This window comes from Acidovorax sp. FW305-C-20-28 (assembly GCF_058783375.1).
The window spans coordinates 55505-149069 of record NZ_JBYSYM010000020.1; the positions used below are offsets into that span (position 1 = coordinate 55505).

The window sequence follows — 93565 nt, forward strand, 5'->3', positions numbered from 1 at the left end:
GCTGCGCACTGGAGATGCCGCGGCGCGAGGCGAGCGCATCCAGGGCCGCCACCAGCCGCTCGTTGGCCGCCTGGTTCTCTGGCGAGAAGCGCGGAAAATGCCTCCGGGAATCGTCCGCGGCGAGACCGCCCGCGAAGCCCGCGCCGGTCAGCAGCCCACGGCCCAGCGGCGCGAAAGGCACAATGCCAATGCCCAGCGAGGCCGCCAGCGGCGCGACGCTCTGTTCGATCTGCCGGCTGAACACCGACCATTCGGACTGCAGTGCCGCGATGGGGTGGATGGCATGGGCCGCGCGAAGCTCCTGGGCACCCACTTCGCAAAGGCCCAGCGCGCGCACCTTGCCGGCCTTCACCAGCTCAGCCATGGCACCTACCGAGTCTTCGATCGGCACCTCTGGCGTGCGCCGGTGCATGTAGTACAGGTCGATGGCGTCGATGCCCAGGCGCGCGAGCGACTGGTCCACGGCGCGGCGGATGTATTCAGGGCGGTTGCTCAGGCTCCAGTCGTCGGGCGCCTGGGGCGAGCGGGTGTAGCCGAACTTGGTGGCCAGCACGACCTGGCTGCGGTGCGCCCGAACGAAGGGGCCGAGAAAGCGCTCGTTGTCGCCCAGCCCGTACATGTCCGCCGTGTCGAACAGCGTGACGCCCAGGTCCAGGGCACGTTCCAGCGTGGCGCGGGCCTCGGCGACATCGGTGTCGCCATAGAACTCGCTCATGCCCATGCAGCCAAGGCCTTGCGCCCCGACCGTGGGGCCCTCCAGACCGAGGTGGGTAGTGGCGAGGCGACCAAGGGGGGGGTGTTGCATGCAAAAACTCCAGGTGATGACAGATCGCCTGTTATAAGTACGCAGTGCACTACAGGGTCAAGGGTTCTCGCATGTTGATTTCGGAATTCGCGGGCGTGGTGGGGCTGTCGACCGAGACAGTCCGCTTCTACGTTGGCAAGGGGCTGTTGAAGCCACGGCGCAGCACACTCGGCGGCAGCAATCCCTACCAGGTCTTCTCGGCAGACGATGTGACGGCGGTGCGCATGGTCCAGCTGCAGAAATCGCTGGGCTACTCGCTGAGCGAGATCGCGGCGCTCAATCGGGAGTACCGCAACGGAGCGACGTCGGCGGCGCGCACGGCGCAGGTCCTGCGCAAGCAGATCGACAGACTGCAGCAGCAGCGCGCGCAGCTCGACACTGCCTTGGACTTTCTGACGCAGAAGCTGGCCTGGGTCGAGGCCGGCAAGCCCGGGGACGCGCCGCAGTTTCCGTGCTGACTGCGGCTTACCTCCAGCCCTCTGCCCCCAATCCCAACCAGTCCCGATGGTTCCAGATACTCGCCTTTCATGATCGATAAATCCTTGCTGCAACAGCAGGTGCTGGAACAGCTCGCCCAAGACCTGCTGCAAGCCGAAGAGGCCGTGCGCGTGGCCCATGAAACGGCCACCCACGAAGAGAACATCGCCGAAAACAAGTACGACACCTTGGGGCTCGAAGCCGCCTACCCGGTCCACTGAAACCGAGAAATCGGCTGTGCGTGAGGGTCTGGCAGGGCCGCAATCTAGGCGCCGGGCGCAGCCGGGTTGTACACCCGGCGAGCACGGCAACGACGAGTGCGGCCCTGCCAGGCCCTCACCCTGCGGGCCGGGGTGGCAGCAGGCACATCGCGGCGTTGCGGGCTTTGCCAAGGCGGCCAGCCTTGGCTGCAGCCCGCGCCTTGCGCTGCACCCGCTGCCACCCCGGCGCACAGCCGATTTCTCGGTTTCAGTGGACCACCACCGGCCAGGCCCGGCGCGCCGAAGCCATCCGCCAGGCGATGGCCCATTGGCGCCAATGGCGCCCACTGCCCTATGACGCCAGCCTGGGCATACAGCTCGGCGCGCTGGTCTGCCTGGTCGATTCCAACGACGAGCAGCAGCAACAGCAGCAGATCTTTCTCGGCCCGGCTGGGGGCAGCATGAAGCTGGTCAGCGGTGCGCAGACTGTGCAGGTCATCAGCACCGAGGCCCCGTTGGGCCGGGCCCTGCTGGGCAAGTGCGAGGGGGATGAGGTGTCGATACAGGGGGCGCCCAGCCGGCAGCTGTTTGAGGTGCTGTGGGTGCAGTGAGCCGCGCAGCGGCCACTCAGGTTATCTCGCGCGGTAACAGCTTTGCGTCCAGGGGCTGCCCTCCCGATCTGCGCCCCATGCAGCCACTGAAGCGAAAGTCAGGCCTACGTTGTCATCGCGGTAAGTACCATCGCAGTCGGCGGGTTGGGCCTGCCAGTCGGTCGCCGCGTGCGCAGAATTTTTCAACACCATCATGCATCCAGGACGTATCCCTGAGTCAATCGAGTCACTTGACGGAAATTGCGGAGTCGCTTCCGTCTGGTTGGTTTGTCATCACGCCAACTTGGTCGTTGAACCGCAGTCGCTTATCCAGCTTTGCGGGCACGACACGGAGGTCGGGACATTCACGATTGCGCTTGCTGTCGCACTGAATGAGTTGGGTTTGCCAGTCTCGTTCCACTCAGATGCAGACCCTGCAATCAAGGATGCAGAACTCGGTTACTACGAGCGGGCTAAATTGCATGGCATTCCCCTTTGTTCTGCCCAAGGTATTTGCGACATTGCGAAATCACTTGCAGATGGCAAGCAAGTCATCTCATTCTTTGATGCGGCGGACGGCGAAGGTCACTTCTCACCCATCGAGGCAATTGATCAACGTGATGTGAGATTCGAATACAGCAATGAGCCAGCACTTTCGCATCAAGAGTTTGACGCCCGCAGACGTGCAGCAGGTATTTGCAGGCAAACCATTGTGATCGGCTGATGCCACCGGTTGCTCCTGGCCGCCCGTGGACGGCTGACCCGCAGCGCCGCAATACCCACGCAGCCCCCGCCTCACACCCGCCAAGCCGGCAACTCCCAATTGCGCCAAAGCGCCAGCCCACGCAGCCCCGGCCGTGAACTCAGTGGGCCGACACCACCGGCAGCGACCGGTGCAAGGCGGTCACTGGGGTTGGCCTGTGCAAAGGCAGATCGGGGCCCATCCCGGACGTTCAGATGTCCGCCCAATTCAGCGTTGCTGCAGCCCACACGGCCCGCTCGGCGTGTACCACGGCATCGGAAAGCGTTGGGAATATTGCAGAAGCGTAGTTGCCGTAGTCGTGCGGCTTCGTTGGTGAAGCCCACTGCACATCAAATCCGGGCACCGCCTGGTCTTCCCGCACCTCTGGCGGATCCTGGCAATCGCCGGAGCCATAGCGGATCGAGCAACTGACGATGCGCACACCCGTTGGGACATGGCCGTCGTACAACCACGTTCCTTCTCTGACGACGATGAAATCGCTCATTGCTATGCCTGCTCCCGGCTGGTTGCTCTCATCGTAGCAGCGGCCGCGCAGGGCCCGAACCAGGGGTCCGCTGACCTTGCAGCCCTATTCCCTGGTGCCACTTTCCCGCGGTGGCCGTGCCCCTCAGCGGAGCCCGATCCTTGCCTGCACCAGGCGCTGCACCTCGTTGACCAGAGCGGCGAGCTCTGGTCGGTCCCCGTACATGTCGAACTCGCGCACAGCGATCAGGCCCATGGACAGAGGGCCTGGCGGGTCCTCGCGCGGAACGCCCAGAACGAAGTTTCGGCACCACAGCAGTTGGCGCTCGATGCTCACCGCCGGTGCGAAAGCCTGCGCAGCCATGGGGCGAATTTCTGCGAGAGCCGCGTCAATTTTTTGGAGAAGTTCTTCGTCCATGGTGCCTCCCGCCTCACACCCGCCAGGCCGGCAACTCCCAATTGCGCCAAAGCGCCAGCCCGCGCAGCCCGGCGGTGGCCAGCACGCAGGCCAGCAGCGGGGTCCAGGGGGGCGTGTCCATCTGGCGCAAAGCCACGTCGATCCAGCCGCCGGCAAAGGCGCACAGGGCGTACGGCCGGTGGTCGCTGAAGGCCTGGGGCACCTCGTTGCACAGCACGTCGCGCAGCACGCCGCCGAAGACGCCGGTGGTCACGCCCATCATCACGGCGATGATGGGCGGCATGCCCACGGCGGTGGCGGTGTCGATGCCCACGGCGGCGAACAGGCCCAGGCCGATGGCGTCGGGCAGCAGCATGGCGCGCTCCGTCGGCTTGAAATGGCGCTGGCGCATGAACAGCATGGCGCACACGCACAGCGCCAGCAGGCCCCAGATGAAGCCGGTGTGGCGTATCCAGAAAAACGGCCGCTGGTCCAGCAGCAGATCGCGCAGCGTGCCGCCGCCGAATGCCGCCACAAAGGCCACCACGCACACGCCCACCACGTCCATGCGCTTGCGCGCCGCGGCGATGATGCCCGACAGCGCGAAGGCAATCGTCGCCGCCACCTCGATGAGAAAGCGCAGCGTGTGAATCCAGGGGGCGTCGAGCAGCAGGTCCATGGGCGCGATTGTGCAGCGCCACCCGCCGAAAGACTACGCCAGTGCGTGCACCAGCAGTGCCAGCGTGCAGCCCGCACAGCCTGCGATGCCAAGGCGCCGCGCCCAGCGCAGGCTGCCCTCTGGCCACAGGTTCATGGCCAGCACCAGGCCCCAGCCCAGCACCATCCACGAGGCGAGCGGTATGGCGATACCTGCGGCCGGGCCGGCAGCCACCGTGGCGGCGGCCGTCTGCAGGGCCAGTGTGCCCAGTGCCAGGCCCCAGGCCTTGCGCTGCGGCTGTGGGCCCGCGAGGGCGTCGCCCCAGGCGCGCGTGGACGTGGCCTGGGCCCAGTGCACCAGGGCCAGCAGGCAGGCGGCGGCCGCGCTGGCCAGGGCCAGGGTGTCCGTCATGCCGTGCTCTCCACCGGCTGCTGTGCGCCGGGTACGGGCGCTGCGTTGTGTCGCTGTTGCCGCCGTTGCCGGTGCAGGCGCCGCAGCACGGCGATGCCCATGGCCAGGCACAGGGCCGCGGCAATGCCCCACACGGCCATGCCCGATCGCCATGCCAGCCACGCCAGCGCCGCAGCGGCCAGGGCCGCCAGCACGGCGGCGGCGCGCGGCCACCAGGCCTGCAGCGTGGCGGCGGGCAGCACCAGGAAGAAGGCCGTGAGCAGGCCCAGCATGCCGGCCCCGCGCGCGGGCTCGCCGGCCGCCAGGGCGATGCGCAAGGACTCTGCCGCCAGCAGCGCCGCGAGCCAGAACGACAGGGCCTGCGTGGAGGGGCTGCGTGGCCGCCGCCAGCGCAGCGCGCGGCGCGGCGCATGTGCACCGGGGCCGCCCACTGCCTTGCGCGGGGCCTGCACCCGCGCCGGGCCGATGAAGGCGGCCAGCCCCGCCAGCATGGCGCCCAGCGCCACCAGGCTGGCCAGCATGGGCCACTGCAGCGGCGCGCCCAGCACCAGGCCCGCAGCACCCGCCAGCGCCAGCAGCACACCGGCCGCACCCAGCGACACGCGCCACAGCGCGATGTGGCGCAGCGCCCAGGCTGCCAGCAGCGAGGTGATGAGCCAGGTGCCAATCAGCGTCCACACGGCCCACACCGGCCGCTGCGCCAGCGGCGCCAGGCCGGCCGGGGGCCACAGGTGCACGAGCACGGCCACCAGCATGGCGGCGGGCACGGTGGCGTGCAGCGCGAGAAAGCAGCGCACCACGAACGAGGGGGCGGGAGCGGCGGCCGGCTTGGTCATGCCCGCAGTCCGCCCTGCACGCCCGCCTGCTGTTGCTGCTGCGCCTCGCGCCGCCGCTGCTGGCGCGAGTCCAGCCAGATCAGCGTGCCCGAGATCGACAGAAACGCCGGCGTCATGCCCAGGATGAAGTACAGCCACTTCAGCGCCAGCCCGCCGAAGTCGCCAAAGTGCAGCGGCTCCATGAGCCCGTTGACCAGCGACCAGAAGCCCGCCGTGCGCGGGTCCAGCGTTTTCTTGGCATCGCCCGTGGCGGCGTTCATGTCCACGCGCGCCGTGCTGGCCAGGTGGCCGGCCAGGGCGCCGGTGAAGCTGGCCTCGGCAGCCGTGGTGCCCCAGCGGCGCAGCGACACGTAACGCGCCTGCAGCCCCGGCACGGCCTGCTGCGCGCTGCGGTACAGGGCGTCGAGCGACTGCATGGGCGCAGGCTCCGCCGCCGGCGGCTTGCGCACCGCACTGGCCGCAGGCGCGCCCGCCAGCACGTACCTGGTGCCCTGCTCGAACAGAGGCGCCAGCCCCAGCCAGGCGCCCGTGGCCGCGATCAGGATGTGAAAGCCCAGGCCCCAGATGCCGGCGGACTTGTGCAGGTCCGACATCACCACGCGAAAGCTGCGGCCCCAGCGCTGGGTGAACAGCTCGGCAATGATCTTGCGGTGGATGACGATGCCCGTGCCAATCAGCACCAGCATGGCCGCACCGAGAAAGCCCACGATCCAGCGCGGCCCGAAGAACAGAAACACATGCAGCATGCGCAGGTACTGGCCGAGCTGGCTGTCCACCGGGCCCACCACGGCGCCCGTGTCGGCGCGCAGGGCCACCTTGGTGCGCTGGCTGGCGGGCGCGCCGCGCTCGCGCACATGGGCGAAGTAGTTGGGGTTCACCTCGTCGGGCAGGGCAATGGTCTCCACCGTGGCGCCCGGGTAGCGGGCCTGCAACTGCGCCAGCACCGTATCGAGCGGCGCGGGCGGCTCGCTGCGCGGCAGGCCGGCCAGCGAGGGGTTGGCCCACAGATCGATCTCGTTCTTGAACACCACCACCGCGCCCGAGAAGCACACGATGAACATCAACAGGCCCGTGACGATGCCCGCCCACGAGTGCAGGACGAACAGGCGGTTCAGGGTGCGCTGGCTGGTGGGCATGGTGGCTGGCGGTGGGGCTGGCGTTGTGGGGTGAACGGCTTCAGAAGAAGTACGTCAGCCCCAGGCTGAAGTTGCGCGGCAGCGCGGGCGAGACCACGTTGGCGTTGATCGCGCCGTCGTAGTACGCCTTGTTGAACAGGTTCTTCACCCCGGCCGTGAGGCGGTAGTTCGGGCCCGCGTAGCTGATGGAGGCATCGGCCACCACGTACGAGGGCAGGGTGAACGGGTACGAGCCGACCTGCTCGCTCACATAGCGCCCGCCCAGGCCCAGCGTCACGCGCTGGTACTGCGGCAGCTTGTAGGTGGCCCAGGCCGTGAGCGTGTGGCGCGGCGTGAGGTTGAGCGGCAGGCCCACGATGGCGGCGTTGTTGTCGCGCGTGACCTTGGTCTGCGTGTAGGTGTAGGCGCTGGTCAGCTTGATGCCGTTCTTCAGGTCGGCGCCCAGCTCCACCTCCAGGCCGCGCGCACGCTGCTGGCCGGTCTGCACGCTGAAGCCGGTGTTCACCGGGTCGGCCGTGGTCACGTTCTCGCGCACCAGGTCGAAGATGGCCAGGGCACCCGTGAGCTGGCCGCCCGGTGCCTCGTACTTCAGGCCGGCTTCCCATTGCTTGCCGGTCTCGGGCACAAAGGGCGTGCCGTTGAAGGCCAGGCCCGTGGTGGGCAGGAAGGACTCGCCATAGCTGCTGTACGCCGCCCAGCCGGGCTGGAACTCGTACACCAGGCCGGCCGACAGCGTGGTGGCGCTGTCCTTCTGGCGCGTCTGCACGCGGGTGATGCGGTTGTCCGTGTCGTTGGTGGACCAGTCGCGGCGCAGGCCCACCAGCGCCGTCCAGCCCTGGCCGAACTTGATCTGGTCCTGCGCGTACAGCGCGCCCACGGTGAGCTTGCCGGGCGCATCGCTGGTCAGCGCCGCGGGGCAGTTGGCCTGCACGCCATAGGCCGGCGCAAACAGGTCCAGCGCGGCAATGGAGCAGCTGCGGCTGGCCAGCAGGCTGTGGCCGCTGCGCACATCGAGGCCCGTCACCAGTTGGTGCTTCATGCCCAGCGCCTCGAAGCGCGTGAGCAGCGAGGTATCGGTGGCCAGCAGGTCGTAGTCCATGTACTGGCGCGAGGCACTGCGGTTCTGCAGCCGCTGGTTGGCCTGCAGCGCCTGGTTGGAGACAAAATTGCCCGTGCCCTTCTCGGTCTCGTAGCGCACGTTCTGGCGGAAGGTCATGGCGGGCGATACCTGGTGCTCCAGCGCATAGCCGATGGTGGTGCTCTCCACGTCGTACACGCCAAACGCCGGTTCGCCCGTGAACAGGGTGCGGGGCAGCGTGCCGTTGCGGTTGGGCAGCAGCGTGCCATAGGGCGTGATGCCCTGCTGGCGCATCCACTCGCTGCGGCTGTAGGTGGCAAACAGCACCAGGTCGGTCTGCGCACCCAGGTCGATGGACAGGGACGGCGCGAACCAGCGGTCCTTGCGGTAGACGAACTGCGTCGGGTCGTCGGCATCCGTCACCTGCGCGTTGATGCGCAGCGCCGTCTTGCCCGACTCGGACAGCGGTCGGTTCACATCGGCCTGCAGCGTGCGCTGGCCAAAGCTGCCCACCTCGACACCCACCTCGTTCAAAGGCTCCTTGCGCGGGCGCTTGCTCACCGCGTTGACGATGCCGCCCGGCTGCACCTGGCCATAGAGCACCGAGGCCGAGCCCTTGAGCACCTCGAAGCGCTCGTACCCATAGGGCTGCAGCTTGGCCCACATGCCGGGGCTCTGCACCAGGCCATCGACCAGGATGGATTCGGTCGAGCGGAAGCCGCGGATGTTCAGGTCATCAAACCCCCGGCGCCCAAAGTTCACGGGGCTCACCCCCGCCACCGTCTGCAGCGCCTGCTGCACATTGGTGATCTGGCGCGACTCCATCTGCTCGCGCGTCACCACGCTGACGGACTGCGGGGTTTCGAGCCGCCGCATGGGCGCCTTGCCGGCCGTCTGCGCTTCGACCGGGGCAAAGCCCATGTCTTTTTCGGTGCTGGCGTTGATGCGCACCTCTTGGAGCTGGGGGGCGGTGGTGGTGTTGGCCGGGGCGTCGGCCGCCTGGGCAAAGGCCGATTGCGCCAGGCACAGGGCCAGCGGCGTCAGGGCGAACAGGCCGGCGGTGCGGGCCGGTGTGCGGGAAGAAGAATCAGCAGCAACAGCAGGCGCGCGCGAACGCAGCGCGGCGCGGGAAGGCAAAGAGTGCATGGAAAGGGTCCGGGACTACAACACAACAGGAGCGGCGGGCGGGCGCTGGCGGGCATCCTGAGGGCGGGACACTTGGCTTGCGAGAGGGTGGTAATTGTAATGCGAATGACTCGCGTTTGCGAAAAATTGTAAAGAGGGGTGGGGATTGCGCCGAAGCGGGACGTGTCGAGGCGCAGGTCCGACTATGCACCCAGAGCGGTACGCCTGGATTTTTTGATGCCACCGGAAGGGAGTGCTCAAGTCCCTAGATGAAAATCACCTATGCATTGTCAAATGTGGGCGAAAGGAAGGGTTGGAATATCCCCATCCTTCTCTTTTCGAAACGTCTTTTTGATTCGATCAAATTGACAATGATCTTTCGATCTACAAAGAGAATCACGCCCGCTTGAGGCGTTCCTTGAATTGCCATGCCTGCAAAGACAAAGCAGTCTTTTTCGCCAGGGGTGCGCTTGAGCATCAAAACGGGACTGCCGCTCAGGCCACCGAACGTCGACAAGCCCGCAGTGTCTGGAATCAACAGCCTGTGCGTGAAACTGTTGCTGTCTGCGGGGCCCGCGTAAGTGCATCTCAATTCCAAAAGAGTGCCGTATACCTCTTTGGCGTCGTAGTCGACCCCGGTGTGTTCCCGGGGAAAGCCCACAACGAAGAAGCTCGATGTATGTGCGCAAGCCTGCCAGTCGCCACCTGCAAGCGCGAGATGAATCAAACGAGTGTCTGGCGCTTGTTTGATGCCAAGCTCCAGCGGCATTTCATGAATCGCCAAGTCGGTCCAATCGTCCGCACGGATGGTGGCGTCAAACGTGTATGAGTCCTTAAGTGGTACGAAGCGTCCTGAGGGGCTGAGCACGCAAATGTTGTCTGGATCCGAGTTCCCTATCACGTGCCTCGCCGTGACAAAAAATACTCTCCTTCGCGTACCAAGCATGAACCCGGTTCCCCATACGGAGATAGGAGTTTCTTCAACCTTGGTGCGGAAGATAACGGGCTGGATGCAATGCTGGAGGGTTTCGTAGATGACCATACCGTGAGCTGAGTGGGGGGCGATTCATGGGCGTTTGTATAGCAAGGTCCCGGACCCGTAGCTGTTACCGTTGAGCCAGCAACCTCGCAGATTTCCCTGCGATAGCGCACCAACTCCTCGCTAAGCACAACTAGACGCCGAATACCTTTGATTGCGACCTGCCATTGGAAAAACTGAGCGCCGAAATACGGCATCGGCTTCCGCCCAAAGCGGCGTAGCTGAATCCGAACGGCAGGAAGGACGAGATCTCCAGCAATTTACAGAGCTTCAGCCCTTGTCAGTGCCGGGCGCCCCACCGGCAGGGTGCTCGTCCTGCGCCCCCCCATACCCCGGATAGGCGCTGCCCCCACCCTCCGCAGCCTCCTGCCTTTCCCGCGCCATCTGCTCCGCCAGCTGATTCCGCCCCTCGCGCGCCACGGCGATCATCTTGGCGCGGTCGCGGTGGTGCGGGTACATGCGGTCGGACAGGGCGATGTTGTGCTCGCGAAAGCGCCTGGTCATCTCGGTGGCCTGGTCGGGCGGCAGGCCCATGAGTTCGAGCACCGTGCGGGCGCTGTGCATGCTCGATTCGAACAGCTCGCGCTGCACCAGGGTCACGCCCTCGTCGCGCAGATTGTTCCAGTGCGTGAGGTCGCGCGCGCGGGCCACCACCTGCAGGTGGGGGAAGTGCTTGCGCGCGAGCACGGCGATCTTGACGGACTGCTCGGGGTCGTCCACTGCGATGACGAGGATGCGCGCCTGGCCGGCGCCGGCAATGCGCAGCAGGTCGAGCCTTGTGGCGTCGCCGTAGTGCACGCGGTAGCCGAAGGTGCGGGCCACTTCGAGCATTTCCACGCTGTGGTCGAGCACGGTGGTGCGTATGCCCTGCATCAGCATCACGCGCGCCACGATCTGGCCGTAGCGGCCGAAGCCGGCGATCACCACGGGGGCCTCCTGGGGCTCCGAGATCTCTTCGGCCTCGGGCGCCTTGAGGTGGGCGTACCGGCGCAGCAGCACGCGGTCCAGCACCACCAGCAGCAGGGGGCTCAGCAGCATCGACAGCGCCACGGCGCCGATCAGCAGCGAGGCGGTTTCGGCGGGGAACACCTGGGCGCCCGCGGCGGCCTGGAAGACCACGAAGGCGAACTCGCCGCCCTGGGCCAGCAGCAGGGTGAACACGGGGCGCTCCTGGTAGGGGATGTTCACCGCGCGCGCCAGCGCGTAGATCACCACCGCCTTGCAGGCCAGAAAGCCCAGCAGGATGCCGGCCATGAGCCAGGGCGAGCGCATGAGCACGCCAAAGTCGATGCTCATGCCCACGGCAATGAAGAACAGGCCCAGCAGCAGGCCCTTGAAGGGCTCGATGTCGGCCTCCAGCTCGCGCCGGTACTCGCTGTCGGCCAGCAGCACGCCGGCGAGGAAGGCGCCCAGCGCCATCGACAGGCCCACCATCACCATCAGCATGGCGATGCCCACCACCAGCAGCAGCGCGGCGGCGGTGAAGACCTCGGGCGTGCGGCTCTTGGCGATCCAGCGCAGCAGCGGGCGCAGCAGCAGGCGGCCACCGAGGATGATGGCGGCGATCACGCCGACGATCTTGGCCACCTCCCACACCACCTCGCCGGGCGAGTGGCTGGTGGTGTCTGCTGCGGCGCCCAGCAGCGGCAGCAGCGCCAGGATGGGGATGGCCGCCACGTCCTGGAACAGCAAGATGGAAAAGCCCGCCTGCCCGCTGCTGGTGCGCATCAGGTTGCGCTCGGCCAGGCTTTGCAGGGCGATGGCGGTGGACGACAGGGCCAGCCCCAGTGCGCCCACCAGGCCCACGCGCCAGGGCAGGCCCACCAGGCTGGCCAGGGCGAACAGCACGGCCGCGCAGCCCAGCACCTGGGCCGTGCCCATGCCGAAGATGGGGCGGCGCAGCGCCCACAGCCGGCTGGGCTGCAGCTCCAGCCCGACAAGGAACAGCATGAGCACCACGCCGAACTCGGCAAAGTGCAATATGTCCTGCACATTGCTCACCAAGGCGAGGCCCCAGGGCCCTATGGCGATGCCCGCCGCCAGGTAGCCGATGATGGCGCCCAGGCCCAGCGCCTGGGCAATGGGCACGGCCAGCACGGCGGCCGTGAGGTACAGAAAACCGTAGGTGAGCCAGGTGGGTGCGTGTTCCATGGAAGGGTAGGGCGGCTTGTTGTGGTTGGCGATGTGCTGCAGCCCCGCCGTTGATTCTGGCACCCCTTGCCGCGCTCCGCTTTTGGTAGCGCAATAGGCCCGCAAGCCATGGAGGGCGTCCGCATTGATAAGATACGTGCCCTTGCTTTTTGTGTGGTGGGTGCTCCATGGAATTCCAGACCTGGTTGGCTTTTTTCGCGGCCTCGTGCCTGATTGCGGTGTCCCCGGGCTCGGGCGCCGTGCTGTCCATGAGCCACGGCCTGTCGTTCGGCGTGCGCAAGACGGGCGCCACCATCCTGGGCCTGCAGTTGGGGCTCTTGCTCATCTTGCTGATCGCCGGGGCGGGCGTGGGCTCGCTGCTGCTGGCGTCGGAGCTGGCCTTCAGCGTGGTCAAGGTGCTGGGCGCTTGCTATTTGATCTATGTGGGCTTCAGCCAGTGGCGCGCGGGCGATGCCTCGCCGCTGCAGGGCGACGAGCAGGAGCCGGCCGGCACCTGGCAAAAGCGCTGCCTCACGGGCTTTCTGACCAATGCGACGAACCCCAAGGGCATCATCTTCATGGTGGCCGTGCTGCCCCAGTTCATGACCGACACGCGCCCGCTGTGGACTCAATTGCTGGTGATGGCCGCCACCACGGTGGCCGTGGACGTGACCGTGATGCACGGCTACGCCGCCGGCGCCAGCGCCATGCGCCGCCTGATGCGCAGCGCCCGCGCCGTGCGCACGCAGAACCGGGTGTTCGGCGGGCTGCTGATGGCGGTGGGCGCAGGTCTCTTTTTCGTCAAGCGCGGCGGCCAACACGCATAGGGTGTCCTGAGTTGGAATTTCGTTGAAGAAATCCCCCGACAATCGCCGCCATGCGTCGTTGCAAATGCTCGCCATGCCACCCGGCATGGCTGTGCTTTGCGCCTAGCCTGGCAGCGATTTCGGCAGATTTCTTTCTTCAACGGAATTCCAACTCAGGGCACCAGCTTGCACTGCGCTATCAATTGGGTAGCATCTGCAGGGCCGTGTGCCATGCGGGCACTTCATTCCGGTTGATTTCTTCATTGCCAGACCCAACGCAAGGAGTTTCGTGATGCCAGTGATCGTCGTTGCCAACCCGAAGGGGGGCGTGGGCAAGTCCACGCTGTCGACCAATGTGGCGGGCTACTACGCCCGCCAGGGCCACCCCGTGCTGTTGGGCGACACCGACCGCCAGCAATCCGCACGCCTGTGGCTGGGCCTGCGTCCGCCGGCCGCGAGGCCCATAGGGGTGTGGGACGCGAGCGCCGACGTGATCGCCAAGCCCCCCAAGGGCACGACGCATGCGGTGCTCGACACCCCCGCCGGCCTGCATGGCTGGCGCCTGAACGACGTGCTCAAGCTGGCCGACAAGATCATCGTGCCGCTGCAGCCCAGCGTGTTCGACATCTTCGCCACGCGCGGCTTTCTGGACCAGCTCACCGAGCACAAGCGCTCGGAGGGCGTGCAGGTGGGCATCGTGGGCATGCGCGTGGATGCGCGCACGCGCGCGGCCGACCAGCTGCACCAGTTCGTGGACAACCTGGGGTTTCCGGTGCTGGGCTACCTGCGCGACACGCAGAACTACATCCACCTGGCGGCGCACGGGCTCACGCTGTTCGACGTGGCACCGGGCCGCGTGGTGCGCGACCTGGAGCAGTGGCAGGGCATTTGCACATGGCTGGACGAATGAATGGGTGCTGAACGCATGAGGGTTAGTACCTGTCGCTCGGCCGACATGGGGCGGCGGGGCCCGGCGCTACATTGGGGCCATGAAAATCTTCCGCTCCTACTCCGAAGTCAGCGCCTGCGTGGGCCAGGAGGTCGCAGTCACCGACTGGATCACCATCACGCAGGAACAGGTCAACCTGTTCGCCCAGGCCACGGGCGACCACCAGTGGATCCATGTGGACCCCGAGCGTGCCAAGGCCGGCCCCTTCGGCGCGCCCATTGCGCATGGTTTTCTCACGCTGTCGCTGATTCCGCGCTTCTTCGAGTCGGGCCTGACCATCGAGGGCGCGCGCATGGGCGTGAACTACGGGCTGAACAAGGTGCGCTTCACCTCGCCGGTGCCGGTGGGCAGCCGTGTGCGCGCACGCCTGACGCTGCAGGCCGCCGAGCCGCTGGCACCCGATGGCATGCAGATGACCTGGCTGGTGACCGTGGAGCGCGAGGGCAGCGACAAGCCGGTGTGCGTGGCGGAATCGCTCGCGCGCAACTACGGCGCTGCACCTTGAGAGCAGGGCGCCCGGCGCCCTCCCACTTATCGCAGGAGGACTGAGGAATGGACCGCCTGCAAGCCATGAAAGTCTTCGACCGCGTGGTCGACGAGGGCGGCTTTGCCGCCGCCGCGCGCGCGCTCGACATGTCGCCCCCGGTGGTCACCCGCATGGTGGCCGAGCTCGAGCAGCACCTGGGCACGCGCCTGCTCCAGCGCACCACGCGCAAGGTGGCGCTCACCGATGCGGGCGAGGTCTACCTGCAGCGCGTGCGCAGCATCCTGGGCGAGATCGACGATGCCGAGGCCGAGGCCGTGGCCAGCACGCGCGACCTGCGCGGCACCATCCGCATCGTGGCGCCGCCCGTGCTCACCACCCATTTCCTCGCGCCGCTGGCGGCGCTGTGGCATGCGCGCTACCCCCGGCTGATGCTGGACATCAGCGTCGATGCGCTGGCCCTGCGCCGCATCGACGAGTTCGACGTGGCCCTCATGGTGGCGGGCGAGGACTTCGACGCCAACATCGTGGCGCGCGCGCTGCTGCATGGCGAGGCCATCGTCGTGGCATCGCCCGAGTACCTGGCACGCAAGGGCGTGCCCCGGGATCCGCCCGACCTGCTGCAGCACGAGTACCTGCGCGACACGGGCGCACCCACGCGCGCCGAGATGGGCGGCGGGCGCAAGCTGCGCCTGCACCCGGCCGTGGGCGATGGCGACTGGCAGGAGGTGGATGCGCCGGCCGTGCTGCAGTCCGACAGCAGCGGCGTGCTGCTGCGCGCCGCGCTGGACGGTGCGGGCCTGGCCGTGACCTCGCGCCTGCTGGTGCAGGAGCACCTGGTCCACGGCGAGCTGGTGCATGTGCTGCCCGACTGGATCGTCTCGCGCTACACCGTGTACGCAGCGCTGCCCTCGGGCCGCATGCTGCCCGCACGCACCAAGGTGTTCCTCGACTTCCTGTCGGAGCAGGCACCCCAGGCCGCCGAGGACCTGCGACATCACCCCGGTTGAACCACCAGCGCCGGTTCGGTGACGGCCGGGGCGCTTGCCGCGGCGGCGTTCGCGGCGCCAAAGCTGTTCTGGCGCCAGGCCTCGAACACCGACACCGCCACCGCGTTCGACAGGTTCAGGCTGCGCTGGCCTTCGATCATGGGCAGGCGCAGGCGCTGCGCGGGGGGAAAGGTCTCGCGCAGCTCGGGCGGCAGGCCGCGCGTCTCGGCGCCGAAGACCAGCCAGTCGCCGGGCAGAAAGCAGTTGTCGAACAGGTCCTGCGAGCCGTGCGTGGTCATGGCGAACATGCGCGCCGGGTCGGGCTGTGCATCGCGCAAAAACGCCGTCCAGCCCGCATGGCGCAGTACGGCGGTGTACTCGTGGTAGTCCAGGCCGGCGCGGCGCATCAGCCGGTCTTCCATGGAAAAGCCCAGCGGCTCGATCAGGTGCAGTGTGCAGCCGGTGTTGGCCGCCAGCCGGATCACGTTGCCGGTGTTGGGCGGAATCTCGGGCTCGACGAGGACGATATGGAACATGGCCGGTATTTTGCTGCGAACCACGGCGCTTGCGGCCGCGGGTTGTAACAAATTACGGGGGGCTTGCGGCGCTGCCCTGCTGCGGCTCGGTGCGGGCAAACACCACGGCGCACAGCGAGGCCACGCCCGCCGCGCGCAGCGCCATGGCGGCGGCATGCAGGGTGGCGCCGGTGGTCATCACGTCGTCGATGAGCACGACATGCCGGCCGTGCAGTGCGGCCGCCTGCGCGGGCTCCACGGCAAAGGCGCCGCGCAGGTGGCGCAGGCGCTCGGCACGCGGCAACTGCGCCTGGTGCACCTGGTCTGCCTGGGCACCGCCCGCGTGCAGCCGCAGCAGCAGCGCGGGGTGGGTCTTGGTGGGGGCCAGCTGCCGGGCCAGCAGCCAGGCCTGGTTGAAGCCGCGCTCGCGCAGGCGCTCGGCCGACAAGGGGATGGGCAGCACCAGGTCGGCCGCATCGAGCGCGGGCGCCAGGCCCGGGGTGGTGCGCATCAGCGCCGTGAGCGCAGCCGCCCAGCCGGGGTCGGCGCGGAACTTGAAATCGGCCAGCACGCCGGACCAGGGGTAGGCGTAGTCCACGGCGGCCAGGCAGCGGTCGAACAGCGGCGGTGCCTTGAGGCAGGCACCGCACACCGCCACGCCATCGGGCACCCGCAGGGCGCAGCGGGTGCAGCGCGGCACCCGCTGGGCGAAGCGGGCCGTGCACGCCGCGCAGACGCGCGCGGCAGGCCAGGCATGGCACACGGCGCACTGGCTGGGCAGGGCGCCCGCCAGGGCGCGCAGCCTGCGGCCCACCCCCGATAGCCCCGTGACTGCCTTGAACTGCATGAGTCAATATACTTGTTCGGCCCCCCGGTTCTTCCCTTATGCCCACAGAGCGCCCCCCCACGATCGATCCCGCCGCGGCTGCCCGCTGGCATGCCGCCGCACCCGCCGCCTCCCCCTGGCTCCATGAAGAGGTGGCGCGCCGCATGGAAGACCGCCTGCAGTGGATACGCCAGGCCCCCGCCGCCTGGTGCCACTGGGACCCCGTGCGCGGCGGCCTGCAGGGCCATGCGCTGGTGAGTACCCGCTACCCCAAGGCCGCCTGCCAGGTGGCCGAAACCGCCGCCCACTGCCGGCCCGTGGCCGAGCAGGCCCTGGCCCGACCCTGGTGGAGCCCGGCGCGCTGGACCGGCCCGGCCGCGCAGTTCGGCCTGCCGCCCGACGCCAGCGTGCAGATGCTCTGGGCCAACATGGCGCTGCACATGGCGGCCGACCCGCAGGCCCTCATCGCCCAGTGGCACCGCGCGCTGGCGACGGATGGCTACCTCATGTTCTCTTGCCTGGGCCCCGACACCGCGCGCGAGCTGCATGCCGTGTACGCCGCCCTGGGCTGGCCCCCGGCCGGCCATGCCTTCACCGACATGCACGACTGGGGCGACATGCTGGTGCATGCCGGCTTTGCCGAGCCCGTGATGGACATGGAGCGCATCACGCTCACCTTCGCCACGCCCGAGCGCCTGCTGCAGGAGCTGCGCGAGCTCGGCTGCAACCTGCACCCCGGCCGCTTCGGCGCCCTGCGCGGGCGCGGCTGGCGCGAGCGCCTGCACGCCGCGCTGGCCGAGCACCTGGCCGACCCGGCCCAGCCAGGGCAGTTGGCACTGACTTTCGAGATCATCTACGGCCATGCCTTCAAGCCCGCGCCGCGCCTGAAAATGAGCGCCAGCAGCGCGGTTTCGCTGCAGGACATGCGGGCCATGCTGGCCAGTGGAACAGGTAGAAGTACCGGGTAGCTCGCTGTCAATGACATGGAACAAGGCACGCTACAATTCAGGGTTATTGGGATTTCGGGCATCTTCCCGCGCAACGTAGCGGGCTGCGCATGCCGCGCCAGTGGCTTTTTTGCTGGTGTGGTCTGCAGCCGGCAGTCTTGTGGGCACCTCCGGTGACAGGCTTGGTATTTCGCTTCGCCACGGTCTCGGGCCAGCGCATCGATTGGCGCCTGGTCCGCAACTGCTCGGTCACGCCGGCGCAGATGGGGTGGATGTACCTGTCGCTGTGTGCCGTGTCGCTGGGCATTGCGACGTTCTTCTGGCTGCTCGGAGCCCGGTTGGTCATGCCCTTCGCATGGCTGGAGATAGTGGTTGTTGGTTTGGCATTCGCCACATACGGACGTCATGCGGCCGATGGCGAGAGGATCTCACTGCAGGGCTCGCGCCTGGTGGTGGAGTTGGAGACAGCAGGCAAGCTCCAGCGTGCCGAATTCGACCGGAGCTGGGTTCGCGTAGAACCCAAGACCGGCGACCGGTCGCTGATCACCTTGTCTGGCCAAGGCCGATCGGTGGAAGTGGGGCGCTACGTGCGCCCCGAGCTTCGGCCGGCCCTGGCATCGGAGATACGCATGGCCTTGCGCGCAGCCTGACCCCACGCAGGCGCGCCAGCAGGGATTGGTTAATTTGAGGCTTAGAAGTAAGTGAGAACTATGAAGAGCATTTCCAATAAGCTGGCTTCTCTGCTGCTGATCGCAGGCACATGGGTAGGTGGCGTGGCCCATGCCGTTCAAGACCTGCCCGGCGGTCCTGCAGTCAACCAGCTCAACCTGCATCCTCCGGTCACCAAGATCGCCGAGGAGCAGCATTTCCTGCATTGGATGATGCTCATCATCTGCACGGTGATCTTCGTGGCCGTGTTCTCCGTGATGTTCTATTCCATCTGGAAGCATCGCCAGTCCAAGGGCGCCAAGGCCGCCAACTTCCATGAGTCCGTGACCGTCGAAGTCGTCTGGACCATCATCCCCTTCATCATCGTGATCCTCATGGCCCTGCCTGCCACCAAGGTGCTGGTGGCGCAGAAGGACACGACCAACGCCGACCTCACCATCAAGACCACGGGCTACCAGTGGAAGTGGGGCTACGACTACATCACCGGCGAAGGCGAGGGCCTGGCCTTCATCTCCACGCTGGACAGCAGCCACCGCGTGATGTCCGACAGCGGCAACGTCAAGGAAGCGCCCGCCAACTACCTGCTCAAGGTGGACAACCCCATGGTGGTGCCGGTCAACAAGAAGATCCGCATCATCACCACCGCCAACGACGTGATCCACGCCTTCATGGTGCCGGCCTTCGGCATCAAGCAGGACGCGATCCCCGGCTTCGTGCGCGACACCTGGTTCCGTGCCGAGAAGATCGGCGACTACTACGGCCAGTGCGCCGAGCTGTGCGGCAAGGAACACGCCTACATGCCCATCCACGTGAAGGTGGTGTCCGCCGAGGACTACACCGCCTGGGTGGCCGACCAGAAGAAGAAGGCCGCCGCCAAGCTCGACGACCCGACCAAGGTCTGGACGCTGGAAGACATCGTCAAGCGTGGCGAGAAGGTCTACGCCGCCAACTGCGCCGCCTGCCACCAGGCCAACGGCAAGGGTGCCGGCCCGATCAAGCCGCTGGACGGCTCGGCCGTGGTGCTCGATGCCGACCACGCCAAGCAGATCCAGATCGTGCTCAAGGGCGCGGCCAATGGCGCCATGCCCGCATGGGGCCAGCTGAGCGACACGGACATCGCGGCCGTGGTCAGCTACACCAAGAACAACTGGTCCAACAAGACCGGCCAGCTGGTGCAGCCTTCGGAAGTCGTTGCCCAGCGCGGCAAGTGATCGACGCCCAACGTACTGATTGATTGAGGAATCCACAATGAGCGCAGTTCTCGACAACCACGGGCACGCTGGCGACCACGCACACGACGACCACGGCCACCACGGCCCCACCGGCTGGCGCCGCTGGGTGTTCGCCACCAACCACAAGGACATCGGTACCCTGTACCTGCTGTTCGCCTTCGCCATGCTGATGGTCGGCGGCATCCTGGCCCTGCTGATCCGCGCCGAGCTGTTCCAGCCCGGCCTGCAACTGGTCAACCCCGAGCTGTTCAACCAGCTCACCACCATGCACGGCCTGATCATGGTGTTCGGCGCCATCATGCCGGCCTTCGTGGGCTTTGCGAACTGGATGATCCCGCTGCAGATCGGCGCCTCCGACATGGCCTTCGCGCGCATGAACAACTTCAGCTTCTGGCTGATGATTCCTGCCGCGGCCATGCTGGTCAGCTCCTTCTTCATGCCCGGTGGCGCACCCGCCGCCGGCTGGACGCTGTACGCACCGCTGACGCTGCAGATGGGCCCCTCGATGGACGCCGGCATCTTTGCCATGCACATCCTGGGGGCCTCGTCCATCATGGGCTCGATCAACATCATCGTGACCATCCTGAACATGCGCGCCCCCGGCATGACGCTGATGAAGATGCCCATGTTCGCCTGGACCTGGCTCATCACCGCCTACCTGCTGATCGCCGTGATGCCCGTGCTGGCCGGCGCCATCACCATGACGCTGACGGACCGCCACTTCGGCACCAGCTTCTTCAACCCCGCCGGCGGCGGTGACCCGGTGATGTACCAGCACATCTTCTGGTTCTTCGGCCACCCCGAGGTGTACATCATGATCTTGCCGGCCTTCGGCATCGTGAGCCAGATCGTGCCCGCCTTCGCGCGCAAGAAGCTGTTCGGCTACGCCTCCATGGTGTATGCCACCTCGTCCATCGCCATCCTGTCGTTCATCGTGTGGGCGCACCACATGTTCACGACCGGCATGCCCGTGACCGGCCAGCTGTTCTTCATGTACGCCACCATGCTGATCTCGGTGCCCACGGCCGTGAAGATCTTCAACTGGATCGCCACCATGTGGCGCGGCTCCATGACCTTCGAGACCCCGATGCTGTTCGCCGTGGGCTTCATCTTCGTGTTCACCATGGGCGGCTTCACCGGCCTGATCCTGGCCATGGCGCCGATCGACATCCAGCTGCAGGACACCTACTACGTGGTGGCCCACTTCCACTACGTGCTGGTGGCGGGCTCGCTGTTCTCGATGTTCGCGGGCGTGTACTACTGGCTGCCCAAGTGGACCGGCCACATGTACTCCGAGACGCGCGGCCAGATCCACTTCTGGGGCTCGCTGATCACCTTCAACATCACCTTCTTCCCGATGCACTTCCTGGGTCTGGCCGGCATGCCCCGCCGCTATGCCGACTACCCCATGCAGTTCGCCGACTTCAACGCCATCGCCTCGGTGGGCGCCTTCGGTTTCGGCCTGATGCAGGTGTACTTCTTCCTGGCCATCGTGCTGCCCGCCATGATGGGCAAGGGCGCTGCGGCCCCCGCCAAGCCCTGGGACGGCGCCGAAGGCCTGGAATGGGAAGTGCCTTCGCCCGCACCGTTCCACACCTTCGAGACCCCGCCCAAGCTGGATGCCACGGCAACCCGCGTGATCGGCTGAGCACCATGCCCATGACCCCCGAACAGAAGAAGAGCAACCTGCGCCTGGGCTTGATCCTGGCGTCCATCGCTGCGGCCTTCTTCGTCGGGTTCATGGTCAAGATGGTCCTCTTGTCCTCGCGCTGAAGCACCACCACGAGGCACCGGACCCGTCACCATGAACCTGCGCCGCGAAAACGCCAAGATGGTGGGCAAGCTGGTCGTGATCGCGGCCGGCATGTTCGCATTCGGCTACGTGCTGATCCCCATCTACAAGCACATCTGCGAGATGACGGGCATCAACATCCTGTCGCTGTCCGAGCGCCAGGTGCCCGGCAACGGCGTGGCCGGCAAGGACGTGAAGGTGCCTGCCAACACGCAGGTGGACAAGAGCCGCACCATCACCGTCGAGTTCGACGCCAATGCGCGCGGCCCCTGGGACTTCAAGCCCGCCCAGCGCTCGGTGCAGGTGCACCCCGGCGAGCTGACCACGGTGATGTACGAGTTCCAGAACGTGCAGAACCGCCGCATGGCCGCCCAGGCCATCCCCAGCTACGCACCGCGCCAGGCCGCAGCGCACTTCAACAAGCTGGAGTGCTTCTGCTTCAACCAGTACACGCTGGAGCCCGGCGAGAAGAAGGAATGGCCGGTGGCCTTCGTGATCGACCCGCGCCTGTCCAAGGACGTCACGACGATCACCCTGTCCTACACCTTCTTCGAAGTGGGCGGCAAGACGCCCGCGGCGCCCGAATCCACGGCCGCCGCACCGGTGCTGCAGCAGCAGCCCGCTACCGAAGGGGCTGGCTCATGAACGCCCCCTCGCCCGTGCAGCGCAAAGGCTCGCTGCTGCGCACCATCCGCGCCGTGGCCTGGTCCTTCATCGGCTTGCGCAAGGGCAGCGAATATGCGCAGGACGTCGAAAAGCTCAACCCGGTGCACATCATCGTGGTCGGGCTGGTGGCGGTGTTCCTGCTGGTGATCGGGCTGATCGCCCTGGTGAACTTCATTGTGTGACGGCGGCATGGCCAGCGTCCCCACGAGTACGATAGACAGATAACAAAAGATTCAAAGAGATTCAGGAGCTGAAGAAATGAGTGCATCAAGCCACGGAACCACACCGTACTACTACGTGCCCGCCGAATCGCGCCACCCGGCGATGGCGGCTGCCGGCCTGTTCTTCGTGATCCTGGGCGCGGGCCAGTGGATCAACGGCCACGACTGGGGCAAGTACTCCCTGCTGCTGGGCCTGGTCTGGTGGCTGTTCGTGCTCTACCAGTGGTTCGGTGACGCCGTGCGCGAAAGCGAAGGCGGCCTGTACGGCCACAAGATCGACCTCTCGTACCGCTGGAGCATGAGCTGGTTCATCTTCTCGGAGGTGATGTTCTTCGGCGCCTTCTTCTCGGCCCTGTGGTGGGCGCGCGCGCACTCCGTGCCGGCCCTCGGTAGCCTGGACAACGCGCTGCTGTGGCCCGACTTCAAGGCCGTGTGGCCCAGCATTGCCGCTGGCGTCACCGCATCGCCCGCCGGCATCGTCGAGCCCTTCCAGACCGTGGGCCCCTTCTGGCTGCCCACCATCAACACGGCCCTGCTGCTGACCTCGGGCGTCACGCTGACCATCGCCCACCACGCGCTGCGCGAAAACCACCGCGGCAAGACCATTGCCTACATGTGGGCCACCGTGGTGCTGGGCTTCACCTTCCTGTGCGTGCAGGGCTACGAGTACTACCACCTGTACACCGACCTGAACCTCAAGCTCAACTCGGGCGTGTTCGGCTCCACCTTCTTCATGCTCACGGGCTTCCACGGCTTCCACGTGTTCCTGGGCATGCTGATGCTGCTGTTCATCACCCTGCGCCTGCAAAAGGGCCACTTCACGGCCGACAAGCACTTCGGCTTCGAAGGCGCCGCCTGGTACTGGCACTTCGTGGACGTGGTCTGGCTCGGCCTGTACGTGCTGGTCTACTGGATGTAATCCGGCACGGCCTTCCACAAAAAAAGCGCCGTGAGGCGCTTTTTTTGTTCCGGCGGGGCAGCGTCGGCTCAGCGTGTGCTGGCCGGCAGCCCCGTGGGCTGGATGTAACCGAGCTGCCAGGCCACCAGAATGCACAGGAACAGTACGATGGACAGCCCCACCCGCAGCGCCAGCGCGCGCGCCATGCGGCGGCCCTTGGCCTTATCGTCGCTGGCATCCTTGCCGCCACGCATCATGAAGAACAGGGCCGAGGCCAGGCTGGCCAGAATGGCGATGAAGGCCAGCACAACGAGGTATTTCATGGAGCACATTATCCCGTGACCGACACGCGACGCGCCCTGGGCCCGCTTTTCTGGCTGGTGTTGCTGGCCGCCCTGGCCGGCATGGCGGCCACCGCCTCGCTGGGGCGCTGGCAGCTCTCGCGCGCGGCCGAGAAAGAGGCGCTGCAGGCCCGCATCGACGAGCGCCTGCGCGAGCCTGCCATCGATGGCCGCGCCCTGCTCGCCGCGACAGCATCCACACCCGCATCCGCCGACGCACAGCAGGCCCTGGTGCACCGCACCGTGCAGCTGCAGGGCCGCTGGCTGCCCGAGCACACCGTGTACCTGGACAACCGCCAGATGCAGGGCCGGCCCGGCTTCTTCGTGCTCACGCCGCTGCAGCTGGCGGGCGAGCCTGGCGCCGTGGTGCTGGTGCAGCGCGGCTGGGCGCCGCGCAATTTCCAGGACCGCATGCAGCTGCCGCCCGTGCAGACGCCCGCCGGCCCGGTGCAGGTCACGGGCCGCGTGGCAGCGCCCCCATCGCGCCTGTACGAGTTCGAGGGCGGCGACAGCGCCAAGGGGTCTTCCCGCATCCGGCAAAATCTCGACCTGGCTGCCTTCGGGGCAGAGACCGGCCTGGCGCTGGCGCCCCTCACGGTCTTGCAGACCGGAGCGGCTGGCGAGGGGCTGCTGCGCGACTGGCCGGTGATCGGCGCGGGCGTCGACAAACACTACGGTTACGCATTTCAATGGTTCGGGCTCTGCGGCCTGATTGCACTTCTCTATGTCTGGTTCCAAATCGTCCGACGCTTCGTTCGCCCACGCCGCCAGCCAGGCACCTGAGCCACACAGCAGCGGCGCCGCCCACCCGCTGGGCCTCACGGTGCACAGCCTGCCCGAGGCGGGCGAGGCCGTTGCCAGCAGCCAGCGCACGCGCCATGGCCGCTTGAAGATGTTCGGCGTGCTGCTGATCTGCGCCGCCCCGGTCATCGCCTCGTACTTCACCTACTACGTGATCCGGCCCGAGGGCCGCCGCGTGTATGGCGAACTCATCCACCCCCAGCGCAGCATGCCCGCGCTGGTGGGCACCACGCTCGACGGCACGCCCCTGGCCCTGGCCTCGCTCAAGGGCCAGTGGCTGCTGGTGAGCGTGGCCGGCGGCGACTGCAACGACACCTGCCAGAAGCACCTGTACCTGCAGCGCCAGCTGCGCGAGACCCTGGGCCGCGAGAAGGACCGCGTGGACTGGGTCTGGCTCGTCAACGACAGCGCGCCCCCGCCACCGCTGCTGGCCCCGGCCCTGCAGCAGGCCACCGTGCTGCGCCTGGCGCCCGAGGCCCTGGCGGCCTGGCTCATGCCGGCCGAGGGCCATGCCCTGCAAGACCACCTCTACGTGGTGGACCCCATGGGCAACTTCATGATGCGCTTTCCCGCCGCCATGGACCGCAGCGGCGCCGCCAAGGCCAAGCGCGACCTCGACCGCCTGCTGCGCGCCTCCTCTTCGTGGGACGAGGCCGGCCGGCCCGCCAAGCCATGAGCGACGCCCAACCCCTGTACGACCTGGCGCCGCTGGCCCGCCTCATGCTGCTGGGCGTGCTCATCGCCCTGGGCCCGCTGGTCTGGGTGTGGCTGCGCAACCGCAAGAGCACGCCGCTCAAGCGCCTGCAGGCGCTCACCGTGCTCACGCTGTTCCTCACCTTCGACCTGGTGCTCTTCGGCGCCTTCACGCGGCTCACCGATTCGGGCCTGGGCTGCCCCGACTGGCCCGGCTGCTACGGCAACGCCAGCCCCGTGGGCGCACGCGCCGAGATTTCCGCAGCCCAAAGCGCCATGCCCACCGGCCCCGTCACCCACGGCAAGGCCTGGGTGGAGATGGTGCACCGCTACCTGGCCACGGGCGTGGGCGTGCTCATCATCGTGATCACCGTCTCGTCCTGGGTGCAGCGCCGCCAGGCCCGGCAGCAGGGCATCGCCGAGCCGCCCATCAGCCCCTGGTGGCCCACCTTCACGCTGTTCTGGGTGTGCCTGCAGGGCGCGTTCGGCGCGCTCACGGTCACCATGAAGCTGTTCCCGGCCATCGTCACGCTGCACCTCATCGGCGGCCTGGTGCTGCTGGCCCTGCTGTGCGTGCAGGCCGTGCGCCATGCCCACTGGGCCCAGGGCCGGGTGGCCGAGCGCATTGCCCCCGCATTGCGCCAGGGCCTGCTGTGGACCACCGTGCTCGTGTCCGTGCAGATCGTGCTGGGCGGCTGGGTGAGCACCAACTACGCCGTGCTGGCCTGCACCAGCTTCCCCACCTGCCAGGGCAGCTGGTGGCCGGCCATGGACTTTGCCCAGGGCTTCCAGGTGTGGCGCCAGCTGGGCCTGCTGCAGGACGGCAGCCACATCAGCTTTGCCGGCCTCACCGCCATCCACTACGTGCACCGGCTCATGGCCTATGTGGTGCTGGCCGCGCTGCTGGCGCTGGTCTGGCGCCTCTACAAGGCCACCGTGCTCGGCGTGCAGGCGCGCTGGCTGCTGGCGCTGTCGCTGGCGCAACTGGCCACCGGCCTGTCCAACGTCGTGCTGGACTGGCCCCTGCTCGCCGCCGTGCTGCACACCGGCGGCGCCGCCGCCCTGGTGGTGGTGCTGACCTGGGCCCTGGCGTCCAGCCGCTCCGCTGCCACCACTGCCACTGCAGCCCCCGAAGAATCCCAGGCGCCGCAGGGCGCATCGAGAAGAGTGTCCGCATGAGTGTCGCCCCCGCCCTACCGTCGTCGCTGCCCTCGCGTGCGGCGCAGTTCTATGCCCTGACCAAGCCGCGCGTGGTGCAGCTCATCGTGTTCTGCGCCCTCATCGGCATGGTGCTGGCCGTGCCCGGCATGCCCACCGGCGCGCAGTTCGGCCGCATGGCCATTGCCTGCCTGGGTGTGTGGCTGGTGGCCGGTGCCGCCGCCGCCTTCAACTGCATCGTGGAGCAGGGCATCGACGCCAAGATGAAGCGCACCGCCTGGCGCCCCACGGCCAAGGGCGAGCTGTCCAATTCGCAGACCCTGCTGTTCTCGGCCATCCTGTGCGCGGCCGGCTCAGCCCTGCTGTACTTCGCCGTCAACCCGCTGACCATGTGGCTCACCTTTGCCACCTTTGTCGGCTACGCGGTGATCTACACCGTGATCTTGAAGCCACTCACGCCGCAGAACATCGTGATCGGCGGCGCCTCGGGCGCCATGCCGCCCGTGCTGGGCTGGTCGTCCATGACGGGCGACGTGGGCCCCGAGGCGTTGATCCTGTTCCTCATCATCTTTTTGTGGACGCCGCCGCACTTCTGGGCCCTGGCCCTGTACCGCGTGGAGGACTACCGCAAGTCAGGCCTGCCCATGCTGCCCGTGACGCACGGCAACGAGTTCACGCGCCTGCAGGTGTTCCTCTACACGCTGATCCTGTTCGCCGGCTGCCTCATGCCCTTTGTCTACGGCATGAGCTCGTGGATCTATTTGATCGCCGCCGTGCTGCTCTCCGCGGGCTTCTGCGGCTACGGCTTTGCCCTGTGGCGCAAGTACTCCGACGAGCTGGCGCGCAAGACCTTCCGCTTTTCCCTCGTCCACCTGAGCGTGCTGTTCGCCGCCCTGCTGGTGGACCATTACGTGCTTTGAACGGCCCCATCCGACCATGATGCAGAAACGACGACACGCCTTGAAAGCCCTCGCCCTGGGCACCGCCGCGCTCGCCAGCGGCGCGCTGCTCACCGCCTGCGGTGAGAAGAAGGAGCAGGCGCTGCAGTTCCGCGGCGTGGACATCACCGGCGCCGACTACGCCCGCGACCTGCCCCTGACCGACCACAACGGCCAGGCGCGCAGCATCAAGGACTTTGCCGGCAAGGTGGTCGTGGTGTTCTTCGGCTTCACGCAATGCCCCGACGTGTGCCCCACCGCCATGGCCGAACTGGCCGAGGTGAAAAAGGCCCTGGGCACCGACGGCGACAAGCTGCAAGGCATCTTCGTCACGGTGGACCCCGACCGCGACACGCCCGAAGTGCTCAAGGCCTACATGGCCAACTTCGACCCCAGCTTCCTTGCCCTGCGCGGCACCCCCGAGCAACTCGCCGCCGTGGCCAAGGACTTCAAGATCTACTACAAGAAGGTCGAGGGCAAAACCCCCACCAGCTACAGCATGGACCACTCCGCCGGCAGCTACGTGTATGACACGGCCGGGCGCCTGCGCATCTACAACCGCTACGGCAGCGGTGCGCAGGCGCTGGCGGAGGATGTGCGGGCGTTGCTCAGCCAGGCGGGGTGAGGGGAGGGGGCCTAGGCCTGGGCCTCGATCCAATGCGCCTGCCCTGCCTTCCGCCGACCGCGTACCGTACCGCGTGGCGATCGTTTTCGGGTGGATACAAATACTTGCAATGAAGGGCCGCGCCTGGCGTTGCAGCGGCGGCGCTGATCCGGCTTCTTCGGTACATTCCCCTCATCAAAAAAGGTGCCCTTGGGGCACAGATCATGAGGGAGAGGCTGATGCGTTCATGGATGGCCAGGCTGCTGGCGGTATTGCTTGTCGCGTTTTCGGGGCATGCGTATGCCCAGTATGAATATAAAAAGATGTGCATCGAGTGGGCCCCTGTTGATGGGTGGGCCACATGCCGTCTGGCACCCGATTCCATGGATGCGTGGTCCTACGGTACCGGTTTCGGAATGGCCGATGCGGAGATGATTGACGGCCGCAGTGGCTACAGAAGTGAAGACATTGCCTTCCAAAAAGCGTTGGACTTTTTTGTCTACAAGCACCCTGATTTTCCAAAGATATGCCAGCTTACGTATGAGCGTGGAAGCGAATACGAGGTTAGAGAGCGAGATAAATTTGCAAATTCCCAAGAGGATGTCTGGAAGGTAAAAACCTTCCAGATATCTCATGGACTCAAGGATCAGAGCGGACTTTGCGTCGGTGTTGGAAACAGGTACGGCGGACTCATCACCGCCATGAGAGGCCCCAGGTGTAAAGAGGGCAGTGCATATCGTTGGACCAGCGATATCAACAGCTACGTCTGCACCAACGACATCAAGAAAAGCCCCGAGCCTTGCGACCTGTGCGCGGCCAAGCGCGCCAATGCCACCCACGGCAATCCCATCCTGGTGCTGGACCAGGAAAAGATCGAAACCGTTGTCGACCTGGCTTCCGGCGAAGCCTTTCCGCTGACCTTCCAGCGCATCTACCGCAGCCACCGGGCCCGGGACAAGGACATCTGGTTCAACAGCTATTTCAAGGACCCGGGCAACCATTCGCTCGGTGATGGCTGGCTGCACAACCACGATATTCGCCTGTCGGTTGCGAAAGGCGGCGGGGGCATAGGCTCGTCGTCCTCCGGCGGTTCTGGCGGCGGCACGCCAGGGCCGGTCGGGGTTGAGCTGGCGGGCGGATTTTCGGTGGTGCGCATCCAGATGGGGGATGGCAGCTTCAGCTTCTTCCACAAGAAAAATGGCGACCCCTCGTACACCGGGCGCAACCCACTGCAAGTCCTGACCGGAAGTTCCGATTCGGGCTGGACCCTGCAAGACAACGAGACCGACACCCGCTACGAATTCGACCCGAAAGGCCGGATCGTCCGCAAGGTCCATCGCAATGGCTGGTACCTGCTGTACGTCCATTCGAACGATGGTCTGCCCATGAGCGTGCAAAACAACTTCGGTCGCACCCTGACCTTTGTCTACGGCGACAGCAACAAGCTCATCCAGGTCATCACCGACAACCAGCGCACCATGAACTATGGCTACGCCAATGGGCGGTTGAGCACGGTGCGCCAGCTCGACGGCACCAGCGTCGAGTACCTCTACACCGACTCCACGGCAACCGTTCCACCCCTGCTGGCGGGCATCAAGGACGAGAACAGCGCGCGCTACTCCACCTACACCTATGACGCCGCAGGCTGGGCCATCCGAACAGAAAAGGCCAGCTCCGCAGACCGCTACGCGACCCCCACCCAGCGCGAAGTGATCGACCCGCTGGGCACCTCGCGCACCTACAACTTTGCCAGATACGGCAATGAGCTGACCTATGTGGGCGCCTCGAAAGCCCCGGCCTCGCCCGACGCTCCGCCGTACTACACGGGGGTGCTCAACACAGCCGGGCTGGTCAACTACTACCAGGACCAAAAATACAACCAGACCAGCTACACCTGGGACACCAGCCGCCGCCTGCCGCTGGACATCCGGGAGGGCGACGGAACCCCCGAAGCCCGCAGCACCATCATCGCCTGGCACCCGCAGTGGCGCCTGCCGGTGACCATCACCGAAGCCGGCCGCGTCACCCGCTACACGCACGACAGCGCGGGCAACATCCTGACCCAGGCCGTCACCGACACCAGCACGGGCACAGCCGGCACGGTGCGCACCACCAGCTGGACTTACCACCCCACAGGCCTGGTTGCAACCGAAACCGCCCCCAACGGCGCGCTCACCAGCTACACCTACGACACCCAGGGCAACCTCACCAAGACCACCAACGCCCTGAGCCACGTGGACACCTTCACCCACGATGCCGAAGGCCGCGTGCTCACCCACACCGCGCCCAACGGCCTGGTGGTGGCCTACACCTACGATGCACGGGGCCGCGTGCTCACCAGCAAGCGCGGCAGCCAGCTCACCACATTCACCTACCACCCCACGGGCGCCCTGGCGACGGCGGCCTTGCCGCACGGCCACACCATCAGCTACAGCTACGACGGTGCCCACCGCCTGGTCGGCTGGAGCGACAACCGGGGCAACACCGGCACCTACGGGCTCGATGGCATGGGCAACCGCACCAGCGAGGAAGTGCGCAATGCCCAGGGCCAGACGGTCTGGCAGCTGGCGCGCAGCATCAACAGCCTCAACCGCCTGGAAACCAGCACCGCCGGTGGAACGCAAACCACCACCTACACCTACGACAGCAACGGCGACCTGTACCAGGCCAAGGACGGAACCAACAACTCCGACTACTACGTGCGCGACCCGCTGCGCCGGGTCAAGACCCTGTACAACGGAGAAAACTCCACGGCCTTGCTGACCTACAACGCGGTGGACGACGTCGCCTCGGTCAGTGACTTCAAGGGCATCACCACCGCCTACACCCGCGACGCCCTGGGCAACGCCACCAGCGAACGCAGCTCCGACATCGGAGAAAAAACCGCCCAGTACGACGCCCTGGGCTTGCCCAGCAGCATCACCAACGCCTTGGGCCAGGCAACGACGATCACGCGTGACCCGCTGGGCCGCCCCACCTCCATCGTGCATGCGGGCGGCACCACCACCCTGCGCTATGACCAGGACGCCACCAGCAAGGGCTACCTCAGCGAGATCGAAGACAGCAGCGGCCTGACCACCTACCAGCGCGACGTGCACGGCCGCGTGACGAGCCAGACCCAGAAGCTCATCAACAACGACACCCGCACTCTGGCCTACAGCTACAACGCCACCACGGGCTTGCTGGCCAGCACCACCTACCCGGGTGGTCAGGTGCTGCAAAACGTGTATGACGCCACCGGCCAGCTCACCGGCCTCACCTGGGCCGGCCAACCCTTGGTCAGCGGCATCACCTGGAGCCCCCTGGGCCAGCCCACCGGCTGGAGCTGGAACCTGCCTGGTGCATCGGCAGCCATCCCGGCCAGCCGCACGTACAACACCGCGGGCCAGCTCACCAACACCGAGTTCAGCAGCTACACCTACAACGCCGCAGGCCGCATCATCAGCCTCACCCAGAGCCTGATGCAGCCCGCCAGCACCGACGCCCAGGCCAGCACCGTGGTCGCAGCCCCCGCCACCTGGACCGTGCAGTACAGCTGGACAGGCCGCATCACCGGCTTCACCAAGACCGTCACAGGCGGCACCGCTGCCAACAGCGTGACCTACACCTACGACAAGAACGGCAACCGCCTCACCAGCACGCAACAGCGCGCCGGCACCACCACCAGCCGCACCTACACCGTCACCGCCAACCGCCAGACCGGCTTCAGCCAAACGCAAACGGGTGGCAGCACTTCCAACACCAGCGTCATCTACCAATACAACACTGGCGGCGACCTGCTGAACGACGGCCTGCGCACGTTCCAGTACGACAGCCAGGAACGCCTGGAAAAAGTCACAACCGGCACCGGCGCAGACGCCCCCAGCACCCAGTACGCCCACAACGCCCTGGGCCAGCGCGTGTTCAAGACCGAACCGCTGTTCGCCAGCGGATCGGGATCAGGATCGACCACCAGCGGCAAGAACCTCAACAACCTGCTGGCCGACCCCGAAGACCAGGAAGAGACGGAAAAAGAGAAGGAAAAAGACAAGGGCCTGATCCAGACCGCGTATGAATTCTTCACCCGCCTGTGGAGCCCCGGCAGCAGCGACGCGCAAAAGCTTGGCTTCGCGTACGTCTACGGCCAGGACGGCACCCTGCTGGGCGAATACGGCATGGGCGGCAGCGCCAGCACCGGCACCACCCAGTACATCTACCTGCCCACGGCCAACGGCCCCATGCCCATTGCAGCCATCGTCAATGGCGTGGCGTATGCCGTGCACAGCGACCACCTGAACACCCCGCGCAAGCTGACCCAGCCCGACGGCCAGGTGGCCTGGCAATGGGCCTACAGCGCCTTTGGCGATGAACAGCCCACGCTGGGATCCAAGCGCTTCACCGACGCAACCACCAACCCCACCACGGGCAGCACCGGCATCCCCGAGGTGACCTTCAACCTGCGCTACCCGGGGCAGTACTACGACAAAGAGAGCAACCTGCACTACAACTACTTCCGCAGCTACAGTGCGGAGCGGGGGCGGTATACGCAGGCCGATCCGATTGGGCTGGATGGTGGATTTAATCGGTTTGGGTATGTGGGGGGAGATGCGCTGAATGCGGTTGATCCATATGGCTTGTTTGAGCTACCTTCCCTACCACAAGGAGTCGTAGACTTCTCTGCAGGATTTGGCGACATCGCCAGCTTTGGGCTGACTGAATATATCCGACAGGGATATGAAATTGGCTCAGTGAACAGCTGTTCTGCTGCATATATGTACGGGCAGGTCACTGGTATCGTTGGGGCAGCAGGAACATTGGCGGCTGGTGGTACGGCTATCAATATTGGGATTAGATCAATCGGTGGAGTCCGTACACTTTATCATTTCACCAGCAGTGCAAAATTCGCTGGAATTACGACTGATGGTTATATTGCGGCCCACCCAGGTTTATATGGCATCGGGGTGTATGCGACAGCCATCAATTCGCGGCTATGGGCAATGCTTTCTGGCGCGAGTTCTACGGAAGCGGTTGTGGTTATTCAAGGCGCTCGCGCTATTGCCACGCCATGGCCGGGGAGTTTTCGTATTCTAGGAAACGTCCCCGTAAGATGAGGATTTTATGAAAAACAGCACAATCCTTAGTCAATTGCTTTTGATATTCGTATTTTTGTTAATTACTGTAATATGTCAAATTATTCTATTTAAAACAGATGAAAACACGTTTTTAGAGGCATTGCTTTCGCGGCAATGGTTGTGGTTGCTGTACTTCATTATTAGTGCATTTATTGTGCATGTAGTAATTGGAAGGAAATTGAAGTAGCTGCAAATCCGTTTGCTGAGGTTAGGTCCCGCCTTTTGCTTCTACGCCGTAGAAAATCTCCTGAGGAATGGCGGGGTCAGGTTTTGTCTTTTGCCTCCAAGCCATAGAAACTCCCCTCCATTCATCACCAAAATGAGCCCGTCAGCTTGCGGAGGTCCTCAAATGGCAAAACCACTGCGAATCGAGTTGCCCGGTGCCATCTACCGCGTGACCTCGCGGGGTGACGGGCGCGAGCCCATCGTGCTGGGCGATGATGATCGCGAAGACCTGCTGATCGTTCTGGGTCAGGCGCTGCGTCGGTTCGACGCCCGTGCTCCGGCGTGTCGCGTGTTAGTTGGACTTGTCGGTCTTGCGTGTCAGCTGTATCGTGTCGGCGCTGCGGGCTGTGATACCGGGGTCCACGAAGGAACTGAGAACAGCGTTGGAAAGGGCACAAGGTAAGGTCTGGCCGCCATGGTTCGATAAATGCCCGGACCTGCAGTTCTTGTCCGAGTTGGACATCTTCGCAAGGTGAACAATGATATATAGTTGTGTCGGGTTTGATATACGCGTCTGGCCATGTGACGGAACCATTGGTGTTGATGGTTCGGCTTGGAGTCACCATGGGGATATGTATAAAGAAATAATGAATGAATTTGGCCTTCAGGAGAATTTTTATCAAATTCTTCAAATTGAAGATCAAGCCACTTTGGACTCTGTGCAGGAAAGAGTAATGGGATATGATTCCTGCAGCATGATTGCCATTCAATTGCCGTTGTCTATTGCGGTGCTCAATGAGAAAAAATATGGGTATCCAGTGGCAAACAAAATTTCACTGAAAAACTACAAGGCTTTGGGGGTTGATATTGCTGACGTCAATGGTTTCTTCTCCATTCTTTCCAATGATGAGGTGAAGTCTTTCAGGAAATCATCAGGCTTGATCCCGGAGGGTGATGTGGGTGAAGTCCTTGAGGTATTGCAACTTGCTGGCGTTGTTGACAAAAATCATGCACCCTACTGCGCAGTAAAAATTTCATCTCTGAAGTAGGGGTTCCTGGGTGACGTCTTAGAAGATTTTTAGTAAGGCAAAAAGCAAGGCCTGGTCACTGTTGCCTTCATAAGATGAAATTCAACTCCCGTTCACTCCGTCCCTGGCTCCTCATCGTTCCAGCGCTTTTGGCGGCTGCATTTTTCTCGTTGCCACGGCACAACTGCTGCGATGATGCCGACCCAGAACTGGAGGCACTGACGACCCGTGCTGTGGCAGGGGACTTGGGTGCCATCAAGGTGCTGTACCAACGGGCGAAAACAGGAGGCGTTCAGCCCATGGAGGAGTACTGGGCCATGGAAGGCGCATTGCGCGGCGACAAGGCACTGCGGGAGGCCTATGTGGAAGTCTTCCATGCAAGAATAGCGAATACCGACAGGAAGCAACGGCTTTTGGCCGCAATGAAGCACCGCTCAGAAATGCCTGGCGCAACGTGCCTTCTCGCCATGTTGGGTGGGGCATCGTCTGCTGGGGCGGCTTGCAAGTAAAAAAGTAACGCGGTTGTGCGCTCGGTTGCCCAGGCATTCATGAATGGCTGCGCTACGAGAGGGCGGTGGCGCAAGACAAGGATGGGCATGACGAAAACGCGCGCCATGGTCATGGGACTGGTTGCCGCGGCGATGTTGCCGGCCGGTTATCTGGCAATGGCATCGCCACTCACGCCCGAAGGCTGGCCTGCTGTGGTGGTCTCGTTCTTTGTCTTTCTATTTTTTTCCACGGCCGCCACCCTGGTTCTTGCAGTTCCATCGCTGCTTGTACTGCAGAGGCTGGGGCTGGTGGCATGGTGGTCAACCATGATCGCTGGCGGGCTTGTGGGGGCAGTCGCACTGCTTTATGTGACTTCATGGGAGAGCTACCATCTCCAACCCGTAACGCAGTTTGTTGCACTCGGATCGATCTCGGGGCTTTTGTTTTGGATATTTTGGCGATTGGGGCGGTAATGTAAGCCCGTATGATTGCCAGAGTTGCCGGTGCGTCTTTCGGCTTGCTGGCGGAGCTGTGAAGAATTAATTGGGGAGGTTGAAAAGTGAACAACAAGGAAAAATTTCGTCGGCGAGCGGTCGCAAATTTTCTTGCTGGCATGGTATCGGTTGCGCTCGCTTTGTATGTGCTGCAGAAAATATCGATACTTTCCACCCCCAATAGGGTTGACTTTTATGTATTGCTCGCTGTGTTCTTTGTATTTGTTGTTGTTTCATTCTTGTATTTTTTTGCTGCTGTGTTGATGCGCTATAGGTACGTGCCAAACCTGCCGATGGAGGATGTGAAGCGCCTCAAAAGATTGTGGTACGAAGAGGACTCGAATGCTTTCTTTGTGGTTTGGTACCGCGGTGCTTTTTACTTGACCGGGTTGGACTCTGGTGATCCGGAAGCCCACCCCAAGTGATGCCTCAGCCGTGGGTGCAGACCAAAGTCCTTCGCCATGCCCGTCTCCGTGCTGATTGAACTGGAGTGGTGTCTGCCAAGAAGAGCCCGATGCAATGCGAAGACCAGATCAAACTAGTCCATCCCGAAAAGCAAAATTGTGAAGAAAATCATTTTTATTTTCATCCTGTTGTTGATCTCGGCGATTGCTTACCCCACACTGGGTGTAAATTATGAAAAAAGAAGAATTGCCGCAAAAGCCATTGAAGATCAAAATTCTCTAAAATCAGAAATCGAAAAAATACTTCTGTCGTGCCCGCATGCCTTGAATTGCTATGCGGAGACAGGGGCTACGTCTTTTGTTGATTATAGGTCGGTGGTTGATGAGCGAGGGGTGATTGAATTAAAACTAAATAACGGAACATTGATTCAACTGCATCCGCTGTACAAATCTGGAAAAATTGAGTGGCAATGCACTGCGAATAAGCCAAAAAATGTTCCTCCTGAATGTCGGTAGGTAGGCTTGGGCTTCGTGCACGTCAGGGTCAGGTCTACGACAAAAAGAGCGATCCTGGAAGCCGCAGTTGAATGGGGATGGCGGGTTCAGATCTTGCCTTTTGCCCTCAAGCCTTAGACACTCACCTCCAACACCAGCTTGCCCCAATGGGGTCACCTGAAGGACGGACACTGGTGCGCTCATCTGCCGGGCCCGAAGGGCACTACAACCAACTGCGCAGCCATTGCGCCGCGCTGCTGAAATGATGATGCTTTCTGCGCATATGGAAGACCTCGTATGGTTGTTCGTTCCATCGCTATCGTTCTTGATGTGCGCCCGGCTGCGAGGCACTTCTTCTTCCATTGCCAATGGGGTTGTTGCCGCAGCGGTGGGTGTGATCGGTTGGGGCTTCGGGCCCCGGTGTCTTTGCTCTGACGCCCAAAGCCTGTTGGCGGGCTCTTTGTTGTTTTCGTTGTCTTATGGTGTCGCCATGTATGTGCTTTTCTCTCTGGGAGCCGCATGGTGGGGTGCACTGTCAGTGAGGCGGTAGAAAAGCCATGAGAAAACTTCTTCAAAGAGCCAAGGCGATGCTGGGGCTCTTCAACCTTACGGAGTTTGAAGCCCGACTCCTTGCTGAACTGAAAAATAGACTTCCCGATGCTTGGCGCGACATTCTGGATAGCCAGCTAATTGAATTCAATCAAACGGATCGGCTCATTGGCGAGTTGAGAGGTGAAGTGCCGCCGTTTGGACACACGTCTTTCTATAAGAATGTTTGGGGCAAGTCGTCTAGGAAGTTTGCCAAGCGCTTTCCAACCGAAAGGGACAGCGATGTCCTGGCGACCCTGGACGTCGTCGAAGGCGACGGCAGCACTATCTCGGTGGAGTTTGTCTTGGTTGGTGGCATATTGTTTTCGATCAAGTATCGATCTCCAACAAAACGGTATGTGCCAAATGGTGACTTCGCAATAGAAAACTTCAGGCTTCTCATTTAAGGGAAGCATCAACACCTTTGGGTTCGCAGGTGCGGGGTACGGGGCGACTGCCAACTACAACGCTGAATTGGGAGGCTGCACGTGCAAATAACAGGTGAGTCGTTTGTATTGATTGAGCGATGGTCGAAGCGAATTTCCGTAGTCTTCTTCTGGCTATTGAATTCGTTGGATCTTCTTTTGCTATTTAGCGGACGAATTCCGGGGGGGGGATTCTTGCTAGGGGCCGTGCTGAGCGTGATTCCCTACATTGTTTATCTCAAATATGTTCGAGGAAAACTGGAGAAATCAATTGAAAGGTCTCAATAGGTTGAAATTATCTTGTAAATTTAACACGGGATGACGGAGTCAGGTCTTGCCTTTTGCGGGGGTGACCGGCGTGAACCCACCGTGCGGAAGGCCGATGGTGATCGCGAAGACTTGCTGGGCAGTGGGGCTCAAGCGCTGCTGCACTGGTTTGACACCTGTGCCCTGGCGGATTGCGTTGCCTGCGGCGGCGCGCAAGGGATGCTGAAGCACAAGAGCTACCCTTTGGGGGTGAGGCGCTGCTGTATCGGTTGGTTGGATACCTGTGCCCCGGCAGATCGCGCGCCAGTTGGGCTTGTCGGCTTCGCGTGTCAGCCGTATCGTGTCGGCGCAGCGGGCATTGATGTCGGGGCCGGGAAGGAGCTGTGGTCCGGGTTGGAAAAGGCAAAACCTCGCCCCTATTGTTTACCCCTTACTATTAAAATTGAATTGCTTTCGAATGGTCCGCCTTTTCTTGGAGCTACTGCGGTTGGGTAGACATGTTGAAAATTTTTGCTAAATCTTTCCTTTTTGTATTTGTGGCTGCAATAAGCACAATTGTTGCGGCCGGAAAATTATGGTCGTTTATTGATGAGCGCATAGATGCAGAGGCGCTGCATTTGGCGGCAGATATTGTCGGTCCGTATATTGGATTCAGTACCCACGGAGATAAAACTCAGCAACATAATGTTGTTCAAATGGTGGTTCATTGGATATCCACACCCATTGGCATTGCTGCTGGATTTGCTGCATTGTTTATTCTTGAGGTCGTATTAAGGCGAATGCAAGCCAGCAATAAAAAGTGAAAAAACCACCTGAAATCCCATGTCAGCCCCAACTGTTGGGGGCTGGTGGCTTAGTTGTTGGTACCGGGGACGAAGGGACCATGTCTTGCCTTTTGCCCCCACCCATAGAAATTCTCCTCCAGCGATCACCTTCACAAATCACCCTGTCGCAGATCGCGCGCCAGCTGGGCTTGTCGGTCTCACGCATCAGCCGTATCGTGTCAGCGCAGCGGGCATTGATGCCGGGGGGCGCGAAGGAGCTGCGGCCGGGGTTGGAAAAGGCAACAGGCAAGGCCTGATCGCTACTATTCGCTAGAAAATAGGTGAAGAATGAATAAATCCGCTTTATTCGAAGGTATAAAAGCCATTTCAATAAAGGACTTTTATTAAAAATTTGCATATCGCTGGCGGTCTTGCCTGCGATATTGGCTGCAATCGCATTTTCAGTGAAGAACTCAAACTTTGCTATAGATGATGGACGCTCGCACAGGCCCAGAAATGGTTTTGTGCCAGATGAGGAAACTGCCGCAAGAATAGCGGAAGTAATTGCCAAGAGAGTATATGGTGATTCCAGAATTGAGGGGCAAAAACCGTTTCAGGTCCATCTTGGAGGCGATGTTTGGAAGGTTTCCGGGACCATCCCCCCAGATATCTTGGGCCAGAGATTTGAAGTCTATATTTCAAAAGAAAGTGGGCGAATTTTTCGCGTTACGCATGGCAGATAATTGCGGGCAGTCCCACGGTTGAAGCGCAACACCTGTGGCCGTCCCTATATGGCAAGCCAACCCCCGACGTAAGGTGCATTCCATGGGTTTCCGATTTCGCCTGGGCCTTGGCGTCGGCGCCTTGCTGGCCGCTGGCCTGCTCTATGCCCTGCTCCAGCCGCCCCTGGACAGCAACGCCGACGAGCACCATCGAATGCAGACGCACGCCATCCTCGAACTGGTCGGCAGTTCCCTGGACCACTGGGCCGCCCAGCACGGGCGCGTGCCCAGCGACCAAGAGGCACTGAGCGTTCTGGAACTGCGCGCTTCTTCTCCCGTGCGAGACGGATGGGGGCATCCCCTGGTCTACCGGGCCGTCCCTGGCCATGGTGGGCGCCCATTCCAACTGCGGTCCGTGGGGCCCAATGGCCGGGATGAGGGTGGGGGAGGCGACGACCTGGGCTTCCCTGTGCGATAGACCGATAGACCGACAGACGGATAGACAGACAGATAGATGGATCGTCTGCCTGGTGGCTCGGTCGTCTATCCGCTGCCGGTGGATTGCCGGCCGCTGGCGCAGGCAGGGCTGCGGGCTACCTGCAGCGCAGGCAAGCGAGCAGGGAGGCACGCAAGAGGGCGCCGGCCCTCCCTCGTGCGTGCCTGGCCTGCCGTGGCCCTGGCTTGCTTGCTTACTCGGCCTTGATGCCGCGCATGGCGATCACGCCGCCCAGCAGGTTGGTGTCGGCCTTGATGCGGTTGGCCAGGCCTTCGGGCGAGGTGCCCACCACCTGCCAGCCTTGCTGGAACAGCTTGCTGCGCACGTCGGGGCTGCGGGCGATTTCGCTGATGAGGGCGGCGACCTTGGCCTGGATGGGCTTGGGCATGGTGACCGGGGCGGCGAAGGCGTTCCAGATCTCCAGGTTGTAGTTGGTGATGCCGGCTTCGGCCAGGCTGGGCACGTCGGGCACCAGGGGGCTGCGGCCCGAGGAGGTGACGCCGATGGCGCGCAGCTTGCCGGCCTTGACCTGGGCCTGGGCCAGGGCAGGGGGCAGCAGGGCCATCTGCAGCTGGCCGCCGAGCATGGCCGTGGCCACCTGGGGGTAGCCGGGGTAGGGCACATGCACGGGGTTGATGTTGCTGCGCGACTTGAGCAGCTCGGTGCCGATGTGGCCCACGGTGCCCACGCCGGGGGTGCCGTAGCTCCACTTGTCGCCGCCGTTGCGGGCGGCCACGAAGAATTCGCGCGCGTCGGCCGTGGCGGGCACGCCGGGCTGGCTCACGGGGGCGGTCAGCACCAGGGGCGAGGTGCCGATCAAGCTCAGCGGGGCCAGGTCCTTGATGGGGTCATACGGCACGGCGGGGTTGAGCATCTTGGCGATGGTCATGTTGCCGTTGATCATCAGGCCGATGGTGTGGTCGTCACGCGCCTTGGCCACGGCGTCGGCACCGATGTTGCCGCCCGCGCCCACCTTGTTCTCCACGATGACCGGCTGGCCCAGCGCCTTGGACAGGGGCTCGGCGATTGTGCGGGCCGTGAGGTCGGGCGAGGAGCCGGCCGGAAAGCCCACGATGATGCGCACGGGCTTGGTGGGCCAGGCCACGGGGGCTGCTGCTGCGGCCGGGGCGGCTGCCGGCTTGGCAGTGGCAGCAGGCTTTTGCTGGGCTTGCTGGGCCAGGGCCCAGGGCGACGACGACAGGGCGGCGATCGCCAGGGCCAGGGCCGCGCGGCGGGGAACGACAACAACAACAGGGCGTGACAAGAGCATCTCCTTGAAAGTGATCTGCAGCGGATGCCGCGCCCAAGAAAAAAGGGCCCCGACGGGGCCCTTGTGGTGGAGGCGCTTCAACCGCGAAGCAGCGATGGTAACGCGCCCTTTGCAGCGAAGCGGATCGATGCTTATGCGGATACTTATGCGTATTCCGCCAGCGCCTTCTTCATCTTCTTCATGGCGGCCACTTCGATCTGGCGAATGCGCTCGGCGCTCACGCCGTACACGGCGGCCAGCTCGTGCAGCGTCATGCCGCCCGTGCCGTCGTCGTTGACCTTGAGCCAGCGCTCTTCCACGATGCGGCGGCTGCGCTCGTCCAGGCTGGCCAGGGCGTCGGCAATGCCGTCGGTGGCCAGGTAGTCGCGCTGGCGCGATTCGATCATGGCCGTGGGCTCATGGGAGGCGTCGGCCAAGTAGGCGATCGGGCCGAAGGCCTGCTCGCCATCGTCCGATGGGGCCGGGTCGAGCAGCACATCGCCACCCGACAGGCGGGTTTCCATCTCGATGACTTCTTCGCGCTTGACGTTGAGCTGCTCGGCCACGGCGTCGATCTCGCGGTCCGACAGGGTGTCGCGGTGCGTGGCGGCATCGGCGGCGGCCGCATCGGCCTTGAAACCCTGCTTCATGGACCGCAGATTGAAGAACAGCTTGCGCTGGGCCTTGGTGGTCGCCACCTTGACCATGCGCCAGTTCTTGAGGATGTATTCGTGGATCTCGGCCTTGATCCAGTGCATGGCATAGCTCACCAGGCGCACGCCCTGGTCGGGGTCGAAGCGCTTGACGGCCTTCATCAGGCCCACATTGCCTTCCTGGATCAGGTCGCCGTGCGGCAGGCCATAGCCCAGGTACTGGCGCGAGATGGAGACGACCAGGCGCAGGTGCGACATCACCAGCCGGCCGGCGGCGTCCAGGTCGTTGTTGTCCTTGAGAGCGCGTGCATAGGTCTGCTCTTCCTCGTGGGTGAGCAGGGGCAGGCGGTTGACGGCCGAAATATAAGCGTCCAGATTGCCCAGCGGGGGCACCAGCGCCCATGGGTTGGCGGGCGCCAAAGTCGTCGTAACGGTTCCAGATTGAATGTTCATTCCGGGAATCCTTTCCTCTAAGCCGTGATATTAGCACTCTCTTTGAGTGAGTGCTAAAGCCGAAGTTCCCCTGCTGCGGCTGGGTGATTGCCGGGGTGTCCGGGCCACGATTTGCCATGGACTGGCATGCGTCCCCAAGGTTCCTTCCACCGGGCTTTGCCCTGCCAAGCCGGCCGAAAATCGCTTGTCCACAGTCTAGGGAGCGTGCCTGGGCCCGGGTGTAGGAGCCCGGCCCAGGTCCGTGTGGTGATCGGCGACGGATGCGGGGGCGGGTATCGCTACCATCGGCGGCCACAGCACCTGTTCACGCCCATGGACCCCCACCAGCCCGCCACCGCCGCCGCCACCCCTCCCGCCGCCCCCTGGATCGCCCGCATCCCCCTGTCGCCCGAGCGTGGCCGCCAGGCCCTGGTGATCGTGCACGCCGGCAAGGCCACGCGCCCGGCCGAGGGGCTGCAGGCGCTGCTGGGCTTCCACGCCGATGGGCAGGGGGGCTGGATCTCCGCCGCCCAGGCGGAGGATGGGCGCTGGGGTTTCATCGATGCCGGGGGCCGCTGGCGGGTGCCGCCCACGCTGGAGAATGCGCGCGGCTATTCCGTCGACGGCCTGGCGCGTTTCCAGCAGGGCGGGCTGTGGGGCTTTGTGGACCTGGCAGGGGCGGTGGCGGTGGCGCCGCGCTTTCTGGATGTGCGGCCGTTCCGGCGCGGCCTGTCGGCGGCGCGGGTGGGCGAGGGCGAATGGCGCATCCTCGACCGCGAGGGGCGCTTCACCTCGGAGGCGCGTTTCCACGACCTCAGCGAATTCGGCGCCAACGGCCTGGCCCGCGCAGTCCCGTGGGATCCGCAGGGCGGCGAGCGCTTGCACGGCTTTGTGGACCGGGAGGGGGGCTGGGCCATCGCGCCGCGCTTCCAGGCGGCCGAGCCCTTTGATGAGTTGGAAGTGACCCCCGCCTCGCTCGACGGCGACCGTTGGGGCCTGATAGATACACGTGGAGAGTGGGTGCTCACACCCAGCTATGCGCTGATCGACGCCTTCAACAGCGCCGGCCTGGCCTACTGCGAAGGGCCCGACGATGGGGACGAAGACGATTGCGCCTACCTCGATGCCCAGGGCCGGGTCGCCGTGCAGGGCGATGCCCACCTGGCCCGGTACATGGCCTGCGGCCGGGTGGCCAGTGACGCCGAAGGCAGCCGCTTTCTGTGCGCCGACGGCACGCCGCTGGCCACCCCGGCCCTGGCCTGGGGCACCCATTTCCGGCCCGCCTGCGGCTTTGCCGTGGTGCGCACCCGCAGCAGCGGCGATGGCGACGAGGCCGTCCCCGCGGCCTGGGGCCTGTTGCACGCCGATGGCAGCGTGTTGCCGGTGGACGCTGCGCTGCTGCTGGAGCCGCTGACCGACGCCGAGGGCTGGATACCCGCCGAGGAGCGCGGCACGCCGCTGGTGCCGTTTCTCACACGCGATGGCCAGGTGGCCTGGATCGACCGGGCCGGCGCCGTGGTCTGGCGTGCCGTGGCCGAGGGGGCGCAGGTGGTGCTGCAGGCCGCCGATGGCAGCCCGCTGTGGCGCAGCGCGGTGCAGGAGGGGGCCGTGGGGCCGCTGCAGCCGTTCTTCCACCCCCAGCCCGCCGCGCACCAGGATGCGGTGGCCGTGGCCCGGGCCCTGCTGGCCGAGGCCGAGGCTGGCCTGCACGGCCTGGCGGCGGGCGCGGCGCTGGAGGGCGGGCCTGCCTGCGACGAGGACGACGAAGCGGACGAGGACGCCGCCCCGGTGCGCCATGCGGTGCGCACGCGGCGGCTGGCGCGCACCTACCTGGGCGAAGAACACAGCGGGCACTACGAGTTCCTGGGCCCGCTGCTGGCCGGTGCCGTGGAGCAGGCCCACGCGGCGGTGCTGCAGGCCCTGACCGCGCACCATGGCCCGCCGGTGCTGGACCCCGAGCACAAAGTCCCCTGGTGGTACCCCGCCGGCCACCTGCCGCCCGCCTGGGCCGTGCCGATGGGCCGCGCCCTGCCGGGAGACAGCGGCGTGCTGCGTGAGTCGCGCGAGCAGTGGCTGTCGCTCTACAAGGTGGATGACTCTGGCGACGGCGATGCCTGGTGGGAGCTGTGGCTGATGGCGGCACCGAGCGTGGATGCGCTGCAGACGGCGCTGCGCGCACGCCAGCAGGCCCTGCCGGCCGGGGAGGGCGGTGGGGGCGGTGGGGGCACGACTGGCGCGGGTGCTGACGACCCGCCCGAGGCGCCCCGCGAACCGCAGACGCGCGAGGAATGGCTGCACACCGTGGCCCGCAGTGGCCGCTCCATCGGCCGGGTGCCGGCACAGTGGCTGGACGACGCCATGGTGGATGCGGCGGTGGCCGACTGGACCGCAGCGCTGGAAGACGTGCCCGCGCGCTGGCAGACGCCCGAGCGCCTGGAGGCCCTGGTGCGCCAGGGGGTGGACAAGGCCACGCAGATCCCGCCCCGCTGCATGACGGCCGAAGGCCTGGCCCTGGCGCGCGCGCTGTACGCGGGCCAGCCCGACTGGGACTGGCGCGACCAGGAGCACAGCCGCGTGCCCCGGCAGTGGAACCACAACAGCCTGCACGGCGTGTGGGCCGGCCTGCTCACGCCGGCGATGGCGCTGGCGGCCGTGCGCGCGCATGCGCCCCTGCGCACCGTGGCGCACTGGCTGCGCACCGACGCGGTGGAAGAGGCCGCCCTCAGCACCAGTCTGGACAACATCCGCGACCTCGACCCCGCCAGGATCACACCCGCCCTGGCCGAAGCCGCCGTGCGCTACCGCGGTGACCGGATCGACGCCATCCCGGCCCATTTGCTGACCCCCCAGCTGTGCCTGCTGGCGGTGCGCAACAACGGCCAGTCGCTGGCCCTGATTCCCGAGGCCCTGCGCAGCGTGGAGGTCTGCGTTGCGGCGCTCCAGGAGTCCTGGAACCAGTTCATGGAAGTGCCCCCAGCCCTGCGGGTGGAGGTGACCACGCAGCTCATCGACGCGGAGCTGGCGAAAAGCGCGCGCAAGAAGAAGCAGCCCGATGCGCCGGAGGCGGGCAGCGAGTGGCACGCCTACCGCGCCTGGGCCCGGCTCTGGGCCGGCGACCACCAGGGCGCCATTGCGGATGCGCAGCGCAAGCAGGGCCGCGCGGCCGACATGCACTACGTGATGGCCAGCGCCTGGCGCGCGCTGGGCCGCCCCGAAGAGGCCGCGCGCGAGGCCGCCAACGTGCTCGCGCGCGAGTCGCCCTACGTCGCGATGTGGAACCGCGCCGAAGACACGCGCTGGCTCCAGGCCCTGGCCCGGGAACACACCGCCCGGGCGCTGGCGGTCGACGATGCGGCGCTGGTGGAGCGGCTGCGCGCGCAGCCCGACCTGCTGGGCGACATCCCGCGCGAGCGCATCACCCACGCCATGGTGGATGCCGCGCTGCAAGACGATGAACGCACCGTGCGCTTCGTGCCGCGCCGCCTCATGACGCCCGAGCGCTATGCCATCGCGCTGGAGCGCAAGTTCAAGCAGTTCGGGCAGATCCCCGCCAGCATGCTCGGCGAGGCGGCCTGCATCGCGCATGTGCGCAACGCGGGCTGGAACCTGGGCGCGGTGCCCGAGGCCCTGCGCACGCTCACCGTCTGCGCCTACGCCGTGCGCCACAGCGCCCGTGCCATCGAGGACGTGCCCGCGGCCCTGCGCGAGCGGGTGCCGGCCGCGGTCCGCAAGCTGCCGCGCGAATAGGGGGCTGCCCCGCCAAGCGGGGACTGACGGCGATCCCCCTAATGGCCGGTCGGCAGCAGCCGCTCCACCAGCGGGTGCAGCACCTTCTTGTGCGCGGCGATGGCAAAGAAGTGCTCCTCCACGCCTGCGCAGGCGCCCACGCGCTTCACGCCATAGTGGGCCGTCAACTCGTCGTGCACCAGGCCCGCCATCGGGAACACGCCCATGCCCGCGGCGCCAAAGGTCTTGAGCAGGGCGCTGTCCTCGAACTCCCCGGTCACGTTGGGCCGGATGGCCTGGCGTTCGAACCACTGGTCGAGCCGGGCGCGCACGGCGGCATGGGTGGTGGGCAGCAGCACGGGCACCTGCGCCAGCGACTGCGGAAAGCCGCGCCGCGCAGCGGCGTACAGCGCGGGCGGCGCGTACCAGGCCAGGGCCGACGAGGCGAGCGGGTGGCTGTAGACCTTGAGGCTGGGGTTGGGCGGTGCGGCGCGGTCGGCCAGCACCACGTCGAGCCGGTGCAGCGCCAGGTCGCCCAGCAGGTCTTCGAACTCGTCCACCAGGCACAGCAGCTTGAGGTGCGGCGCCTGCATCACCGGCTGCATCAGGCTGCGCACGGCCAGCTTGGGCAACTGGTCGGAGATGCCCACCACCAGGCGCACCGTGGGCGCGCCCGCCGCATCGCGCACGGCGGCCGGCAACTGCTCGCCCAGCTGGAAGATCTGCTCGGCCTGGCGCAGCGCGGCCAGGCCCGCCTCGGTGAGCGCCACCCCGCGCCCCGCGGGCTTGAGCAGGGCATAGCCGAGCGCGCGTTCGAGCTCGCGCACCTGGGTGCTCACGGTCTGCACGGCCATGCCCAGGCGTTCCGCGGCGCGCGCCACGCCCCCTTCCTTGGCGACGACCCAGAAGTAGTAGAGGTGCCGGTAGCTGAAGTCGGGGCCCATGCACTGTCCGGTTTTTCAGAACTGTTGCTTCCCAATTATCTGCTTTGACAAAGCCGCCGCAGGGCTATCGTGGAGACCGGCCCCAGCCCCTGGGCGTGGGGCCACCACACCGGTCCACCGGAAGGAGGCAGCCATGTTGAGAGTCCTTGTGCCATCGGATGGTTCCGCCAACGCGGCGCATGGCCTGCGCCATGCCATCGGCGAGTTCGGCAAGAACCGGGATCTTGAAATCCATGTGCTCAACGTGCAGCCGCCGTTCTCGCAGCATGTCTGCGATTTCAGCAGCAAGAGCGACCGCATGGACCTGCACCGCGAGCAGTCCGCGCTGGCGCTGGCCCCGGTGCGCCAGGCGCTGGACGAGGCCGGCGTGCCCTACACCGTGCACATGGAGGTCGGCGACAAGGCCGACTGCATCGTGGAGACCGCGCGCCGGCTCGGCTGCGACTGCATCGTCATGAGCACGGGGCGCAAGAGTTCGCTGGTGCGCATGGTCGAGAACTCGATCACCAACCAGGTGATCGAGCGCACCAGCGTGCCCGTGGAGGTGATCGCCGGCGAGCCCGCCTCGAAGCTGGAGCGCTATGGCATTCCCGCGGGGCTGGGTGCGGGCCTGCTCGTGCTGTGGATGGCCGCCAACTGAGGCGGCGCAGCGCGGGGGCCTGCCCATGACCGGCAGCATCGACACCCTGGCCACCGGCCCGATGTGGGCCGGCTTCATCGCCTTCGTGCTGGCCATGCTGGCGCTGGACCTGTTCGTGCTGGGCGGCAACAAGGCCCACCGCGTTGCGCCGCGCGAGGCCGCGGGCTGGGCGGCGGCCTGGGTGGTGCTGGCCTGCGGCTTCGGCGCGCTGCTGTGGTGGTACCTGGATGGCGCGGCCGGGCGCGAGGTCGCCAACCGCAAGGCGCTGGAGTTCTTCACCGGCTACCTGATCGAGCAGGCCCTGTCGGTGGACAACATGTTCGTGTTCGTGATGGTCTTCGGCTACTTCGCCGTGCCGCCCGAGCTGCAGCGCCGCGTGCTGCTGTATGGCGTGCTGGGCGCGATCGTGATGCGCGCGGCCATGGTGCTGGGCGGCGTCTGGCTGGTGTCGCAGTTCGCCTGGGTGCTGTACGTCTTCGGCCTGTTCCTCGTGGTCACCGGCATCAAGATGCTGGTGCTGGCCGAGCACCAGCCCGACCTGGACAGCAACCCCCTGCTGCGCTGGCTGCGTGGCCACCTGCGCATCACGCCGGGCTTTCACGGCCAGGCCTTCTTCGTGCGCATCGGCGGCGTGCGCCATGCCACACCCATGCTGCTGGTGCTCGTGATGATCGAGGCCAGCGACCTGGTGTTCGCGGTGGACAGCATCCCGGCCATCTTTGCCGTGACCACCGACCCCTTCATCGTGTTCACCTCCAACATCTTTGCCGTGATGGGGCTCAGAGCCCTGTACTTTCTGCTGGCCGACATGGCCCAGCGCTTTCGCCTGCTCAAGTACGGCCTGGCCCTGGTGCTGGTCTGCATCGGCGGCAAGATGCTGGCCACGCCCTGGTTCCACCTGCCCACGCACTGGTCGCTGGCGATCGTGGGCGCCATCATCCTGGTGTCGGTGCTGCTCAGCCTGCGGCTGCCCGCGCCCGGGCCGTCCCGGCGCGCCAGCCACTGACGGCCGGGCGGGCGTGCTGGCTTGCTTGTCCGATTCGGGCCCGAAACTGGTCACAGCGATCATTCTCACGCCAGGGCATGCGGGCGATAGTGGCGGCCCCCCTCCACCATCCCTGCGAGAACCGACCGTGCGCCCTTTCAGAACCTGGCTTCCCTTGCTCCTGCTGGTCTCCACCGCCCTGTGCAGCACCGCGCAGGCGCAGCAGACCTACCCCACGCGCCCCATCACCCTGCTGGCGCCGTTTCCGGCCGGCGGGCAGGCCGACGCGCTGGCGCGCGCGACGGCACCGGCCCTGCAAAAGGAGCTGGGCCAGCCCGTCATCGTGGAGAACACGGCCGGCGTGGGCGGTGCACTGGGCGCGCAGCGCGTGCTCAACCTGCCGGCCGATGGCTACACGCTGATGTTCGGCACGCCCATCGAGCTCATCCAGACGCCCATGGCCGTGGCCGGTGCCAAGTACCAGCCCGACGCCTTTCGCATGGTGGCGCCCGTGGTCTCCACCTACCTGATGATGGTGGTGCGCTCCGAGCTGCCGGTGAACAGCGTGGCCGAGTTCGTGGCGCTGGCCCGCTCGCGCAGCGGTGCGGCCGGGCTCAACTACGGCAGCGTGGGCCGCGGCTCGGCCTACCACCTGGTGGCCGAGCGCTTTGCCCAGGACACGGGCGTGAAGATGGTGCATGTGCCCTACCGGGGCGCGCAGCAGATGATCACCGACCTGGCGGGCGGGCAGATCGACATGGGCTTTCTCGCGATGGGCGGGCCGGTGCCCGGGCTGCTGCAGACGGGCAAGTTCAAGGCCATCGGCTACACCGGCACCACGCGCCACCCGGCCTTCCCGAATGTGGCGACCTTGAACGAGAGCAAGCTGGTCAAGGACTTCAACTTCGACCTCTGGGGCGCCGTGATGGCGAACCGCAACGTGCCCGAGGCCGTGGTCGCCAAGGTGCACGCGGCCGTGAACACGGCGCTGCGCCAGCCGCAGTTCCGCAAGAGCCTGGAGGCCACGGGCGTGATTCCCGCCGAGCCCATGACCCTGCCCAAGGCGGCGGCCTTCTACGCCTCGGAAATCACGCGCTACCAGCGGGTGGGCCAATCGATCGACCTGCAGCCCGAGTAGGCCGCGGCCCCGTCCTGAGCTCCGGCCTAAGGGACTTTCCGGGTAGCCGGGAGCGGGGCCCCGCGGCACCATCGCGGCATGTACTCCCACCTTGCACAGGGCGCGGCGCAGCGCGCGGACCCGGCCCGGGCGGCCATGGCGGCGGTCCAGCGCCCCTGGAGCCAGGCCTCCACGGCCGCGGCGGGCGAGAAGCGTTTCGCGCCCTCCAAGCTCTCGGTGCTGGTCGAGGTGGCGCAGGAGCTGGGCTGGCCCGTGGGGGCCGTGCTGGCCGGCACCGGGCTGGACCGGGCGGCGGTGCAAGACCCCTTCACGCTCACCTCGCCTTCGCAGTTCCTGCAGGCCGTGCGCAACGTCGTGCACCTGCCCCGGGGCTGGGAGGCCGGCGTGCGCGTGGGCGCGCGCCTGCATGCCTCGTGCTACGGCATGTACGGCTATGCGCTGCTGTGCTCCGAATCCATGCGCCAGATGTTCGACACCGGCGTGAAGTTCCACCAGCTGGCCAACGGCATGCTGCAGATCAAGTGGGTCGAGCAGCAGGGCCTGGCCACCTGGCTGCTGCCCTCGCACGACAGCCTGCTCGTGCGCGACGTGGACGCGGCGCTCTACCGCCTGCTCATCGACCTGCAGTTCGCCGTGCATGTCACCCTGTTCAAGGACATCATGGGCCCCTGGTGCGTGCCGCAGCAGGCCTGCTTCACCTGCCCCGAGCCGCCCCACGCCGCGCTGCTGGCGCAGCTGCTGGAGTGCCCGCTGTCCTTCGGCCAGCCGCAGAACACGCTGAGCTACCCGGCCGCCTGGCTGGAGCGCGCGCCCCAGCTGGCCAACCCCATCACGGCGGCCCATGTCTCCAGCCAGTGCATGCGCCTGCTCGACGAGTTCAAGTGGCACGCCGGCATCACCCGGCGCGTGTACCAGGAGCTCACGCGCACGCCGGGCCAGTTCCCGGACATCGAGGTCGTCGCCGAGGCGCTGTGCATGACCTCGCGCACCCTGCGGCGCAAGCTGGAGGCCGAGGGCACTTCGTTCACCGACCTGCTGTCCAGCGTGCGCAAGGCCCTGGCCATCGACTACCTGAGCAGCACGCGCATGGGGGCCGACGACATCGCCGCGGCCATCGGCTTCAGCGACGCGGTGAGCTTTCGCCACGCCTTCAAGCGCTGGACCGGCAAGTCGCCGAGCGAGTACCGCCGCGCGGCGGGCTTCCTGCAGGGCTGATCGATTCCCTCCAGGGTGTCCGCAGCGGACACCCATTGGCCGGCCCCGTCATTCCCCGGACCGACGCTCCCTTCGATACTGGTGTCAATAACCAAGAAGGAGACAACAGGATGACGAAACGCAATGGACTGTGGTGCGGGGCTGCCGCATTGACCGGGCTGCTGTCGGCCTGCGGCGGCGGGGGCGATGATGGGCCGGCGCGCGGCGCGCTGCTGGAGGCGCCGGCCAGCGTGGCCACGCTCTCGGCCGCGCAGATCGACGCCGCCATGGCCGCGGGCGGCCTGCAGGCGCTGACCGGCAAGGCGCGCTGCGACGTGAAGATCGTCGCGCTCAACTACCGCACCGTGGACCCCAAGAACGCCGAGGCCAACGTCTCGGGCGCCATGCTGGTGCCCACCGGGGCCGCCTGCAGCGGGCCCGCGCCGCTGGTGGCCTATGCGCGCGGCACCGATGTGGCCCAGGGGCGCACCATGGCCAGCGCCACCGATGCCGAGACCGGCATGGCCATGGGCTTCCTCGCTGCGCAGGGCTATGCCGTGGTGCTGACGGACTACCTGGGCTACGCCAAGTCGACCTTTCCCTACCACCCCTACCTGCATGCCGATTCGGAGGCGGCCTCGGTGATCGACTCCATCCGCGCGGCGCGCAACGCGGCGGCGGGCGTGGGCGCCAACCTCTCGGGCAAGGTCATGCTGGCCGGCTACTCGCAGGGCGGGCATGCGGCCTCGGCCGCGCAGCGCAACGGCGAGCGCGACAACGCGGCCGAGCTCAACATCGTCGGCGCAGCCCTCATGGGTGCGCCGTTCAATGTGTCGGACTCGGCCCGCCTGCCCATCGCCGGGGTGCAGGTCTTCGTGCCCCTGGCCATCACGGCCTGGCAAAAGACCTACGGCAACATCTACAGCGACGTGAACACGGTGTTCCGCAAGCCTTATGCCGACACCATCGAGAACCTGATCCCCTCGCGCACGCTGAACTTCACCACCATGGTCACCAGCGGCGCCCTGCCCGGGGCCAACGGCGAGTCGCCCGAGCAGGCGCGCGCCGCCATCCTGCAGCCGGCCTTTCTGGCCGACTATGTGACCAACAACCAGAACCCGGTGTACCTGGCGGCCAGGCGCAACGACCTGATGGACTGGACGCCGCGCGCCCGCACGCTGCTGTGCCAGGGCTCGGCCGACCCGACCATTCCCTACGCGGTCAACCAGAAGGCCTTCAAGGCGCTGCTCGACGCGCGCGGCGCCAGCCACGTGACGGCGGTGGATGTGGACGCCCAGGTGCAGGCGGCCTTCGGCACCAACGGCGCGGCGCCCACCGACCCGGCCAACCCGGCCTTTGCCAGGTACTACGGCGGCTACCACGGCAGCTATGCGCCACCGTTCTGCTTTGCGCAGGCGCGTGCCTTGTTCGACACGGTGAAGTAAGCCGGCCGAACCCTCTGACCCCCCGCGCTCGCGGGGGGCTCCTTCCTTTGGATTCCCCACGGGGACTTGGCATTGCCGGGCCTGGCCTGCAAGGGCGGGCCGTGGGCGTTGCACAAGCCACCCCTTCACTGGCAAGAACGATCAGGAGACACACCCCATGGGACACACCCGTTTCACCCTGGCCGCGCTCGCGCTGGCGGCCGTCCTCGCCGGTTGCGGCGGCGGTTCGGAGCAGGACGCCGGCAGCGGCAGCTTCGGCAAGCAGGCCGCACTGCAGGTGCCGCCCGCGGCCACGCTGCGCCAGACCGCGCAGGGCCCCGTTACCGGGCGCGAGGATGCCGCCACCCAGACCTATTCCTGGCTGGGCCTGCCGTATGCCAAACCGCCCGTCGGTGCACTGCGCTGGATGCCGCCGGTGGACCCCGAGCCCTGGACCCAGGCGCGCGCCGCCGACCGCTACGGCGCATCGTGTGCGCAGATGGGCCGCACCTTCAGCCCCGCCCCGGGCGGTGCGCCCTACGGCCTGGCCGTGCGCGAGGGCTTCGGCCAACCCGTGGGCGCCGAGGACTGCCTGACCCTGAACATCTGGCGCCCGGCCACGCCCGACGCCGACCTGCCCGTGATCGTCTTCGTGCACGGCGGCAGCAACATCTCGGGCTATGCGGCCGACCCGATCTACGACGGCGCGGCCTTGGCGGCCAAGGCCAAAGCGGTCGTGGTCACCATCAACTACCGGCTGGGCCTGTTCGGCTGGCTGGACATGGCGCAGCTCAAGACCGGTGAGCCCGTGGCCGACTCGGGCAACTTCGGCACGCTGGACCAGATCCAGGCGCTGAAGTACGTGAAGGCCAACATCGCGGCCTTTGGCGGCAACCCTGGCAAGGTCACGCTGGCGGGCGAATCGGCGGGCGCCGTCAACACCTGGGCGCTGCTCACCGCACCCGCGGCCGGCGGGCTGTTCCACCGGGCCGTGGCCATGAGCGGCGGCATTCTCACGGCTGGCAGCCTGCCGGCGCGGGCCTATGCGCGCTCGCTGCTGCAGGCCCTGCTCATCGCCGATGGCAAGGCCAGCAACGCCTGGACGGCTGAGCTCTACCTGCTCACGCAGAGCAAGGCCCAGGTCGCGGCCTACCTGCGCGGCCAGACCAGCGGCGCGCTGCTGCGCGCCGAGGCCGCGGCAGGGCAGGGCACGGCACCGCCGGTGTTCGTCGACGGCCATGTGCTGCCGCTGGAGCCGCATGTCGCCATCCTCGCCGGGCGCTACCACCGCGTGCCCATGCTGGCCGGCAACACGCGCGAGGAGGGCAAGCTCTTTGGCGGTGCCATCGGCGCCTTCAAGCCCGATGAGTACGAGCGCTTTGGCCTGCAGTACCAGTTCAACCCCGACGCACCGCCCACCCTGGCCGAGTCGGACCTGCTCAACCCCCTGTACCTGCCGGTGGACAAGCCCGTGCTCGGCTGGAACGCCGCTTCCTCGGTGCTGACCCTGGCATTGACCTCGCAGAACGCGCTGTCGCTGGGCACCCTGGCCACGCAGCAGCCGGGGCAGATCTGGGGCTACCGCTTCGACTGGGCGCAGCAGCCTGTGCCATTCAACACCGTGTACGGCGCCGGGCACGCCATGGACCTGCCGTTCTTCTTCGGCAACTTCGGGCCCAGTGTGTTCTCCTTCGGCTTCAGCAGCGCCAACCGGCCCGGCCGCGAGGCCTTGTCGGAGGCCATGATGGGCACGCTTGGCGCCTTTGCGGCCACGGGCAACCCGCAGGGCGGCGTGGGCGTGCCCTGGCCGAACTGGCCCTCGACCCTGGTGTTCGATGCGTCGCGGGAGCAGGCGCGCATCCGCGTCGAGTGACTAGCTCGTGCGGAACTGCTTGCGGTAGGCCAGCGGCGAGACCTGCAGGTTCGCCGCAAAGTGCTGGCGCAGCGAGGCCGGCGTGCCAAAGCCCGCCTGGTCGGCCACGGCGTCGATGGATTCCTCGGTGGTCTCCAGCAGGCGCTGGGCCAGGGCCAGGCGCTGGTGCAGCAGCCACTGGCCCACGGTGGTGCCCATGGCCTCGCGGAAGTTGCGCGTGAAGCTCCTGCGGCTCATCAGCGCCTTGCCGGCCAGGGCATCGAGGTCGTGCGGCTGCTGCAGGTTCTCGCGCATCCAGTCGACCACGGGCGTGAGCCGGTCGCGCTCGGGCGCGGCGCGCACGGGCGTCTCGATGTACTGGGCCTGCCCGCCCTGGCGGTGCGGCGCCACCACCATGCGGCGCGCGGCGCGGTTGGCCACCTCGGCGCCGTGGCGCACGCGCAGCAGGTGCAGGCAGCAGTCGATGCCGGCCGCGGTACCGGCGGAGGTGAGCACGTCGCCGTGGTCCACGTACAGCACCTCGGGCTGCAGATCGACCTGGGGGTAGCGCGCGGAAAAGCGCTCGGCCAGGTGCCAGTGGGTGGTGGCCGTGCGGCCGTCCAGCAGGCCCGCCTCGGCCAGCACGAAGGCGCCCAGGCACAGACCCACGATGGTGGCGCCGCGGCGGTGGGCGCGGCGCAGCGCGTCCAGCAGCTCCGGTGGCGCGGCACGCGTGTCGTCGAACCACGAGGGCACGACGATGATCTGGGCCCGGCGCAAAATTTCCAGGCCATGCGTGACATGGATCGCAAAGCCCGCATTGGTGCGCAGCCCGCCGGGTGCCGCAGCGCAGACCGAGAGCGCGAAGCGGTGGCTGCGGTCCTCGTCGCGGTCCTCGCCGAAGACCAGGCAGGGCACCGACAGGTGAAAGGGGCTGATGCCGTCGAAGGCGACGACGGCCACGGTTTCGGGCCGGGGCGAGGGGGTGCGCGTCAACATGGCCCGATTCTATCGATGATTGGCATTCGGGCCGCTATCGAAAGGCCGCTCCGCTGCCTAAGATTCCACCCATCAACCACTGAAACGGAGCCTTGCCATGTCGACTTCTCCCCGCCGCGCCCTGATCGTCATCGATGTCCAGAACGAGTACTTCGACGGCGGCCTGCTGCCCATCGAATACCCGCCCGTGGCACAGAGCCTGCCGCGCATCCTGCAGGCCATGGATGGCGCGCACGCCGCCGGCGTGAAGGTGGTGGTGGTGCAGCACCACGCGCCCAAGGGCGCGCCGGTGTTCCAGGCCGATGCCCACAACGGCCAGCTGCACCCCGAGGTGGCGCGCCGCCACCGCGACCACCTGATCACCAAGGCCACGCCCAGCGCCTTCACGGGCACCGACCTGGCGCAGTGGGTGGCCGACAACGGCATCGACACGCTGAGCATCATCGGCTACATGACGCACAACTGCGATGCTTCCACCGTCTTCGAGGCCATGCACCGCGGGCTGGCGGTGGAGTTCCTCGCCGATGCCACGGGCGCGCTGCCCTACGAAAACGCGGCGGGCTATGCCAGCGCCGAGGAGATCCACCGCGTGTTCAGCGTGGTCTTCCAGAGCAACTTTGCCGCCGTGGCCAGCACCGAGGGCTGGCTGGCCGCGGTGCGCGATGGCCAGGCCCTGGCCAAGGACAACGTGGTGGTGTCGAACCAGCGTGGCCGTGCCCGGGCCGCCCGCGCCTGATTTCTTCCTCATCTGGCCAGCTCTCGCAGTGCCCCGTCCAGGGTCGGGTACTGGAAGCGGTAGCCGGCCTGCAGCGCGGCCCGGGGCGCCACGTTCTGCCCGTCGAGCAGCAGGGTGGACATTTCGCCCAGCAGCGCGCGCAGCGGCGCCCCCGGCAGGCGCAGCCAGACCCTGCGGCCGAAGGACTGCGCCAGCGCGCGGCTGAAGCCCTCCTGCGATGGGGTCTCGGGCGCCACGGCATTGACGGCGCCGTCCAGGCTGCGCTGCTCCAGCGCATGGCGCAGCAGGCCCACGGCGTCTGCGCTGTGGATCCAGGGCGCGGGCTGCCGGCCGGTGCCGAGCACGGCGCCCAGCCCGAAGCGGGCGCTCAAGGTCAGCATGGGGTAGGCCCCATCGCTCCGGCCCAGCACCACCCCCAGGCGCAGCCGCACCACGCGCACGCCCAGCGCTTCGGCGCGCCGCGCCTCGTGCTCGATGGCTACGCACAGGTCCGACTGGAACTCGCCCGGCCGGGGCGGGCCGTCTTCGGCCAGGGCCGCGCCCGCGGGGTTGTTGGCCGCGCCGTAGTAGCCCACGGCCGAGGCGCTGACCAGCACCTCGGGCACCTGGTGCAGCCGCCGCATCAACTGCACCAGGCCCATGGCCACCTGCGTGCGGCTCTCGACCAGCGCGCGCCGGCGCGCCGCCGTCCAGGGCCGGCTCAGCACCCGGGCGCCCGCCAGGTGCACCACGGCGCCGATGCGGGTCTCGCTGGGGATCTGGTCCAGCCGCTCCACCACCCAGGCGCCCGGGCCGAACATGCCCTCTGCCTGCCGCCCGTCGCGCGATAGCACGATGACGCGCCGGCCTTCGGCCAGCAACTGGCGCACCAGCAGCTCGCCGAGAAAGCCCGTGCCCCCCGCGACCAGCACCGCCGGGCCGCTGCGCTCGCTGGCCGGGCGGGCAGGGGCCGCCGGCTGCGTGGCCTGCCGCTGCAGCCGCAGCACCGCACGCAGGTTGCGCACGCTCCAGGCCAGCACGCCCACGCCATAGGCCGTGAACAACCACGACACTCCGCCGTGCGGCGTGAAGTGCAGGGCGGTGTCCAGGCGCGCCCAGGCCAGCAGCACGGGCACCATCAGCGCCACAAAGCCGCCATAGCTGATGGTGAGCACGGTGTGCAGCAGGCGCTCGAAGGGCGGCAGCCGGCGCGTGCGGTCTTCTTCGAGGAAGTCGGCCAGGGTGATCAGCACCTCGGCCGCCAGCACGAGCGCGAGCACGCCGGCCATCGCGCCGCGCCATTCGAACCAGGCCAGGCCCAGAAAGACCAGGCCGTACAGCGCCTCGCGCGCCGCATGCAGCGCCAGTTCGCGGCGCGCCGACAGGCGCTGCGGCAGGCGCGCCTCCCATTCGTGGTGCCAGAGGTTGTCGAAGGCGCCGAGCACGGATTGGAAGGAAAGGAGCAGAAAAACGGTATGCATGGTGGACTCACTCAGGTGTTCATTCATTCAACGTGCAGGGGGTCGGTGAAGACGCCCGACTGGTAAAAGGTCTCGCCCCATAGCGGGTGCTGCATGGACAGGGTGAAACGGAAGTCGCCGCCGCCCAGGTCGGTGTGGGTCACGCGGCATTGCCCGGGCGACAGCCAGCCGGGCACGGGGATGGAGAGCCGGCCCAGTGCCAGGACGAAGCGGCGGCTCTGGAAGACCAGGCTGCCGTCTTCCTCGAACACATCGAGGGCCATGGCCAGGCCGCCGTCGGTGCGCTCGGTCAACCGAGCGCCTGCGCCGGGCTCCTTGGTCGAGCGCACGGTGGCTGCACCCGCCGCGTCGCCGAACACCCGCTCCCACACCACGCCGCCCTGGCCATTGCTGCGCACCCGCACGGTGGCCGCCAGGCCATGGGCCTGCAGGCCGGTGAGCGGGCTGCCGAAGGCGCGCGACAGGCCGGCATACACCCGGCCGATGGCCGAGCAGCGCAGCTCCATGCGGCCGGTGTAGTCCACGTCGGGGTGGCCGGCACCGAAGCGCCGCCGTACGGCGGCCGGCAAACGGGCCCAGCCCGCGGCGCCGACGTAGTCGGCCAGGTCGAGGTGCCGTGCGGCGTGGGCTTCCGGGGCGAGGGGGGTCAGGGAGGTGGAGGTCATGGCGGTTTTCCTGTGGGCTGCTTGCACCCTCTTCTGCGAAAACCAGGCCAGCCCCTTGCGCATCCGCAAGTCGTTGATTCATTTGGCTTTTCACCGGTGACCTGCATACTTCGTTTACAGTACGCGCAGGCCCGGTTGTCAACGCTGGCAACAGGTCCACCCCCCTCGGCATCCCTTCCCGTCCATGCTCATCCGCGCCGTCCTTGGCTTCTCCATCGTCGAAACCCTGGCCCTGGCCGGCATGCTGCTGTGGTGGGCCGACCGGGTGGCAGGGGCCCGGCTGCTGGCGGCCTTTCTGACCGGCATCGCCATCTGGATCACGGGCAACGAGCTGCCCAACTGGATCGGGCCGGCGCACGAGCAGGCGACCTTCGCGCTGCTGGCCTTCGCGCCGCTCACCTCGGCCTTCTTCTTCCACTTCTGCGTGGTGTTCTGCCGCGTGCCGCTGCCGCGCTGGGGCGTGGCGGCGGCCTACCTGATGGGCGGCTCGGCAACGCTGGCGGCGCAGGTGCTGCTGCCGGCCGAGCTGGTCTACAAGCCGCATGTGGGCTACATCGCCATCGCCAACACGGTGGGCTGGACGGCCAGCCTGGCCTGGATCCTCCTGGGCACCGGCGGGGTGGCGGTGCTGCTCACGGCGCTGGCGCGCGCGCGGCGCCCGGCCTTCAACCAGATCGCGGCCGTGACCGCGTCCTGCCTGTGGGGCCTGTTGTGCCTGGCCGGCTACGGCATCGTGATCCTGGACCTGCCGGTCTATCCCTACCCGCTGCTCGGGCTGCCGTTCTACCCGGTGATCCTGGTCTACGGCATCCTGCGCTACGGGGTCTTCGTCGCCAACGCCTGGGCACGCCGTGCGCTGGCCTGGGCCCTGCTGCTGGCCGCGGGCGCGGCCATGGTGGCGCTGATCCCGCTGCTGCCCATCGAGTCGCGCTGGGCCGGTGGCCTGGTGGTGGCGGCCAGCTGCATTGCGCTCAACGGCCCCGTGCGCCAGTTCGCCGAGCGCCTGGTCTACCCGGGCGGCGCGGTCTCGGCAGCCGACCTGCAGTCCTGGCGCCAGGCGCTGCAGGCGGCCGACAGCATGCCGGCACTGGAGAACGAGGCCAGCCGCTTGCTCAGCCAGCGCACGGGCACCCAGGTGCGGGTGCTGCTGGGCGAGGGCAGCGCCCAGCCCCCCGGCGACATGCCCTGCCTGGTGGGCACGCGCTCAGGCCCCGGCTGGAGCATTGCGTTGCAGGGCTGGGAGGCGGCCCCACCCGGGCCGCGGCGCGTGGCCGAGCTGTTCGGCACCGTGGTGGCCGATGCGGCCGAGCGCGTGGCCCAGGGCGAGCAGATCGCGGCGCGCGAGCGCGAACGCCAGCTGCAGGCGCGCCTGGCCGAGCTGGGCTCGCTGGCGGCCACCGTGGCGCACGACATCCGCAACCCGCTCAACATCATCGCCATGGCCGTGGCCACGGCATCGCCCGAGGTGCGCCGCGAGGTGGCCAGCCAAGTGGGGCGCATCGCCCACCTGAGCAACGACCTGCTCGACTACGCCAAGCCCTGGAAGCTGGTGCCCCAGCGCTACGACCTGGCGGCCCAGGTGCGCGCTGCGGCCGCCCGGCTGCCGCACTGCACGCTGGGGCCTGCGCTGCAGGCGCCGCTCATGATCGATGGCGACGCGCGGCGCGTGGAGCAGGCGCTGACCAACCTGCTCGAAAACGCGCGTGCGGCCGCCGGGGTGGAAACCCCGGTCCACATCCACATCGACGCCGAGCAGCGCCCCGACGCCGTGCTGCTGCATGTCTGCGACGACGGCCAGGGCGTGCCCGAGGAGATCCGCCACCGGCTGTTCGAGCCCTTTGCCTCGCGCAGCCCCGGCGGCACCGGCCTGGGCCTGGCCATCGTGGCGCGCACCCTGGCTGCCCACGGGGGCGCGGTGGCGCTCACCGAACGGCCGCCCTGGACCACCTGCTTCACCCTGACTTTCCCCCTCCACCACGATGCAAAACCCTCCTGATTCGGGCCGTATCCTGCTGGTCGATGACGAGCCGGCCTTTCAGCGCCTGGGCGCCAACTTCTTGCGCGGGCTGGGCCACGAGGTGGTGGTCGCGGGCGATGCCGAGCAGGCCCTGGCCGCCTTCGCCACCCTGCCGGCGCCCGACCTGGTGCTGCTGGACCTGGCCATGCCGCCCACCATGGACCCCGAGGCCGGGCTGGAACTGGTGCCGCGCTTTGCGCGCGTGCCGGTGATCGTCTGGTCCGGCCATGGCGACCACGAGCTGGCCCTGCGCGCGGCCGAACTCGGTGCCTGGGACTTCCTCACCAAGCCCATCGATCCGGACATGCTGCGCTTCGTCATCGGGCGCGCACTGCGCAAGGCCAAACTCGATGCCGAGCTGCGCGCCCTGCGTGCGGCGCAGGCCGGCGACGACATGGGCCTGGTCGGCCAGGCCCAGGCCACGGTGCAACTGCGCGCCATGGTGCGGCGCGTCGGGCCCACGCGGGTCAGCGTGCTGGTGCTGGGGCCCACGGGCAGCGGCAAGGAGCTGGTGGCGCGCGCCCTGCATGCCTGCAGCCCGCAGTCGGACCATGCCTTTGTCGCCATCCACTGCGGCGCGCTGTCGGCCGAGCTGCTGGAGAGCGAGCTCTTCGGCCACTTGAAGGGCAGCTTCACCGGCGCCTACCGCGACCAGCCGGGCCTGGTCGAGGTGGCCCATGGCGGCACCCTGTTCCTCGATGAGGTAGGCGAGATGCCGCCGCCCATGCAGGTCAAGCTGCTGCGCTTTCTGCAGGAGGGCACCTTTGTGCCCGTGGGCGGGCGCAGCGCCAGGAAGGCCGAGGTGCGCGTGGTGGCCGCCACGCACCGCGACCTGGAGGCCATGGTGCGCGACGGCAGCTTCCGCGAAGACCTGTACTACCGCCTCAAGGGCGTGGTGCTGCGCACGCCGGCGCTGGGCGAGCGGCCGGCCGACGTGCCGCTGCTGGCCACGCGATTTTTGCACCGCGTGGCACCGCGCGCCGGCCTGTCGGGCGATGCCCTGGCCTGGCTGGCCGCGCGCGAATGGCCGGGCAATGTGCGCGAACTCAAGGCCTTGGTCGAGGCGGCCGGGGCGCTCTTGCTGCCGGACCAGCCCGAGGTCGATGCGCCGCTGCTGCGGCTGGCCGCGGGCGAGGCGGACGAGGGCCTGCCTGCCGAACCCGCCGCCCCCCTGGAAGGGCTGGGGCCGCTCGATGCCGCGCTGGCCGAGCTGGAGCGCCGGCTGGTGCGCGATGCCCTGCAGGCTGCGGGCGGCAACCAGTCCGAAGCGGCGCGGCGCCTGGGTATCTCGCGCGTGGGCCTGATCAAAAAGCTCGCGCGGCTCGGCCTCCGTTAGCCTTGCCCGGCAGCCGCGCCACGCGCTCGCTCAGAAATTCCACCAGCACGCGCACGCGCTGGGGCAGGTAGGGGCGCGCGGCATACAGCAGGTGCGCCTCTTGGGCCGGGCCGGTGTAGCGGGGCAGCACGCGCGCCAGCCGGCCCTCGGCCAGCAGCCCGGCCACCATCCAGGTGGGCTGCAGCGAGATACCGGCACCGGCCAGCACGCTGTCGCGCATCGCCACGGCGTTGTTCACGCGGTAGCGGCTGTGCACCGGCACGTTCACGGGGCCGGCTGGGCCCTGCAGCAGCACGCCATCGTCACCGGCGGCATAGCGCAGGTAGTCGTGCGCCAGCAGGTCCTGCGGCTGGCGCGGTTTGCCGCGCGCGGCCAGGTAGGCCGGGGCGGCCACCAGCACGCGCGGCCAGGTGCCCAGGTGGCGCGCGACCAGGTCCGGGGGCAGGGGGCCGCCCAGGCGCAGCGAGACATCGATGCGCTCCTCCAGCGGGTGGATGAAGCGGTCGTCCAGCACCAGCTCCAAAGTGATGTCGGGGTAGGTGGCGAGGAACTCGCCGGCCATGGCGTTGAGCCGGCACTGGCCCAGCGCCACCGGCGCGCTCACGCGCAGCAGGCCGCGCGGCTGGGTGCTGCGCTGGTGCAGGTCGGCCACGGCCTCGTCGTGGGCGTCGAGCATGCGCCGCGCGTGCTCGACAAAGCGCTGGCCCTCCTCCGTGAGGCTCAACCCCGCCGGGGCCCGGCGCAGCAGGCGCACGCCCAGCGACTGCTCCAGGCCAGCCACCAGCTTGCTCACCGTGGGCTGGGTGGTGTGCATGGCGCGCGCCGCGCCCGACAGGCTGCCCAGCTCCACGCTGTGAACAAAGGCCGCAAGCGCGCGCAAGGTGTCCATGGGTATTCCAAAATCGAATGCGTTGCATGCCATTTTGCCGTCTGTTCATGGAATCGGGAATGCAAGACAGTGGCGTCTCTTTCAGCCCACCCAAGGATTTGCCACCATGCACACCACCCCGACCCTCACCGCACGCCTGCGCCATGCCCTGCTGGCATTGACCGTTGCTGCAGGCCACGCCGTCGCCGCGCCGCCGGCCGCCCCCGCAGAACACTGGAGCCCGAGCTGGATGGCCGCCCCCCAGCCGCTGTGGGGCGGCGACTTCGTGCTGCCGCTGGGCCTGCCCTTCCAGTACCACCAGCAGACCATCCGCCAGGTGGCGCGCCTGAGCATCGGCGGCACGCAGCTGCGCGTGGTGCTCAGCAACGAGGGCAGCACGGTGCCGCTGCACATCGGCGCGGCGCGCGTGGCGCGCCATGCCCAGGACGTCGGAGGATCGGCCACCGTGCCGGGCACGGACCGCCCGCTGCTTTTTGGCGGCCAGGCCGCCACCGTGGTGCCGCCCGGTGCGCGCTGGGTCAGCGACCCGGTGGACCTGCCCCTGCCCGCGCTGGCCGAGGTCGCCGTGTCGCTGTACCTGCCCGGGCCCAGCGCGCCCGCGGGCTTTCACTTCGATGCGCGGCAGACGGCCTATGTGGCCGCGGGCGAGCACACCGCCGCCCTGCAGCTGCCGGCGTCAGCCACCGCGTGGAGCACCCGCGTCTATGTGAGCGGGCTGATGGTGCAGACCCCGCGGCCTGCCGCTGCCGTGGTCACCCTGGGCGACTCCATCACCGATGGCAACGGCGCCACGCCCGGCGCGAACGCGCGCTGGCCCGATGCGCTGGCCGAGCGCCTGGCGGGCCGGGGCGTGGCCGTGCTCAATGCCGGCATCTCCGGTGGCCGCCTGCTGCGCGACGGCATGGGCCGCGCGGGGCTCACGCGCGCCGCGCAGGACGTGTTCGCCCAGCCGGGCGTGCGCAGCCTGGTCGTGCTGTTGGGCACCAACGACATCGGCTGGCCCGGCGGCCCCTTTGCGCCTGCTGAGCCTGCACTGCGCGCCGAGGAGCTGGTGCAGGGCTACCGCCAGCTCATTGCCATGGCCCGTGCCCACAATGTGCGCATCGTCGGCGGCACCATTCCGCCGTTTGGCGACGCGCTGGCCGGCACGCCGCTGGCGGGCCACTACTCGCCCGAGAAGGACGCCGTGCGCCAGGCCGTGAACCGCTGGATCCGCGAGGCCGGCGCCTTCGATGCGGTGGTGGATTTCGACGCGCTGCTGCGCGACCCGGCCCGCCCCTCGCACCTGCGCGCGGCCATGGATTCGGGCGACCATTTGCACCCCGGCGATGCGGGCTACCGCGCCATGGCGGATGCCATCGACCTGGATGCGCTGTAAGGCACCAGGGGGCGAGTACCTCGGTCTCCCGTGCTTCAGCGGGCTGCCGCTTCCAAGGCCTGGCGCAGGTCGGCCACCAGGTCTGCTTCGTCTTCCAGGCCCACGGACAGGCGCACCAGTCCGTCGCCGATCAGGTGGCGCTGGCGCTCCTCTGGCGAATAGGGCGAGTGGGTCATGCTGGCGGGGTGCTGGGCGAGGCTCTCCGCGTCGCCCAGGCTCACGGCGCGGGTCACGAGCTGCAGCGCGTCGATGAAGCGGCGCCCGGCCTCCACGCCCCCATGCAGGTCGAACGCGATCATGCCGCCCGGGGCCGCCATCTGGCGCCGGGCCAGTTCGTACTGGGGATGGGACGGAAGGCCCGGGTAGTGCACGGCCGCCACCTGCGGCGATGCCTGCAGGAACTCGGCGATGGCCTGCGCCGTGCGGCAATGGCGCTCCATGCGCACGGGCAAGGTCTTGAGCCCGCGCAGCACGAGAAAGGCGTCCATCGGCGACATGCAGGCGCCGGTCAGCTCCTTGAGGCCCACGAGCCGCATCTGCGCCATCAGCTCGCTGCGGCCGATCAGCGCCCCGGCGATCACATCGCCATGCCCGTTCAGGTACTTGGTGAGCGAGTGCACGACCACGTCGGCGCCCAGCTCCAGCGGGCGCTGCAGGCAGGGCGTGCAGTAGGTGCTGTCCACCGCGACCAGCGCGGGGCTGTGGGCGTGCACCAGGGCGCTCACGGCCGCAATGTCCACCAGGCGCATGTTCGGGTTGGCGGGCGTCTCGAACAGCACGAGCTTGGTGCGGGCATTGAGGTGCTCGCGCAATTCCCCGGGCCGTGTGAAATCCAGCGAGCGCGTCACGATGCCGAACTCGGGCAGCAGGTGGCTCACCAGCGCATGCGTGCAGCCGTAGAGCGTGAGGTCGACCAGCAGCTCGTCGCCGGGCCGCAGCAGGGTCCAGATCAGCGTGCAGATGGCCCCCATGCCCGAGCCGAAGGCCAGCGCTGCCTCGCCCCCCTCCAGGGCGGCCAGGCGCTCTTCCAGCATCTGGACGGTAGGGTTGGTGATGCGCGAATAGACCATCCCCGGCTCTTCTCCCGCGAAGCGGGCTGCGCCCTGGGCCGCGCTCTCGAACGCGTAGGTGGAGGACCAGTAGATCGGCGGATTGAGCGCACCCTGGTGGCTCATCGGGCGGTAGCCGGCGTGGATGGCTTGGGTGGCGAGGGACAGGGAGCGGGTGTTCATGGGCAGGGGGCTCGGTGGCGGGAAGTGGATTGGGTAGGGGAAGTTTGCCCACTTGTTGCGGTAATTTGCTTGCTAAAAATAACCCTGTTGATTGGTGTTTGGGTAAGATCAATACTCATGGACAAGCGAGACACCCAGATCCTGCGGACCCTGCAGGACGATGGCCACACCACCAACGCCGCGCTGGCCAAGCAGCTGTGCATTGCGGAGGCGCCGACCTGGCGGCGCGTGAAGGCGCTGGAAGAAGCCGGCGTGATCACCGGCTACCAGGCCGTGCTCAACCAGCAGGCCCTGGGCTATGCGGTCACCGCCTTCGTGCAGATCCGCTTCTCCAGCCACGACCCCAAGCTCCAGCAGGCCTTCGAGGAGCAGGTGCTGCTGATCCCCGAGGTCGTCTGGTGCCACAACGTCTCGGGCAGCACCGACTTCCTCCTGTGCGTGGTGGCCCGCAATCTCCAGGAGTACGGAGAGTTCGTCAGCGCCCGGCTGCGCATGCTGCCGGGCGTCACCTCGATCGAGTCCTCGTTCTCCCTCAAGGCGGTGAAGCAGGGCGGCAAGCTCCCGGTAGGGTGAGCCCAGGCCGCGGGTTGCGCGACAGACCTGCTACAACAGGCAGGCCGCTGCACTCTGCGATGCGGCATTGCAAAGGAGAGGCCCGATGTCCCCGCACCCCCGCTTCAATGTCTTTGGCCGCATCGTCGAGGTGCAGCGCCAGGGCGCGCAATGGCAGGCCTACCTGATCGGGTCGGACGGCAAGCGCGCCCCGGCCGGCTGGGTGGTGCCCGACTTCCTGGAGGCGGACGAGCTCACCCAGTACCTGGCCGACCTGTTCCACGAGAGCGCCATGCCGCACAACGGCGAGGTACACCGGATAGGGTGACACCCGCAGCGCGGCGCGGCGACCCTTGCATAGGGGGCACTGGCTTGGGCCGCGCCAGTTGCGTCCATTGCGGGTGACGCTACCGCCTGCAGGTGCTGTGGCGTTTGTGTCCACGCTGCGTGTTGGTTTGTGTAACTCCTGCGAGCAGATGCGCAGGTGGTTCTGACGCAGGACTCCTGGGCCCCAGTGGGTGCCGCCTGTGACCTGGGCGGATGGGCGGCGCGGGGCGGGCCGACTTCGGTCTGTACCTGGCCAAAGCCCCTTCCTATACTGGCCGCGCTGCACGGCAGGCTGCGTGCAGTTCTATAAAACCAGACGACAGACCTCGCAGAAACGAGGGAGGGAACCATGACCACGATTACCACCACCTTGAAGGCGGGTGGCGGCGCAGCCTTGCGCGCGCCGCACCGCCACCACCATCTGCGGGCCGCCGCGCTTGCGCTGTGCATCGCCGCTGCAGGCGCCAGCGGCGCACAGGCCGCCCCGCCCCCCGCGCTGGCCAGCGCCAGCAGCTGCTTTCATACCACCCAGGGGCTGATCGCGCGGGCCCAGCTCGACCTGGGCGCGGAGAGCCCCGACGGGCTGTTCGACATCTACCAGGGCGTGACCTACCAGGGCCAGTGGGCGTTTCGCAATGCGCAGGGCCAGTGGGTTGTGCTGCCGCCTTCCATCGGCGTGGTCCCGGTGGCGCAGAGCGCCGTGCGCCATCCGCAGCGCACCCAGGGGGCGGGCGCCAGCACCCTGGAGCTGAGCCTGAACGAGCCCGGCCTGCGCAGTGCCGCTGCGCTGCCGGGGCTGGTCCTGTTCGTCGGCTATGGGGCCAGCGGGCCGCAGAGCTTTGCCGACCTGCTGGCGCGCGGGCGTTTTGGCGTGGTGGCGCAGTTCAGCGGCAATGAGGCGGTGCGGGACAACTGCGATCCGGTGCCCGCGGCAGGGGGCGGTGGTGGCGCCGGAGGCGGCGGCGGCGGCAAGCCGCCCACCCCGGCCGACACCCAGGCGCCGAGCCGGCCCGCGGGGCTGAGCTTGGCGCAGGCCACGGCCTCTTCGCTCACGCTGGCCTGGCAGGCCAGCAGCGACAACGTGGGCGTGGCGCAGTACGAGCTGCTGCTCAACGGCACGCTGGTGGCCAGCGTCGCCAGCCCGGGCTATTCGTTCACCGGGCTGGCCGCATCCACCGCCTACACCCTGGCCGTGCGTGCGCGCGACCAGGCCGGCAACCTGTCCACCCTGGCCACGCTGTCGGCCTCCACCGCGGCGGGGGCCGGCCCCACGGCCCCGCGCGAGCAGGTGGGTGCCAATGTGCTGGCCTCGCCGGGCGCGCTGCAGCTGGGCAGCGGCACGGTCTACCACGTGGCGCTGTCGGGCAGCGATGCCAACCCGGGCACGGCGGCCCGGCCGTTTCGCAGCATCAACAAATTCATCTCGGTCGCCAAGGCCGGCGACACGGGCCAGGTGCATGCAGGCACCTATGTCGAGAACACGCTGAACAACCCGCATGTGCAGCCCTCGTGGTGGTTCGATGGCGTGGGCGTGAGCATCGGCATGCGCTCCAGCGGCACGGCCGGCAACCCCATCACGCTGATGGCCGCACCCGGTGAGGAAGGCCGTGTGGTCATCGACTCGGCCAGCCAGCGCCTGGGCATCTTCACCAACGGCCATGACCACTGGCAGCTGCACGGCCTGCGCATCGAGAACAGCCTGGAGTTCGGCATCGGCTCGCCGAGCCAGGCGCACCTCGACTTGCCGGACGAGGGCGTGCTGGCCATCGGCTGGCGCATCGAGAACTGCCTCATCAAGGGCGTGACGCCGACCACCCAGGGCAATACCGCGGGCATCGGCATGTGGGCCAGCAAGAACTGGGTGGTGCGCAACAACCGCATCGTGCAGATCGGCAACCTGGGCAACCGCATCTCCTCGGGCATCCAGGCCTACGCCACCATCCAGTCGCTGGTGGAGAACAACTACGTGGAGGCGGCAGCGGGGGTCTACCTCAAGGACCACTTCCTGCAGTCCGCCGCGCCGCGCACCACCTACTTCGAGTTCGAGGTGCGGCACAACGTGTTCAACGTTTCGCAGATCGGCTTCCTGTCGTCCATCAAGGGCGCGCCCAACGTGGAGTCGGGCAGCAACTCGGTGCACCACAACATCATGTACGGCTTTACCACCGGCGAGATGAACAACGCCGGCGTGAGCGGCTCGACCTTCCAGCCCGGCGGTGCCTACCGCTTCGCCCACAACATCGTGGATGCCACCGGCACCAGCAGCAATGCCCTGCTGCAGATCGCCGACCACAACGACGTGCAGTCGCAGGGCAATGTCTTCGTCGGTGGCAGCCTGACCTACAACTTCATCGCCGGCCCGGGCACCGCGCTGACCTACTCGGACTACAACGTGTTCAGCGGCTTCCAGATGGCCATGGACCGCACCTACGGCGCGCCGGGCACGGTGTACTTCACCGACCTGGCCGCCTGGCAGGCCGCGCGCGCGGGCGCGGCCGGCACCCTCAAGGTGGCCAACCCCGACGCGCACAGCCGCACCAGCGGGGCCGAGGCCCTGTTCGTGGACCGCGCCGCGCGCGATTACCGGCCGCGGCCCGGCTCGGCTCGGCCGCGCTGGGCCTGATGGCCGATGGCTCGAACGCCGGCCCGTTCCAGCGCGGAACGGAGAAGATCGGCACGCTGGCGACGTACAGCGCAGGGCAGTAGCCGCACCCGCTCACTGCGCCGTCATCGGGCGCTCTGGCACCAGGCGCTGCACCACCTGCTGCAGGCTGACCAGGCCCCGGCGCGGCGTGCCCTCGAAGCGCAGCCAGCCGGCGTTGAACCCGTCGAGCATCTGCATGCGGGGCCCGGGGTGGCGCATGCCCTGGGCGCGGAACCCGGCCTCCCACGTGCCGCGCGGTACGGCCTGCGCGTGCACCGGGCGGCCCAGCCGCTCGGCCAGGGCCTGGGCGATGTCCCGTGGCGAGACGGCGGCCGGGCCTTCCAGTTCCACGACACGCCGGCCGGCAGCGCGTTCGGTCAGCAGTTCGGCGGCGGTCCGCCCGACGTCTTCGGTGGAGACCATGGGTAGGGGCCGCTCCAGTGGCTGCAGGTAGCTGGGCACTGTGCCGTGCCCGCGGGCGGCAGCGATGTCCCACTGCAGGTTCTCCAGGAACCAGGCCGGCCGCAGCACGGTGACGGCCAGGGGCAGGTCGGCCAGTGCTTGCTCCAGCAGGCCGAGCTGGTTGAGCAGGTTGGGCTCTGGCGCCTGCGCGCCCACGGTGGACAGCACCACCGCCCGCGCGGGCCGGGCCTGGTGCAGCGCGCTGCGCAGGGCGGCGATGGCGGCGCGCGACTCGGGAAACCCGGGGGACGGATCGAACTGCGGCGGCAGCAGGACGAAGACCCCCTCGCAGCCGCTGAACGCCCGGGCCAGTGCCGCTGCGTCCGCCATGTCGGCCAGTGCCGTCTGGCACCCCCTGGCGGGCCAGGCAGCGGCCTTGGCCGGGTCGCGCACGATGGCCCGGACGGGCTGGCCCTGCGCCAGCAGCGTGCGCGCCAGGGCACCCCCCACCTGGCCTGTGATGGCGGTAATGGCAAACATGTTCATGCTCCTTGAAACTCCGCGGCCGATTGCCGCCGGGCGAATTCTGCGAACGATGGACTGTTTCAGCGATAGCATGGGTGGCATTTGATCCATGACTGAAAGGCATGCATGCCTGGATTCGACGAACGCCTGCTCGCAGGCCTGGGTGTCTTCACCGCCATCGCGGACGCGGGCAGCTTTGCGGCGGCAGGCGAGCAGCTGGACATGTCGCAGTCGGGCGTCAGCCGCGCCGTGGCCCGGCTGGAGCAGCGGCTCGGGGTGCGCCTGTTCGACCGCACGACGCGCGTGGTCAGCCTCACCGAGGAGGGGCGGCGCTTCCATGCGCAGGTGCTGCCGCTGCTGGCGGGGCTGGAGGACGCTGCCCACGCGGCGCAGGCCGGGCGCACCAGCGTGCGCGGGCGCCTGCGGGTGCAGCTCGACCCGTTCTTCTCGCGCATGGCGCTGGGGCCGCGGCTGGGGGAGTTCCTGGCCCTGCACCCGCAGCTCACGCTCGACCTGGTCACGCGTGACCAGTTGGGCGACATGGTGGCCGATGGCTTCGACCTGGCCGTGCGCTTTGGCCACCTGCCGTCCTCGACCCTGGTCGCGCGCAAGCTGCTGGACACGCGCATCCTCACGGTGGCCGCGCCGGCCTACCTGGCGCGCCGCGGCCGGCCCGCCACGCCCCAGGCCATTGCGCAGGAGGGGCATGCCTGCATCGACTTTCGCGATTCAGCGAGCGGCAGGCCCTTCCCGTGGGAGTTCCACCGCAGGCGCCAGCGCCTGCAGGTGCCCACCGATGGCCGGCTGGTCGTCAACGACGCCGGCACCTTGCTGAGCACCTGCCTGGCGGGCTATGGCATCGCCCAGGTCATGGACTTCGGCACCCGCGCGCTGCTCGACGCGGGGCAACTGGTGGAGCTGTTTCCCGACTGGCCGGACGAGCGCTTTCCGCTGCACGCCATCACCCCCTCGCGCCACCAGGCGCCTGCCAAGGTGCAGGCCTTTCTGAGGTTCGTGGTGGGCGTGGTGCAGACCGGGGAGCCCTGAGGGCGGCCTGGGGGCGCGCAGGGCGGCGCTCAGCCCGCATCGGCCAGGTACACGTACAGCCGGTTGCGCCCCATGGTCTTGGCCTGGTACATCGCGTTGTCGGCCTGGCGCAGCACCTCGTCCACCGTCTGGCTGTGGCCGGACACCAGGCCCACGCCGATGCTGGCCTCGCAGTGGTAGGGCTGGCCGGCAAGGTCGTAGGGGGCGCGCAGCGCCGCCAGCATGCTTTCGCCCACGGTGCGGGCCTTGCCCGTGGCCTCGGCGGCGTCCTGGCCCAGGCTTTGCAGCAGCACGACGAATTCGTCCCCGCCCAGCCGGGCCACGGTGTCCTGCTCGCGCACGCAGGCGCGCAGGCGCGTGGCCACCTCGCGCAGCAGCAGGTCGCCCATGGCATGGCCGCGGCTGTCGTTCAAGGCCTTGAAATGGTCCAGGTCGACGAACAGGGCGGCGGCGATCTGGCCGTTGCGGCTGCTGGCGGCCATCACCTGCTCCAGCCGGTCGGTCAGCAGGCGCCGGTTGGGCAGCTGGGTCAGGGTGTCGTACAGGGCCAGGCGGCGGGCCTCTTCCTCGGCGGCCTTGCGCCGCGAGATGTCGATGTCGATGCAGAACATCTCCGGCTCCTGGCCCGGCACGTGCACATAGGCGTGGCTGGAGAACACATCCACCGGCGAGCCGTCCTTGCGCCTGAGGCGCAGCTCGCCGGCAGGGATGGGCTCGCCCGAGCTGAACATGTGCGCGACATGGGTTGCCACGGCCTCGTGCATGGGCTCGGGGATGATGAGCTCCAGCAGGTTCTTGCCCAGGGCCTCCTGTTCGGTGTAGCCATACAGCTCCTCCGAGGCCTTGTTCCAGTAGGTGGTGGTGCCGTCGGCCCGGTAGCCCTGCACCGACACCGCAGGGATGCCCAGCAGCAGCGAGCGAAAGCGCAGCTCCGATTCGTGCAGCGCCTGCTGGGCCTGCCAGCGCTCGGTGATGTCACGCGCCAGGAAGAGCACGGCGGCCTGGCCGTCGACCTCGGTGCCCAGGGGCTGCGCCCGCCCCTCGAAGTAGCGGATGCCCGAGGGGGTGTACACCGTGTATTCGAGCTTGCGCGGCGCGCCCGAGGCCAGCGTGTCCTGCAGCAGCTGCACCAGCCGCTGGGCTTCGCTGAAGGGCAGCACCTCGTGCATGCGCTGCCCCACGCGCTGCGGGGCGCCTGCGGCATGCACGCCGTCGTTGCGCGAGAACAGCTCCCGGCAGCGGCCCTGGGCGTCCAGCACCACCAGCGCGTCGGGGATCGCCAGGGTGATGGCGCGCAGGCGGGCCGCGCTGCCCGCCAGGGCGAGGTCGGTGGCCTGGCGCTGCTCCACGTCGCGCAGCAGCACGCCCAGCAGGGCCGTCGCCACCGGAAAGATCATCAGGTAGGGCACGGCCACGGTCTCGTTGATGCGTGCCGCCACCTCGGCCGGCAGCGCCTGGAACAGGCCCACCACCGCCAGGTGCAGCAGCACGCCGAACACCAGCAGCGGCCAGATGCCCACGCCCAGGTGCCAGCGGCGGCGCGCGTAGCGGTAGGCCAGGCCGGCGGCCACGCAGGTGGTGATGCTCAGCACCCCGACCAGGGCGCCCGCGCCCCCCAGCCACAGGCGCCAGCCGGCCGACAGCACCCCGGCAATCAGCGCCACCGTGGTGCCGCCGAACAGGCCCGCCATGCACAGCACGACCGAGCGCGCATCGATGATGACACCGGGGGAAATGGTCAGGGGCGAGAGCATGCCCACGATGCAGATGCCGCCGAAGATCAGCCCCGAGAACACCTTGCCCACCCGCGGCTGCCGGCGCCACAGGCGCATGTTGGCCCCGTGCAGAAAGCACAGGGCCAGCAGCAGCGCCGCACCCTTGACCAGTTCGACGAACAAGGAACCTCCCCGCAGCCCGTGAGCGAAGTTCCATCATGTGGCAATTGCTGCCGGCGGTAAATGCTATTTTGGCCGGGTTTTCCGCCATCCGGCCGGGATGGGCACCCGGCCCGCCACCGCCTCAGGCCAGCAGCGCCTGGGCGAATTCGCGCGCGTTGAAGGTTTCCAGGTCTTCGAGCTTCTCGCCCACGCCGATGAAGTACACCGGAATGGGGCGCTCCTGCGCGATGGCGGCCAGCACCCCGCCCTTGGCCGTGCCATCGAGCTTGGTGACGATCAGGCCGGTGAGCTGCAGCGCATCGTCGAAGGCGCGCACCTGGTTCAGCGCATTCTGGCCGGTGTTGCCATCGATCACCAGCAGCACCTCGTGCGGGGCCGTGGCATCGGCCTTGGTCACCACGCGGCGGATCTTCTTGAGCTCCTCCATCAGGTGCAGCTGCGTGGGCAGGCGGCCGGCGGTATCCACCAGCACCACGTCCTTGCCGCGGGCCTTGCCAGCGGTCACCGCGTCAAAGCTCACGGCCGACGGGTCGCCGCCTTCCTGGCTCACGATTTCCACGGTGTTGCGGTCGGCCCAGACGCCGAGCTGCTCGCGCGCCGCGGCGCGGAAGGTGTCGGCCGCCGCCAGCAGCACGGCCGCGCCTTCGCCCGAGAGGTGGCGGGTGAGCTTGCCGATCGACGTGGTCTTGCCCGCGCCGTTGACGCCCGCCACCATGATCACGGTGGGCGTGTACTGGCCGATGACCAGGGATTTTTCCAGCGGGCGCAGCAGGTCGGCCAGGGCTTCGGCCAGCAGGCCCTTGACCTGGGCGGGGTCGGTGGCCTTGGCCTCCTTCACGCGGCGCTTGAGGTCGGTCAGCAGGTGCTGTGTGGCCTTCACGCCGGTATCGGCCATGAGCAGCGCCTCTTCGAGCTCCTCGTACAGGGCGTCGTCGATCTGCGTGCCGGTGAACACCGTGGCGATGCTGGTGCCGGTCTTGCGCAGGCCGAGCTTGAGGCGGTCGAGCCAGCCCTTGCGCTCCACCGCCACCGGGGCGGCGGGAGCGGGGGGCGTGGCAGGCACCGGGGCGGGCGCCACTGCGGGGGCAGGGGCCGGTGCCACCGGCACGGGCGCAGGCGTGAAGACCGGGGCGGCCACGGGGGCCGGCGCGGGGATGGCGGGGGCCGGTGCCGCGGGCGGGGGCACCCAGGGGGCGGGGGCCGCAGGAACTGGCGCAGGCGCCGGGACGGGGGCGGCGAACGGTGGCGGTGCCGGGGCGACAGGCGCCGCTACCTCGGGTGCGGCCGGAGGTGGCGGCTCGGCGGTCTTGCTGCCGAAGGGGTTGCGCAGCCAGCCAAAACCGGGGACGGCGGGCGCGGGTGGCGGGGCCGCCGGGGCGCCTGCAGCCGGTGCTGCGGGCGGGGTGCCGGAGGCGGTTTCATCGGCCGGGGTGGGCGAATCGGAGGGTTTTTTCTTGAAAAAACTGAACATTGCAGGGTTCTTAGAATCACCCATTCTATGAAACGCGCTTTCACCCTACTGGGCCTGATGGCCTGCCTCAGTGCCGGGGCCACCACCGCGGTGGTGCCTTCGGCGTCCGATTCACCGTCTGTCGCAGGCAAAACCGCCGCGGCGCCGAGCGCGGCCGGGCCACGTGCCACGGCCTCCGGGGCGCAGCAGTTCACGCTGGCCAACGGCATGCAGCTCATCGTGCAGCCCGACCACCGCGCGCCCACGGCCGTGCACATGGTCTGGGTGCGCGTGGGCTCCATGGACGAGGTGGACGGCACCTCGGGCGTGGCCCATGTGCTCGAACACATGATGTTCAAGGGCTCCAAGACCGTGCCCCCCGGCGACTTCTCGCGCCGCGTGGCGGCCCTGGGCGGGCGCGAGAACGCCTTCACCAGCCGCGACTACACGGGCTACTACCAGCAGATTCCGGCCAACCGGCTGGAAGACGTGATGCGCCTCGAATCCGACCGCTTTGCCCACAACCAGTGGCCGGACGAGGAGTTCAAGAAGGAAATCGAGGTGGTCAAGGAGGAGCGCCGCATGCGCACCGAGGACCAGCCGCGCGCCGTGCTGGCCGAGCAGCTGTTTGCCGCCATCTTCACCGCCTCGCCCTACCGCCGCCCCATCGTGGGCTGGATGAGCGACCTCGATGCCATGACGCCGGACGACGCGCGCGCCTTCTACCGCCAGTGGTACACCCCCACGAATGCCGTGGTGGTGGTGGCCGGCGACGTGGATCCGGCCAAGGTGCGCGCCCTGGCCGAGAAATACTACGGCAAGCTGCCCACGCATGCGCTGCCGGTGCGCAAGCCGCGCGTGGAGCCGCCCCAGCAGGGCCTGCGCCGCATTGCGGTGAAGGCGCCGGCCGAACAGGGCTATGTGGCGCTGGCCTTTCGCGTGCCGGCGCTGGAGCGCCTGCAGGACCTCAAGGAGTCCGACACCGAAGCGCTGTCCCTGTTGATGCTGTCGGCCGTGTTCAGCGGCTACGACGGCGCACGCCTGGAGCGCGCGCTGAGCCAGGGCGAGAACCGCGTGGCCGACAGCGTGGGCGCCTCGGCCATGCTCACCGGGCGCGGGCCGGCGCTGTTCATGTTCACCGGCATCCCGGCGGAGGGCAAGACCTCCCAGCAGGTCGAAGAGGGCCTGCGCGCCGAGGTGGCGCGCGTGGCGCGTGAGGGCGTGAGCCAGGCCGAGCTGGAGCGCGTGAAGACGCAGTGGATCGCCTCCAACGTCTACGAGCGCGATTCGGTCCACAGCCAGGCGCAGGAGCTGGGCAGCAACTGGGTGCAGGGCTTCCCGCTCGACGCGGAAGAGCGCCTGCTCGACCTGATGCGCAGCGTCACGCCGGCCCAGGTGCAGGCCGTGGCCGCCAAGTATTTTGGCGACGACCAGCTCACCGTGGCCACGCTGCTGCCGCAGCCGCTCGACGCCCCCCGCCCCCGCCCGGCCCCCAAGGCCGGTGCCGCCCGCCACTGAACCCGGTTCCCCACCCATGATCAATTTCAAGAAACTGGCGGTCGGCACCGTGCTGGCCAGCAGCAGCGCGCTGTTCTACTGCGGCTCGGCCTGGGCCCTGCTGCCCATCCAGCACTGGACGGAGCCCAATGGTGCCCGCGTGTGGCTGGTGGAAAGCCCGGTCATCCCCATGGTGGACGTGCAGATCGACTTCGACGCCGGCAGCCGCCGTGACCCGGCCGCGCAGGCCGGCCTGGCCAGCGCCACCGCGTCCATGGCCTCCAAGGGCGTGAAGGGGCAGGGTGCGGAGCCCGCGCTCGACGAGAACGCCCTGGGCGAGGCCTGGGCCGACCTGGGTGCGAGCTTCGAGGCCGGTGCCGACAGCGATGCCATGCACTTCTCGCTGCGCTCGCTGACCGAGCCGGCGCTGCTGGACAAGGCCGCGCGCCTGGCGGCACGCCAGATCGCCGAGCCCAGCTGGCCGGCCGACATCTGGGCGCGCGACCGCGCACGCTGGAGTGCGAGCATCAAGGAGTCGGACACGCGCCCTGCCACCGTGGCCGAAAAGACCTTTGGCGCGGCGGTCTACGGCAGCCACCCCTATGGCGTGCGCACCACGCAGGAGACGCTGGCGCGCATCAGCGTGGCCGACATGCAGGCCTTCCACGCCAGCACCATCGCGGCCTGCCGCGCCAAGGTGAGCATCGTGGGCGCAGTCACGCGCGCCCAGGCCCAGACCCTGGTGGCCACGCTGCTGGCGCGCCTGCCCGCCGCGGCGGCCTGCGCGCCCCTGCCCGCCGTGGGCGAGATCGCCGCGCTGACGGCGCCCGAGGAGAAGAACATCCCCTTCGCCTCGGCGCAGGCGCATGTGCTGATCGGCCAGCCCGGCTTTGCGCGCCGCGACCCCGACTTCATCGCGCTGCTGGTGGGCAACCACATCCTGGGCGGCGGCGGCTTTGTCTCGCGCCTGACCGAGGAGGTGCGCGAAAAGCGCGGCCTGAGCTACAGCGTCTACAGCTACTTCGCGGGCGGCCTGCATGCCGGGGCCTTCACGGTGGGCCTGCAGACGCGCCCCGACCAGGCAGCCCAGGCCGTGAAGGTCTCGCGCGACGTGCTGGCCCGCTTCGTCGCCGAAGGCCCGACCGAGGCCGAGCTGCGCGCCGCCAAGGACAACCTGATCGGCGGCTTCGCGCTGCGCATCGACAGCAACAAGAAGCTGCTGGGCAATGTGGCCAACATCGCCTGGAACGACCTGCCCCTGGACTACCTGGACCGCTGGACGCAGCGCGTCGATGCGCTCACCGTGGCCGACATCCGCGCCGCCATGCAGCGCAAGCTGCAGCCCGAGCGCATGGTGACCGTGGTGGTCGGGGGCAAGCCATGAGCCGCTCGACCCTGCGCGGCGGTGCCATCAGCGCCGAGATCCGCAAGGCCCAGGCCGCGGCCGCTGCAGCGCCTGTGCCCAAGGCCGGCGCCAAGGCGGGTGCCAAGGACAAGGCCGCTGCGGCGGCACCCAAGGGCGCGGGCGAGATCCGCATCATTGGCGGGCAGTGGAAGCGCACGCGCCTGCCCGTGGCCCAGCGCCCCGGCCTGCGCCCCACGCCCGACCGCGTGCGCGAGACCCTGTTCAACTGGCTGGGCCAGGACCTGGCGGGCTGGCGCTGCCTGGACGCCTTTGCCGGCACCGGCGCCCTGGGCCTGGAAGCCGCCTCGCGCGGCGCCGCGGCCGTGCAGCTGGTGGAGAGCGATGCCGCGCTGGTGGCCCAGCTCAACACCCTGCAGCAGCGCCTGGACGCCAAGGCCGTGCGCGTGCAGCGCGGCGATGGCATTGCCGCGCTGCGCCAGGCCGCGCCGGCCAGCCTGGACCTGGTGCTGATCGACCCGCCGTTCGACGGCAACCTGTTCGAGCCCGCGCTGCAGGCCGCGGCCAAGGCCGTGGCGGCCAGCGGCTACGTGTACCTGGAGGCGCCCGTCGCCTGGACCGACGAGGGCCTGGCCGCCAGCGGGCTCACGGTCTACCGCCACCTCAAGGCGGGGGCTGTGCATGCGCACCTGCTGCGGCCTGCAGCGGGCGGTACGGCGGGCAGCACGGCGGGCTGAGCGGGTTCGTTCGCGCCCCGGCGCGCCGGCGTCGGGGTCGGGTACCGCGGGGCGGAAAAACTCCATGTTGCAGTGCACTGCATAATGCGGCCAAGAGCGGCCCGGCAGGCCCACAAGAGGCCGGGGCCCGTGCCCATTTCGCCGTACAGGAGACAACCCGCCATGGCCCAGAACGTGCTCGCCGTCTATCCCGGAACCTTCGACCCCATCACCCTGGGCCACGAAGACGTGGTGCGCAGAGCCACCCAGCTGTTCGAACGCGTGATCGTTGCCGTGGCTGCGGGCCACCACAAGAAGACCCTGTTCAGCCTGGACGAGCGCATCGACATGGTGCGCGAGGCGGTCAAGGCCTACCCCCAGGTGCAGGTGGAGAGCTTTTCGGGCCTGCTGCGCGATTTCGTCGTCTCGCGCGGCGGCAAGGCCATGGTGCGCGGCCTGCGCGCCGTGACCGACTTCGACTACGAATTCCAGCTCGCCGGCATGAACCGCAGCCTGATGCCCCAGGTGGAAACCGTGTTCCTGACCCCCAGCGACAAGTACCAGTTCATCAGCAGCACCTTCGTGCGCGAGATCGCGGTGCTGGGCGGCGAGGTGACCAAGTTCGTCTCGCCCTCGGTGGAAGAGCGGCTGGCGATCAAGGTGCGCAGCCTGGCGCCCCAGCCCTGATCGGCGGGGGGCGCTCACGGCGCCTCGTGCCAACCCCCGCGCTGCAGCCACTGGATGAGCAGCGCGTTGACCACCTCGGGCCGCTCCATGGTGAGCATGTGGCCGCAATCGGCCACCACCTCGAACTGCGCGCCCGGCACCAGGCCCGCGATCTCCTCGGAGCAGGCCAGCGGCGTGAGCTGGTCCGCTTCGCCGCAGACCACCAGCACCGGGCATTGCACGGCGGGCAGGTGCAGCCGCGCGTCGGGGCGTGCGATCACGGCGCGGTTTTGCCGCACCAGCTGTTCGGCACCGGCGCGCAGCACGAAATCGAGGTAGTCCTGCACCAGGTCGGCCCGCGCGGCGCCGCTGGGGTGGAAGGCGAAGGCCACGTTGGGCTCGATCACCTCGCGCACGCGGCCTTGCTCGAAGAGTTCGATCGCGGCTTCGCGCAGGGCCTGCATCTCGGGCGTCTCCGGCCGGGCGCTGGTGCCCAGCAGCGCCAGCCCGAGCACACGCCCTGGTGCCTGGCGGGCCGCCTCCATCGCCACCATGCCGCCCATGGATGCGCCGCACAGCAGCAGCGGGCCGCTGTAGCGCGCGAGCAGCAGGGCGGCCATTTCCTGCACGGTGGTGGCCTCGGGGCGGGTGTGCACGTCGGTCACCTCCGGCCGCAGGGCCGCGGGCAGGGCCTCGCGCTGGAAGCGCCACATCGTCGCATCGCCCGCCAGCCCGGGGATCAGCAGCAGTTGGGGGGCGGGCGTGGGCGGTGGGTTCGTGGTCATGGAATCGGTCATCGGGGGAAGGGTTGCCAAGGAGAGGAGGCTGCTCATACCGCGCTGGCCAGCGGCTGCGCCGGGTCGGCGGGTGTGGGCTGCACGCCCTGCACCAGGTCGTGCACGAAGCGCAGCTTGACCATGGCCCCGGACGACAGTGCAAACGGGTAGGCGTCGTCCTGCCCCAGGCTGCGGTTCAGGCTGTTGAGCATGAGTGTCAGCGGCACCCATTGGCGCACCATGTCCTGGAAGTCGGGGTGGCTGCTGGCAAACGGGTCGGTTACGTGGTGGCGCAGCGCCATGTGGGGGTCGGGCACGGTCACGGCGGTCTGGTAGCTGGCGGCCGTCTCCAGCAGGTCCACCATGTGCAGGTAGTGGGCCCAGGTCTCGGCCCAGTCTTCCCAGGGGTGGGCGGCCGCATAGGCGCTGACGTGGTTCAGGAACCAGTCATTGCCGCTGCCCCCTCGGGCGTAGTGCGCGTCGAGTGCGGCGGCATAGTCCTGGCGCTCGTCGCCGAACAGGCTGCGAAAGGCCTCGAGCTGCTGGCCATCGCGCACCAGCTGGTCCCAGTAGAAGTGGCCCGACTCGTGGCGCAGGTGGCCGATGAGGGTGCGGTAGGGCTCCCCGAGTGCGATGCGCCGGCGCGCGCGTTCATCGTCATCGGCCTCGGCCACATTGAGCGTGATGGTGCCGCCCTGGTGGCCGGTGAGGATGGCAGGGCCCCCGGGCAGGTCGGCCAGGAACTCGAAGACCGGCCCGGCCCGGCCGGGAACCGGCTCCAGCCCGAGGCGTGCCAGGGTATAGAACAGCTGGCGCTTGGCGCCCTCGATCTGCTTCCAGCGGCGCAGGTTGGCCGCGTCCGACAGGTCCGGCAACAGGCGCGTCTGCCGGCACGACACGCACAACTCCGCGTAGTCGTTCGACGGCACGGCGAAGTTGCAGGCCTCGTAGCGCGTGTGGTTGTGGCACATGCGGTACAGCCGGCCGCTGTACTGCGCTGTGCCGCGCTCGCCCATGCGCCGCCACAGGTCCGGGCCGTCCTGCGGCGCCGGCGTGAGGGCCGCCATGGTGAGCTGGTCGGGCAGGAAGGCCAGCGCGCTGCCACAGTGCAGGCATTGCACGCTGTCGAAAAACACCAGATGACCGCAATGGTCGCAATTGAATACCCGCATGAGGTGAGCTTAAACCCAGACGCCGCGCGAAAGTGCATGCAAGGGCCGGGCGCCCATGCAAATCGGGCTTCCACGCATGCTGCAATGGCAAAAAGCAGGCCCTGCAAAAGCAGGAACCTGCAATTTGGACGGACCGTCGGCAACTGGCGCGGCCAAATACCAGTGCCCCCGTGCAAGGGCCGCCCCGCCGCACCGGGGGCGTCCCCCTCCCGACTCGCGCAGCGAGGAGAGAGAGGGGGAAGGCGCGCAGCGCCTCAGGGGGAGCCTGCGATCACGGCCGAACGACGATGCTGTTGCGCACTTCGCGAACGTGCTTGGTGTTGCGGGCGATGTTCTCGGCCTGGTTCTTTTCAGAAGCCGACTTGGCGAAGCCCGACAGCTGCACCGTGCCGTTGAGCGTTTCCACGCTGATCGAGGTGGCCGACACGGTCTTGTCCTCGGCCATCTTGGCCTTGACGGCGGTGGTGATGCCGGCGTCGTCCACATAGGCGCCGACGGTCTGCTGGTCGCGCGCCACCGAGCAGCCGGTGGCGGTGACGATGGTCATGCCGGCAACAGCGGCAAAGGCGAGGGCACGTGCGTATTTCATGGTTTTTCCTTCTTCAGTGGTTTTGGGAACGCGGGTGCGGTGGGAATGTCAGCCAGGCGGTCTTTTGCACCCTCCATGACCGGATGGCTGTGGGTTGGTTTGTCTTGCGGCCTACTGCTCCAGCAGGTCCTTGAGTTCGTCGGCATGCTCCTCCTCGTCGGCCAGGATGCCTTCGAGCATGCGGCGCGTCGTGGGGTCCTTGTCGCCGATCAGGCTGATCATCTGGCGGTAGGCTTCCACGGCAATGCGCTCGGCCACCAGGTTGGCGCGCACCATGGCCTTGAGGTCCGACGAGGTGTCGTAGTCCGCATGGCTGCGGGCGCTCAGGCTGTCGGGGGCGAAGTCCGGCTCACCACCGAGCTGCACGATGCGCCGGGCGATCTGGTCGGCGTGGCCGGCTTCTTCGTTGGCATGCACCATGAACTCGCTGGCGATAGCGGGCGAGGACAGGCCGTGCGCCGTGAAGTGGTGGCGCTTGTAGCGCAGCACGCACACCAGTTCGGTCGCCAGGGCGTCGTTGAGCAGGGCGATGATGTCGTCGCGGTGCTCGGCAAAGGCCGGGGTGACCGCGCCCTCGTCCAGGTGGCTGGTGGCGGCGGCCTGCAGGGCATGGTCGTCCAGCACCAGCGTTCGCTGGTGGTCATCGTGTGCGGGGGCTCTCTTGTCGTTCATGGCGGTGCCTGGTGGGGAAGTGTTTTTTTTGTTGCTCGCCAGAATCAGTAGCTGCCACGGCGGCGCGATGCCATCAGGACCAGGCTCGCGGTCAGCGCGCCGACACCGGCTGCGATGAGGATGGACTTGCCCGGCTGCTCGGCCACGTACTTGCTGGTGGCTTCGGCGGCTTCCTGCACCTGGCGGCGGGCACGGGCGCTGGCGTCGGCCGCATAGTCGATGCTGCGGGAGGCCAGGGCCTGGGCACGGGCGGCCAGGTCGTCGATGGCGGGGTCGGCCTCGCGGCGCAGTGCACGCACGGTGCTTTCAGCCTTGTCCAGTGAACCGTTGGCGACGCTGCGCGTGGTCTGCACCGCATCCTGGGCGCTTTGCAGCACGTCGTCGGCGAGGGATCGGGCGCCTGCGGCGACCTTGTTGGTGGCGGATTGGATGGTCATTGGGTCACTCCTGGGTGTAGACGGTGGGAGGGTCGGCCGGCTCTGGCGCCAAGGGGGCTCAGCCCCTGCGCAGCAGGCCCATGACGAAGGTGACGACAGCCATGATCACGAACACGAAGAACAGGATCTTGGCGATGCCCACGGCACCTGCGGCAATGCCGCCGAAACCGAAAATGGCTGCGATCAGTGCGATGACAAGGAAGACGACGGCGTAGTGCAACATGTGCTTTCTCCATTGGGGCCGGAGGGTCCGGCGGATCGTGTCGCGCTGCTCTCGTCAGCGCTTGACTCCAATGTAGGTGGGGGGTGCCGCGGGAAATGCCGGTGGCCGGCGCGCGCCTATGTCGGTGCCCGGACGCCTGCCGTGTAGGACGGGGGCTTGCCGGATGGCGACAGGCAGGCCGTGGCCTGCCCAGGCCCTGGACATGCAGGCCGTGGCCTGCCCGGGCCCTGGGCAGGCAGGCCGTGGCCTGCCCGGGCCCTGGCGGGTCCGTGTGGAAGCGCGCGCGAATGGCGGGGGGAAAGGGCCTGCCGCGGGAGGGCAGGCCGTGCGCTCAGTGCTGCAGCAGCGGCAGGATGGCCGAGACCAGCGCGCCGTTGCCCGGCCGCGAGGTGATGGTCAGCCGCCCGCCGGCGGCCTCCACGCGGTGGCGCATGCCGGCCAGGCCATGGGAGGAGGGGCTCACGCTGGCCGGATCGAAGCCCTGGCCGTCGTCGCGCACCTGCACCGCCACATGCTTGGGGTGGCTGTGCACGGAGACCAGCACCTTCTGCGCCTTGGCGTACTTGCCGATGTTGGTGAGCGACTCCTGCACCAGGCGGTAGACGGTGAGCTGCGTGGTCTCGGGCAGCTGCACCGGCTCCAGGCTGGTTTCCACCTCGATGCCGGCGCGCTCGCCGTACTCGCGCGCGAGGATCTCGATGGCGGCCGTGAGCCCCAGGTTGGACAGGGACGAGGGGCGCAGGTCCTCGATGATGCGGCGCTTGAGCGCGATGCCGCTGTTGAGGGTTTCGGTCAGGTGGCGCAGGCGCTCGGCGATCTCGGGCACCTGGGTGTCGATCTTGGACTTGAGGCGCGCCACATCGAGCTTGGCGGCCGTGAGCAGGGCGCCCAGCTCGTCGTGCAGCTCGCGCGCCAGGTGGCCGCGCTCGTCCTCGCGCACCTGCTGCAGGTGGCTGGCGAGCTCGGACAGGGTGGCCGTGCGCTCGCGCACCAGGCCTTCGAGCCGGTCGCGCTCGCGTTCCAGCAGCAGCTGCTCGCGCAGGCTGAATTCCTGCAGGGCGGTGGCCTGGCGCAGGTACATGAAGAAGGCCAGCAAGCCGATGGCCGTGACGGTGGCGATGCCGATGCGCGAGAGCATCAGCGAGCGCAGCACCTGGGCCTGCCCCTGCTTGACGACGACGGCGCTGCGGTCGATGAGGGCCTGGGCGTGCTTGCGGATGGCCTGCATGTTCTCCATGCCCACATCGGTGTGCAGGATGAACTTCCAGGCGTCTTCATTGCCCTGGCGGCGCAGCTTGAGGCTCAGCTCCATCTCGGCGAGCTTGCGCGAGATCTGGCGCGACAGCAGCGACAGTTCCTGCATGTCGTCGGGCGAGTCGAGGAACTGGTTGCGCAGGTTGTCCAGGTCCTGCTGCACGCTGGCCAGCGCCTTGTCATAGGGCTCCAGGTAGCGGTCGTCTCCGGTGAGCAGGTAGCCACGCTGGCCGGTCTCGGCGTCCAGCATGCTCTGCAGCAGGCGATTGAGGGCGCCATGCGTCACCTGGCCGTGCGCCATGTGGGTGACGGCGTCCTGCGAGCGCATGTGACCGACCTCGTTGATGCCCACCAGCACCAGGGCCGCGAGCAGCGCCATGGGCAGGCTCAGGGCCATCTTGCGGACTTTGGGCAGCAAGTCCCTGGCGATCTCATGCAAATTCATAGGCGTTATTCTGGATAATGGCCACAGACCGGCCCACGGCACTGCCCTGGAACCGGGGATCGCAGTGCAGGTGCATTCAACAAAAATTGGGAGCGGGCGCTTGTCCCCTCCCCGAAAGAACGCTCAATGATCAAGATCGGCATTGTGGATGACCATGCAATTGTTCGCTCCGGACTGCGCCAGTTCCTGTCCGAACATGTGGACCTGCGCGTGGAGGGCGAGGCCGCCAACGGCCGCGAAGCCATCGACCTGGTGCGCACCCATGAAATCGATGTGCTGCTGATGGACCTGTCCATGCCCGGCCAGAGCGGCCTGGACGCGCTGGCCATGCTGCGTGCCAAGGCGCCGGACATGGGGATTCTGATCCTCAGCGGCTACCCCGAGGAGCATTACGCCATCAACCTGATACGCCAGGGGGCCAGCGGCTACCTCAACAAGGAGTGCGATCCCGCGGAGATCGTGGAGGCCATCCGCATCATCGCCCTGGGCAAGCGCTACCTCACGCCCGCCGTGGCCGACCTGCTGGCCCAGCAGCTCAACCGCAAGGACGACGCGCCGCCGCACGAGCAGCTGTCCGAGCGCGAGTTCCAGGTGTTCCTCAAGCTGGCCAAGGGCGAGACGGCGGGCGACATTGCCAAGTCGCTGTCGCTGAGCGTGAAGACGGTGAGCACCTACCGCACGCGCCTGATGGAAAAGATGAGCCTGTCGTCCAACAGCGACCTGACCTACTACGCGCTGAAAAACCGCCTCATCGACTGATGCGGGCGCGGCCTCCCGGCGGCAGGCCCGCCTGGACGGCCATGCCAGGGCCGCCCTGCGCAGGCGGGCGCGGTTCTTCATCGGGGGAGACGGGCAGGCTGGCGCAGTGCCAGCGCACTCAATGGTTGCCGCGCACGGGTATGCGGTCGACAGGAGCGGGGTGTACGCTGCCATGCTCTATGCAGTAGTCCACCAGGGCATCGATTTCATTGGATTTGTCGAACACCGCATCCACGCCCAACTGGGCGCAGCGCATGCGGATGTCGGGCGTGGCATAGTTGCTCAGCACCACCATCTTCTGGTGGGGGCCGCGGTCGCGGCAGGCGGCCAGCACACCCAGGCCGCTGCCCTGGCGCAGGAACAGGTCCACGATGGCCAGATCCCATTGCTCCTGGTGGCCGGTGAGCCAGCCCTTGCCCTCGTCCTCGGTTTCGGCCACACCCACCGCTTCGACAGACGCCAACTCTTCCAGGGTACCGATGAGGTTCTCCCGGATGGTGGCATTGTCCTCAACGATGTACGTGCGCAGTTTCACTACCTGATCCATAAAGTGGCCGGTACGAGCAAACCTGGGCCTGCTCTGAATTTAACCGAAGCGTGGCTGCCATTCTGACAGCGGCTGCGCGCAGGCAGCGTAGGAGCGCTCCTACGGTGATGCGCACACGCTACATCCGGGGGCGCGCTCCACGTGCATGGTGTTCCATTCCATAGAGCGGCCGTCCAGCATCATCAGCCGCCCTGCCAGGGTGGTGCCCACACCGGTGATCAGCTTCAGGGCCTCGGCCGCCTGCATGGTCCCAATGATGCCCACCAGGGGCGCGAACACGCCCATGAGCGCACAGCTGACCTCCTCGAACTCCGCCTCGGGCGGGAAGATGCAGGCGTAGCAGGGGGCCCGGGGGTTGCGCGGGTCGACCACCGTGATCTGCCCGTCGAAACGGATCGCCGCCCCGGCCACCAGCGGCACGCCGTGGCGCACGCAGGCCGCGTTGACCGCCTGGCGCGTGGCGTAGTTGTCGCTGCAGTCCAGCACCACGGTGGCGCCGGGCAGCAGCTGGTCGAGCAGGGCGGCATCGGCGCGGGCCTGCAGGGCCTGGACCCGGGCCTCGGGGTTGATGGCGGCCACCGCCTGCGCGGCCGACTGCACCTTGGGCTGGCCCACGCGCTCCGTGGTGTGGGCGATCTGGCGCTGCAGGTTGGTCAGGTCCACCGTGTCGTCGTCCACCAGCGTGATGCGCCCGACACCGGCCGAACCCAGGTACAGCGCCGCGGGCGAGCCCAGGCCGCCGGCGCCGATGATGACGGCGTGCGCCGCCAGCACGCGCTCCTGGCCTTCGATGCCGATCTCGTCGAGCAGGATGTGGCGCGAGTAGCGCAGGAGCTGGTCATCGGTCATGGGCGGGGTGCGAGAGCTTGGGCTGCGATTGTGCGGGAGATTGCGGCGTGGTGGAGGCAGGCGTGAAAAAGGCCGGACTCCCTGGGGAATCCGGCCTCTAGGGGGCAAACCTGGGGGCGCGAGGCGCCTTCGGTCAGTTTTCCTTCTTTTCTTCCTTGCGCTCGGTCAGCGTCTTGCTGACCAGCACGGGGCGGCCCTTGAGCTGGTTCAGGGCCTGCACCAGCTGGAAGTCCTTGTCGGTGCCGAACTCGGGCGCCTTGCGGTCGGTGGCCGGCTTCTTGGCTTCTTCTTCCAGGCGCTTGCGGGCCTCTTCGCGCGCCTTTTCACGGGCGGCGTCCTTCTTTTCCTCGCCCTGGCCGCTGCCCAGGTGCTTGTCCAGGTCGGCCTCGCGCATGCGCAGGGCGGCGAAGACGTTGCCCTCTTCGGACTCGTCGATCATCACGTCGGGCACGATGCCCTTGGCCTGGATCGACTTGCCGCTCGGCGTGTAGTAGCGTGCCGTGGTCAGCTTGATGCCGGTGTCCGGACCCAGGGGGCGCACGGTCTGCACCGAGCCCTTGCCGAAGGTCTGGCTGCCCATGATGGTGGCGCGCTTGTGGTCCTGCAGTGCGCCGGCCACGATCTCGCTGGCCGAGGCCGAGCCTTCGTTGACCAGCACCACCATGGGGACCGACTTGATGGCGGCCGGCAGGCGGCGCAGCGGGTCGCCGCCGCTGCGGCGCTGGTAGTACTCGGGCGCCGCCTTGTAGGTGGACTTGCTCTCGGCCAGCTGGCCGTTGGTGGTGACCACGGTGACGTTCTCGGGCAGGAAGGCGGCCGAGATGGCCACGGCCGCATCCAGCAGGCCGCCCGGGTCGTTGCGCAGGTCGAGCACCAGGCCCTTGACGTTGGGGTCCTGCTTGTAGATCTCTTCGATCTTGCGCACGAAGTCGTCCACCGTGCGTTCCTGGAACTGCGACAGGCGGATCCAGGCGTAGCCGGGCTCGATCACCTTGCCCTTGACGGACTGGGTCTTGATCTCCTCGCGCGTGATGGTCACCGGGAAGGTGCGGCTCTCGTCCTTGCGGAAGATGGTGAGCGTGACCTTGGTGTTGGGCTCGCCGCGCATGCGCTTGACGGCGTCGTTCAGGGCCAGGCCCTTGACGGCAGTGTCATCGATCTGGGTGATCAGGTCGTTGGTCTTGAGGCCCGCACGGAAGGCGGGCGAGCCTTCGATGGGGGAGACGACCTTGATCAGCCCGTCTTCCTGGGTGATCTCGATGCCCACGCCCACGAAACGGCCCGAGGTGCCTTCGCGGAATTCCTTGAAGGACTTCTTGTCGAAATACTGGGAGTGCGGGTCCAGGCTGGCCACCATGCCGGTGATGGCATCGGTGATGAGCTTCTTGTCATCGACCGGCTCGACGTAGTCGGTCTTGACCAGGCCGAAAACGGCCGACAGCTGCTGGATCTCTTCCAGCGGCAGAGGGGTCATGGCGCCGCGCGCGACGGTCTGCAGTGACACCGTGGTCAATGCACCAGCCACCACACCTACCGACACCCATCCTGCTATTTTGAGTTTGTGGCCCATAGAACACCTTTACCGCATCAATATACACCTGGGAAGCTGGTCCGAAGCCTTTTTTACACGCGTGTGAAAACATGCGTCTCAAAAAGGCGCCGGAATGCTTCTTAGAAGGGCCCCACCCGCCGCAGTTCCGCGCCGGGACTCGCTTTCGCCGGTTTGATCGGGGTAATTGGCGGGCTTTACCCACCCTTTACGCCGATTTCTATGCCTTGCCTTGCGAAGCCACTGCCGCTGCGGCCTTGGCCGCCGCTTCAGCGTCACCCAGATAGTAGTGGCGGATGGGCTTGAGGTTCTCGTCGAGCTCGTATACCAGTGGAATACCGTTGGGAATATTGAGGCCCACGATTTCGTCGTCGGAGATGTTGTCCAGGTACTTGACCAGGGCGCGGATGGAGTTGCCGTGCGCCGCCACGACCACGCGCTTGCCGCCCTGGATGGCCGGGGCGATGGATTCGTTCCAGAAAGGCAGCACGCGTGCCACGGTGTCCTTGAGGCACTCGGTCAGCGGCACCTGGCCGGCGTCCAGGCGGGCGTAGCGCACATCGCTGCGTTCGCTGCGCGGGTCGGTGGCTTCCAGCGCCGGTGGCGGGGTGTCGTAGCTGCGGCGCCAGACCAGCACCTGCGCGTCGCCATACTGCTTGGCCATGTCGGCCTTGTTCAGGCCCTGCAGGGCGCCGTAGTGGCGCTCGTTCAGGCGCCAGCTGTGCACCACGGGCAGCCAGGTGCGGTCCATCTCGTCCAGGGTGTGCCACAGCGTGCGCGTGGCGCGCTTGAGCACGCTGGTGTAGGCCACGTCGAACTCGTAGCCCTCTGCCTTGAGCAGGCGGCCGGCGTTCTTGGCCTGGTCCACGCCAGTCGCGGTGAGGTCCACGTCGGTCCAGCCGGTGAAGCGGTTTTCGAGGTTCCAGGTGGATTCGCCGTGGCGGATCAGTACGAGTTTGTGCATGGTTTCCCTAGGAGAGGCGGGTCAAAACCATACATTTTAGAATTGCGCGGTTCGCCAACCCAAGGAATCCCCTGTGAAATTCATTATCGACAACTGGTACCTGGTCTTCGTCGCTCTGGCCTCGGGCACCATGCTGCTGTGGCCCATGCTCAAGAGCGCAGGCGGCGGCACCCTCTCGCCCGCGGGCGCCGTGCAGCTCATGAACCGCGAAAAGGCCGTCGTGGTCGACGTCAGCGGCGCCGAGGAGTTCGCCGCTGGCCATGTGGTGGGTTCCAAGAACATCCCGCTGGCCGAGCTGGAAGAGCGCCTGCCCGCCACCGTGAAGAACAAGGCCCTGCCGCTGGTGCTGGTGTGCGCCACCGGCAACCGCTCCAACAGCGCCGTGGCCATTGCCAAGAAGCTGGGCTACGAGAACGCCCAGGCCATGGCCGGCGGCCTCAAGGCCTGGCGCGATGCCAGCATGCCGGTTGAAAAGGCCTGAGCCTGCCCCCACCTGCCACCGAACAGCGCCCCGCCGCAGCCTCTACGAAAGATGCCTCCATGCAAGCCGTGAAGATGTACACCACCGCCGTCTGCCCCTACTGCATCCGTGCCAAGCAGATCCTCAAGTCCAAGGGCGTGGAGCAGATCGAGGAGATCCGTGTCGACATGGACCCCGCCGCCCGCACCACCATGATGGAGATCACCGGCCGGCGCACCGTGCCGCAGATCTTCATCGGCGACACCCATGTGGGCGGCCACGACGACCTGGTGGCGCTGGACGGCCGCGGCGGCCTGATGCCACTGCTGGGCGTGCAGTAACCGGCCTGCCGGTTTCCGGGCGCTGCATAATGCAGCCCCATGTGCCCGCTGCGGGAGCCTTTCCCCGGCGGGTTTCGTTTTGTCACCAGCTCGTTGTTTGAGCGAAAGAGACTTTTCAACCATGGCCGACCAAGAGAATCCCGTTTTCCAGATCCAGCGCGTCTACCTCAAGGACATGTCGCTCGAGCAACCGAACTCGCCCGGCATCCTGCTGGAGCAGGAACAACCCAGCGTGGACATCCAGCTGGGCGTGGAAGCCACTCCCGTGGCCGAAGGCATCTTCGAAGTGGCCGTGACCGCCACGGTGCAGACCAAGGTCAAGGACAAGACCGTGTTCCTGGTCGAAGCCAAGCAGGCCGGCATCTTCGAGATCCGCAACATCCCTGAAGACCAGATGGGCGCCATCATGGGCATCGCCTGCCCGCAGATCGTGTACCCCTACCTGCGCGGCAACGTGGCCGATTTGATCAACCGCGCCGGCTTCCCGCCCGTGCACCTGGCCGAAATCAACTTCCAGGCCATGTTCGAGCAGCAGCAAGCCCAGGCCGCGGGCAATCCGTCGCCCATCATCACGCAGTAGCGTGGTTCGCGGGGACGCAGCATGCCGTCCCCGCCTTTTGATTCCCCTATGAAAATCCTTGTTCTGGGCGCAGGCGCCTGGGGCTCTGCCGTGGCCATGAGCGCCGCGCAGAACCCCGCCGGCCATGCGGTCACGCTCTGGGCGCGCGATGCCGGCCAGCTGGCCGCCATGCAGGCCGCGCGTGAGAACGCGCGCTACCTGCCGGGCCTGGCCTTTCCGCCCGCACTGGTGCTGGCCGGTGGTGACCCCGTGGCACTGGCGCTGGCGGCGGACCTGGTCATCGTGGCCACGCCCATGTCGGCACTGCGCGGCATGCTGCAGTCCCTGCAGGGCTGCCCGGCCCCCGTGGCCTGGCTGTGCAAGGGCTTCGAATCCGTGGCCGGCGCCCAGGAGGGCCGTTTCGGCCTGCTGGCGCACGAGGTCTGCGCCGAGGTGGCGCCCGGCCTGCTCGCCGGCGCCCTGAGCGGCCCCAGCTTTGCCCAGGAAGTTGCCCGCGGCCAGCCCACGGCCCTGGTGGCGGCCAGCGAGCACGCCCGCGTGCGCGATGCGCTGGTGGCGGCTTTCCACAGCCCCAGCGTGCGCGTCTACGCCAACGAAGACATCGTGGGCGTGGAGGTGGGCGGGGCCGTGAAGAACGTGCTGGCCATTGCCACCGGCCTGTGCGACGGGCTGGAACTGGGGCTGAACGCCCGCGCCGCGCTCGTCACGCGCGGCCTGGCCGAGATGACGCGCCTGGGCCTGGCTCTGGGTGCGCGGGCCGATACCTTCATGGGCCTGTCGGGCCTGGGCGACCTGGTGCTCACGGCCACGGGCGACCTGTCGCGCAACCGCCGCGTGGGCATGCTGCTGGCCCAGGGCCAGACCCTGGCGCAGGCGGTCGAATCGCTGGGCCATGTGGCCGAGGGCGTGTACAGCGCCCGCACGGTGGCGCAGCGCGCCCGCCTGCTGGGCGTGGACATGCCCATCACCGAGGCCGCCGTGGCCCTGCTCGATGGCCGCTTGCGGCCGGCCGAGGCCGTGGCACAGCTCATGGGCCGCGACCCCCGCGGCGAAGCCTGAAGAGCGGCTAACAAAACTCTTCTGGCGTCGTTGCCGCGTCTTGTCGTACTACTCGTACTGCCTGCCAGAAGAAATCTGATGTGTAGCGCCTAGCCAGAACCGCTTCGCTGAGTTTTGTTATCCGCTCTAAGAACCGCCCGACAGGCGGCGCAGCAGCCCCTCCTCGTCGTCCGGGTGGAAGAAATAGGGGTAGAAGCTGCGCTCCTGCGCCGACAGGTCGGGCCGGCCGCCGAATTCGTCGATCAGGCGGCGCCCCTTGGCGCCCTCCATGTGCAGCAGCACGGCCGGGGCGCCCACGCGCTGGCACATGCGCGCCGAGCCCACCGGGTCGAAGCGCAGCATGCGCATGTAGAACGCCGCGTGGCGCGGGTTCACCTCGATCACGATGTCGGTCGCGCGGCGCGCGCGAAAGGCCACGATGAAGGCGATATGGAAGATGGCGCCCAGCACCTGCTTGGAGCGCACGCCCGGGTCCATGGCGAGCTTGCCGATCTCGCAGATGCGCGCGCCGCGCTCGCGCAGGTCGCCGATGAATTCGGGGAACTGCTCTTGGGCGGCCAGGTGGCCGTCGTCCAGGCGCACGGAGATGGTGCCTGCGGGCTGCCCGTCGATCTGCACCACCAGGCTGCTCAGGTCGAAGTCGTGCGCCAGCGTGGCCTGCATGCTGTAGCCCCGGCTGGCATACATGCGCGCCAGCACGCCCTGGCCTTTGCGCGACAGGCGGATCTTGCAGGTCTTGGTCTCGGTGTAGCCCAGCCGGCTCAGGTACTCGCCCGGGTAGCCCAGCTCGACGATGGTCCTCTCTTCGTGTGGCATGTGCACGCTCCTCTCGGTGTCCCTCCAACAGGTCCCCGGTGTCTGGCGGCGGCCAGCAGGGCCTTGTTGTGTGGCTTGCCCGTTGGATGGAAGGCCAGCGTAGCGCCGTGCAAGGGCGCTGTCTTGTTCCACCGGGGGGCTGGCCGACCAGCGGCACAGGTGCCAGCGCCAGCGGCGCACAGGCCGGGCGCACTGTGCGAAAAACACACCAAGTGGTAAAAAAATGAAAGGGCGCTTGCACACGGCAAGCGCCCTTCGCGGGGGAATGGATGCGGCGGGTGGCTTACAGCACACCGAACAGCATCAACAGCAGCACCAGGGACAGTGGGACGCCGAGCAGCCAGAGAATGATGGGCATGGTGATCTCCTTGAGAGGTTGAAAGGGTTGGAAGCCAGTGACTTCACTGTAGGTGGCCCCTCTGCCCGGGGCTGTCCTCCAACACGGCGCCCCACCGTAGTCCCCTGCCTACCGGGCGTGCAGGGGAGGGCGCCATGCCGCCGGCCCCTGCCGCCCAGGGCTCACAGCCCTTCTTCGAGGGCCAGCAGCTGCTCCACCGTCTGGCGGCGGCGGATCAGGCGGGCCTGGCCGCCATCCTCCACCAGCACCTCGGCGATCAGCGGGCGCGTGTTGTAGTTCGAAGACATGGAGGCGCCGTAGGCACCCGTGTCGTGGATCACCAGCAGGTCGCCCACGCGCGCCTCGGCCAGCTCGCGTGGCAGCACCACGCCGCCGTCGCCCTGGGTGAACACGTCGCCCGACTCGCACAGCGGCCCGGCCACCACCGTGGGGCGCGTGGCGGCCGTGCTGCCATCCTTGCGCAGCACCTCCATGGCGTGGAAGCTGCCGTACATGGAGGGGCGCATGAGCTCGTTGAAGCCCGTGTCCAGCAGCACGAAGTGGTTGCTGCCCGCATTCTTGGTGGCGCGTACCTCGCCCAGCAGCACGCCCGACTCGGCCACCAGGAAGCGGCCGGGCTCGATCTCCAGACCCAGCTGGTGGCCCACGATGGCCTCGGCCTGCTGGCGCGCCGTGTTCCACAGGCCGTAATAGTGCTGCGTGTCGATCACCGGGTCGCCGCTGCGGTAGGGGATGGACAGGCCGCCGCCGGCCGAGATGGCATGCAGGTCGTGGCCGGCCGCATGGGTGGTGCGCACCAGTTCCACCATGGCGCCGCAGACCTCGGCCAGGTGGCTGTAGTCCACGCCCGAGCCGATGTGCATGTGCAGGCCGGTGAGCCTGAGGCCGTGCTGGGCGATGGCCGCCAGCGCGGCCGGCAGGTCGGTGTGCCAGATGCCGTGCTTGCTGTGCTCGCCACCGGTGTTGGTCTTGTTGCTGTGGCCGTGGCCGAAGCCGGGGTTGATGCGCAGCCACACCGCGTGGCCGGGCGAGGCAGCGCCCAGCTGGTGCAGCATGTCGATGGAGCCGGCATTCACCGGCACGCGGTGCTCGACCACGCAGGCCAGGGTGTCGGCATCGAACAGGTCGGCCGTGAACACGATCTCCGAGGGCTCGCCGCCGGCCTGGTAGCCCGCGGCCAGCGCGCGCAGGATCTCGCCGCGCGAGACCGCGTCCACCTTCACGCCCTGCTCGCGCATGAGCTTCAGGATGTGGATGTTGGAGCAGGCCTTCTGCGCGAAGCGGATGGTGTCGAAGTTGGACACCTGGGCAATGCGCTGGCGGATGGTGGCCGCGTCGTAGACCCACAGCGGGGTACCGAATTGCGCGGCCAGGGCATGCAGTTGCTGGGGGGAAAAAGGATTGGACATGGGCAGGCTCCGAAAGGGAATGGCGCGATGATGCCGCCCCGTGACCATCCAGTCCAATGCTTGTTTTGCGGTAGCTATTCATTTTGGATATGCTTTGCGCCATGCCCTACCCCGAAGATGCAGCCGCCCCACGGATCGGCCACCGCCATATCGAAGTGTTCCGTGCCGTCATGCTCGCGGGCAGCGCCACCGGGGCCGCGGAGTTGCTGCACACCTCGCAGCCGACGGTGAGCCGCGAGCTGGCGCGCCTGGAGTCGCTGCTCGGCTATTCGCTGTTCGACCGCGTGCAGGGCCGCCTGCGCCCCCACGCCCGGGCCCTGGCGCTGTGGGAGGAGGTGCAGCGCTCCTGGCAGGGCCTGGACCGCGTGGTCGACCGCGCCGTGGCCCTGGGCCGCCCGGCCGATGCCGCGCAGTCGCTGTCGGTGCTGTGCCTGCCCGCGCTGTCCCACGCCCTGCTGCCCGGGGCCGCCGCGCGCATGCTGGCCGCGCACCCGGGCGCCCGCGTCTCCGTCACGCCGCAGGAGCCGCCCTTGCTCGAAGAGTGGATGACGGCGCAGCGCTTCGACATGGGCCTGAGCGAGCAGGTCTCCCACCCGCCCGGCACGCGCTCGCAGCGGCTGCTGAGCCTGGACGAGGTGGCCGTGCTGCCTGCGGGCCATGCGCTGGCTGCACGGCCGGTGCTGCAACTGGCGGACTTTGCGGACCAGCCGTTCGTGAGCCTTTCGGCCGACGACCCCTACCGCCGCCAGATCGACGCCCTGTTCGCCGAGGCCGGCGTGCAGCGGCAGATGCGCATGGAGACGCACAGCGCGGTGGCGGTGTGCGCGATGGTGCAGCGCGGGCTGGGGGTCGCGGTGGTCAATCCGCTCACGGCGCTGGCTGTGGCGGGGCAGGGGGTGGTGGTGCGCAGGGTGGGGTTTTCGGTGCCGTTCAGTGTGAGTCTGGTGTTGCCTTTGTACCGGGCGGCGTTGGAGGAGGTGGGGTGGATGGTGGAGGCGTTGGAGGCGGAGGTGGTGGATCTGGAAGAAAGGCTCGGGCAGGTGGTTTGATGGCCTGTCTATTCGGCGCGCTGGCACCTGCTGCTTGTATTGGCTGCATGCCGGTGTTGCGGGCGGGAGCCGGGTCTCGGCCCGGCGGCCGAGGTACTTGTTCTTTGCTTCGCCAAAGAAAAGTACCCAAAAGAAAG

93 protein-coding genes and 1 pseudogene (1 of these 94 only partly in view) are annotated in these 93565 nt (G+C 67.6%); 56 read left to right on the top strand and 38 right to left on the bottom strand.

The features are described 5' to 3' along the window. On the bottom strand, positions 1 to 805 hold the 5' portion of the coding sequence (locus AC3WOH_RS21740) for an aldo/keto reductase (protein WP_492231412.1). The gene continues 182 nt to the left of window position 1, outside the view; 805 of the gene's 987 nt are visible here — the first part of the coding sequence; its start codon is at positions 803 to 805; its stop codon lies beyond the left edge, outside the window. 71 nt (positions 806 to 876) lie between these two features. Here AC3WOH_RS21740 and AC3WOH_RS21745 point away from each other — a divergent pair, with 71 nt between their 5' ends. The 4 genes and pseudogenes from AC3WOH_RS21745 (at position 877) to AC3WOH_RS21760 (ending at position 2796) form a co-directional block, all read left to right on the top strand. Beyond that, positions 877 to 1263, top strand: a complete 387-nt coding sequence (locus AC3WOH_RS21745) for a MerR family transcriptional regulator (RefSeq protein WP_492231413.1) — start codon at positions 877 to 879, stop codon at positions 1261 to 1263. A 72-nt stretch (positions 1264 to 1335) separates the two neighbouring features. Beyond that, positions 1336 to 1491 (top strand): annotated as a pseudogene (locus tag AC3WOH_RS21750) (transcription elongation factor GreAB); the annotation flags it as partial. 212 nt (positions 1492 to 1703) lie between these two features. Then, positions 1704 to 2093, top strand: a complete 390-nt coding sequence (locus AC3WOH_RS21755) for a GreA/GreB family elongation factor (RefSeq protein WP_492231494.1) — start codon at positions 1704 to 1706, stop codon at positions 2091 to 2093. Positions 2094 to 2286: 193 nt separating this feature from the next. Next, on the top strand, positions 2287 to 2796 hold the full coding sequence (locus AC3WOH_RS21760) for a hypothetical protein (protein ID WP_492231414.1): 510 nt from the start codon (positions 2287 to 2289) through the stop codon (positions 2794 to 2796). Positions 2797 to 3025: 229 nt separating this feature from the next. On the opposite strand, the gene AC3WOH_RS21765 is transcribed toward AC3WOH_RS21760, so the two are convergent. The 9 genes from AC3WOH_RS21765 to kefC form a co-directional block, all read right to left on the bottom strand. Continuing rightward, positions 3026 to 3319: a hypothetical protein gene (locus AC3WOH_RS21765; RefSeq protein WP_492231415.1), complete on the bottom strand. Its 294-nt coding sequence runs from the start codon at positions 3317 to 3319 to the stop codon at positions 3026 to 3028. 123 nt (positions 3320 to 3442) lie between these two features. Beyond that, complete coding sequence (locus AC3WOH_RS21770; RefSeq protein ID WP_492231416.1) at positions 3443 to 3715, bottom strand: hypothetical protein; 273 nt, start codon at positions 3713 to 3715, stop codon at positions 3443 to 3445. A gap of 13 nt (positions 3716 to 3728) precedes the next feature. Next, positions 3729 to 4373, bottom strand: coding sequence for a trimeric intracellular cation channel family protein (locus AC3WOH_RS21775; protein ID WP_492231417.1), 645 nt, complete (start codon positions 4371 to 4373; stop codon positions 3729 to 3731). Between the two features lie 33 nt (positions 4374 to 4406). After that, the gene (locus AC3WOH_RS21780; protein WP_492231418.1) at positions 4407 to 4763 is read right to left on the bottom strand and encodes a hypothetical protein; all 357 of its coding nucleotides are present in this window, start codon (positions 4761 to 4763) and stop codon (positions 4407 to 4409) included. Further along, positions 4760 to 5599 carry a hypothetical protein gene (locus tag AC3WOH_RS21785; RefSeq protein ID WP_492231419.1) on the bottom strand — a complete coding sequence of 280 codons (840 nt, stop codon included), beginning with the start codon at positions 5597 to 5599 and terminating at the stop codon, positions 4760 to 4762. The genes AC3WOH_RS21780 and AC3WOH_RS21785 overlap by 4 nt, the downstream gene beginning before the upstream one ends. Continuing rightward, positions 5596 to 6735: a PepSY-associated TM helix domain-containing protein gene (locus tag AC3WOH_RS21790; protein WP_492231420.1), complete on the bottom strand. Its 1140-nt coding sequence runs from the start codon at positions 6733 to 6735 to the stop codon at positions 5596 to 5598. The genes AC3WOH_RS21785 and AC3WOH_RS21790 overlap by 4 nt, the downstream gene beginning before the upstream one ends. Before the next feature lie 40 nt (positions 6736 to 6775). Beyond that, the gene (locus AC3WOH_RS21795; RefSeq protein ID WP_492231421.1) at positions 6776 to 8959 is read right to left on the bottom strand and encodes a TonB-dependent siderophore receptor; all 2184 of its coding nucleotides are present in this window, start codon (positions 8957 to 8959) and stop codon (positions 6776 to 6778) included. A 259-nt stretch (positions 8960 to 9218) separates the two neighbouring features. Further along, positions 9219 to 9980 (bottom strand): S1 family peptidase, encoded by a 762-nt coding sequence (locus tag AC3WOH_RS21800; protein ID WP_492231422.1) that lies wholly within the window; start codon positions 9978 to 9980, stop codon positions 9219 to 9221. Between the two features lie 267 nt (positions 9981 to 10247). Next, positions 10248 to 12128, bottom strand: a complete 1881-nt coding sequence (kefC, locus tag AC3WOH_RS21805) for a glutathione-regulated potassium-efflux system protein KefC (protein WP_492231423.1) — start codon at positions 12126 to 12128, stop codon at positions 10248 to 10250. A 167-nt stretch (positions 12129 to 12295) separates the two neighbouring features. Here kefC and AC3WOH_RS21810 point away from each other — a divergent pair, with 167 nt between their 5' ends. The 4 genes from AC3WOH_RS21810 (at position 12296) to AC3WOH_RS21825 (ending at position 15356) form a co-directional block, all read left to right on the top strand. Further along, complete coding sequence (locus AC3WOH_RS21810) at positions 12296 to 12934, top strand: LysE family transporter (protein WP_184857725.1); 639 nt, start codon at positions 12296 to 12298, stop codon at positions 12932 to 12934. A gap of 271 nt (positions 12935 to 13205) precedes the next feature. Next, complete coding sequence (locus AC3WOH_RS21815) at positions 13206 to 13823, top strand: nucleotide-binding protein (protein ID WP_492231424.1); 618 nt, start codon at positions 13206 to 13208, stop codon at positions 13821 to 13823. 79 nt (positions 13824 to 13902) lie between these two features. Then, positions 13903 to 14367, top strand: coding sequence for a MaoC family dehydratase (locus tag AC3WOH_RS21820; protein WP_492231425.1), 465 nt, complete (start codon positions 13903 to 13905; stop codon positions 14365 to 14367). Positions 14368 to 14414: 47 nt separating this feature from the next. Further along, a complete protein-coding gene (locus tag AC3WOH_RS21825) occupies positions 14415 to 15356 on the top strand; it encodes a LysR family transcriptional regulator (protein ID WP_492231426.1) in 942 nt (313 codons plus the stop codon). Here the strand turns inward: AC3WOH_RS21825 and AC3WOH_RS21830 are convergent. Together AC3WOH_RS21830 and AC3WOH_RS21835 are read right to left on the bottom strand one after the other, a co-directional pair. Beyond that, on the bottom strand, positions 15344 to 15871 hold the full coding sequence (locus tag AC3WOH_RS21830) for a tRNA (cytidine(34)-2'-O)-methyltransferase (protein WP_492231427.1): 528 nt from the start codon (positions 15869 to 15871) through the stop codon (positions 15344 to 15346). The genes AC3WOH_RS21825 and AC3WOH_RS21830 overlap by 13 nt on opposite strands. A 52-nt stretch (positions 15872 to 15923) precedes the next feature. Continuing rightward, a complete protein-coding gene (locus AC3WOH_RS21835; protein ID WP_492231428.1) occupies positions 15924 to 16697 on the bottom strand; it encodes a phosphoribosyltransferase family protein in 774 nt (257 codons plus the stop codon). A 38-nt stretch (positions 16698 to 16735) separates the two neighbouring features. On the opposite strand from AC3WOH_RS21835, the gene AC3WOH_RS21840 reads away from it, so the two are divergent. The 8 genes from AC3WOH_RS21840 (at position 16736) to AC3WOH_RS21875 (ending at position 23122) form a co-directional block, all read left to right on the top strand. Continuing rightward, positions 16736 to 17644 (top strand): biotin synthase, encoded by a 909-nt coding sequence (locus AC3WOH_RS21840; RefSeq protein WP_492231429.1) that lies wholly within the window; start codon positions 16736 to 16738, stop codon positions 17642 to 17644. A 152-nt stretch (positions 17645 to 17796) separates the two neighbouring features. Next, entirely contained in the window at positions 17797 to 18273 is a 477-nt protein-coding gene (locus tag AC3WOH_RS21845) for a DUF2244 domain-containing protein (RefSeq protein ID WP_184857891.1), read from the top strand. A 60-nt stretch (positions 18274 to 18333) separates the two neighbouring features. Then, on the top strand, positions 18334 to 19503 hold the full coding sequence (gene coxB / locus AC3WOH_RS21850) for a cytochrome c oxidase subunit II (protein WP_492231430.1): 1170 nt from the start codon (positions 18334 to 18336) through the stop codon (positions 19501 to 19503). Between the two features lie 37 nt (positions 19504 to 19540). Next, positions 19541 to 21172: a cytochrome c oxidase subunit I gene (gene ctaD, locus AC3WOH_RS21855; protein ID WP_492231431.1), complete on the top strand. Its 1632-nt coding sequence runs from the start codon at positions 19541 to 19543 to the stop codon at positions 21170 to 21172. A gap of 11 nt (positions 21173 to 21183) precedes the next feature. Continuing rightward, on the top strand, positions 21184 to 21297 hold the full coding sequence (locus AC3WOH_RS21860; protein WP_492231495.1) for a cytochrome oxidase small assembly protein: 114 nt from the start codon (positions 21184 to 21186) through the stop codon (positions 21295 to 21297). 31 nt (positions 21298 to 21328) lie between these two features. Next, complete coding sequence (locus tag AC3WOH_RS21865; protein WP_492231432.1) at positions 21329 to 21961, top strand: cytochrome c oxidase assembly protein; 633 nt, start codon at positions 21329 to 21331, stop codon at positions 21959 to 21961. Then, complete coding sequence (locus tag AC3WOH_RS21870; RefSeq protein ID WP_492231433.1) at positions 21958 to 22164, top strand: DUF2970 domain-containing protein; 207 nt, start codon at positions 21958 to 21960, stop codon at positions 22162 to 22164. The genes AC3WOH_RS21865 and AC3WOH_RS21870 overlap by 4 nt, the downstream gene beginning before the upstream one ends. Before the next feature lie 76 nt (positions 22165 to 22240). Continuing rightward, positions 22241 to 23122 (top strand): cytochrome c oxidase subunit 3, encoded by an 882-nt coding sequence (locus AC3WOH_RS21875; RefSeq protein ID WP_492231434.1) that lies wholly within the window; start codon positions 22241 to 22243, stop codon positions 23120 to 23122. 68 nt (positions 23123 to 23190) lie between these two features. Here the strand turns inward: AC3WOH_RS21875 and AC3WOH_RS21880 are convergent, their stop codons facing one another. Beyond that, entirely contained in the window at positions 23191 to 23424 is a 234-nt protein-coding gene (locus AC3WOH_RS21880; protein WP_492231435.1) for a twin transmembrane helix small protein, read from the bottom strand. Between the two features lie 15 nt (positions 23425 to 23439). Here AC3WOH_RS21880 and AC3WOH_RS21885 point away from each other — a divergent pair, with 15 nt between their 5' ends. From AC3WOH_RS21885 to AC3WOH_RS21945, 13 genes are all read left to right on the top strand, one after another. Next, a complete protein-coding gene (locus AC3WOH_RS21885) occupies positions 23440 to 24225 on the top strand; it encodes an SURF1 family protein (protein ID WP_492231436.1) in 786 nt (261 codons plus the stop codon). Continuing rightward, positions 24167 to 24919, top strand: coding sequence for a redox-active disulfide-containing membrane protein (locus AC3WOH_RS21890; RefSeq protein ID WP_492231437.1), 753 nt, complete (start codon positions 24167 to 24169; stop codon positions 24917 to 24919). The genes AC3WOH_RS21885 and AC3WOH_RS21890 overlap by 59 nt, the downstream gene beginning before the upstream one ends. After that, positions 24916 to 26115: a COX15/CtaA family protein gene (locus AC3WOH_RS21895; protein WP_492231438.1), complete on the top strand. Its 1200-nt coding sequence runs from the start codon at positions 24916 to 24918 to the stop codon at positions 26113 to 26115. Before AC3WOH_RS21890 ends, AC3WOH_RS21895 begins: the two co-directional genes overlap by 4 nt. Continuing rightward, positions 26112 to 27014, top strand: coding sequence for a heme o synthase (gene cyoE, locus AC3WOH_RS21900; protein WP_492231439.1), 903 nt, complete (start codon positions 26112 to 26114; stop codon positions 27012 to 27014). The genes AC3WOH_RS21895 and cyoE overlap by 4 nt, the downstream gene beginning before the upstream one ends. Before the next feature lie 16 nt (positions 27015 to 27030). Then, positions 27031 to 27657, top strand: a complete 627-nt coding sequence (locus tag AC3WOH_RS21905) for an SCO family protein (RefSeq protein WP_492231440.1) — start codon at positions 27031 to 27033, stop codon at positions 27655 to 27657. A gap of 680 nt (positions 27658 to 28337) precedes the next feature. Next, positions 28338 to 32726, top strand: a complete 4389-nt coding sequence (locus tag AC3WOH_RS21910; protein WP_492231441.1) for an RHS repeat-associated core domain-containing protein — start codon at positions 28338 to 28340, stop codon at positions 32724 to 32726. Positions 32727 to 33559: 833 nt separating this feature from the next. Then, complete coding sequence (locus tag AC3WOH_RS21915) at positions 33560 to 33961, top strand: hypothetical protein (RefSeq protein ID WP_492231442.1); 402 nt, start codon at positions 33560 to 33562, stop codon at positions 33959 to 33961. A gap of 74 nt (positions 33962 to 34035) precedes the next feature. Next, on the top strand, positions 34036 to 34449 hold the full coding sequence (locus AC3WOH_RS21920) for a hypothetical protein (protein WP_492231443.1): 414 nt from the start codon (positions 34036 to 34038) through the stop codon (positions 34447 to 34449). A gap of 87 nt (positions 34450 to 34536) precedes the next feature. After that, the gene (locus AC3WOH_RS21925; RefSeq protein ID WP_492231444.1) at positions 34537 to 34902 is read left to right on the top strand and encodes a hypothetical protein; all 366 of its coding nucleotides are present in this window, start codon (positions 34537 to 34539) and stop codon (positions 34900 to 34902) included. 86 nt (positions 34903 to 34988) lie between these two features. Further along, positions 34989 to 35348, top strand: coding sequence for a hypothetical protein (locus AC3WOH_RS21930; protein WP_492231445.1), 360 nt, complete (start codon positions 34989 to 34991; stop codon positions 35346 to 35348). Between the two features lie 138 nt (positions 35349 to 35486). Further along, on the top strand, positions 35487 to 35843 hold the full coding sequence (locus tag AC3WOH_RS21935; protein WP_492231446.1) for a hypothetical protein: 357 nt from the start codon (positions 35487 to 35489) through the stop codon (positions 35841 to 35843). A gap of 536 nt (positions 35844 to 36379) precedes the next feature. Next, the gene (locus tag AC3WOH_RS21940) at positions 36380 to 36817 is read left to right on the top strand and encodes a hypothetical protein (RefSeq protein ID WP_492231447.1); all 438 of its coding nucleotides are present in this window, start codon (positions 36380 to 36382) and stop codon (positions 36815 to 36817) included. A 782-nt stretch (positions 36818 to 37599) separates the two neighbouring features. Beyond that, positions 37600 to 37905, top strand: a complete 306-nt coding sequence (locus tag AC3WOH_RS21945; protein ID WP_492231448.1) for a hypothetical protein — start codon at positions 37600 to 37602, stop codon at positions 37903 to 37905. 22 nt (positions 37906 to 37927) lie between these two features. On the opposite strand, the gene AC3WOH_RS21950 is transcribed toward AC3WOH_RS21945, so the two are convergent. Continuing rightward, entirely contained in the window at positions 37928 to 38437 is a 510-nt protein-coding gene (locus tag AC3WOH_RS21950) for a hypothetical protein (protein WP_492231497.1), read from the bottom strand. Between AC3WOH_RS21950 and AC3WOH_RS21955 the strand changes: the two genes are divergently transcribed. Next, a complete protein-coding gene (locus AC3WOH_RS21955; RefSeq protein ID WP_492231496.1) occupies positions 38391 to 38609 on the top strand; it encodes an NTF2 fold immunity protein in 219 nt (72 codons plus the stop codon). The two genes, AC3WOH_RS21950 and AC3WOH_RS21955, sit on opposite strands and share 47 nt — an antisense overlap. A gap of 82 nt (positions 38610 to 38691) precedes the next feature. After that, complete coding sequence (locus AC3WOH_RS21960) at positions 38692 to 39066, top strand: type II secretion system protein GspG (protein WP_492231449.1); 375 nt, start codon at positions 38692 to 38694, stop codon at positions 39064 to 39066. A 211-nt stretch (positions 39067 to 39277) separates the two neighbouring features. Here AC3WOH_RS21960 and AC3WOH_RS21965 read toward each other — a convergent pair whose 3' ends face one another. Continuing rightward, complete coding sequence (locus AC3WOH_RS21965) at positions 39278 to 40354, bottom strand: Bug family tripartite tricarboxylate transporter substrate binding protein (protein ID WP_492231450.1); 1077 nt, start codon at positions 40352 to 40354, stop codon at positions 39278 to 39280. A 143-nt stretch (positions 40355 to 40497) separates the two neighbouring features. Next, entirely contained in the window at positions 40498 to 41439 is a 942-nt protein-coding gene (gene rpoH / locus AC3WOH_RS21970; protein ID WP_492231451.1) for an RNA polymerase sigma factor RpoH, read from the bottom strand. A gap of 312 nt (positions 41440 to 41751) precedes the next feature. Here rpoH and AC3WOH_RS21975 point away from each other — a divergent pair, with 312 nt between their 5' ends. Beyond that, a complete protein-coding gene (locus AC3WOH_RS21975) occupies positions 41752 to 45165 on the top strand; it encodes a WG repeat-containing protein (RefSeq protein WP_492231452.1) in 3414 nt (1137 codons plus the stop codon). 38 nt (positions 45166 to 45203) lie between these two features. On the opposite strand, the gene AC3WOH_RS21980 is transcribed toward AC3WOH_RS21975, so the two are convergent. Then, entirely contained in the window at positions 45204 to 46088 is an 885-nt protein-coding gene (locus AC3WOH_RS21980) for a LysR family transcriptional regulator (protein WP_492231453.1), read from the bottom strand. A gap of 133 nt (positions 46089 to 46221) precedes the next feature. Between AC3WOH_RS21980 and AC3WOH_RS21985 the strand changes: the two genes are divergently transcribed. From AC3WOH_RS21985 to AC3WOH_RS22010, 6 genes are all read left to right on the top strand, one after another. Next, on the top strand, positions 46222 to 46728 hold the full coding sequence (locus tag AC3WOH_RS21985; protein WP_492231454.1) for a universal stress protein: 507 nt from the start codon (positions 46222 to 46224) through the stop codon (positions 46726 to 46728). 25 nt (positions 46729 to 46753) lie between these two features. Continuing rightward, positions 46754 to 47734: a TerC family protein gene (locus tag AC3WOH_RS21990; protein ID WP_492231455.1), complete on the top strand. Its 981-nt coding sequence runs from the start codon at positions 46754 to 46756 to the stop codon at positions 47732 to 47734. Between the two features lie 127 nt (positions 47735 to 47861). Continuing rightward, positions 47862 to 48851, top strand: coding sequence for a Bug family tripartite tricarboxylate transporter substrate binding protein (locus AC3WOH_RS21995; RefSeq protein WP_492231456.1), 990 nt, complete (start codon positions 47862 to 47864; stop codon positions 48849 to 48851). A 78-nt stretch (positions 48852 to 48929) separates the two neighbouring features. Continuing rightward, a complete protein-coding gene (locus AC3WOH_RS22000) occupies positions 48930 to 50066 on the top strand; it encodes an AraC family transcriptional regulator (RefSeq protein ID WP_492231457.1) in 1137 nt (378 codons plus the stop codon). Positions 50067 to 50176: 110 nt separating this feature from the next. Continuing rightward, positions 50177 to 51490 carry a lipase family protein gene (locus AC3WOH_RS22005; RefSeq protein WP_492231458.1) on the top strand — a complete coding sequence of 438 codons (1314 nt, stop codon included), beginning with the start codon at positions 50177 to 50179 and terminating at the stop codon, positions 51488 to 51490. Between the two features lie 157 nt (positions 51491 to 51647). Next, a complete protein-coding gene (locus AC3WOH_RS22010; protein WP_492231459.1) occupies positions 51648 to 53342 on the top strand; it encodes a carboxylesterase/lipase family protein in 1695 nt (564 codons plus the stop codon). Here AC3WOH_RS22010 and AC3WOH_RS22015 read toward each other — a convergent pair whose 3' ends face one another. Beyond that, on the bottom strand, positions 53343 to 54320 hold the full coding sequence (locus AC3WOH_RS22015) for a GlxA family transcriptional regulator (RefSeq protein WP_492231460.1): 978 nt from the start codon (positions 54318 to 54320) through the stop codon (positions 53343 to 53345). 97 nt (positions 54321 to 54417) lie between these two features. Between AC3WOH_RS22015 and AC3WOH_RS22020 the strand changes: the two genes are divergently transcribed. Further along, on the top strand, positions 54418 to 55056 hold the full coding sequence (locus AC3WOH_RS22020) for a cysteine hydrolase family protein (protein ID WP_492231461.1): 639 nt from the start codon (positions 54418 to 54420) through the stop codon (positions 55054 to 55056). Positions 55057 to 55064: 8 nt separating this feature from the next. Here AC3WOH_RS22020 and AC3WOH_RS22025 read toward each other — a convergent pair whose 3' ends face one another. Both AC3WOH_RS22025 and AC3WOH_RS22030 read right to left on the bottom strand, forming a co-directional pair. Beyond that, on the bottom strand, positions 55065 to 56516 hold the full coding sequence (locus AC3WOH_RS22025; RefSeq protein ID WP_492231462.1) for a TIGR01777 family oxidoreductase: 1452 nt from the start codon (positions 56514 to 56516) through the stop codon (positions 55065 to 55067). Positions 56517 to 56539: 23 nt separating this feature from the next. Next, on the bottom strand, positions 56540 to 57181 hold the full coding sequence (locus AC3WOH_RS22030; RefSeq protein ID WP_492231463.1) for a DUF4166 domain-containing protein: 642 nt from the start codon (positions 57179 to 57181) through the stop codon (positions 56540 to 56542). A gap of 184 nt (positions 57182 to 57365) precedes the next feature. Between AC3WOH_RS22030 and AC3WOH_RS22035 the strand changes: the two genes are divergently transcribed. Next, complete coding sequence (locus AC3WOH_RS22035; protein WP_492231464.1) at positions 57366 to 59177, top strand: sensor histidine kinase; 1812 nt, start codon at positions 57366 to 57368, stop codon at positions 59175 to 59177. Further along, a complete protein-coding gene (locus tag AC3WOH_RS22040) occupies positions 59161 to 60534 on the top strand; it encodes a sigma-54-dependent transcriptional regulator (protein ID WP_492231465.1) in 1374 nt (457 codons plus the stop codon). Before AC3WOH_RS22035 ends, AC3WOH_RS22040 begins: the two co-directional genes overlap by 17 nt. Here AC3WOH_RS22040 and AC3WOH_RS22045 read toward each other — a convergent pair. Further along, complete coding sequence (locus AC3WOH_RS22045; RefSeq protein WP_492231466.1) at positions 60503 to 61423, bottom strand: LysR family transcriptional regulator; 921 nt, start codon at positions 61421 to 61423, stop codon at positions 60503 to 60505. The genes AC3WOH_RS22040 and AC3WOH_RS22045 overlap by 32 nt on opposite strands. Before the next feature lie 106 nt (positions 61424 to 61529). Here AC3WOH_RS22045 and AC3WOH_RS22050 point away from each other — a divergent pair, with 106 nt between their 5' ends. Further along, positions 61530 to 62801: an SGNH/GDSL hydrolase family protein gene (locus AC3WOH_RS22050; RefSeq protein ID WP_492231467.1), complete on the top strand. Its 1272-nt coding sequence runs from the start codon at positions 61530 to 61532 to the stop codon at positions 62799 to 62801. A 35-nt stretch (positions 62802 to 62836) separates the two neighbouring features. Here the strand turns inward: AC3WOH_RS22050 and megL are convergent, their stop codons facing one another. Next, on the bottom strand, positions 62837 to 64033 hold the full coding sequence (gene megL / locus AC3WOH_RS22055) for a methionine gamma-lyase (protein ID WP_492231468.1): 1197 nt from the start codon (positions 64031 to 64033) through the stop codon (positions 62837 to 62839). Between the two features lie 117 nt (positions 64034 to 64150). On the opposite strand from megL, the gene AC3WOH_RS22060 reads away from it, so the two are divergent. The 3 genes from AC3WOH_RS22060 to AC3WOH_RS22070 all read left to right on the top strand — a co-directional run bounded on the left by AC3WOH_RS22060 (position 64151) and on the right by AC3WOH_RS22070 (position 67535). Beyond that, positions 64151 to 64606: an Lrp/AsnC family transcriptional regulator gene (locus tag AC3WOH_RS22060; protein WP_221480199.1), complete on the top strand. Its 456-nt coding sequence runs from the start codon at positions 64151 to 64153 to the stop codon at positions 64604 to 64606. Positions 64607 to 64691: 85 nt separating this feature from the next. Then, positions 64692 to 64913: a DUF7661 family protein gene (locus AC3WOH_RS22065; protein WP_492231469.1), complete on the top strand. Its 222-nt coding sequence runs from the start codon at positions 64692 to 64694 to the stop codon at positions 64911 to 64913. 348 nt (positions 64914 to 65261) lie between these two features. Then, positions 65262 to 67535 (top strand): right-handed parallel beta-helix repeat-containing protein, encoded by a 2274-nt coding sequence (locus AC3WOH_RS22070; RefSeq protein ID WP_492231470.1) that lies wholly within the window; start codon positions 65262 to 65264, stop codon positions 67533 to 67535. Between the two features lie 93 nt (positions 67536 to 67628). Here AC3WOH_RS22070 and AC3WOH_RS22075 read toward each other — a convergent pair whose 3' ends face one another. Further along, positions 67629 to 68498 carry an NAD(P)H-binding protein gene (locus AC3WOH_RS22075; RefSeq protein WP_492231471.1) on the bottom strand — a complete coding sequence of 290 codons (870 nt, stop codon included), beginning with the start codon at positions 68496 to 68498 and terminating at the stop codon, positions 67629 to 67631. A 111-nt stretch (positions 68499 to 68609) separates the two neighbouring features. Between AC3WOH_RS22075 and AC3WOH_RS22080 the strand changes: the two genes are divergently transcribed. Next, entirely contained in the window at positions 68610 to 69530 is a 921-nt protein-coding gene (locus AC3WOH_RS22080; RefSeq protein WP_492231472.1) for a LysR family transcriptional regulator, read from the top strand. A gap of 29 nt (positions 69531 to 69559) precedes the next feature. Here AC3WOH_RS22080 and AC3WOH_RS22085 read toward each other — a convergent pair whose 3' ends face one another. Beyond that, positions 69560 to 71428, bottom strand: a complete 1869-nt coding sequence (locus AC3WOH_RS22085; RefSeq protein WP_492231473.1) for a diguanylate cyclase domain-containing protein — start codon at positions 71426 to 71428, stop codon at positions 69560 to 69562. 121 nt (positions 71429 to 71549) lie between these two features. Next, the gene (ftsY, locus tag AC3WOH_RS22090) at positions 71550 to 72899 is read right to left on the bottom strand and encodes a signal recognition particle-docking protein FtsY (protein ID WP_492231474.1); all 1350 of its coding nucleotides are present in this window, start codon (positions 72897 to 72899) and stop codon (positions 71550 to 71552) included. 27 nt (positions 72900 to 72926) lie between these two features. On the opposite strand from ftsY, the gene AC3WOH_RS22095 reads away from it, so the two are divergent. From AC3WOH_RS22095 to coaD, 4 genes are all read left to right on the top strand, one after another. Further along, positions 72927 to 74396, top strand: coding sequence for a M16 family metallopeptidase (locus AC3WOH_RS22095; RefSeq protein WP_492231475.1), 1470 nt, complete (start codon positions 72927 to 72929; stop codon positions 74394 to 74396). A gap of 16 nt (positions 74397 to 74412) precedes the next feature. After that, on the top strand, positions 74413 to 75759 hold the full coding sequence (locus tag AC3WOH_RS22100) for a M16 family metallopeptidase (protein WP_492231476.1): 1347 nt from the start codon (positions 74413 to 74415) through the stop codon (positions 75757 to 75759). Continuing rightward, positions 75756 to 76475 (top strand): 16S rRNA (guanine(966)-N(2))-methyltransferase RsmD, encoded by a 720-nt coding sequence (gene rsmD / locus AC3WOH_RS22105; RefSeq protein ID WP_492231477.1) that lies wholly within the window; start codon positions 75756 to 75758, stop codon positions 76473 to 76475. The genes AC3WOH_RS22100 and rsmD overlap by 4 nt, the downstream gene beginning before the upstream one ends. 162 nt (positions 76476 to 76637) lie before the next feature. Then, a complete protein-coding gene (gene coaD / locus AC3WOH_RS22110; protein ID WP_184857824.1) occupies positions 76638 to 77141 on the top strand; it encodes a pantetheine-phosphate adenylyltransferase in 504 nt (167 codons plus the stop codon). 14 nt (positions 77142 to 77155) lie between these two features. Here coaD and AC3WOH_RS22115 read toward each other — a convergent pair whose 3' ends face one another. From AC3WOH_RS22115 to AC3WOH_RS22145, 7 genes are all read right to left on the bottom strand, one after another. Then, positions 77156 to 77905, bottom strand: coding sequence for an alpha/beta fold hydrolase (locus AC3WOH_RS22115; protein ID WP_492231478.1), 750 nt, complete (start codon positions 77903 to 77905; stop codon positions 77156 to 77158). 44 nt (positions 77906 to 77949) lie between these two features. Then, positions 77950 to 79068 carry a zinc-binding metallopeptidase family protein gene (locus AC3WOH_RS22120; protein WP_492231479.1) on the bottom strand — a complete coding sequence of 373 codons (1119 nt, stop codon included), beginning with the start codon at positions 79066 to 79068 and terminating at the stop codon, positions 77950 to 77952. Between the two features lie 271 nt (positions 79069 to 79339). Beyond that, entirely contained in the window at positions 79340 to 79657 is a 318-nt protein-coding gene (locus tag AC3WOH_RS22125; protein ID WP_492231480.1) for a BON domain-containing protein, read from the bottom strand. Positions 79658 to 79768: 111 nt separating this feature from the next. Continuing rightward, entirely contained in the window at positions 79769 to 80329 is a 561-nt protein-coding gene (locus tag AC3WOH_RS22130; protein WP_492231481.1) for a ferritin-like domain-containing protein, read from the bottom strand. 44 nt (positions 80330 to 80373) lie between these two features. Then, positions 80374 to 80766, bottom strand: coding sequence for a hypothetical protein (locus AC3WOH_RS22135; RefSeq protein WP_492231482.1), 393 nt, complete (start codon positions 80764 to 80766; stop codon positions 80374 to 80376). Positions 80767 to 80824: 58 nt separating this feature from the next. Next, a complete protein-coding gene (locus tag AC3WOH_RS22140) occupies positions 80825 to 80989 on the bottom strand; it encodes a DUF1328 domain-containing protein (RefSeq protein WP_007860309.1) in 165 nt (54 codons plus the stop codon). Positions 80990 to 81320: 331 nt separating this feature from the next. Beyond that, on the bottom strand, positions 81321 to 82688 hold the full coding sequence (locus tag AC3WOH_RS22145) for a sensor histidine kinase (protein WP_492231483.1): 1368 nt from the start codon (positions 82686 to 82688) through the stop codon (positions 81321 to 81323). 126 nt (positions 82689 to 82814) lie between these two features. Between AC3WOH_RS22145 and AC3WOH_RS22150 the strand changes: the two genes are divergently transcribed. Continuing rightward, complete coding sequence (locus AC3WOH_RS22150) at positions 82815 to 83447, top strand: response regulator (RefSeq protein ID WP_184857840.1); 633 nt, start codon at positions 82815 to 82817, stop codon at positions 83445 to 83447. Positions 83448 to 83565: 118 nt separating this feature from the next. On the opposite strand, the gene AC3WOH_RS22155 is transcribed toward AC3WOH_RS22150, so the two are convergent. From AC3WOH_RS22155 to gpmA, 4 genes are all read right to left on the bottom strand, one after another. Next, on the bottom strand, positions 83566 to 83982 hold the full coding sequence (locus tag AC3WOH_RS22155) for a response regulator (RefSeq protein ID WP_492231484.1): 417 nt from the start codon (positions 83980 to 83982) through the stop codon (positions 83566 to 83568). A gap of 111 nt (positions 83983 to 84093) precedes the next feature. Continuing rightward, positions 84094 to 84843: a HesA/MoeB/ThiF family protein gene (locus AC3WOH_RS22160; protein WP_492231485.1), complete on the bottom strand. Its 750-nt coding sequence runs from the start codon at positions 84841 to 84843 to the stop codon at positions 84094 to 84096. Between the two features lie 133 nt (positions 84844 to 84976). Beyond that, positions 84977 to 86413 (bottom strand): S41 family peptidase, encoded by a 1437-nt coding sequence (locus tag AC3WOH_RS22165; RefSeq protein ID WP_492231486.1) that lies wholly within the window; start codon positions 86411 to 86413, stop codon positions 84977 to 84979. Positions 86414 to 86612: 199 nt separating this feature from the next. Then, positions 86613 to 87356 carry a 2,3-diphosphoglycerate-dependent phosphoglycerate mutase gene (gpmA, locus tag AC3WOH_RS22170; RefSeq protein ID WP_492231487.1) on the bottom strand — a complete coding sequence of 248 codons (744 nt, stop codon included), beginning with the start codon at positions 87354 to 87356 and terminating at the stop codon, positions 86613 to 86615. 73 nt (positions 87357 to 87429) lie between these two features. On the opposite strand from gpmA, the gene AC3WOH_RS22175 reads away from it, so the two are divergent. From AC3WOH_RS22175 to AC3WOH_RS22190, 4 genes are all read left to right on the top strand, one after another. Then, complete coding sequence (locus AC3WOH_RS22175) at positions 87430 to 87837, top strand: rhodanese-like domain-containing protein (RefSeq protein WP_492231488.1); 408 nt, start codon at positions 87430 to 87432, stop codon at positions 87835 to 87837. A 59-nt stretch (positions 87838 to 87896) separates the two neighbouring features. Continuing rightward, complete coding sequence (grxC, locus tag AC3WOH_RS22180) at positions 87897 to 88157, top strand: glutaredoxin 3 (RefSeq protein WP_492231489.1); 261 nt, start codon at positions 87897 to 87899, stop codon at positions 88155 to 88157. A 121-nt stretch (positions 88158 to 88278) separates the two neighbouring features. Further along, positions 88279 to 88737, top strand: coding sequence for a protein-export chaperone SecB (secB, locus tag AC3WOH_RS22185; RefSeq protein ID WP_007860332.1), 459 nt, complete (start codon positions 88279 to 88281; stop codon positions 88735 to 88737). 48 nt (positions 88738 to 88785) lie between these two features. Further along, on the top strand, positions 88786 to 89796 hold the full coding sequence (locus AC3WOH_RS22190) for an NAD(P)H-dependent glycerol-3-phosphate dehydrogenase (protein ID WP_492231490.1): 1011 nt from the start codon (positions 88786 to 88788) through the stop codon (positions 89794 to 89796). A gap of 126 nt (positions 89797 to 89922) precedes the next feature. On the opposite strand, the gene AC3WOH_RS22195 is transcribed toward AC3WOH_RS22190, so the two are convergent. Next, positions 89923 to 90612 (bottom strand): N-acyl amino acid synthase FeeM domain-containing protein, encoded by a 690-nt coding sequence (locus tag AC3WOH_RS22195; RefSeq protein ID WP_492231491.1) that lies wholly within the window; start codon positions 90610 to 90612, stop codon positions 89923 to 89925. A gap of 519 nt (positions 90613 to 91131) precedes the next feature. Beyond that, positions 91132 to 92379: a diaminopimelate decarboxylase gene (gene lysA, locus AC3WOH_RS22200; RefSeq protein WP_492231492.1), complete on the bottom strand. Its 1248-nt coding sequence runs from the start codon at positions 92377 to 92379 to the stop codon at positions 91132 to 91134. A gap of 101 nt (positions 92380 to 92480) precedes the next feature. On the opposite strand from lysA, the gene AC3WOH_RS22205 reads away from it, so the two are divergent. Continuing rightward, a complete protein-coding gene (locus tag AC3WOH_RS22205; protein ID WP_492231493.1) occupies positions 92481 to 93428 on the top strand; it encodes a LysR family transcriptional regulator in 948 nt (315 codons plus the stop codon). The last annotated feature ends 137 nt before the right edge of the window (positions 93429 to 93565 follow it).

Excerpts from the sequence above, each read along its gene's own strand:
- AC3WOH_RS21770 (WP_492231416.1), bottom strand. The coding sequence starts at position 3,715 with ATGGACGAAGAACTTCTCCAAAAAATTGACGCGGCTCTCGCAGAAATT.
- AC3WOH_RS22030 (WP_492231463.1), bottom strand. The coding sequence starts at position 57,181 with ATGACCTCCACCTCCCTGACCCCCCTCGCCCCGGAAGCCCACGCCGCA.
- AC3WOH_RS22120 (WP_492231479.1), bottom strand. The coding sequence starts at position 79,068 with ATGCGGGTATTCAATTGCGACCATTGCGGTCATCTGGTGTTTTTCGAC.
- AC3WOH_RS21810 (WP_184857725.1), top strand. The coding sequence starts at position 12,296 with ATGGAATTCCAGACCTGGTTGGCTTTTTTCGCGGCCTCGTGCCTGATT.
- AC3WOH_RS21910 (WP_492231441.1), top strand. The coding sequence starts at position 28,338 with ATGAGAGGCCCCAGGTGTAAAGAGGGCAGTGCATATCGTTGGACCAGC.
- AC3WOH_RS21945 (WP_492231448.1), top strand. The coding sequence starts at position 37,600 with ATGTTGAAAATTTTTGCTAAATCTTTCCTTTTTGTATTTGTGGCTGCA.
- rpoH (WP_492231451.1), bottom strand. The coding sequence starts at position 41,439 with ATGAACATTCAATCTGGAACCGTTACGACGACTTTGGCGCCCGCCAAC.
- AC3WOH_RS22115 (WP_492231478.1), bottom strand. The coding sequence starts at position 77,905 with ATGACCACGAACCCACCGCCCACGCCCGCCCCCCAACTGCTGCTGATC.
- AC3WOH_RS21800 (WP_492231422.1), bottom strand. The coding sequence starts at position 9,980 with ATGGTCATCTACGAAACCCTCCAGCATTGCATCCAGCCCGTTATCTTC.
- AC3WOH_RS21895 (WP_492231438.1), top strand. The coding sequence starts at position 24,916 with ATGAGCGACGCCCAACCCCTGTACGACCTGGCGCCGCTGGCCCGCCTC.
- AC3WOH_RS22025 (WP_492231462.1), bottom strand. The coding sequence starts at position 56,516 with ATGCATACCGTTTTTCTGCTCCTTTCCTTCCAATCCGTGCTCGGCGCC.
- grxC (WP_492231489.1), top strand. The coding sequence starts at position 87,897 with ATGCAAGCCGTGAAGATGTACACCACCGCCGTCTGCCCCTACTGCATC.
- AC3WOH_RS21835 (WP_492231428.1), bottom strand. The coding sequence starts at position 16,697 with ATGCAGTTCAAGGCAGTCACGGGGCTATCGGGGGTGGGCCGCAGGCTG.
- AC3WOH_RS22015 (WP_492231460.1), bottom strand. The coding sequence starts at position 54,320 with ATGTTGACGCGCACCCCCTCGCCCCGGCCCGAAACCGTGGCCGTCGTC.
- AC3WOH_RS22150 (WP_184857840.1), top strand. The coding sequence starts at position 82,815 with ATGATCAAGATCGGCATTGTGGATGACCATGCAATTGTTCGCTCCGGA.
- coxB (WP_492231430.1), top strand. The coding sequence starts at position 18,334 with ATGAAGAGCATTTCCAATAAGCTGGCTTCTCTGCTGCTGATCGCAGGC.
- AC3WOH_RS22020 (WP_492231461.1), top strand. The coding sequence starts at position 54,418 with ATGTCGACTTCTCCCCGCCGCGCCCTGATCGTCATCGATGTCCAGAAC.
- AC3WOH_RS22000 (WP_492231457.1), top strand. The coding sequence starts at position 48,930 with ATGTACTCCCACCTTGCACAGGGCGCGGCGCAGCGCGCGGACCCGGCC.
- AC3WOH_RS22130 (WP_492231481.1), bottom strand. The coding sequence starts at position 80,329 with ATGAACGACAAGAGAGCCCCCGCACACGATGACCACCAGCGAACGCTG.
- ctaD (WP_492231431.1), top strand. The coding sequence starts at position 19,541 with ATGAGCGCAGTTCTCGACAACCACGGGCACGCTGGCGACCACGCACAC.
- AC3WOH_RS21840 (WP_492231429.1), top strand. The coding sequence starts at position 16,736 with ATGCCCACAGAGCGCCCCCCCACGATCGATCCCGCCGCGGCTGCCCGC.
- AC3WOH_RS21785 (WP_492231419.1), bottom strand. The coding sequence starts at position 5,599 with ATGACCAAGCCGGCCGCCGCTCCCGCCCCCTCGTTCGTGGTGCGCTGC.
- secB (WP_007860332.1), top strand. The coding sequence starts at position 88,279 with ATGGCCGACCAAGAGAATCCCGTTTTCCAGATCCAGCGCGTCTACCTC.
- AC3WOH_RS22190 (WP_492231490.1), top strand. The coding sequence starts at position 88,786 with ATGAAAATCCTTGTTCTGGGCGCAGGCGCCTGGGGCTCTGCCGTGGCC.
- AC3WOH_RS21960 (WP_492231449.1), top strand. The coding sequence starts at position 38,692 with ATGGGTTTCCGATTTCGCCTGGGCCTTGGCGTCGGCGCCTTGCTGGCC.
- AC3WOH_RS21925 (WP_492231444.1), top strand. The coding sequence starts at position 34,537 with ATGACGAAAACGCGCGCCATGGTCATGGGACTGGTTGCCGCGGCGATG.
- AC3WOH_RS21880 (WP_492231435.1), bottom strand. The coding sequence starts at position 23,424 with ATGAAATACCTCGTTGTGCTGGCCTTCATCGCCATTCTGGCCAGCCTG.
- AC3WOH_RS21905 (WP_492231440.1), top strand. The coding sequence starts at position 27,031 with ATGATGCAGAAACGACGACACGCCTTGAAAGCCCTCGCCCTGGGCACC.
- lysA (WP_492231492.1), bottom strand. The coding sequence starts at position 92,379 with ATGTCCAATCCTTTTTCCCCCCAGCAACTGCATGCCCTGGCCGCGCAA.
- AC3WOH_RS22065 (WP_492231469.1), top strand. The coding sequence starts at position 64,692 with ATGTCCCCGCACCCCCGCTTCAATGTCTTTGGCCGCATCGTCGAGGTG.
- AC3WOH_RS21890 (WP_492231437.1), top strand. The coding sequence starts at position 24,167 with ATGTCTGGTTCCAAATCGTCCGACGCTTCGTTCGCCCACGCCGCCAGC.
- AC3WOH_RS22050 (WP_492231467.1), top strand. The coding sequence starts at position 61,530 with ATGCACACCACCCCGACCCTCACCGCACGCCTGCGCCATGCCCTGCTG.
- AC3WOH_RS22160 (WP_492231485.1), bottom strand. The coding sequence starts at position 84,843 with ATGACCGATGACCAGCTCCTGCGCTACTCGCGCCACATCCTGCTCGAC.
- rsmD (WP_492231477.1), top strand. The coding sequence starts at position 75,756 with ATGAGCCGCTCGACCCTGCGCGGCGGTGCCATCAGCGCCGAGATCCGC.
- AC3WOH_RS21830 (WP_492231427.1), bottom strand. The coding sequence starts at position 15,871 with ATGTTCCATATCGTCCTCGTCGAGCCCGAGATTCCGCCCAACACCGGC.
- AC3WOH_RS22125 (WP_492231480.1), bottom strand. The coding sequence starts at position 79,657 with ATGAAATACGCACGTGCCCTCGCCTTTGCCGCTGTTGCCGGCATGACC.
- AC3WOH_RS22080 (WP_492231472.1), top strand. The coding sequence starts at position 68,610 with ATGCCTGGATTCGACGAACGCCTGCTCGCAGGCCTGGGTGTCTTCACC.
- AC3WOH_RS22045 (WP_492231466.1), bottom strand. The coding sequence starts at position 61,423 with ATGGACACCTTGCGCGCGCTTGCGGCCTTTGTTCACAGCGTGGAGCTG.
- AC3WOH_RS22060 (WP_221480199.1), top strand. The coding sequence starts at position 64,151 with ATGGACAAGCGAGACACCCAGATCCTGCGGACCCTGCAGGACGATGGC.
- AC3WOH_RS21875 (WP_492231434.1), top strand. The coding sequence starts at position 22,241 with ATGAGTGCATCAAGCCACGGAACCACACCGTACTACTACGTGCCCGCC.
- AC3WOH_RS21815 (WP_492231424.1), top strand. The coding sequence starts at position 13,206 with ATGCCAGTGATCGTCGTTGCCAACCCGAAGGGGGGCGTGGGCAAGTCC.
- AC3WOH_RS21865 (WP_492231432.1), top strand. The coding sequence starts at position 21,329 with ATGAACCTGCGCCGCGAAAACGCCAAGATGGTGGGCAAGCTGGTCGTG.
- AC3WOH_RS22205 (WP_492231493.1), top strand. The coding sequence starts at position 92,481 with ATGCCCTACCCCGAAGATGCAGCCGCCCCACGGATCGGCCACCGCCAT.
- AC3WOH_RS21775 (WP_492231417.1), bottom strand. The coding sequence starts at position 4,373 with ATGGACCTGCTGCTCGACGCCCCCTGGATTCACACGCTGCGCTTTCTC.
- megL (WP_492231468.1), bottom strand. The coding sequence starts at position 64,033 with ATGAACACCCGCTCCCTGTCCCTCGCCACCCAAGCCATCCACGCCGGC.
- AC3WOH_RS21990 (WP_492231455.1), top strand. The coding sequence starts at position 46,754 with ATGACCGGCAGCATCGACACCCTGGCCACCGGCCCGATGTGGGCCGGC.
- AC3WOH_RS21765 (WP_492231415.1), bottom strand. The coding sequence starts at position 3,319 with ATGAGCGATTTCATCGTCGTCAGAGAAGGAACGTGGTTGTACGACGGC.
- AC3WOH_RS21985 (WP_492231454.1), top strand. The coding sequence starts at position 46,222 with ATGTTGAGAGTCCTTGTGCCATCGGATGGTTCCGCCAACGCGGCGCAT.
- AC3WOH_RS21915 (WP_492231442.1), top strand. The coding sequence starts at position 33,560 with ATGAATGAATTTGGCCTTCAGGAGAATTTTTATCAAATTCTTCAAATT.
- AC3WOH_RS22135 (WP_492231482.1), bottom strand. The coding sequence starts at position 80,766 with ATGACCATCCAATCCGCCACCAACAAGGTCGCCGCAGGCGCCCGATCC.
- AC3WOH_RS21860 (WP_492231495.1), top strand. The coding sequence starts at position 21,184 with ATGACCCCCGAACAGAAGAAGAGCAACCTGCGCCTGGGCTTGATCCTG.
- AC3WOH_RS21745 (WP_492231413.1), top strand. The coding sequence starts at position 877 with ATGTTGATTTCGGAATTCGCGGGCGTGGTGGGGCTGTCGACCGAGACA.
- gpmA (WP_492231487.1), bottom strand. The coding sequence starts at position 87,356 with ATGCACAAACTCGTACTGATCCGCCACGGCGAATCCACCTGGAACCTC.
- AC3WOH_RS22005 (WP_492231458.1), top strand. The coding sequence starts at position 50,177 with ATGACGAAACGCAATGGACTGTGGTGCGGGGCTGCCGCATTGACCGGG.
- AC3WOH_RS22165 (WP_492231486.1), bottom strand. The coding sequence starts at position 86,413 with ATGGGCCACAAACTCAAAATAGCAGGATGGGTGTCGGTAGGTGTGGTG.
- AC3WOH_RS22035 (WP_492231464.1), top strand. The coding sequence starts at position 57,366 with ATGCTCATCCGCGCCGTCCTTGGCTTCTCCATCGTCGAAACCCTGGCC.
- AC3WOH_RS21975 (WP_492231452.1), top strand. The coding sequence starts at position 41,752 with ATGGACCCCCACCAGCCCGCCACCGCCGCCGCCACCCCTCCCGCCGCC.
- AC3WOH_RS21820 (WP_492231425.1), top strand. The coding sequence starts at position 13,903 with ATGAAAATCTTCCGCTCCTACTCCGAAGTCAGCGCCTGCGTGGGCCAG.
- AC3WOH_RS21965 (WP_492231450.1), bottom strand. The coding sequence starts at position 40,354 with ATGCTCTTGTCACGCCCTGTTGTTGTTGTCGTTCCCCGCCGCGCGGCC.
- AC3WOH_RS22040 (WP_492231465.1), top strand. The coding sequence starts at position 59,161 with ATGCAAAACCCTCCTGATTCGGGCCGTATCCTGCTGGTCGATGACGAG.
- ftsY (WP_492231474.1), bottom strand. The coding sequence starts at position 72,899 with ATGTTCAGTTTTTTCAAGAAAAAACCCTCCGATTCGCCCACCCCGGCC.
- kefC (WP_492231423.1), bottom strand. The coding sequence starts at position 12,128 with ATGGAACACGCACCCACCTGGCTCACCTACGGTTTTCTGTACCTCACG.
- AC3WOH_RS21780 (WP_492231418.1), bottom strand. The coding sequence starts at position 4,763 with ATGACGGACACCCTGGCCCTGGCCAGCGCGGCCGCCGCCTGCCTGCTG.
- AC3WOH_RS21825 (WP_492231426.1), top strand. The coding sequence starts at position 14,415 with ATGGACCGCCTGCAAGCCATGAAAGTCTTCGACCGCGTGGTCGACGAG.
- AC3WOH_RS21870 (WP_492231433.1), top strand. The coding sequence starts at position 21,958 with ATGAACGCCCCCTCGCCCGTGCAGCGCAAAGGCTCGCTGCTGCGCACC.
- AC3WOH_RS21760 (WP_492231414.1), top strand. The coding sequence starts at position 2,287 with ATGCATCCAGGACGTATCCCTGAGTCAATCGAGTCACTTGACGGAAAT.
- AC3WOH_RS22075 (WP_492231471.1), bottom strand. The coding sequence starts at position 68,498 with ATGTTTGCCATTACCGCCATCACAGGCCAGGTGGGGGGTGCCCTGGCG.
- AC3WOH_RS22145 (WP_492231483.1), bottom strand. The coding sequence starts at position 82,688 with ATGAATTTGCATGAGATCGCCAGGGACTTGCTGCCCAAAGTCCGCAAG.
- AC3WOH_RS22095 (WP_492231475.1), top strand. The coding sequence starts at position 72,927 with ATGAAACGCGCTTTCACCCTACTGGGCCTGATGGCCTGCCTCAGTGCC.
- coaD (WP_184857824.1), top strand. The coding sequence starts at position 76,638 with ATGGCCCAGAACGTGCTCGCCGTCTATCCCGGAACCTTCGACCCCATC.
- AC3WOH_RS21940 (WP_492231447.1), top strand. The coding sequence starts at position 36,380 with ATGAGAAAACTTCTTCAAAGAGCCAAGGCGATGCTGGGGCTCTTCAAC.
- cyoE (WP_492231439.1), top strand. The coding sequence starts at position 26,112 with ATGAGTGTCGCCCCCGCCCTACCGTCGTCGCTGCCCTCGCGTGCGGCG.
- AC3WOH_RS21790 (WP_492231420.1), bottom strand. The coding sequence starts at position 6,735 with ATGCCCACCAGCCAGCGCACCCTGAACCGCCTGTTCGTCCTGCACTCG.
- AC3WOH_RS22195 (WP_492231491.1), bottom strand. The coding sequence starts at position 90,612 with ATGCCACACGAAGAGAGGACCATCGTCGAGCTGGGCTACCCGGGCGAG.
- AC3WOH_RS22010 (WP_492231459.1), top strand. The coding sequence starts at position 51,648 with ATGGGACACACCCGTTTCACCCTGGCCGCGCTCGCGCTGGCGGCCGTC.
- AC3WOH_RS21980 (WP_492231453.1), bottom strand. The coding sequence starts at position 46,088 with ATGGGCCCCGACTTCAGCTACCGGCACCTCTACTACTTCTGGGTCGTC.
- AC3WOH_RS22070 (WP_492231470.1), top strand. The coding sequence starts at position 65,262 with ATGACCACGATTACCACCACCTTGAAGGCGGGTGGCGGCGCAGCCTTG.
- AC3WOH_RS21920 (WP_492231443.1), top strand. The coding sequence starts at position 34,036 with ATGAAATTCAACTCCCGTTCACTCCGTCCCTGGCTCCTCATCGTTCCA.
- AC3WOH_RS21795 (WP_492231421.1), bottom strand. The coding sequence starts at position 8,959 with ATGCACTCTTTGCCTTCCCGCGCCGCGCTGCGTTCGCGCGCGCCTGCT.
- AC3WOH_RS22140 (WP_007860309.1), bottom strand. The coding sequence starts at position 80,989 with ATGTTGCACTACGCCGTCGTCTTCCTTGTCATCGCACTGATCGCAGCC.
- AC3WOH_RS22100 (WP_492231476.1), top strand. The coding sequence starts at position 74,413 with ATGATCAATTTCAAGAAACTGGCGGTCGGCACCGTGCTGGCCAGCAGC.